Origin of the sequence: Acidovorax sp., assembly GCF_027492855.1 — a bacterium.
Taxonomy (GTDB): domain Bacteria; phylum Pseudomonadota; class Gammaproteobacteria; order Burkholderiales; family Burkholderiaceae_C; genus Acidovorax.
This window is the reverse complement of the sequence record NZ_JAPUDY010000108.1, coordinates 55,463-140,319: the sequence shown is the minus strand read 5'-3', so window position 1 is coordinate 140,319 and position 84,857 is coordinate 55,463. Positions and strand designations below refer to the sequence as shown.

Genomic DNA, 84,857 nt, shown 5'->3' with positions numbered 1-84,857 from the left:
TCGCTCGCGCTGCCAGCTCCATTATTTGATGCTTACTTCTGAGACACCACACTAGTGTCTAGTTGCAGAAGTCTTGCTGCATTCGATCCGCCTGGCATCCCCGGGCGCAGCGTTGCAAATCCTCGCGATACCTCGGGTATCCCTGCGGTTTGCGCCTTGCGCCCGGGGCTCCAGGCAGATCTCGGTGCTAACGCAGACTTCTGCAACTAGACACTAGGCATCCCATTGCGCACACAACCCCCTGATGTTCACTAGCAAACCACGCACGGCACTCAGCGCGGCTCTTGCTGGGTAGTGCAGTGAATGCCCCCGCCACCTGCGGCGATGGCGTCGATGTCGAGCTGCACCACCTCGCGCTTGGGGAACAGCTCGCGCAGCAGCGCACGGGCATTGGCGTCGGCACGCGCATCGCCGAATTGCGGCGCGATGACGGCGCCGTTGCACACATAGAAGTTGATGTAGCCCGCAGCGAACTCGTCCGACTCGAAGCGTTTGCGCACCGTCTCGGGCGCCTTGAGCACCTCCACGCGCAGCCGCTGCCCACGCGCGTCGGTGGCTTTGCGCAGGATCTCCAGGTGTTTGCGGGTCACGGCGCTGTCGTACGAATCCGGGTCTTCGTCCAGCCCCGCCACCACCACGCCGGGCGCGGCGAAGCGAGCGTAGAAGTCGGTGTGCCCGTCGGTGATGTCGCGGCCCGCAATGCCTGGCAGCCAGATGATCTTGCGCAGGCCCAGCAAGCGCGACAACTCGGCCTCGCAGGCGGCCTTGCTGACGCCGGGGTTGCGGTTGGCGTTGAGCACGCAGCTCTCGGTGATGATGGCGGTGCCCGCGCCGTCCACCTCGATGCCGCCGCCCTCCAGCACGAGCCGGGTGCGCAGCCGCCGGGCCTCTGCCGCCTCGGTCACATAGGCAGCCACCTCGGCGTCGCGTTGATGGGCTTGCTTGCCGCCCCAGCCGTTGAAGTTGAAGTCGATGCCACCCCACTCGCCCGCAGGGTTGCGCACGAACACCGGGCCGGTGTCGCGCATCCAGAGGTCGTCCACCGGCTGCACCTCCAGTTGCACGCGGTTGCCACACAGGCGGGCGGCCAGGTCGTGCTCTTCCTCGCGCACCAGCATGTGCACGGGCTCGAAGGCGGCGATAGCGCGCGCGATGTCGGCCAGTTGTTCGCGCGCCGGGTTCAGCAGGCGCCGGCCCCACACCCTCTCGCTGGGGCCGAAAGACATCCAGGTGGCGCGGTGCGGATCGCCCTCATCCGGCATGTGCCAGGTATCAGGCGCCCCTGCCGGGGCGGCACCGGTAGCGGCGGCGGCGGGCACGGCCCAACCCAGGGGCGCCAGGCTCAGGCCGCCCAACAGGTGGCGGCGGGTTTTGGAAAAACGCATGGTGGTCGATCTCTGAAAAAAAGGGGCGGTCTCAGGCCGGTTCCTGCTGGGTAGTGCAGTGGATGCCGCCCCCGCCTGCGGCGATGGCGTCGATGTTCAACGGCACGATCTGGTGGTGCGGCAACTCGGCCGCCAAGGCATTGCGGGCCGCCAAGTCGGCCACAGTATCGCCAAATTCCGGCAAAAACAGGGCTTTGTCCGTGAGCAGAAAGTTCACGTACCCCGCCGCGAAATCCTTGCCGGCATAGGCTGGGCGCACCTGGCTGGGCGTCTCCAGCGTGATGATCCGCAAAGGGCGCCCGCGTGCGTCGGTCGCCGTGCGCAGCAGCTCCAGATGGCGGCGGGTCACGGCATGGTCGAAGGATTGGCTGTCGTTTTCCAGCGCGGCCACAACCACGCCCGGCTTGATGAACCGCGCATAGAAATCGGTGTGGCCGTCGGTGATGTCGCGGCCCGCGATGCCCGGCAGCCAAATGATCTTTTGCAGGCCCAGCAGGCGCTTGAGCTCCTCTTCTGCCGCTGCCTTGCTGACGCCGGGGTTGCGGTTTTCGTTGAGCACGCAGCTCTCGGTGATGATGGCAGTGCCCTGCCCGTCCACCTCGATGCCGCCGCCCTCCAGCACCAGGCGGCTGCGCAGCAGGGGCACGCCCGCCAGTTCGGCCATACGGGCGGCCACCGTGGCATCGCGTGCATGTGGCTGCTTGTTGCCCCAGCCGTTGAAGTTAAAGCCCGCGGCAGCCCGCTCGTTGCGCGCATTGCGCACAAAAACGCAGCCGGTATCACGCACCCAGAGGTCATCCACGGCGTGTTCGATCAGTTGCACGTTGGAGCCACACAGCTGACGGGCCGTGGCGAGGTCTTGTGGGTTCACCAACATCTTGACCGGCGTATAGACGCTGATGGCATTGGCAATGCGCGCCAGCGCCTGGTGCACTGGCTGGCGCAGCTCTGCCGCCCAGACGGATTCGCGGGCCACAAAAGCCATCCAGATAGCACGCTGGGCGCCGCCTTCGTCCGGCATCTGCCAGGAACTGTCGGGCGAGGACACCGGAGCCGGTGTGGGCTGGGCGGCCGGAGCGGCCGCAGGATCGCCGTCGCCGCCACCTCCACCACAGGCGCTCACAAGTCCGGAGAAAAGTCCGAGGCCACCCAGGCCCAGGAGAGTACGTCGCGTTGTCATAAAAACAAGGGTTAACACTAGGAAAACCCTGATTCTCCAGAACACCAATCATCTGCACAACTGATGTTTTTATGTGAAATTAATCAATTTAACTCATGTATTTTCAGCCGCCTGGGCCCACTGCAGCAGGCTGTCGAACACCTCGCGCACCAGCGGCATGCGCGGCGCGCCTTCGGTGCACGAGATCCAGACGGTGCCCAGGGGCACGCCCGGACAGGCCGCAAGACGCTGCAGCCGCCCCGTGCACAAGGCCTCATCGGCCAGCAGCCGCGACACCAGCGCCACGCCCCGGCCGCGCAGCGCCGCGTCGAGCAGGAGGCGCGGGTCGTCGTAGATAGCGGTCTTGCGCAGGTGGCCGAAATGCGCGTGGATAAAGGGGCCGATCTGGTCGCTGGTGAGGTCGTCCTCCAGGCACAGCAGGCCGGTGTGGGAACTCTCGGCCAGCTCGGCAGAGACCACGGCGATCAGCTCATCCGTCAGCAGCGGCACGTCCAGCACGCCAGGCTGCCTGAGCGGCTCGCGGGTGATGGCGATGTCCACGTCCAGCTCATCGATGAACCGGGCGCTTTCATCAATGGAGATGATGGGGCACAGCGTGGGGTGTGCGAGCAGCAGGCGGTCCATGCGCGGCTGCAGCCAGCCGCTGGCAATGGGCGCGGGGCAGACCAGCGTGACCAGGCCCTCATCCATGTAGGTGTCGATGCGGCGCAGCCCGTTGCGAATCTGCTCGAGCGACTTGCCCACGCTGTCCTGCAACAGGCTGCCCGCCACGGTCAGCTCCACGCCGCGCCCCTTGCGCCGGAACAAGGGCTGGCCAACCTGCTGCTCCAACTGCGCAATCTGGTGGCTGACGGCGGACTGCGAAACGCACAGCTCCTCTGCCGCACGCGAATAGCTGCCCAGCCGAGCCGCCGCCTCAAAACCAATCAAAAACTTGAAAGAAGGCAGCTTGGTGTTGGGCATGTGCATTGCGTCCACTGGGTAAAACCACGGAAACCCGCATTTTTAACGAACGGCGCATTGGTTCCGGAGTTGATAAAGTTCTTCGCATTCCAACGAATGCCAGGCTATGAATCAGAAAGACAACTGCTACGACCACCCCCGTTATTACGAAATCGCTTTTGCCTTTCGCGATATTCAGAAAGAAGTGGACGTCATCGGGCAAACCGTCCAGCGCTTTGCCCCCGGCCAGGCGTCACCCCGCATCTTGCAACTGGCATGCGGCCCATCCCAGCACATGGTCGAACTGGCACGCCGCGGATGGCAGTTCGAGGGCCTGGACATCAGCCAAGCGATGCTCGACTACTCACAAGCCCGCGCCGTTTCGGCAGGTATCGACGCAAGGTTTCACCGGCAGTCCATGGTCGATTTCCGGCTGCCCCAGCCGGTGGACTATGTGTTCATTGCATTGGGCGACCTGTATGTGCAGTCCACCGACGAGCTGAAGTCGCACCTGGCCTCTGTCGCCTCCGCCCTCCGTTCGGGCGGCTTGTTCCTGCTTGATTGGTGCATTCAGTTTGAACCGGCCAAGATGTTCAAACCTGAAGGGGATACGTGGACGATGGAAAAGGACGGGGTTTCCGTGGCCGCCCATGTGCGCATGAAGCCGTTCAACCACCCAGAGCAGTTGTTCGAAGAACAATTCGGCATCGACGTGACCGACGGGGACACCCGCCTTTCGCTGTCCAGCCATTCCATCAAACGCGCCGTCTATCCCCAAGAGTTTTTGGAACTGGTCAAAAACATGGGACAGTTGGAGTTCATCGGCTGGTGGAACCACTGGAACCTTGACGATCCGTTGACTCCAGCCAGTGAGAATATCTTTCGGCCGATCACCCTATTGAGAAAGCTGTAGCAGCCATCTGCGGCCTCCAGAGTTCGGTGTTGAACATTGACTTGGCTTCACGAGAACGATGCGTCTTCCCCTCTTGGGCATCCTCCTCCTTACTGCGGCCTTTCTGTTGACGGTCCCAGCAGCGTGGCCCTCTGAAAAGGCACCGCATACTGAAACAGAAGGACTCGACCTGATGCTACCGCACGGTGGTTGCCGTTTGACGATACTCCCCGATGGCTCAGGTTCCATCCACTACGGCGCCGCGCCCTGGCATGTCCGGGTGACCGCTCACACCTTCGACTTCGGGCCCTTGCTCCAGCATTTCCAAGCGAATGTGATGTTCGCAAAGTCGCTACCCGAGCGCCGCGAAGAGGCTGCCAGCGCCGTCTTTCCGGGGAGCAGCGAGGTGAAATTTGTCAGCAATGCCCCTCGCGTGCGCGCCCTGCTGCAACAAGGATGGGCATCGCGGCTCCCACCTTCATCTCCGGCGGCTTTTTTTGAGGACGAATCCGCGCACGAACGGGTCCGGCGGGCCTGCAATCTCGGCTGAAAAACCCGTTTCACCCGCAGGGCGCTGCCCTTGCCTTTCGGGCTATAGCGGCCCCATCCCATCCACCAGGGTGGAGAGCGGCAGCGCATGCAACTCGCGCAGCAATGCCGCCAGTTGCCCCCCCGCTGCATCCACCAGCGCCCGCCCCTTGTCGGCCGTGGCCCCAGCCGCATTGCCCACCGCCCCTGCGGGGTGGTAGTCCTGCATCTGCCAACCCAGCTTGGCGCTCTTGCCGTTGCCCAGAATGGCGTAGTGCTCCGAGCGGTCCTGTGAGGTGGAGCGGAAGTTCTGCGCATGCGCCATGTGCACCGTGGCCGGGGCAAGGTGCAGCATCATGGATGTCTCGATCTCGCCCGCATGGATACCAAAGCGGTGCTCCTCGGCGCTGAACTGGCTGGCCACCGCGTCGGGCAGGGGCAGGCTGAACCAGCTGGCGCTGTACACGATCAGCCCGCAGCGGGTGCGCAGCTCGCGCGCCACGATGTCCATCACGCTCACCTGGCCGCCGTGGCCGTTGAAGATCAGCAGCTTCTTGATGCCCGCGCGGGCCACACATTCGCCGATCTCGGTCCACAGGGTGATCACGGTAGCGGGCGAAAGGGTGAGCGTGCCCGGAAAGCGGATGTGCTCCGGGCTCAGGCCCACGTTCTGCGGTGGCAAAAAAAGCACGGGCAGGTCGGCAGGCAATTGCGGCAGCGCGGCGTCGATCACGCCCTGCAGCAGCGTGGCATCGACCGACAGCGGCAGGTGCGGGCCATGCTGCTCGATGGCGGCCACGGGCAACACGACCACCACCTCCTCGGCCTGGCCGGTGCTTTGTAGCGCCACGAAGTCGCGGGTGGACAAATCGGCCCAAAAACGCGAGGGCAAGGCGGGGCGGGTGGGTTGGGGCGCAGCGGCAGCGGTCATGGCGTGATGGTAGTCGCAGCGGCAGCACCCGCATACACGCCAAGGCGGCTACCGAAGCACCGTGGTGCCCAGCCAATACAGCAGGTGCCCCGCGCCCATCACCCATATCAGTGCGAATGCCAGCCCGCTGGCACGGGTGCCCAGGCCACAGCGACGCTGCCACGCGCGCACCGCCCAGGCCACCACCCAACCCACAGCGGCGCACACGGCCCACAACATCCACAGCAGCCCCACGCCCAGGCAGCCAAAGCTTTCGCAATACAGCGTGAAGCTGTAGTACGACAGCGCCACCAGCAGCGCGCAAAGGCCCAGCAAAAAAACATCCAGCACGCGGGACCACCAGACCAAGGCGCGCGAAGCGGGCGGCATAGAGGAGAAAGGGGGGGCAGGTTCTGAGGGCGCAGGCAGATTCATGATCAACAACACCACGACGGCACGGCAACAGGCCGCGCAGCCCAGCATATCGCCAGCCGTCCAGCCACGCGCCGCCGCCCATCCCGCTAACATCACCGCATGACCCACGACCTCTTCCGCCAAGATGCCTACCTGCGCGAATGCAGCGCCCACATCACAGCCACCACCGACGCTGGCATCGTGCTCGACCGCACCGTGTTCTACCCCCTGGGCGGTGGCCAGGCCGGTGACAGCGGCGTGCTGGTGCTGGCCGATGGCGCCGAGATCGCCATTGCAGATACCCGCAAAGGCAAAGACGCGGACGGAAACGCCACCAGCGACATCGTCCACATCCCCGCCCCTGGGCAGGAAGACCGCGTGGCGCAGCTCGTTGCCGGTGCGCCGGTTACCGCCCGCATCGACTGGGAGCGCCGCCACCGCATGATGCGCCTACACACCACCTCGCACCTGCTGTGCCACGTGGTGCCGCAGTTGGTCAACGGCTGCTCCATCACGCCCGACTACGCGCGGCTCGACTTTGCGATGACCGACCCGCTCGACAAAGAAGCCATCACCACCGCCATCGCGGCCCTGGTGGCCGCCGCGCACCCACTCACCGTGGCCTCGATCAGCGACGAGGAGCTGGACGCCAACCCCACCCTCGTCAAAAGCATGAGCGTGCAACCCCCACGCGGCACCGGGCGCATCCGCACCATCCGCATTGGCGGCGACGGCGACTCACCGCTGATCGACCTGCAGCCCTGCGGTGGCACACACGTGGCCAATACGTCGGAGATCGGCGCCATCGTGGTGACAAAGATTGAAAAGAAAAGCGCCACTACCCGCAGAGTGGTGCTGGGCTTCGCTTCATAAAAATATTAACAACCGTAAACTCCGCAACACCTCCGTTGCAATGGCTTACGCCGACTGACGCACAGCGGGGACAATAGCGGCTCGCGCGCGTGGTCTTTCTGCTTTTGTTGCACCAGGTCTCCTGGGACTGCGGCGCTCACTTTTTTGCCTGCCGCCATGCCGCCATCCCTGCGCTCCGTGTCTTTTTCCTCCTTGCGACAGCACCGCTGGTTCCGCCGCGCCGCCCTTGCGCTGGCGGCCTTGGTCGGGCTGTGGTTGCTGACCTGGCTGGCCCTGCCTCCACTGGCCAAAGGCCCGCTGGAGCGCATTGCCTCCGAGCAACTGGGGCGCAAAGTGACGGTGGGCGCCATCGACTTCCAGCCCTGGAGCCTGGAATTCGCGCTGCGCGACGTGACCGTGGCGGGTGCCGACGGCGCGCCCCCGCAACTGACCATTGGCCGCGTCTATGCCGATGGCGAGATGCAGTCGCTGCTGCGCCTGGCGCCTGTGGTGGACGCATTCACCATCGAGAACCCCGTGCTGCGCATCACGCACCAGGGGGACGGCCGCTATGACGTGGACGACATCATCGCCAAGGTCACCACGCCCCCCGAAGAACCCAAGCCCGACACCGGCCCCGCGCGCCTGGCGCTCTACAACCTGGCGCTGACGGGCGGCAGCATCGACTTCGTCGACAACGCCGTGAACGCCACCCACGAGGTGCGCGACCTGAACCTCAAGGTGCCTTTCATCAGCACCCTGCCGTCGCAGCGCGAGGTGAAGGTGGAACCCCACCTGGCGTTCGCGCTGGACGGCAGCCGCTTCGACTCGTCCGCTCAAGGCACCCCGTTCGCGCAGACCGGCCAGACCGACGCCCACCTGCGCCTCGATGGCCTGAACCTCGCGCCCTACCTGGCCTATCTGCCCGCCAACCTGCCCTTCAAGGTGCAGGGCGCCACGCTGGATGCGGACGTGAAGGTGGCCTTCGAGCAGCACCCGAAAATCGCCGTGAAGCTGACTGGCACCGTGCAGGCCAGCCAAGTCCGCGTCACAGACCGCCAGGGCGGCGACCTGCTGGCTTACGAGCGCCTGAAAATCGACATGGCCGACGTGCGCCCGCTGGAGCAGGTGGTGCACCTGCAGCATGTGGAGCTGACCAACCCGGTGGTGACCGCCACGCGCGATGCGGCGGGCCAGATCAACCTGGCCCAGTTGGCGGCACAGCCGCCAGCCAAGGACAAGGGCAAGACAACCGAAAAGGAAAAGGAAAAAGCCCAGCCTGCTGCAGACGCCGCTTCGTCACCTCCAGCCAGCGTGGCATCGGCCCCCACAGCGCCTGCATCTGCGGGAAAAAAGGCGCAAGCCAAGCCAGCAGCCAAGCCTTGGGCAGTGGAAGTCGCCACCGCCGCCGTGCGTGGCGGCACCCTGCGCTGGGCCGACCAAACCACACGCCCCGCCGCCGCCCTGCAGGCCACCGACTTCACGTTGGACGCTGCCGATCTGGTCCTGCCCTTTGCCAAGCCCTTTACCTTCAAAGGCGGGCTCAACCTGCAAGGCAGCACGCTCAGCTTCACCGGCGAGGCCACCGACCAGAAGGCCCAGGTCAACGCCACCGTGAAAGCGCTGGCCCTGCAACTGGCCGCGCCCTACCTGGCCCAGACGCTGGAGCCCACCGTGTCCGGCCAGCTCAACGGCGATGTGGGTGTGTTGTGGCAAGCCCCCTCACCCCAAGCCGGCCAGGCCGCACAGGCAGGAGCCACCGGCGTCACGCTCACGGCGGGCCCGCTGTCCCTGGAACAACTGGCCATGAAGCAGGGCAAGAACACGCTGGCCAGCCTGGGCAAGCTCGAAGTGGTGGGCGTGCAAGTGCCGCTGGACACCCGCACCGCCACGCTGGAGCGCCTGGCGCTCAGCCAGCCCCAGGTCGCGGTGGAGCGCAGCGCGGATGGGCGCTGGATGTTCGAGCGCTGGCTCAAGGATGCACCCACCTCCACCCCAACCGATGCGCCCGCTGCCGCCAGCACCCCGCCCTGGAAGCTGCGCATCGCCGATTTCTCGCTGCAGGGCGGCGCCGTCTCTTTGGCCGACAAGGCCCAGCCACGCGCCGTGGCGCTGGATGTGACCGCACTGGGCATCACCGCGCGCAACCTAGCCACCGACGGCAGCAAGCCAGAAGACCTTCAGCTCACGGCCCGCGTGGCAGCGCCAGGCAAGGGCAGCGGCAAAGCCACGCCCGGCAAGCTCGACTACCAAGGCACGCTGGCGCTGCAACCGCTGGCCACCCAGGGCAAGCTGGAGGCCACGCGCCTGCCCGTGCACGCACTGGACGGCTACCTCGCCAGCCAGCTCTCGGTGGAGCTGCTGCGCGCCGACGTGGGCTACCGCGGCCAGGTGGCCGTGGCGCAATCGGACAAAGGCATCAGCCTGCGCCTGACCGGCGATGCAGTGGTGGAAGACCTCCAAGCCAACAGCACGGCCGCCTTCACCCCCAAGACCGAGGCCCAGGTGGGCGAGGAACTGCTGGCCTGGAAGAGCCTGAACCTGCGCGGCCTGGCCGTGGCCACCGCGCCGGGCACCGCGCCGCGCGTGGAGGTCAAGGAAACCAGCCTGGTGGACTTCTTCGCCCGCGTCACGATCAACGAGTCCGGCCGCATCAACCTGGGCGACATCGCCAAGACGCCGGATGAAGTCCGCGCCGCCAATGCGGCCAGCGCCAACGCAGCCAAAGCCCCAGCGTCCGCCAGTGCCACGGGTAATACCCAGGCGGCAGCGGCGCCTGCAGCGCCCGCGTCCGCCGCCGTGGCCCAGGCCAACCCGCTGGCGCCCGTGGTGCAGTTCGGACCGGTGAGCCTGGTCAATGGCCGGGTAGCGTTCTCAGACTTCTTCATCAAGCCCAACTATTCGGCCGACCTGTCCGAGCTGACCGGCAAGCTGAGCGCGTTCTCGTCCGAAGCGCCCGGCGGCGAACCCGTGCTGGCCGACCTGGAACTGCGCGGCCGCGCCGAGGGCACGGCGTCGCTGGAAGTGATGGGCAAGCTCAACCCCCTGGCCCAGCCACTGGCGCTCGACATCACCGGCAAGGTGCGCGACCTGGAGCTGCCCCCGCTCACGCCATATGCCGTGAAATACGCAGGCCACGGCATCGAGCGCGGCAAACTCAGCGTGGACGTGAGCTACAAGGTGCTGCCCAGCGGCCAGCTCACGGCCAGCAACCGGCTGGTGCTCAACCAGTTGACCTTTGGCGAACCCGTGGAAGGCGCGCCCAACAGCCTGCCCGTGAAGCTGGCCGTGGCCCTGCTGGCCGACCGCCAGGGCGTGATCGACCTGGACCTGCCCATCAGCGGCTCGCTCAACGACCCGCAGTTCCGCATCGGCCCGGTGATCTTCAAAATCATCGTCAACCTGATCGGCAAGGCGCTGACCTCGCCCTTCAGCCTGCTGGCCAGCGCCCTGGGCGGCGGCGACGAAATGAGCCAGGTGCCCTTTGCCCCCGGCAGCGCCACGCTCAGCCCCGATGCGCAGAAAAACCTGGGCAAGGTGGTCAAGGCCCTGACGGACCGCCCGGCCCTCAAGCTCACCGTGACCGGCATGGCCAGCCTGCCGGACGAGCGCGAAGGCATGCGGCGCGAGCGCGTGCAGCAACTGGTGCTGGCCGAAAAGCGCCGCACCAACCCCGACGCCACCGCCCTCGTGTCCGCCGCCGAATACCCCACCTTGCTCAAAGAGGTGTACCGCCGCGCCGACATGCCCAAGCCACGCAACCTGGTGGGCTTAACCAAGGACCTCACGGTGCCAGAGATGGAAGCCCTGCTGCTCGCCCACCAGAGCCCCACCGAGGCCACGGCCACCGAACTGGCCACACAGCGCGGCCAGGCCATCCGCGCCTACCTGGTGTCGCAAAAGCTGCCTGTGGAACGGCTCTTCGTGGCCGCGCCCAAGGCAGGCAAGCAGGAAGACAAGTGGACGCCGCGCGCAGAACTGAGCCTGAGCGCGCAGTAGCCGCCATGAGCCCCCGAGTACCCTCTCGCGCTCGATGGATAGACAAAGACCAAGAACCATTCGGGCTGAGCCCGTCGAAGCCCTGCGCGGCGCTTCGACGGGCTCAGCGTGAACGGTTCCAGCGGTTTGCAGGCTGAAAAGGCCTTCACACAAGTCGCCGTCGGTGCCAGCCCCTTAAGGTATGCCACTTGCGCCGCACCGCACAATGATGCATTGACCGAAATGGGCAGCCCGGCACCGGAACCAACCGCGCCGCGCCTGCTCCCACACTGCAACATGCCCCACCGTCTGCTCCACCGCCTCGCGGTTACTCTCTTTTTGATAGCTGCTAGCGCTTTATGGACAAGCGCTAGTGCCCAATTTAGCTCCAAAACCAGCGGACAAGGCAGCAGCGTGGTCACCACGCCCTACGTGCGCGCCGAGCTGCTGGCCCATGCGCCCCAGGGTGTGGCGCCCGGCCAGCCGCTGTGGCTGGGCCTGCAAATCACCCACCAGCCCGAGTGGCACACCTACTGGAAGAACCCCGGCGACTCCGGCCTGCCCACCGACCTGGCCTGGACGCTGCCTGCGGGCCTGGATGCAGGCGAGATCGCCTGGCCCCTGCCCAAAAAGATTCCCATCGGCACGCTGGCCAACTATGGCTACGAAGGCACGGTGCTGCTGCCCGTGCCCGTCACCGTGGCCAGCACCTTTGCGCCCGGCCCGCTGGTCAAGGACGCCACCATCCAGTTGCGCGCCTCGTGGTTGGTGTGCCGCAAGGAGTGCATCCCCGAAGAAGGCGAGTTCACGTTACATCTGCCCATCCGGAGCACCACAGCGCTGAGCGGCGCCGCATTCGAGGCTGCGACCGTGGCACAGCCGAAGCCCGTGTTGGCAGGCACCAGCGGCATCGTGCCCGACAGCCAGGCGCAGATCGCCGACGGCAACACACTGCAGGTCAGCGTCCATGGCCTGCCGGTGGCGTTGCGCGGCAAAACCTTGGACCTGTACCCGGAAACTGCCGAGGTCATCGACAACGCCGCCGCCTGGCCCCAGTCCTGGAACGGCAGCGTCTGGACGGCCAAGATTCCGCTGTCGGCCCAACGCAGCGGCAGCCCCGGCATGATGCCGGTGGTGCTGGCGGAACCCGCCGCCCCAGGCCACGCCACCGGCGCCGACACACGCACCGGCTACCGCACCGAGCTGAAAGTGCTGGGCACCTGGCCGCCCGCGGCGTCGATGGCCACCGTGTCGCCCGCACTGGAAGCCGCGCTCAAGGCCAACGCGGCGCTGGCGGCTGGCGCGGCCGCCACGCCCACGGCTGGCGGCTCTGGCGCTTCAACGCTCACCCTCACGGCCGCGCTGCTGGGCGCCTTGCTCGGCGGGCTCATCCTCAATCTCATGCCCTGCGTGTTCCCGGTGCTGGCGATCAAGGTCGTGGGCTTCACCCAACACGCACACAACCGCCGCGCGCACCGCGTCAGCGGTCTGGCCTACACGGCCGGGGTGGTGCTGTCGTTCATCGCGCTGGGGGCGCTCATGCTGGGCCTGCGCGCTGCGGGCGAGGCCATAGGCTGGGGCTTTCAGTTGCAGTCGCCCGCTGTGGTGGCGGGGCTGGCGGCGTTGTTCACGCTGATCGCGCTCAACCTGGCAGGCCTGTTCGAGTTCGGGCATTTCCTGCCGTCATCGGTGGCCAGCCTGCAGGCGCGCCACCCGGTGGCTGACAGCTTCCTCACCGGCGTGCTGGCCGTGGCCGTGGCCTCGCCCTGCACCGCGCCGTTCATGGGCGCATCGCTGGGCCTCACAGCCACGCTGCCCGCGCCGCAGGCGCTGGCCGTGTTTGCTGCGCTGGGCCTGGGTCTGGCACTGCCCTACCTGGCCGCCAGCTTCATCCCCGCAGTGGCCCGCGCACTGCCCCGCCCCGGCGCGTGGATGGACACCTTCCGCAAGCTCATGGCGTTTCCCATGTTCGCCACCGTGGTATGGCTGGTGTGGGTGCTGGGCCAGCAAAGCGGCATCGACGGAGCGGGCGCGCTGCTGATCCTGCTGGTGGGCCTCTCGCTGGTGGTGTGGGCCCTGTCGCTGGCAGGCCGCGCCCGCCAGTGGATGGCCACCGTGTCCGTGGCCGTGATGGCACTACTGGTCTGGGCCTTTGCACCCCACATCACCCACGTGCCGACGGCACAAGCCGCCACGCAGGCATCCGCCGACGGCTGGCAGCCCTGGACGCCCGGCGCCGCCGAGCAGATCGTGGCCAGCGGCCGCCCCGTGTTCGTGGACTTCACCGCCGCCTGGTGCGTGACCTGCCAGTACAACAAAAAGACCACGCTGGCCCACGCCGACGTGATCGCCGACCTGCGGGCCAAGAACGTGGCCCTGCTGCGCGCCGACTGGACCCGCCGCGACCCCGCCATCACCGCAGCCCTGGCCGCGCTCGGCCGCAGCGGTGTGCCCGTGTATGTGTTCTACCGCCCCGGCAAGCCCCCGGTGATGTTGACCGAGGTGCTGAGCGTGGACGAAGTGCGCGCCACCATCGCCCAGCTATAAATCGGCCGCCACGGGCTTGGGAAATTCGAGCACGCGGCGAACGCGGCGCCAACATTCTTTTAGCGCCCCAAAGAGCTGCGTTGCACCGGTTCCGCCATCGGCCCCGAATGCCGAGCCTTTGGTGGCCTCGATGCCCTAGCGATCCATCACCACACGCCTGTCAGGCCGTGCCTGGACGCCACCCGAAAAGGCTATCCAGGTCACCACCAGTGCCAGCACCGCAAAGACGCTGGCGCTGGCAACCGCCACCGCAAAACCTTGTTGCTCGGCCAGCATGCCCGTCAGCAGCGGCGCCAATGCCAGGCCAAAACCCTGAGCGGCAGGGGTCAGAGCCACTGCACGCCCATGTGGATCCCAGCGGCCCAGAACAGCCATCTGCACCACCATCAAAAGGTTCCACAACAGCACGAACATGGCCAAGTTGAAAAGGTAGCCCACGCGACCGCTGCCGGGAAGCAACAAACCCAGCGGCACCAACACCGTGAGCAGCATGCCCAGCACCAACACCCAGCGGTCACCAAACCGCTTCACCCACCAGGGCGCGCTGGCCGAGCCAGCCAGGGCCACCAAATTTGACAGGGCAAGCCAGCCCCCCAGTTCCTCAGGGCTCAGTCCCACCTGAACGCCAGCGCGCTCGATGAAGACCCAATAGGCCCCGATCGCGCAAAAAAAGAACCACACCGATGCAATGAGTGCCCCGCTCGAAAACGACAGCCTGGCACTGCCTGCTGGCGCATGGCCGACGCCCTGGGGCAGGCGGGCGCCCAGCATCAGCACCATGGTCACGCAGGCCAGCGCCCCCATCGCGCCATACACCCCCCACAAGCCCACGGCCTTGGCCAGGGGGCCAAAGGCCAACAGTTCTGCGCTCGACAAAACCACCTGTGCGCTGACGGCCCATGCAAAAGCACGCTCGGGTTCGGTGGACCGCCCCAGCACAGCCACCGCCGCTGGCATGACCACCCCCGCCGCCACGCTGGCTGCAAGGCGTACGCCAAAAAATGTCGCAAAACCCATGGGCTGCGTACTCAGAAAATGCATGGCCGCCAAAGCAACCAATCCGGCCAGGATCAAAAGGCGTGCATCGCAGCGTCGCAGCAGCCACGGGCTGAACAGAGCCGTGACCGCAAGACCAAAGTTCTCGGCAGAGGCGATCTGCCCCAATTGCTCGGGCGCCAACCCGCGCATGTCGGCCAGCAGGCCGATCACGACGGGCAGACCCAGAAAAGATGCGGCGGCTGCGCAGATCGCCGCCACGGCGGCGATCTGCGCCGTGCGGTCTACGGGCGTGGGTACGGATGCATTCATGGAAGGGTTCCTTAAGCGAGAATTTCGTGGCTCAAACCAATGTCGTCTTTGTGGCGCCCCTTGGCGTACCCCAAACCCAGCAGCAGTGTGGCAAAAGGCAATAGCGCCATGGCCCACCCCAGCGGGTTCATGGCCCATGCAGTGGTGGCCGGGTCAACGCCCTCGGCAACCGCGCCTGTCAACAGGCCAAAGCGCGACATCAGCAGATACAGGCCAGCCGTCAACCCCACCATGGCCAGCAGCGGGGCCACCAGCGACTGGAACCGGTTGGCGTCCCCCGGCTCACGGCGAAACCACGCGATGACCGCAGCGCATACCAGGATCTCGATCAACAGGATGGCCACCACGGCCAAGCCGCTGAACCACAGGAACATGTTGAGCACAGGATCAAGTCCCGCGATGGCAAAACACAGGATGACGGCGGCGGTCACTACCGACGTCAACACGGAGGCCGCGACGGGAGCACCACCGGCGTTCACCCGGCTCAGCACCGGCGCCAAGGTGCCAATGCGGCCCAGGGCAAACAGATAACGGCTGGCCGAATTCTGAAACGCCAGCAAGCCCGCAAACAGACTGGACAGCAGCAGCACCTTCATCACGGTGGCGAGCCAGTCGCCGACATACTGCGCCGCCAACGAGAACAGCACATTGGCGGGATTGACCAGCGGCGCTCCGTCAACAGATGTCAGGGCAATCACCTTCTCCACCGCCACGCTGGCTCCCAGGCCTGTCACGACGGCAAGCGACGTCACGGCGAAGATCAGCGTGATCAACAACACAGCGCAGTAGATCGCCAACGACACGGTGCCCTTGGGATCCACCGATTCTTCTGAATAGATGGCCGTGGCCTCGAAGCCGATGAAGGACGCAAAGGCAAACGCCAGCGCGATCCCGGCGGCCCCCGCCAACCCGCCCGCCAGGATGTTGGATGGAAGAAAAGATGCACCCAGGTGAACACCCTCCGGCCCGCCATGGATGAAGATGGCTGCCGAGGTGAGCATCAGCGACAGCAGCTCCAAGCCCAGCAGCACCCCCAGCAACCTGGCGCCCACGTCCACGCTGCACAGCGACAGCCAGGTCACTGCAGCCCACGCCACAAATGCCCATCCCCACCATGGCAGGGCGCCCACCTGCTCTGCCATCAACCCACCAAAAAAACCAAACAGCGCGAGATGGATCGCCCAATAGGCCAACAGCGAAGTGAACGCCGAGCCCACACCCATGCGCAACCCCAGCCCGCGCCCGATGTAGGCAAAGAACGCGCCCGAGTTGGTGACCTGATGGCTCATCGCGGCATAACCTACGCTGAACAGCAGCAGCGTCAGCCCCGCCAGCAGATACGCCCCCGGCGCGGCCGCGCCATTGCCCAGCACGATGGCTGCGGGCAAAGCCCCGGTCATGCCCGCCAGCGGCGCAGCCGCGGCGATGACGAAGAACACGATGCTGGCCACGCCCAGCCGTCCCGCGTGCAGTGCCTGATCTGCCGCAGGCTTGAAAGAAGAGGAAGAAGGGTTGCCCATGCGAAGCTCCTGGTTCCAAACATTCAGAAGTTCTTGAGCACGCTGAGAACCAGGCGGTCATCGCCGATGCCGCCGAGCATGGCTTTGCGGGTGGTGCCTGAGAAAGCCACGCCTGCCGACAGGCCCTCGCCCAGCTCACGGGTCACGCCCACGCTGTAGTCGGTGAACTTGCCTGCCGTGCGGTTGCGCACACCCACCGTGGTCTGCAGCTTCCACTCCTCGTTGATGGAGTGCACATAGGACACGCTCAGGCGCTGGAACTTCTTCACGAAGCCGCTGAGGCCGTAGTTGTACATGACGGTCAACGGCCCCCTGATCGCACTGAAGTTGGCCTCGCGGCCATTGAGGCCTGCGTCGTTGCCGGGGTACAGGACCGCAATCACACCTACATCGTAGGACCACGCCTCGCTGATTTTTCCGCGATGGCCGCCGTAGAAATCCACCTCCAGATTGGCGCCGTTGAACTTCCCTGTCGAGTTCCAGTTGCCAATGTAAAACCCATTGTCGAAGCTGGTGTCGACCCCGCCCTGCAAGGCGGGATAGGCGGGCCGCCCCTTCGGATTGCCCAGGTCCACCCCTCTGAATTTGTACACCGACACAGCACCGATGTTGTAAGTGGTTTCGGCTTGCGCAAGAATGGGGACGACCAGGCATGCTGTGCATGCCAGTCCGAAAAAGGCGCGTTTCATGGTGGGCTATTCCTCGATGTGATGTTTGGCTGATACACGCCGTCGACCCAGTGGGCCAAGGGTGTTCGGATGCTAGGCAGGCATCTCGAATCGGCTTATCAAACCTGCGCACGATCAGGATCGGGTTTGCCCCAATCAGCACTTGCGCTGCTACGCTGAGCAGACAATGCCGCCTGCATCACGCGCTCTTTGCCCCCGTTGACCATGACCGACTTCGCAGCCACTTCTCTCTCAGTTGGCGACAGCCCTTGTTGGGCAAAGTCGATTCAGACGTTCGACATCGACACGCATGCCGCGGCACAAGGCAACTGGCAACTGCGCTACGAACAGCTCTCCAGCGGCAGCTTTCGCGGCGAGCTCACGCTGGTTCAGCTCGACGGCATGCGCCTTTTTGGCGAAAAGACCAACCTTGCGCTGCGCCAACGCGGGCACCTGGGCGAGCAGGTCTACGGCTTTGCCATGTCGGTCGAGTCGGCTGGCGACGTGTACTTTGATGGCCGCAAGGTGCACGCGGATGCAGTGCTCTGCGGCAGCGGCCAGGAGATCGACTTTGTCATCCCAGCGCAGCATCACCTGATTGCCGTGACAGTCGAACGCAAGCTGCTCCACCTGCTGTGGGAGCGCATGTACCAAAAGCCGCTGGCCGCCTGGCTGGAACGCCAGGTGGAGCTGCAACCCACACCCGAAAGCGCGGCGGCATTGCGGGCCAAGCACCTGCAGGTGCTGAGCCAGGCGCTGGCGCTGGCCCGGCGTTTCCCCAGCGCCCTCGCGCTGGGTCCGTTGCGCGACGACATCCTGATTGAGTGGATCGAGGCACTGCCACCCAGCGTGGACATTTCGGACCTCGACTCGCTGGCCCGGCGCAAGCGCCTGGTGGACAAGGCCTGCGAGTTCATGATGGCCGACCCCAACGAGCCGCCGTCCATTCTGGACATTTGCAGCCGTGTGGGCGCGAGCCGCCGCAAGCTCAACTACTGCTTCCAGGACGTGCTGGGCACCTCGCCCACACAGTACCTGCGCGCGCTGCGCCTGAACGGCGTGCGGCGCGGGCTGCGCCAGGCCGCACCCGGAATCACGGTGCAGGAAGTTGCCGCGCGCTGGGGCTTCTGGCACCTGGGCCAGTTCTCGCTGGACTACAAGAAGCACTTCTCCGAACTGCCCTCCGAAACACTCGCCCAAACTCGCCGCCAACAGCCATAGCGGGTAAACCCTTAAATCAGCTTTGCGCATTTCCGTTCACGCCCCGGCAGGGGTGAGCGGCACAGTGCAGGGCATGACCTTTTTCTACCCTTCCCTGGCTTTGCATGTGGCAGGCCAATGGCTCTCCACCGCATCCGGCGGTGAGCGCACCGTCATCAACCCTGCCGACGAAAGCCCGCTGGGCACACTGCCGCTGGCCGGCAACGCGGAAATCACGGCCGCCGCCGAATCTGCTCAGCGCGGCTTCGAGCAATGGCGCCGCGTGCGCCCGCACGACCGCTACCTGATCCTGCGGCGCGCAGCTGAGCTGCTGCGCAAGCGCGCCAGCGACATCGCCACCGTACTCACGCTGGAGCAAGGCAAGCCCCTGGGCGAATCCAGGCGCGAAGTGCTGCTGTCGGCCGACATCATCGACTTCCAGGCCGAAGAGGCCAAGCGCCTGTATGGCCGCACCGTGGCACCGCGCGTGGAGGGCATCCTCTCGCACACCGTCACGCGCCAGCCGGTGGGGCCCGTGGCCGCCTTCACACCCTGGAACTTCCCGGTCAACCTGCCCAGCCGCAAGCTCGCCAGTGCACTAGCGGCAGGGTGCAGCGTGGTGATCAAGCCCGCCGAAGAAACGCCCGGTAGCTGCATGCTGCTGGTGCGCTGCTTTCTGGACGCGGGCGTTCCCGCCGAAGCCCTCCAGATGGTCTGCGGCGATCCGGCGCAGGTGTCCACCTTGCTCATCGAGCACCCGGCCATCGCCAAGGTCTCGGTCACTGGATCGGTCGCGGTGGGCAAGCTGCTGGGCGAACAGGCCGCGCGCCATGTCAAGCGCTTCACCGGCGAGTTGGGCGGACACGCACCCGTGATCGTGGCCGAGGACATGGCCGATGGCGCGGGGCTTGATTTCGTACTCAAGCAGTCCGTGGCGGCCAAGTACCGCAATGCGGGCCAGGTGTGCGCTTCGCCCATCCGCTTTTACGTGCCGCGCGCGCATTTGGCAGCCTTCAGCGAACGTTTTGCCAGCGCCGCGCAAACCCTGGTGCTGGGCTCAGGCCTGGACGCAACCACACAGATGGGCCCACTGACGCACGCGCGCCGCATCGATGACATGGAGCGCTGCGTGGACGACGCCGTCAGCCAAGGCGCGCGCCTACTCACGGGCGGGCGGCGCGTGGACCGCCCCGGTTTCTTCTTCGAGCCCACCGTGTTCGCCCAGGCACCCGCCAGCACGCTGCTGATGCGGCAAGAACCCTTTGGCCCCATTGCCGTGATTCAACCCTACGACACGCTGGACGAGGCCATCACCCAAGCCAACGCCCTGCCCTACGGTCTGGGGGCATACGCCTTCACACGCGACCTGTACACAGCCCACCGCCTGGGCGAAGGCATTGCGGCCGGGATGGTGGGCATCAACCACTTCGGCGTCTCACAGCCCGAGCTGCCCTTTGGCGGCATCCGCGAAAGCGGCATCGGCCACGAGCAAGGCCCCGAAGGCATCACGCACTACACCGAAATCAAGACCATCACCGTCGGCCAAGCTTTTTGAACAAGAGACCTTGCATGCACACCACCGAGCAACTCAAACAAGACAACGCGGAATACCTCTGGCACCCCATGGCCCATCCAGGTGCCATGAAAAAGGTCAAGCCCGACATCGTCACGCGCGGCGAAGGCTGCTGGATCTGGGACGTGGACGGCCGCAAGCTGCTGGACGGCGTGGGCGGCCTGTGGGCCAGCAACCTGGGCCACAGCGCCAAAGCGGTGCGCGACGCCATCGTGGCGCAGCTTGATGAGCTGCCCTTCTACAACACCTTCCGGGGCACCTCGCACCCGCGAGCCATCGAGCTTTCCGCCAAGCTGGTGAAGATGATGGAGCCCGACGGCGTGGCCAGCGTGATGTTTGGCAGCGGCGGCTCGGACGCGGTGGAGACCGCGCTCAAGCTCGCGCGGCAATACCACAAGCTGCGCGGCGAGAAGGACCGCTTCAAATTCATCAGCCTGCGCCAGGGCTACCACGGCGTGCATTTTGGCGGCATGAGCGTCAACGGCAACACCAACTTCCGCCGTGCCTACGAGCCCTTGTTGCCAGGATGTTTTCACATCGACACGCCCTGGCTGTACCGCAACCCCTACAGCCAGGACCCGCAGGAACTGGGCGTAATGTGTGCTGCACTGCTGGAGCGCGAAATCGTGTTCCAGGGCCCGGACACCGTGGCCGCCTTCATCGCCGAGCCCGTGCAAGGCGCGGGCGGCGTGATCGTGCCGCCCGCCAACTACTGGCCGCTGGTGCGCGAGGTATGCGACAAATACGGCGTGCTGCTCATCGCCGACGAAGTGGTCACGGGCTTCGGCCGCACCGGCCACTTGTTTGGCACCCGCCTGTGGGGCGTGAATGCCGACATGTGGTGCCTGGCCAAGGGCATCAGCTCGGGCTACGTGCCGCTGGGTGCTACCGCCATCTCGGCCAAGGTGGCTCAGGTATTTGACGAGGACACAACCGGCCAGGCCGCCGTGGGCCACGGCTATACCTACAGCGCCCACCCCGTGGCCGCCGCCGCCGCACTGGCCACGCTGGAACAAATTGAAGCGCTGGACGTGCCAGGCCATGCAGGCGAGGTGGGCGCGGTGATGCAAAAGCGGCTGCGCAAGCTTGAGCAGACCTGCAGCTTCGTTGGCGACGTGCGCGGCGTGGGCCTGATGCTGGGTATCGAAATGGTGGCGGACAAGGCGCTGCGCACGCCGATGCCACGCAGCAGCGATATCCCGGCGCGCGTGGCCAGGGAAGCCTACCAACGTGGCCTGATGGTGCGCATCTCCGGCTCCAACCTCATCCTCTCGCCACCGCTGGTGATCTCCGCCAGCGAGGTGAACTACCTGTGCGATGCACTGGAGGCCACGTTCGCTGCCGTGGAGGCAACGCTATGAGCCCGGTGCCATCGGGGCGGGCGCCGGTCATCCTGCTGATCGGCACCGTCGACACCAAGAGCGACGAGATCGCCTACTTGCGCGATGCCATTGAGCTGGCAGGCGGCACGGCACTGCTCATGGACGTGGGCGTGCTCGGCCAAGGCGGCGTCACGCCCGACATCCCCAACACCATGGTGGCGGCCGCTGCGGGCGTGACGCTGCAGCAGGCCATACAAACCGGCGACGAGAACACCGCCATGCAGCTCATGGCCACCGGCGCGGCCTTGACTGCTGCGCAGTGGTATGTGGAGGGTCGGTTCGACGGCCTGCTGGCATTGGGTGGCACCATGGGCACCGACCTGGCACTGCAGGTGGCCAATGCGCTGCCACTGGGTTGCCCCAAGGTAGTGCTCTCCACCATCGCCTACTCGCCGCTGATTCCGCCCGACCGCATTCCGCCCGATCTCATCATGCGGCTGTGGGCAGGGGGCCTGTACGGCCTCAATCGCCTGTGCAAGGCGGCATTGGGCCAGGCTGCAGGCGCCGTGGTGGGGGCATGCCAGGCGCGCGCCATAGACGCCGACCCGCGCCCGGTAGTGGGCATGACATCGCTGGGCAGCAGCGCGCTGTCGTACATGAAAATCCTGAAACCCGCGCTGGAAGCGCGCGGCTACGAGCTTGCGGTGTTCCACACCACCGGCATGGGCGGGCGGGCCTTCGAAGAACTGGCGCGGCGCGGCTACTTTGCCGCCGTCATGGACTTCAGCCTGCAGGAGCTGGTGAACGACCTGGCGGGCAGTTGCGTGAGTGCGGGCAGTCAACGCCTGCTCGGCGCAGGCCAAGCTGGCGTGCCGCAGATCGTGGCGCCTGGTGCGACCGACATGGTGGACTTTGCGGCATGGTCGTCGTGCCCGCCACAGTTCCAGGGCCGGTCGGTGCATGCGCACAACCGGCTCATCGCATCGGTCAGCATTGATGCAGATATGCGCCGCCAGGTGGCGCGCCACATTGCCCAGCGGCTGGAGCAGGCCTCTGGCCCCACCTGCCTGCTGCTACCTACGGGCGGAGTGGAGCAATGGGACCGGCCTGGCGAACCGCTGCACGACCCCGAAGGGCTGCAGACCTTCGTGGAGGAAATGACGCGCGTGGTATCCCCTGCCACCGCACTCCAGGTTGTGCCAGCCCACATCAACGACGAGGCCTTTGCGCGGGCTGCACTGCGCGTGTTCGACAGCTGGGTCAGCGTCGGCCTGGTGCCTTCCGGCATGGCAGAACCCGTTGCCACAAGGAAGGCGGCATGAGCGCGCGGGCTTTGGTTCTGGACTTTGGCGGAGTGATTAGCCGCACGCTGTTTGAAACACACGCACTCTCTGAAGAGGCGCTGGGCTTGCCGCCCGGCACACTGACATGGCGAGGGCCTTTCGACCCGGCCAGCGACCCGCTGTGGCAAACCATGCAGGCCGACCAGATCAGCGAGCGCGACTACTGGATGGCCCGCACCCGCGAAGTAGGCCGCCTGGTGGGCGAAGACTGGGAGCACATGGAGACCTTTGTGCAGCGCGCGCGCGGCGCCGACGTGGCAGAGGTGGTGCGGCCCGAGGCCGAGCACACCATCCGCACCGCGCACGCCGCAGGCATCCAACTGGCCATTCTGTCGAACGAGCTCGACCTCTTCTACGGTGCGGGGTTTCGCACCCAGTTACCACTGCTGCAGCTGTTCGACGTCATCATTGATGCCACCCACACCGGTATCCTCAAGCCCGACCCACGGGCCTATGCTGCCGTGGCACAGGCACTTGCACTGCCCCCGGAGGCCTGCGTTTTTGTGGACGACCAAAAGCGCAATGCCGATGGCGGCCTGCGGGCAGGCATGCAGGTCGTGCATTTCGATGTGTTGGCGCCCGCCGCTTCTTTTGCACAAGCCCGCATGTTGCTCGGACTTTGACTTCACTGCCCCCATCCTCTCCATATGGCCATGAACAACGACACCCACCCCAAGCGCCGCGCGCGCCAACTTGGACTTGCCCTGCAAGGCGCCACCGGCCCCCTCAACGCCATCACCGACGTGCCCGGCATCGAGGTCGGCTTCTTCACCCGCAACGACGCCCTGGAGGCCGTGGCCCCAGATGCCAAGCCTGTGCGCAGCGGCGTGACCGTGGTCTTTCCGCGTGGCAAGGCCGGTGCCGACCAGTCGGTCTGGGCAGGCCAGTTCTCGCTCAATGGCAACGGCGAGATGACCGGCTGCCACTGGGTGCGCGACGCGGGCTACTTCAATGGCCCCATCGCCCTGACCAACAGCCATTCGGTGGGCATGGTGCACCACAGCCTGACGCGCTGGATGGTGCGCAACGTGCCTGCCATGCACACACACCATCATTGGTACATGCCCATCGTCGCTGAAACCTACGACGGGCTCGCCAACGACATCAACGGCCTGCACATCACCGAGGCCGACGTGCTGCAGGCCATTGACGGCGCACGCACGGGCCCCGTGGCCGAGGGCAACGTCGGCGGCGGCACAGGCATGCAGTGCTACGAATTCAAGGGCGGCACGGGCACTTCGTCCCGTACCGCCGTGGTGGAGGGCCAGACCTACACCGTGGGCGTGCTCGTGCAGGCCAACTTTGGCACGCGCGAGGATTTCATGGTGCTGGGCGTGCCGGTGGGCACTCTCTGGCCCGAAGATGCGTTGTTCTCCCAAATCGGACTGGCCGAGACGGGTTCGGTCATCGTGGTGATTGCAACGGATGCGCCGCTGCACCCCGTGCAGTTGCAGCGCCTGGCCAAGCGCGGCGCCCTGGGGCTGGCGCGCACGGGCACCACCGGGGGGGTCAACTCTGGCGACCTGGTGTTTGCGTTTTCCACCGCGAATGCAAGGCAATGGAACCCTGCGGACACACAGCATGGCGCAGCCATCAAGTCACTGCACTACCTGGAAGACAACCTCACCGACGCCCTGAGCCGCGCCGCCGTGCTGGCCACCGAGGAGGCCGTGCTCAACGCCATGCTGGCCGCAGAAGACATGCGCTGCATCAAGCCCGCAGGCGTCACGCTCAAGGCCATCGACCCGCAACGGCTGACCCGCATGCTGCAGAGCTACCGCGCCTTGCCCCCCTGACCCTGGCCAACTGCGCCATCAAGCGCTCTCAGGCGCCCCCAAGCGCTGCGACAGCTTCTGTGCCGCATCCTGCAGACAAAGGGCCGCGGGGCTGCGCGGGCCCGTGCGCAGCGTGGCGCTGGGGCCAATGACTGCCAGGCACAGTGCCAATTGGCCAAAGCCGTCGAATACCGGCGCGGCCAGGGCACTGATGCCAGGCAACAACTCGTCGGCAACTTCGCTGATCTGGCGCGTGCGCACGGCGGTCAGTTCCTTCGCAAAACCTGGCTCATCCAACGCACCCGCAAAGCCTTCAGCGGCCAGGGCGGCCGCCACCCGCTCGCGCGGGCCGTAGGCCGCAAACACCTTGCCCGTGGCTGTGTGCCGCACCGAGGCCGTGGTGCCGTGGCGCATGGCCACGTACACGGGCGTGGGACCTTCTTCCACCCGGATGATGGTGGGCCCGTTGTCGCCCCAGACCGAGGCTGACACGGTGTAGCCAATGCGCTGGGCCAACGCGGGCAGCTCGGCAATGGCCAGGCGCACGGGGTCCACCTGCTGCAGGCTGATCAGGCCAAGCTGCATGGCCAGCGGGCCCAGGCCGTAGTGGCCGCTTACGGCGTCCTGCTCGATGAGTTCCAATTTGCCAAAACTCACGAGGTAGGGGTGGGCCTTGGCCGCCGTCATGTCGGCCGCGGCCGCCAGATCCTTGAGCGCCATGCGCCGCCCAGTGCGCGCCAGCACCTTGAGCAGTTGCCCCCCCACCTCCACGCTCTGAATACCGCGTGAGCCGCGCCCGCCCGCTTCGGAACCTGGTGCGTCCTGATCCATTCGTTCTTGCTGTTGTGCCATGGCGCGATTGTCCATGGGCCAGGGATGTTGATCCCTCTCGGGGTTTTCACCTAAACAAATGAATTAGACATTGGCGAATTTATTGCCTAACATCAATGAATTCCGTTTAGACAAATACATTCAACATAAACAAACTCATGACCACCAAAACCTTTGCCTCCGCCGCTGACCTCGACATCAAGAAGGTGAGCTTCGACAAGCTCTCCGACCATGCCTACGCCTACACGGCCGAGGGCGACCCCAACACCGGCATCATCATTGGCGACGATGCCGTGATGGTCATCGACACCCAGGCCACGCCCGTGATGGCGCAGGACGTGATCCGCCGCATCCGCGAGGTGACGGACAAGCCCATCAAGTACGTCCTCCTGTCCCACTATCACGCGGTGCGGGTGCTGGGCGCCAGCGCCTACGGGGCTGAGCACATCATCGCCAGCGAAGACACGCGCGACCTGATCGTGGAGCGCGGGCAGTTCGACAAAGACAGCGAGATCGGCCGCTTTCCGCGCCTGTTCCAGAACGTGGAGAGCGTGCCTGATGGCCTGACCTGGCCCACCATGACCTTCAACAAGAAGATGACGCTGTGGCTGGGCAAGCTAGAGGTGCAGATCCTGCAACTGGGCCGGGGCCACACCAAGGGCGACACAGTGGCCTGGCTGCCGCAGGAAAAGATTCTGTTCAGTGGCGACCTGGTGGAGTTCGACGCCACGCCGTATGCGGGTGATGCCTACTTCAAGGACTGGCCGCAGACGCTGGACAACATCGCCGCACTCAAGCCCGAGAAACTGGTGCCCGGCCGAGGCGCCGCACTGCAGACGCCCGAGCAGGTGCAGGCGGGCCTTGCTGGCACCCGCGCCTTCATCAGCGACCTGTACGAAAGCGTGAAAGCCAGTGCTGCAAAGGGCGAGGACCTGCGCAAGGTGTACGAGGCCACGTTCGCCAAGCTCCAGCCGAAATACGGCCATTGGGTCATCTTCAACCACTGCATGCCGTTTGACGTGACCCGCGCGTATGACGAGGCCACGCAGTACCCCGACCCACGCATCTGGACCGCCGAGCGCGACGTGCAGATGTGGAAATCGCTGGAGGGTTGAGCCCCCTGAGTCGCCTTCGGCGCCTTCCCCCTCAGGGGGACGACGCCCTCGCTGCGGGGCGGCCCTTGCTTGGCGTCCCTCGTTTGGGTCGCGCCAGTTGCAAAGGTTAGCTCTCTACATCAGGCAATCGATCAAAACACGAAGGTCGTAGAACATGAACCCCAGAGACATCCCCGCCGAAGCCTTCCACGCCAGCGGCGCCGAGGTGCAGGCCATCGACTTCGGCTATGTGCGCTCGCCCGACCAGGACCGCGCCACGCCCGCGCAGCACCCCATCGTGGTCGTCGGCGCGGGCCCCGTGGGCCTGTCGCTCGCCATCGACCTGGCCCAGCGCGGCCAGCGCGTGGTGGTGCTGGACAATGACCACAAGCTCTCCATCGGCTCGCGCGCCATCTGCTTTGCCAAACGCACGCTCGAAATCTGGGACCGTCTGGGTGTGGGCCAGCCCATGGTGGACAAGGGCATTTCGTGGAACCTGGGCAAGGTGTTCCTCAAAGACGAACAGCTCTACGAGTTCAACCTGCTGCCCGAGGCGGGCCACGAGCGCCCGGCCTTCATCAACCTGCAGCAGTACTACGCCGAGGCCTATCTGGTGGAGCGTGCGCTGCAACTGCCGGGCATCGACATCCGCTGGCACAACAAGGTGACCGATGTGGCGGCACGGGACGACGGTGCTCTGCTGAGCATCGAGACGCCCGAAGGCAGCTACCAGATCGACGCCCAGTGGCTGGTGGCCTGCGACGGATCGCGCTCGCCCACGCGGCAAATGCTGGGGCTGGAGAGCAAGGGCCGCATCTTTCAAGACCGGTTCCTGATCGCCGACGTGAAGCTGGCGGGCAATGCGGACTTCCCGACCGAGCGCTGGTTCTGGTTCGACCCGCCCTTCCACCCAGGCCAAAGCGTGCTGCTGCACCGCCAGCCCGACAACGTGTGGCGCATCGACTTCCAGCTCGGCTGGGGCGCCGACCCTGAGGAAGAGAAAAAACCCGAGAACATCCTTCCGCGCGTGAAGGCGCTACTAGGCGCGGATGCGCAGTTCGAGCTGGACTGGGCCAGCGTCTACACCTTTGCCTGCCTGCGCATGGACCGCTTCGTGCACGGCCGCGTGGTGTTTGCGGGCGACAGCGCGCATGGGGTGTCGCCCTTTGGCGCACGCGGCGCCAACAGCGGTGTGCAGGATGCCGAAAACCTGGCCTGGAAGCTCGACTGGGTGCTCAAAGGCCGTGCCAGCCCCGCCCTGCTGGCCACCTACGGCCCCGAGCGCGAATACGCAGCCGACGAGAACCTGTGCAACTCCACGCGCGCCACCGACTTCATCACGCCCAAGAGCGAGGTGAGCCGCCTGTTCCGCGACGCCGCGCTACACCTGGCGCGCGACCATGCGTTCGCGCGCCGCATCGTCAACAGCGGGCGCCTGTCTGTGCCCGCCACGCTGCACGAGTCGCCACTGAACACGCCCGACGCCGACCACTTCGCAGGCACCCAGGTGCCCGGCGCAGTGCTGCTCGATGCGCCTTTGACCGAGCAGGGCCAACCCACCTGGCTGCTGCGCGCGCTGGGACCAGACTTCACCCTGCTGGTCTTCGGCCCCGCGCCCGCCTGGGCTAGCGGCCTTTCACCCCAGGTGCAGGTGCTGCAGATCGGCGTTCAAGTCCAGGACGCCCAAGACTTGGCCACGCAGCGGCTCGATGCCAAGCCGGGCACCGCCTACCTGGTGCGGCCCGACCAGCATGTGTGCGCGCGCTGGCGCAACCCCACCGAAGCGGCAGTGCGCAACGCCCTGGCCCGCGCCATCGCCATCGCCGCATGACAAGGAAAAGACCACCATGCTGAACACCCAACCGAACCTGCAGGCCTGCGACAACTTCTATGAAGCGCTGATCGCTGCGCACCAGGGCTTTTCTACCCCCGAAAGCCATGCCATGAACGCGCGCCTGGTGTTGCTGCTGGCCAACCACATTGGCGACCAGACCACGCTGCTGCACGCCTTGCAACTGGCGCGCGGCCAAACGCCTAACAGCCCCTCAGGCGATGCGGCAGAGCGCGGGGCCATCACGCCCGTGGCCCCCACCCACGCCACGGCCTGACGCCGAAAAGGGCTGTTGGATCGTGGGAGCGCCTCAGCGGCTGCGCGCCAGCCGCCGCTTGCGCTGCCATGCGGGCGCCAGCCACAGCAACTGCACCGTGGCATAGCCCAGCGCCGCCAGCACCAGCCCCAGCGTGGGCAACCCCACGAGCAGCGGTGTGCCCAGGGCCTGCATCCAGGCGCCCAGGGCTTGCACCGAAAAGTCGCCCCCCGGCGCCACGCTGCCCCATGCGGGCAAAACCTGCTCACCAGGCATTACCAGCGCACCCACATAAAAAGCCAGCGCATACAGCGGCACGGTGGTGAGCGGGTTGGTATAGAACGTGGCAGCACCGCCCGCCACGATGTTGCCGCGCAGCCAGGCACAGGCCAGCAAGGTGCCCGGCAACTGCAGCGGGCCGGGGATGAGCCCGCAGAACATGCCTGCGGCCACCCCACGCGCCAGCGGCTGGCGCTGAAAACGGAACAGCGCGCGCTGCTCCAGCCAAGGGTGGTAGGGCGACAGCCAGCCGTGGGACAGATAGGCCCTCGCCCTGGGCTCCAGCCCGCGCAGCCAGCGGCGCAGGGTGCAAAGCATATTGAGCATCCTCAGCCCCAGCCCAGCGCGGTGGCCGTGCCAACGCCCCACAGGGCCGAGAGCGAGAGCAGCAGCCTCACATCGCGGCGCTCATTGCCCGCGCGGTAGGCCACGAAGGTGGCCGACAGCAGGCCGAATAACACACACAGCATGACGGAATCGAGAAGTTCCATAGTGTGTTCGCTCCGCTCAGCCCTTGGGTGGCAAGGCGGCGGCACCTTGGGCACTTTCGCCCGAGCTGCGCAGCGACAGGAAGATCGAGCCGGCAATCAGCGAAGCCGTCACCAGCAGCGCATAGCCGATCGGTATCTTCACCAGGTCGATGAGCAGCATCTTGCCGCCGATGAACACCAGCACCAGGGCCAGGCCATAGGCCAGCAGGTGGAAGCGATTGGCCAGGTCAGCCAGCAGGAAGTACAGCGCGCGCAGGCCCAGGATGGCGAAGATGTTGGCCGTGAGCACGATGAACGGGTCGCTGGTGATCGCGAAGATGGCAGGGATGCTGTCCACCGCGAAGATGATGTCGGTGGTGCCGATGAGCACCAGCACCACGAACAGCGGGGTGTAGTGCTTCACGCCATTGATCAGCGTGCTGAGCTTTTCGCCGTCGAACTGGTCGGTGATGCGGATGCGCTTTTTCAGCAGCGTGAGCACCGGGTTGGTGGCGATGTCGGGCTCCTGCCCGGCGGCAAACCACATCTTCACGCCCGTGATGACCAGGAACGCGCCGAACACATACAGCAGCCAGTGGAAGGTGGCCAGCAGCCAGGCGCCTGCCAGGATCAGCAGCGTGCGCAACACGATGGCACCGATGATGCCGATGATGAGCGCGCGCTTCTGGTACTGGGGCGGCACGGCAAAGTAGCTGAACAGCATCAGAAAGACAAAGATGTTGTCCACCGACAGGCTCTTTTCCACCAGGTAGCCGGTGATGAACTGCATCGACACCGTGTTGGCCACCTCGCGGCCCTGGCTGCCGTCCAGGTACCACCACAGCAAGGCCACAAACACAAAGGCCAGCGAGAACCACAGCAGGCTCCAGCGCACGGCCTCCTTCATCGTGACCTTGTGCGCGCCCTGGCGCTCCATCACCAGCAGGTCGATGGCAATGGCCACCACCACAAAGACGGAAAAGCCCGCCCACATCCACCAGGTTCCTATCGTTTCCATGAATCTTTACTCCGAGGGGGAAATACGTTGCACCGGGGCAGACCCGCCGCCCGATGACTGGACGGACTGTAGGGGCGGCGTAGATTCTTAAAAACCTGTCATATTGATAGTATTGGTTCGGTTTTTACGAACCAAACCGGTTTCCCTCTCGAAAGATGATCATGAGCCAGACCTTCAACTACCGCCATCTTTTTTATTTCTGGGTGGTGGCCAAGGAGGGCGGCATCGCGCGCGCCGCCGAGCGGCTGGACATGGCCGTGCAAACCATCAGCGCCCAGGTGCGCGAGCTGGAAAAGGCCCTGGGCGTCGCCCTGCTGCGCACCGAGGGCCGCAACCTGGTGCTCACCGACGCGGGCGTGGCCGCGTTGCACGAGGCCGACCACATCTTTGCGCTGGGCGAGATGCTGCCCCTGCGCGTGCGCGAGGCGGCCACCGGCCAGACGCTGCGGCTGAACCTGGGCATCTCCGACGGCATCGCCAAGCTGGCCGTGCACCGGCTGCTGACACCCGTGCTGGACGAGCCCCACCTGCGCCTGCTGTGCCATGAAGGCGAGTTCCAGCCCCTTTTGGGCGAGCTGGCCCTGCACAAGCTTGACGCGGTGCTGGCCGACCGCGCCGCACCGCCCAACCCCGCGCTGCGCACCACCAGCCAGTTGCTGGGCACGAGCGCCATCGCCTGGTATGCGCCGCCGCTGTGGGCCGAAGCGGCAGCGCAGGGCTTTCCCCACAGCCTGGCCGTGGTGCCGGTGCTGCTACCCACCGACCACGCCGCCATGCGTTCGCGCATCGACCACTGGCTGGAGCGCGAACGCATCCGCCCACGCATTGCCGGGGAGTTCGAGGACAGCGCCCTGCTCAGCACCTTTGCCGCCACCGGCATGGGCGTGATGCCCGCGCCCGAGTCGCTGGGCGCGCACCTGGCGCAAACACACGGCCTGGTACAGGTGGGCACCACGCCCGACGTGCAGGAGCAGTTCCACCTGATCTACAGCGCCCGCAAGGTGATGCATCCGCTGCTCACCCGCCTGCTGGAGGCGGGGAAAAGCGGAACGCTATTAAATCAATAGCTGCTTGCGCTTATTGAATAAGCGCCAGAGGCCAAAATGACTCAAAATTTCAGAGCAATCAGGCCACTTCTTCCGCAGCATGTGCCGCGCCGCCCATGCCCAGATAGGTGTCGATGATGCGGCGGTCGCTCAGCAAGTCCTGCGCGGGGCCCGTCAGCGCCACGGCGCCCATCTCCAGCACATAGGCCCGGTCGGCTACACGCAGTGCGGCGCGCGCGTTCTGCTCCACCAGCAGCACCGACACGCCGTGTTCGCGCAGCGAGGACACCACCTGCAACACCTCGCGCACAATGAGCGGGGCCAGGCCCAGCGAGGGCTCGTCGAGCATCAACAGGCGCGGTCGGGCCATCAGCGCACGGCCGATGGCCAACATTTGCCGCTCGCCGCCCGAGAGGGTGGATGCCAGCTGGGCGCGGCGCTCGCGCAGGCGCGGGAAGATGCCGAACACTTCTTCCATACGCTGCGCCTGGTCGCGCTGGCCCTTGCGCCAGCGCGAGAAGCCACCAAGCAACAGGTTGTCCTCCACCGACATCTCGCCAAAAAGCTCGCGCTTTTCGGGGACCAGGGCCACGCCCCGGGCCACCATGGCCTCCACACTCGGGCGGGCAATGCGCTCGCCCGCCAGGGTGATGGAGCCCGTGGCGGGCAAAAGGCCCATGGCCGCGCACAGCAGCGTGGTCTTTCCGGCGCCGTTGGGGCCGATCACGGTGACGATCTCGCCCTCATTCACATCAAGCCGAACCTGGTGGACGGCCTCCACCTGGCCGTACGACACGGAAAGGTCTTGCAGTTGCAGCAAAGCGGTCATGCGGTGGCTCCATTGGCAACAGCGGCAACAACGGGCGGGGCGTCGTCGCCGCCGCCCAGGTAGGCATCGAGCACGCGCTGGTTGTTCTGCACTTGCTGGGGCGTGCCTTCAGCGATCACGGTGCCGAACTCCAGCACCGTGATGCGGTCGGCCAGGTTCATCACAAACTCCATGTCGTGTTCCACCACCAAAATGCCCAGGCCCTCGGCGCGCAACTGGCGCAGCAGGTCGGCCAGCGCACGCTTTTCCAGGTGGCGCAGGCCAGCGGCGGGTTCGTCAAGCAGCAGGATGGCCGGTTGCCCAGCCAGGGCCCGTGCGATCTCCACGATGCGCTGCTGGCCCAGCGCCAGCGACGCGGCGGGCGCATCGGCATGCTCGCTCAGGCCGCAACGCTCGATCTGGCGGCGCGCCTCAGCCAGCAGGGCGGCCTCTTCGGCCCGGTCCATGCGCAGCATCGAGGCCAGCCAGCCACGGTGGGCACGCTGGTGCGCGCCCAGGGCGACGTTCTCGACCACGCTGCGCTGGCCCAGCAGGCGCACATGCTGGAAGGTGCGCGCCATCCCCAGCCGGGCAAAAGCGCGCGAAGGGCGGCGCAGCATGGCCTGGCCCATCAGCCGCACCTCGCCCTCGGTGGCGTCGTCCACGCCCGAGATCATGTTGAAGAAGGTGCTCTTGCCCGCGCCGTTGGGGCCGATCAGCGCATGCACCTCGCCCGCCTTCACATCCATGGAGACGGCATTGTTGGCCAACAACCCGCCAAAGCGCTTGGTGACCTTGTGCGCCTGCAGCAGCACGGTGCCGGGCGCTGGCAGCGTGCGCTGCACAAGCGCCGTGGCCTGCCGCACGGCGCGCGGTGCATCACGGCGCAGCCAGCGCTCACCCAAGCGGTTGAGCGTGGGCCACAGGCCATCGGCAAAACGCTGCAGCACAAAAACCATGAGCAGGCCGAAGACGATCACCTCGAAATTGCCGCTGGTGCCCAGCAGCGAAGGCAGCACATCCTGCAGCTTCTCCTTGAGCAAGGTGATCAGCGTGGCCCCCAGCACCGCGCCCCACAGGTGCCCGGCACCGCCGACCACGGCCATGAACAGGTACTCGATGCCGATGTTGAGGTTGAACGGCGTGGGGCTCACAAAACGCTGCAAATGTGCATACAGCCAGCCCGAGATGGCGGCCAGCAACGCTGCCAGTACAAAAAGCTTGATGCGGTAGCGCGCCGTGTCCACGCCCATGGACTCGGCCATCACCCGCCCACCCTTGAGCGCGCGGATCGCACGGCCCTCGCGCGAGTCGAGCAGGTTGTGCAGCAGCCACAGCGACACCAGCAGCACCGCCCAGATCAGCACGCCAATGGCGCGTGGCGACGCCAGCGACAAGCCCCCCACCACCAGCGGCGGGATGCCGGTGATGCCGGTCTGCCCACCAAGGAACGCCATGTTGCCAAACAGGTAATACAGCGACAGGCCCCAGGCAATGGTGCACAGCGGCAGATAGTGGCCCGACAACTTGAGCGTGACCGAGCCCAGGCCCCAGGCCACCGCAAAGGTGATCACCAGGCCCAGCGCAAGCCCCACCCACGGCAGGCCCGCCATGCCGACAAAGCCCGAGAGCGCCTGCACCGACGCGGGTGCCGTGCAGATCCAGGCCGTGGCATAGGCCCCGATGCCCACAAAGGCCGCTTGGCCGAATGAGGTCATCCCCCCCACGCCGGTGAGCATGACCAGCCCCGCCGCAACGATGGCGTACAGACCGATGTAGCTGAGCATGACCACCGTGAAGTCGGGCAAAAAGCCCCAGCACAAAGCCAGCAGCGCGATGGCGGCCAGGGTGAGCTGGGTGCGCGTGACAACGCCGCGCGGTGCATCGGCCGCAGCCTGCATGCCCGCGGCGATCTCTGTCTTGACGGGGGCGCTCATTCCTCATCCTCCACGTGGCGGCTGTTGAGCGATCGCCACCACAACACGGGTACGATCAGGGTGAACACGAGAACCTCCTTGTAGGCGCTGGCCCAGAACGAAGCAAAAGCCTCCAGTTGCCCCACCAGCAGTGCCCCGGCCAGCGCCATGGGGTAGCTGGCCAGCCCGCCCACGATGGCCGCGACGAAGCCCTTGAGGCCGATCAGAAAACCCGTGTCGTAGTACACAGTGGTGAGCGGCGCGATCAAGAGGCCCGAGATGGCGCCGATCAGCGCAGCCAGCGCAAAGCTCACGTCGCCCGAGAGTTCGGTGGGGATACCCATGAGGCGTGCCCCCACGCGGTTGATGGCCGTGGCACGCAGTGCCTTGCCCACCATGGAGCGGCCGAAGAACAGGAACAGCAGCATCACCAGCGCCAGCGTGACGCCCAGCACCACCAGCGACTGGCCCGACACCGGGATGCCCCCGAGGTCGAACCGCGCCTCCGAGAACGGTGGCGTGCGCGAACCCTCGGCACCGAAGAACAACAGGCCCAGCCCCACGAGCACGCCATGCAGCGCCACCGAAACGATGAGCAGCATCAACACAGTGGCATCGGCCAGCGGCCTGAAGGCCAGGCGGTACAGCAGCGGCCCCATGGGCGTGATGAGCACCAGCGTGGTCAGCGCCTGCATGCCCAGCGAGGTCGGGCGCAGCCCGAGGATCAGCGCCACGGCCACCAAAGGCAGCACCAGGCACCACACGATGGTGGCAGGCCAGTTCACGGGGCTGCCGCGCTGAAAGCGCACGGCCTCGATCACCAGCACCGCAGCGGCCATCCCCACCAGCAGCCACAGCGTGGCGGGAATGCGCCCGCCCTGCATCATGGCCATGGTCAGCGCTCCGAACGCCACAAACTCGCCCTGGGGGATGAAGATCACCCGGGTCACGGAAAACACCAGCACCAGCGCCAGCGCCATCAGTCCGTAGATGGCGCCGTTGACTATGCCGTCCTGCCCCAGCAGCAGGGCGATCTGCAAATCCATATTCGGCTTTCTGTCTATTGAAGGCAGGACTGCCGCAGGGCTGCGCAGGCAGCGGGCGCTTCGTCAGCCCGCTGCCTGCGCATCTGCGCCATCAGACCTCGCTCTGCTCGGTCAGGGCTGGTATTTCCAGGTGCCGTTCTCGATCTTGACCATCACGCGGGCGCGCTGGTCCAGGCCCAGGTGATCGTTCGGCGACATGTTGAAGATGCCGTGCGCACCGGGCACTTCCTTGATCTGCTCCAGCGCATCGCGCAGCGCGGCGCGGAACTCCGCGGTGCCGGGCTGGGCCTTCTTGAGCGCCACGGGCACGGCAGCGGTCATCAGAACGCCCGCATCCCAGCCATGGGCGCCAAAGGTGGAGACGCTGTCCTTGCCATGGGCCGCTTCATAGGCAGCCACGTAGGCGGCGGCAGACTTCTTCACGGGGTGCGAGGCAGGCAGTTGCGAGGCTACGAGCACCGGGCCGGACGGCAGAAAGGTGCCTTCCACATCCTTGCCACCCACGCGCAGGAAGTCGGCATTGGCCACGCCGTGCGTCTGGTACACCTTGCCAGCGAAACCGCGCTCCTTGAGCGCCTTCTGCGGCAGGGCGGCAGGTGTGCCGGAGCCTGCGATCAGCACCGCGTCGGGCTTGGCCGAGATCATCTTCAGGGTCTGGCCCGTGACCGAGGTGTCGGTGCGCGCATAACGCTCGTTGGCCACGATCTGGATCTTCTTGATGGCGGCGGCCTTGCCGAATTCCTGATACCAGCCTTCGCCATAGGCGTCGGCAAAACCGATGAAGGCCACGGTCTTCACGCCAGCATTGGCCATGTGATCCACGATGGCGAGCGACATCATGATGTCGTTCTGCGGCGTCTTGAAGACCCACTTCTTCTTGGCGTCCATGGGCTCGACGATGCGCGCCGAGGCTGCCATGGAAATCATGGGCGTCTGCGCCTCGGACACCACGTCGATCATGGCCAGCGAGTTGGGCGTGGTGCTGGAGCCCAGGATGATGTCCACCTTGCTCTCGCTGATCAGCTTGCGGGTGTTGCCCACGGCGGTGGTCGTGTCCGACGCATCGTCGAGCACGATGTAGTTGACCTTCTGGCCCGCAATGGTGCGCGGCATCAGGGCAATGGTGTTCTTTTCTGGAATGCCCAGGGATGCGGCGGGCCCGGTGGCCGACACCGTGACGCCGACGGTGATGTCGGCCAGAGCTGCGGAGCAGGCCACGGCGGCGGTGGCAGCCACCAGCGCGAGTTGTGCGAAACGGAATTTTTTCATGCTTTGTCTCCTGTGGATCGTTGTGGAAAAAAGGTCAGCGCAGAGGGGTGCTCTGGCCAGAATCCGGCTCTTCGCGGCCGGTGAAGGGTGCACGGTGCAGCGAGTTCATCATGGCGGCGAAGGCCGAGGCGCCTTTTGAGGCCGGGCAGGAGGCATCCGCACGGCCGGAATTCCGCCAAAGAACAGGTCCGCAACAATGGGGGCCATGGTCTCGTAGTCGAGCTCGCCATCGGGCTTGAGCCAGGTGAACATCCAGTTGATCATGCCGAACAGCAGCATGGTCAGCGCCTTGGTCAGGCCCGCCGCATCGGTGTCGGGCCGCATCTGGGACAGCGCCTTGGCAAAGACGGCCACCACGGCGCGCTCCTTGCCCAAAATGCGTTCGCTGTCCTCGGGCTCCAGAAAACGCACGTCCTCGGTCAGCACGCGGTGGGCATGCTGGGCCTGGGCGTATTCCTTGACGAAACGCTGGATCAGGTCGCGCAGGCGTGCCTCGGGTTCGAGGTGCTGGCCTTCCACCTCTTCCACCAGCGCCTGCAAGCGCGAGACATGGCCGTCGGCAATGTGCACAAGCAGGTTGTATTTGTCGCGAAAGTAGTGATAAAGCGTGGGCTTGGACAGGCCACAGGCTTCGGCCACCTCGTTCATCGACGTGGCCGGGTAGCCGCGGCGCGCAAACAGTTCGGCGGCATGGCGGAGGATCATTTCGCGCTGGTCGTCGTATCCGGGAGATCGTCCTCGGGCCATGGGAAATTGTCCTTTGCATCGGGTGGTGTGGAAGGGCCGCCATCTTGCCGCATGGCGGCGCTGCCCACACAGAACAGCGCATCGCTTTCGCAACGACTGAGCGTTGCGCAACACAACGGCGGGCCTCATCATCACCGCTCGTCGAACGACAGCACCACGCTGTCGGTCAGGGGCCGGCACTGGCAGGTCAGCACAAAACCTGCGGCCACCTCGGCCTTGTCGAGCGCGAAGTTGCGCTCCATGCGCACCTCGCCTTCCATACATTTGGCGCGGCAAGTGCCACACACACCCGAGGTGCACGAGAACGGCACTTCAAGCCCCGCAGCCGAGGCGGCATCCAAAATGCTCGCCTGGTCCTTGCTGAACGAAAACTCGCGCCGCAAGCCGTCGCGCACGATGGCGATGCGCGCTGTCTGCGCGTCGCCCGGTTGGGCCTCGTGCACGATGGCGCCCACCTGCCCTCCGGCAGGCAGGGCCACGCCAAACCGCTCGACGTGAATGCGTTCTTCAGGCACGCCAGCGGCCAGCAAGGCGGCCTCGGCCTCGTCGTTCATCTGGAAGGGGCCGCAGATAAAAGCCTCGTCGATCCGCTGCGCAGGAATCAAGGCCTTGAGGAACTCGGCCAGCTTTTCGCGGTTGACAACACCCATGTTCAGCGCCGCATCGGTCTGCTCGGCCGAGAACACGTGGTGCAGCACCAGGCGGGTAAGGTAGCGGTTCTTGAGGTCTTCGATCTCCTCCTTGAACATGGTGGACTGCAGCGTGCGGTTGCCGTAGATCAGCGTGAAGCGGCTGCCAGGCTCGCGCGCCAGCACCGTTTTCATGATGGACAAGATGGGGGTGATGCCGCTGCCACCCGCGATGCCTAAATAGTGGCGCTGCGCGCTGGGCTGCAGCGGCACGAAGAAGCGGCCTTGCGGCGCCATGACCTGCAGGGTGTCGCCCACCTGCAGTTGTGCATTGATCCAGTTGGAGAACACGCCGCCGTTGACCTTGCGCACCCCAACCCGCAGCTCGGCATCATCGACACCCGCGCAGATGGAATAGGAGCGGCGCAGGTCCTGGCCGCCGATGTCGGTGCGCAGCGTGAGGTACTGGCCCTGGGTGAAGCCGAACACCTCACGCAGATCGGGCGGCACGTCGAAAGAGACGATGACGGCTTCGGACGTGTCGGGCTCGATGGCGCGCACGCGCAGGGGGTGGAAGATGACGCTCATGTCGGTGTCTTGTACGGTGGGGTAAAGAGGTTCTTCACAAGGGCTTGAAGTGCTCAAAGGGTTCGCGGCAGGCGATGCAGCGGTACAGCGCCTTGCAGGCCGTGGAGCCAAAGGCGGACAGGCGCTCTGTCTCGTGGCCGCCGCAGCGCGGGCAAGCCAGGGCCTGCGCCAGCGCCGCGCGGGGCATGAAGCGCAGCGGCACCTCGGCGCCCGGAGGCAGCGGGCCGGGTGGCGCGATGCCATAGGCCAGCAGGCGCGCGCGCCCCTGGTCGGTGATCCATTCGGTGGTCCAGGCCGGGGCCCGCTGCAGCGTGACACGGGCAGGCCCGAGGCCTGCCTCCTCGATGGCGGCTAGCACGTCGCTCTCGATGACCTCGGTGGCCGGGCAGCCAGAATAGGTGGGGGTGAGCACCACCTCCAGCGTTTCGCCCGCCAGCTGCACGTCGCGCACGATGCCGAGGTCGCGCACCGAGACCGCAGGCACCTCGGGGTCGAGCACGCCGTCCAGCACCGCCCACGCACGCGCGATGCGTGCGTCATCCTGCGGCCCGTTCTGCTCGCGCTGCACGAGCAACGTGGCTGATGGGTGAACAGCGGGCTCGGCGATCGCCATGGTCACCACGCGCCTCCGGGGTAGCTGCGCTGCAGGTGCTGCATCTCGGCCAGGATGTATCCCATGTGCTCGCTGTGCACGCCCTGTTTGCCAGTGCTGAGAAAGGCCGAGGCCTTGGGCGTGGCCAGGCTGGCGGCCGCGAGGATTTGCGCCATCTCGCTGGTCCATTCCGCCTGCAGGTCGGTCCAGCGCGGGCCCAGGCCCGTGGCATGCGCGGCGTCTTCCACCGCGTCGGATGCAAACAGCTCGGGCGTGTAGCGCCACAGGGTGGCCAAGGCTGCCTCGGTGCGGCGGCGCGACTCGGCCGTGCCATCACCCAGGCGCACCACCCAGTCGGCGGCGTGTTGCTGGTGGTAGCGCGCTTCCTTGAGGGCCTTGCCTGCAATGGCTGCCAGCTCGGCATCGCTGGAGTCTGCCAACCGCTCCCACAGCAGCTTGAGCAGCGTGGCCACCATGGCGTTGCGCACCATGGTGAATGCGAAGTCGCCGCGCGGCAGCTCCACCAGCGTGGGGTTGAGGTAGTCGCGCTCGTCGCGCAGAAACGCCAGTTGGTCTTCGTCGTACCCGCTGCCGCCGATCTCGCCCGCGCGGGTGAGCAGCGCGCGCGCCTGGCCCACCAGGTCCAGCGCCATGTTGGTCAGCGCGATGTCTTCCTCCAGGATGGGGGCGTGGCCGCACCATTCGGCCAGGCGCTGGCCCAGGATCAGGCAGGTATCGCCCAGGCGCAGCAGGTAGCGCACCGCGGGGTCGGTGCTGATGTGGATGCTTGACGTTTGCATGGCGTTCTCACATGTGGTTCACGGCGTCGGGCAACACGTAGAAAGTGGGGTGGCGATAGACCTTGTCCTGCGCGGGATCGAAATACATGGACTTGTCGGCGGGGTCGCTGGCCACGATCTGCTCGGAGCGCACGACCCAGACGCTGGTGCCCTCCTGGCGGCGGGTGTACACATCGCGCGCAAGCTGGATGGCCATGCGCGCATCGGCGGCGTGCAGGCTGCCGCAGTGCTTGTGGTCAAGGCCCGCCTTGCTGCGCACGAAAACCTCCCACAGCGGCCATTCGGTGGCCGTGGCTGGATCGGTGGCGTGGGTGGATGGGGAGGAAGGATTCGTCATGGGATGGTCCGTTCTGGAAGGCTCAGGCAGCCGCCTGTGCGGGGGTGTGTTTGGCGGCATGGGCCAGGGCGGCTTCGCGCACCCAGGCGCCGTCCTCCCAGGCTTTGACGCGTGCGCCCAGGCGCTCTTCGTTGCAGGGGCCATCGCCGCCGATCACGCGCCAGAACTCGCTCCAGTCGATGGTGCCAAAGTCATACGCTTGGCGCTCTTCGTTCCACTTCAGGTCCGGGTCGGGCAGCGTGACGCCCAGCACCCGCGCCTGCTCGACCGTAGCGTCGATGAACTTCTGGCGCAGCGTGTCGTTGGAGACGCGCTTGATGCCCCAGCGCATGGACTGCGCCGAGTTGGGCGACTGGTCGTCCGGTGGGCCGAACATCATGATGGACGGCCACCACCAGCGGTTGACCGCGTCCTGCACCATGGCGCGCTGGGCGTCGGTGCCCTTTTGCATCATGGTGAGCAGTGCGTCGTAGCCCTGGCGCTGGTGAAAGCTCTCCTCACGGCAGATACGCACCATGGCCCGCGCGTAGGGCGCGTACGAGCAGCGGCAGATCGGCACCTGGTTCATGATGGCCGCGCCATCGACCAACCAGCCGATGGTGCCCATGTCGGCCCAGTTCAGCGTGGGGTAGTTGAAGATGGAGCTGTACTTGGCCTTGCCCGTGTGCAGCGCATCCAGCATCTGGTCGCGCGAGCTGCCCAGGGTCTCGGCCGCTGCGTACAGATACAGGCCGTGGCCGCCTTCGTCCTGCACCTTGGCCAGCAGGATGGCCTTGCGCTTGAGCGTGGGCGCGCGCGTGACCCAGTTGCCCTCGGGCAACATGCCCACGATCTCCGAATGCGCATGCTGGCTGATCTGGCGCAACAGGGTCTTGCGGTAGTGCTCGGGCATCCAGTCCTTGGCCTCGATGAATTCGCCCGCGTCGATGCGCGCGTCGAATTGCTCCTGGCGCTGCATTTCCTCGGCGCTGCGCAGGGGCTTGGCCGCGTCGCCGCTGTCCTTGCCCATGGTGTCCATGGCCTGTGTGTACATGGTGGTGTCCTTTCGTGCGGGAAGGGGGTGAGCGCTCAGCGGGAGCGCTGGTCGATCACGCGGCGGGCCTTGCCCACCAGCGTGCGTTCGATGGAGTCGGGGTTCAGCACCTCGACATCACAGCTGATGCCCACCAAGGTCTTGATGCGGTGCCGCACCCAGCCGGTCAAGTCGGAGCGCTCTGCGGTCGAGACGCCCGGCTGCAGTTCGCAGCGCACGGTCACCTTGTCCAGGTTGCCGTCGCGCGCCACGAGGATCTGGTATTGCCCCGACAGCTTTTCGTGCTGCAGCACGATCTCTTCGATCTGCGTGGGGAACACGTTCACGCCACGGATGATGAGCATGTCGTCCGAGCGACCCACGATCTTGCCCATGCGCCGGAACGAGCGCGAGGTGGGTGGCAAAAGACGCGTGAGGTCGCGCGTGCGGTAGCGGATCATGGGCAGCGCCTCTTTGCTCAGCGATGTGAACACCAGTTCACCCTCCTCGCCGTCGGGCAGCACCTCGCCGGTGTCGGGGTCGATGATCTCGGGATAGAAATGGTCTTCCCAGATCACGGGGCCATCCTTGCTCTCGATGCACTCGCTGGCCACGCCGGGGCCCATCACTTCGGACAAGCCATAAATGTCCACCGCGTCGATGCCCGACTTGGTCTCGATCTCGCGGCGCATGGCCTCTGTCCAGGGCTCGGCGCCGAAGATGCCCACCTTGAGCGAGCTGTCACGCGGGTCCATGCCCTGGCGCACAAACTCCTCGTTGATGACCTGCATGTACGAGGGCGTGACCATGATGATGTTCGGCTGGAAGTCGCGGATCAGCTGGACCTGCTTTTCCGTCTGCCCGCCCGACATGGGGATCACTGTGCAGCCCGCGCGCTCGGCGCCATAGTGCGCGCCCAGCCCGCCCGTGAACAGCCCGTAGCCGTAGGCCACATGGATCAGGTCGCCCGCACGCCCGCCTGCGGCGCGGATGGAGCGCGCCACCAAATCGGCCCAGACGTCGATGTCCTTGCGCGTATATCCCACCACCGTGGGCTTGCCCGTGGTGCCCGAAGAAGCATGAATGCGCAGCACCTGCTCGCGTGGCACGGCGAACATGCCAAACGGGTAGTTGTCGCGCAGGTCTTTCTTGACGGTGAAGGGGAACTTCGAGAGGTCGGAAAGCTGCTTCAAGTCATCGGGATGCACGCCCTTGGCGTCGAACGCGCTCCGGTAGTGCGGCACCTTGTCGTAGGCATGCTGCAGCGTAGAGCGCAGGCGCTGCAGTTGCAGGGCCTGGATTTCGTCGCGGCTGGCGGTTTCGATGGGCTCCAGGTCGCCTGGGGCAGGTTGGCGCACGGCCATGGATGTCTCTCCCGTGGGTGGTGGGTTATGGGGTTGTGGTGGTGTCAGCGGGCATCCAGGGGCACGGTGTGCTTGCCTTTGATGCAGTACGAGCGCCCCCTGAACGCGGCAATCGCCTCGCCCTGCTGGTTGCGCACATTCACGTCGTACACGCCGGTGCGCCCCGCCAGGGAAACCTCATGGGCCTCGGCCGTGAGGAGGTCGCCCTCGCGCGCAGGCGCCAGAAAGTCGATGGACAGGCCCGAGGCCACGGTCATCTCATTGCGCGAGTTGCACGCGAACGCGAAGGCAGAGTCCGCCAGCGCAGTGATGAAGCCGCCGTGGCAGGTCGCAAAACCATTGAGCATGTCGGCGCGCACCACCATCGTGAGCGTGGCCTGGCCCGGCCCCATGGCCGTGATGCGGATGCCCAGGCCCTGGGTCGCGCGGTCGTTGGCCAGCATGCCGCTGCGCACGTGCTCGGCAATCGCCTCGGGGCTTGGTGTGGAAGTGGAGGAATCCATGAATGCGTGTTCCTGCTCAGCGATCGGTGAAGGTGGGGGCACGTTTGCCGATGAATGCCTCGACACCTTCGCGGTAGTCGGCGGCCGCGCCCAGCGTGCGCTGCACGGCCGCCTCCTGGGCCAGGGCCTGGCCATAGTCCATCTGTGCCGCAGCGTCAATGGCATTGCGCGTGGCCACCAGCGCCTTGACGGGCATGGCCGCCAGGCGCTGGGCCAGTGCCTGGGCCTCATCCTGCAGGGCCGCGTCGTCCACGCAGCGCCAGATCAGGCCCAGGCGCTCAGCCTCGGGCGCTGGCAGCTTGTCGCCCAGCAGCGCCAGGCCCAAGGCCTGGGCGCGGCCCACCAGGCGCGGCAGCAGCCAGGTGCCGCCGGTGTCGGGCACCAGGCCGATCTTGGTAAAGGCCTGGATGAAACTGGCCGAGCGCGCCGCCAGCACCAGGTCGCAGCCCAGGGCCAGGTTGGCGCCCGCGCCCGCAGCCACGCCGTTTACCGCTGCGATCACCGGGACGGGCATGCTGCGGATGCGCAGGCACAAGGGACCGTAGAGCTTTTCGATCACGTCACCCAAATCCTTGGGCATGGCACCGGGCGTGAGGTCGGGCGCCACGGCGGGGTCTGCCAGGTCCTGCCCCGCGCAGAAGGCGCGGCCCGAGCCGGTCAGAACCACGCAGCGCACCTCGGCATTTGCGGCCGCTGCCTCCAGCGCCGCCAGCAATTGCGCATGCAATTCGGCGGTGAAGCTGTTGAGCGCGGCAGGCCGGTTCAGGGCCAGCGTTTGAACGGCGCCTGCCTGCGTCACGAGAACAAGGGGTTCGGACATGGGTGTTTTGCCTAGCAAATCGTGGGGGACGTTGTTTTGATCGGCCGCAAACATTATTGACCGACCGTTCGGTAGAGAATAGACTTTCCACAACCCTGATGCAAGTCAAAACCGCCAGGACAAACCCTTAACGGAGACAAATTCATGCCCTTGTTCGATGCCCACCGGACCCTGCTCGATGGCGCCCTCAACGCCCTGGCCACACGCGGCCACTGGACGCCTTTCCCCGAATCGCCCTCGCCCAAGGTCTATGGAGAAACCGGGCAGGCCGATGGCCAGGCCACCGTGGCCGCCCTGCTGGGCAAGGACTACCCGCTGCAGCAGCCCGGCGAGCAGGGGCGGCTGGCCACGGAGCAATCGCCCTACGGCGTGGCGCTGGATGTGCGCTACCCCGATTGCGACGTGCAGGCCCTGGTGGCTGCAGCCCAGGCTGCCGAACCCGCCTGGCAGGCGCTGGGCGCGCAGGGCCGCGTGGGCGTGCTGCTGGAGGCGCTGATGCGCATCCACCGCCGCAGCCATGAGATCGCACATGCCGTGATGCTGACCACCGGCCAGGGTCCGATGATGGCCTTCCAGGCCGGGGGCCCGCATGCGCAGGACCGCGCGCTCGAAGCCATCGCCTACGCCTGGAAAGCCATGGCCGACGTGCCCGGCGAGGCGCTGTGGGACAAGCCCCAGGGAAAAAACCCATCGCTGGTGATGCAAAAGCATTACGAAATCGTGGGCCGGGGCGTGGCCCTGGTGGTGGGCTGCGCCACCTTCCCCACCTGGAACACCTACCCCGGCCTGTTCGCCGCGCTGGCCACGGGCAATCCGGTCATCGTCAAGCCGCACCCCAACGCCGTGTTGCCCGCAGCGATTTCGGTGAGCATCCTGCGCGACGTGCTGGCCGAGCAGGGGCTGGACCCGAACACCGTGACGCTGGCCCTGAGCCCCCGCCCCGACACCACGCAGGCCCTGGCCACACACAGCGCGGTGGCCAGCATCGACTTCACCGGCAGCAACCAGTTCGGCCACTGGCTGATCGACAACGCCCGCCAGGCGCGCGTGTATGCCGAAATGGCAGGCGTGAACACGGTCATCATCGAGTCCACCGACCAGTACGCAGCCCTGCTGCGCAACCTGGCGTTCACGCTGTCGCTGTACAGCGGCCAGATGTGCACAACCACGCAGAACATCCTGGTGCCACGCGGCGGCATCACCACCGACGAAGGCCACAAGAGCTTCGAGCAGGTGGGCGCGGACCTGGCGGCCGCCGTGACCGAACTGGCGTCGAACCCACGCGTGGCCACCTCGGTGCTGGGCGCCGTGGGCTCACCCGACACTGTGGCTCGCATGCAGCGGGCCAGTGGCAAAGGCCGCCTGGTGCTGGCCTCACGCGCCCTGCCCCACCCCGAGTTCGCCAATGCGCAGATCCACACACCAGCGATCGTGGCGCTGGAGCAGGCCGACAGCGCCATCTACGGCGAGGAGTGTTTCGGCCCTGTCTCCTACCTGGTGGCCACGGACTCCGGTGCAGCCAGCCTGCAGGTGGCCGAGGCCACGCTGCGCGCGCACGGTGCGCTGACCCTGGGCGTTTATTCCACCGACCGCGCCTACATCGACGCCGCCATCGCGCTGGGCCGACGCACCCGCGTGGCCCTGTCCATCAACCTCACGCAAGGCGTGTTCGTGAACCAGTCCGCATCCTTTTCGGACTACCACGCCACGGGCGGCAACCCGGCGGCCAACGCCAGCTATACCAACCTGGCGTTTGTGGCGGACCGCTTTGTGGTGGTGCAGCGGCGCGAACATGTGCAGGCCGCGCCAGCGCAATGAGTAGCAAAACGCTACCAAATCAATAGCTGCTAGCGCTTATTTAATAAGCGCTAGCAGCCAAAAACACTCAAAACCTTCAGCGCTGCGGCATGTCCTTGACCGAATAGCCCAGGCTGACCGTTGCGTCGGCAGGGATCTCGGGCATCGTGGCGTTCCAGGCCTCCCACGCCGCGCGCATGGCCTGCAGCCGCTCGGGCTCCACGCTCGCGCGGTTGGCGCGTTCGCGCTCGTCCTGCGCCAGGTTGAACAGGTAGTCGTTGCCATCCACGCGCAGGTATTTCCAGTCGCCCTGGCGCATGGCGCGCTGGCCTCGATGGTTCATGCGCCAGAACAGCGGGGGCGCGTCCAGCGCGGCGGCATCGCGCAGCAGCGGCATCAGGGAGCGGCCGTCAAGCGGGTAACCCGGCGCTGGGGTCACGCCAGCGGCATCGAGCATGGTGGCCGACCAGTCCATGCTCATGCAGGTCTGCGCACTCACGCCGTCCGGCGCGATCACGGCGGGCCAGTGGGCGATCCAGGGCACGCGGATGCCGCCCTCGGTCAGATCCATCTTGCCGCCCACCAGGGGCCAGCTGTCCGAGAAGCGCTCGCCGCCGTTGTCACTGGTAAACACGACCAGCGTGTCGCGCGCGATGCCATGGCGCTGCAGCGCGGCCATGATGCGGCCGATGCCCTCGTCCATGTGGTGGATCATGCGGCGGTAGGTGTCGATGTTGCCGCCGTGCAGGTGAAAAAGGTTCGTTTTCACCTCCTGCGCCAGCGCTTCGTCGTCGCGCGTCTCCCAGGGCCAGTGCGGCGCCGTGTAGTGCAGGCTCAAAAAGAACGGTGTGTCCGCCTGCGCACCCGGCGCCATGCGCTCCACGTAGTCGAGCGCGCGGTCGGTGATGAGGTCGGTGAGGTAGCCGTCCTGCTGCTTTTCTTCTTCGCCCAGGTACAGGTCGTGCTGGCCGCTGGAGCTGCAATGCGTGAAATAGTCCACCCCGCCCGACATGGGGCCAAAGAACTCTTCATAGCCCGAGCGCAGCGGCCCAAATGCCGGGGGGTAGCCCAGGTGCCACTTGCCCATCAGCGCCGTGCGGTAGCCCGCCGCGCGCAACAACGAGGGCAGCGTGGGGTGCTCGGGCGGCAGGCCCAGGGTGGTGCTGCCCCGGCTCTTGCTGTTGATGGGCTCCTCGGCCGCACCGCGCAGGCGGTACTGGTAGCGCGCCGTCATCAGCGCAAAGCGTGTGGGCGAGCACACGGGCGAATTGGAATAGCCCTGCGTGAGTTTGAGGCCGTTGGCGGCCAGGGCGTCGAGCACCGGCGATACCGCGCCAAAGCTCGCTGCGCGCCCGCCATAGCAGCCGAGGTCTGCGTAGCCAAGGTCGTCGGCGACGATGAAGATGATATTGGGGCGTTGGTGCATGGGCTTCGTACCGGGTTCTAGGATCGCACTCAATCCACAACAACCGTTCGGGCTGAGTTCGTCGAAGCCTTGCGCGGCGCTTCGACAGGCTCAGCGTGAACGGTGGGGTGTGGGTTGGAAATGGACAATCAGGGCTTGAAGCCCGAGCGCTGCACCACCGGCGCCCACTGTGCACGGTAGGCCTTCAGCATAGCCTCGGTCTGCGCCATGGTCGCCGCCACGGGCTCCATCTTGGCAGCCTCGAACTTGCGCTGGGTGTCAGGGTCTTTCATCACTTCGTAGATCAGCCCGGCCAGGCGCTCGGCCTGGGCCTTGGGCATGGCCATGGGCGCAAAGAAGGTGTTCCAACCGGTGGCGGCCAGGTCCAAACCGCCTTCCTTGAAGGTAGGGATCTTTGGGTCCAGCGGGTTGCGCTTAGCGCCCGAAACGGCCAGGATGCGGAGCTTGCCAGCCTCGTGCTGGGGCAGCAGGGTGTCGAAGGTGTCGAACGCCACAGGCACCTGGCCGCCCAGCAGGTCATTGAGCAAGGGGGCCGAGCCCCGGTAGCCCACCACCTCGCCGCGCACCTTGGCGGCATCGCTCACCATCAGGCCGAAAAAATGCGGCAGGCTGCCCGTGGCGGGCACGCCGAAGTTGGCCTTGTCGGGGTTGGCACGCAGCCAGGCCATCAGATGCGACAGCTCTTTGACGGGCACGGCGCTGCCCACGGCCACACCAAACTCATAGCTGTTGACGTGGCTCACCGGGCGGAAGTCGCGCTCGGGGTCGTAGCCCGCGTCGGGGAACACCAGGGGCGCCACCAGCATCACGGCGGGGTTGGCCAGCAGCAGGGTGGGCTGGTTGGCGGGCGCGCTTTTCACGGCCTGGGCCGAGAGGCGGCCGCCCGCGCCGGTCTTGTTCTCCACGATCACGGGCGTGCCCAGCTTGGCGCCCAGCTTGTCGGCCACGATGCGGGCCACGCGGTCGCTGGAGCCGCCGGGGGCATAACCCACGACGATGCGCAGGGGCGCCTCTTGCGCCTGGGCCAGGGTGGCACACAGGGCGAGCGTGGCGGTCAGTACAGAGGCAGCAAGGGGTTTCCACATGGTCGAAAAGTCTCCAGGGGCAGGTGCAGGGACCCACGCGGCCGCGCAGGCAGGTTGATGGGCGGACTGTATTGGCCACACAATCAATTGATCTAATCAATTCTTGACCGGAAATACCCTGATGCGCGCGCCCGCCCCGGCACCCCCTGCTCCGGCCCCGCCCGGCCACCGCCTGACCGACCCGCAGGTGGCCAACGACCTGCTGATGTACCGGGTGAACCGCCTGTTGGCCGTGGCGGGCAGCCTGGTGGTGCGCCTGTGCGAAGGCGGCTACGGCATCACCCGGCGCGAGTGGGGCCTGCTGATGGTGCTGGCGCAGCAACCGGGCCTGCCGCCCGCCGAGCTGGCGTTGCGCCTGGGGCTGGACCGTTCCCGCACCTCGCGCGCCATCTCCTCGCTGCTGGCCAAGAAGCTCCTGACCCGCGACGCGATGCCCGGCGACAGGCGCCAGGCCGTGCTGTCGCTCACCCCTGCAGGCCAGGGGGTGCACGATGGCCTGTTCCCGCAAGTCAAGGCGCTCAACCAGGAACTGCTGGCAGGCCTGGACGGCACTACCGTGCAGGCGCTGGACCACGCGCTTGCCGACATGCAGCAGCGCGCCGAAGCGCTGGTCGCCACACGCACCGATGTGCCGCGCACCTACCGCCTGCGCGGTGGGCGGCATGTGGATGGCTGAGGACCACCCGATACACCCGCCCTTGCCACCCACCGCCCATCCTTCTACCCTTTCGCCACATCCCGCCCCTTCATGTCATCGCCATCCAGTTCTTTGTGGAGCCCCTTGCGCCAAACCGCCTTCCGGGGCCTGTGGATTTGCGGCGGGGTCTTTTTTGTGGGCAACGGCATGCAGACCATGGCGGCCGCCTGGCTCATGGTGGAGCTCACAGGCTCCTCGTTCCTGGCCGCGCTGGTGCAGACAGCCGTGTTCATGCCCATGTTTTTGCTGGCGCTGCCCGCAGGGGTGTTGGCCGACACCACCGACCGGCGGCGCCTGATCTCGGGTGCGCTGCTGGCGCAGGTGGCGGCCAGCGTGCTGCTCACGCTGCTGGTGCTGGGCGGCTGGGGCGGGGCTGCGTCGGTGCTGTTTCTGGTGTTCGTGTGCGGCTGCTGCACAGCGGTGCTCACGCCTGCATGGAACTCGTCGGTCATCGACCCCGTGCCGCGCGATGAATGGCCCCAGGCCATCACCGCCGTGAGCATTGCCTACAACGCCGCACGCGCCGTGGGCCCCACGCTGGCCGGGCTGATCTTTGCCCAACTGGGCGCGGGCTGGGTGTTTGCCGTCACGGTGACCACCACGCTGGTGATGTGGGACTCCATCCGCCGCTGGCCGCCCAAGGCGCATCCGCCCTCCAAGCTGCCCGCCGAGCGGCTGTGGGGCGGCACCTTGAGCGGCCTGCGTTTTGCCTGGCACTCACGCATGATCCTGGCGCAGTTGGTCCGGGTGATGGCTTTCAGTGCGGCGGGCTCGGCCCTGTGGGCGCTGCTGCCCGTGATTGCCCAGCGCCTGGGCACGGGTGCGCCGGGCTTTGGGCTGCTGATGGGCTGCCTGGGAACGGGCGCCGTGGGCGTGGGCCTGGTGCTGGGACGGCTGCGCGCGCGTTTTGGCATGGAGATCATCGTGGGCGCGGGCGGCATCGTGTTCGCCGCTGCCATGCTGGTGGCTGCGCTGACCCAGGTGACAGGGGTGGTCTATATCGCCATGCTGTTCGCGGGCGCGGCCTGGATGTCGGCCATGTCCACCTTCAACACCGCCACCCAGGCCAGCGCGCCGCAGTGGGTGCGCTCGCGCGCGGTGGCCATGCACATGGTGGCGGCGCTGGGCGCGTTTGCGATGGGCTCTGCCTTCTGGGGTGCGGCGTCGGACATCGTGGGCCTCACGCCCACGCTGTGCGTGGCCGCCGTGCTGATGGGCGTGGGCCTGCTGCTGGCCAAGCCCATGCCGCTGCGCATGGGTGGGTTGCATGAAGTGACGCAGGCCACGCCCTGGGACGAGCTCTTCATCGAAGCCGAGCCCCTGCCCGAGGCCGGCCCCGTGGCCGTGGAGGTGGGCTACCGCATCGCGCCGGGCACCGATGCGGCCTTCCTCGACACCATCAGCCGCATGAAGGCCCCACGCCGACGCGACGGCGCGACCTTCTGGCGCGTGTACAAAGACCTGGGCGAGCCCTCACGTTATGTGGAGCGCTTCATCGTCGAATCCTGGGCCGACTACCTGCACCAGCGCGCCCGCGCCACCATGGCCGACCAGGCGCTGGAAACCGAGGTGCGCACCTTTTTGGCACCCGGTGAGGTTGTGCGGATGTCGCACTACATCGCCGAGCGCTGAGCCTGCGCAAAAGAACGGCCCAGCGCGCCCTGCGACAATCGGGGCATGAGCTTCGCCCCCCTCTCCAACGACACCTTCCTGCGCGCCTGCCGCCGCCAGGCCACCGACTACACCCCCCTGTGGCTGATGCGCCAGGCGGGCCGCTACCTGCCTGAATACAAGGCCACGCGCGCCCAGGCCGGCAGCTTCATGGGCTTGGCCACCAACGTGGACTACGCCACCGAGGTCACGCTGCAGCCGCTGGAGCGTTTCCCGCTCGATGCGGCCATTCTGTTCAGCGACATCCTCACCGTACCCGACGCGATGGGCCTGGGCCTGTCGTTTGCCGAGGGCGAAGGCCCGCGTTTTGCCAAAGTGGTGCGCGATGAGGCCGCCGTGGCCGAACTGGCCGTGCCCGACATGGACAAGCTGCGCTACGTGTTCGATGCGGTGACCAGCATCCGCAAGGCGCTCAATGGCCGGGTGCCCCTTATCGGCTTCTCGGGCAGCCCCTGGACGCTGGCCTGCTACATGGTCGAAGGCAAGGGCAGCGACGACTACCGCCTGGTCAAGAGCCTGATGTACGCCCGCCCCGACCTGATGCACCGCATCCTGGCCATCAACGCCGACAGCGTGGCGGCTTACCTCAACGCCCAGATCGACGCGGGCGCCCAGGCCGTGATGGTTTTTGACAGCTGGGGCGGCGTGCTGGCCGATGGCGCGTTCCAGGAATTCAGCCTGGCCTACACCAAGCGGGTGCTGGCCCAATTGAAGCGCACCGGCGTGGACGGCACCGACGTGCCGCGCATCGTTTTCACCAAGGGTGGCGGCATCTGGCTGCCGGACATGAAGGACCTGGACTGCGAAGTGCTGGGCCTGGACTGGACGGCCAACCTGGGCCAGGCGCGCGCCATCGTCGGCGGCGCCGTGGGCGGCCCCGGCAAGGCGCTGCAGGGCAACATCGACCCCAACGTGCTGTTTGCGCCCCCCGCGCAGATCGAACAGCAGGTGCGCCACGTGCTCGACAGCTTCGGCACGCCGCACACCAACAAGGCCACGACCGGCCCTACGCACATCTTCAACCTGGGCCACGGCATCAGCCAGTTCACACCGCCCGAACATGTGGCGGCCCTGGTCGAGGCCGTGCACGGCTACTCCCGCGCGCAGCGCCAGGGTTAGAGCCCGCAGCCACCCTCGCCTGCGTGCGACATGGCGAGGGATCTTTGGCAAAACACATTTCTTCTGCAATGGAAGAAAACAGGCGCGGGCAGGCCGGGCGACAATGCTCCAGCGGCTTGAGAACCTGCTCGGCAGGGCTTACTTATGCACACAATTGGCGTAGCACCGAGGCCCCGCCAGCACCAAACCATATCTCGCAGGCGATACGATAAAAATTCTCAATACGCACGTAAGCCGTTGATTTTAAAAGGCCTCATGGCACTGCTTTTTTGGCGGGCATTCCAGCCAAAACACGGCCCGTCAAGGACTTGCGTGGCAAACACAGGGGATATCAACAAAGTTATCCACAGGAATTTTGGATTTCTTACAAATTTTCAATCAAATCAAGCACTTGCAGCCTACATCGCAGAAACACCTGGATATGGAGAACGTTGGCTAGCACAAATTTCATGCCTTCAAGCCCATTGACACCCGTTCGCTGTTTGACTTATGCACAAAAAACGTGATGCGGCGCAACATAAGCCATCCGGTGAGCCTTATCACAGAAATTGCGCCCGAAATTCTTCAGATGGTTGATTTATAAGGATTTTTTGGCGCTGCCAAATTTCTAGGCAATCTGTTCAAGGCCAGCATTCATGCGGGTTCGCAAGGCGTCAACCAGGGATGTCAACAAAGTTATCCACAGAAAAATGAGATTACTCACGCAACCCTTCAAATCAAGCACTTAGCAGCCACATCTCTACAACGCCTGCGCAAGCCTTCGCAACTCGCCATAGCCCGTGCCTATCTCTATCCATCCCGCCATCGTTCACGTTGCACTGCATACCCCCTCGCACAGCGGCGTGGGGGATTTGCTCAGCTACGCCAGCGAGCAGCCCCTGCCCCCCGGCACGCTGGTGCGGGTGCCGCTGGGCAAACGCGAGGTGCTGGGCGTGGTGTGGGATGCCTTTGATGCCACGGGCGAGCTGCCCGAGGGCGCCGCGATGCGGCCGATTGCGGGCGTGCTCGAGGGTGTAGCGCCGCTCGCCCAGCCCTGGCGCCGCCTGGTGGCCTTTGCCGCGCGCTACTACCAGCGCGCCCTGGGTGAGGTGGCGCTGGCCGCCCTGCCGCCGCAACTGCGCGACCTGCAGCCCGAACAACTGGCCCGCCGGTTGAAGCGCCCCGCCAAGGCGCAGGACGCCACCGAAGATGCTATACAAATAATAGCACTTACCGCAGAGCAGGAAAGCGCCAGGGCCAAAATTTCCTCTGAACTCGGCCCCTTCCTGCTGTTTGGCAGCACCGGCAGCGGCAAAACCGAGGTCTACCTGCGCTGCGTGCAAGAGGCGCTGGAGGCCGACCCCACGGCCCAGGCGCTGGTGATGGTGCCCGAAATCAACCTCACCCCCCAGCTCGAAGAACGCTTTTCCACCCGCTTCGCCCCGCGTTTTGGCAGCCAGGCCGTGGTGTCGCTGCACAGCGGCATGACCAACCCGCAGCGCCTGAAAAGCTGGCTGGCCGCACACAGCGGCACGGCGCGCATCGTGCTGGGCACGCGCATGGCGGTGTTTGCCAGCCTGCCGGGCCTGAAGATCATCGTGGTGGATGAGGAGCACGACCCCAGCTACAAACAACAGGAGGGCGCCCGCTACTCGGCGCGCGACCTGGCCATCTGGCGCGGGCGCGAACAGGGCGCCAAGGTGTTGCTGGGCTCGGCCACGCCCTCGCTGGAGAGCTGGCACGCCAGCGACCCGGCCGTGGGGCGCTATGTGCGGCTGGCCATGCCCAGCCGCATCGGCGCGGGCGCGCTGGCGCGCGTGCGCCGGGTGGACATGAACCAACAGCCACGCCGCGCGATCTTCAGCGCGCCGCTGCTGGCCGCCATCACCGAGCGCGTGGCACGCGGCGAGCAGAGCATGGTGCTGCTCAACCGCCGGGGCTATGCCCCCGTGCTGCACTGCGCCGACTGCGGCTGGAAAAGCGACTGCCCGCACTGCAGCGCGCACCAGGTGTTCCACAAGGCCGACCGCACCCTGCGCTGCCACCACTGCGGCTACACGGTGCGTGTGCCCCGCGTATGCCCCACCTGCGGCAGCCCCGACATCCACTCCATGGGCCGGGGCACGGAGCAGCTCGAAGAACAGCTCTCCGCCCTGCTGTCCGAAGTGCTGCGCCCCGACCGCACGCCCGCGCGCATCGCCCGCATCGACGCCGACACCACCAAGGCCAAGGGCGCGCTCGAAGCGCAACTGGCCCAGGTGCATGCGGGCGAGGTGGACGTGCTGGTGGGCACGCAGATGATCGCCAAGGGCCACGACTTTCGGCGGATCACCCTGGTGGCGGCTGTGCAGCCCGACGGGGCGCTGTTTTCCAGCGACTTCCGGGCGCCCGAGCGCCTGTTTGCATTGCTCATGCAGGCGGCGGGGCGGGCGGGCCGCGACGCCGCCTACATGGCCGCCCAGGGCACGGAATGCGAGATGTGGATCCAGAGCTTTCACCCCAAACACCCGGTGTATGAGGCGCTGCGCACCCACGATTACCCGGCCTTTGCCGCCCAGCAGCTACAGGAGCGCGAAGAGGCCGCCATGCCCCCGTTTGCCTACCAGGCCCTGGTGCGCGCCGATGCCCGCACGCAGGAGGTGGCCCAGGGCTTCCTCACGGCGGCCACCGCTGCCGCCCACGCGGCGGGCCTGCCAGGGCTGGAGGCGGTCACGCTGTTCCCACCCGTGCCCTTGACCATCCAGCGCGTGGCCAATGTGGAGCGCGCCCAGATGCTGATGGAAAGCGGGAGCCGCGCCGCCTTGCAGCGTTTTCTGGCCGCCTGGCAGCCCGTGCTGCAAACCACGCGCAGCGCGCCCGAGCACAAGGGATTGGTGCGCTGGCTGGTGGATGTGGACCCGTTGGTGATCTGATACGCGTTTAATCATTGTTTACAATTTGATTCAAGTTATTGACTATGATCAATAACTTTTTCGCGCCCCACCAAGGCAGCGTCGCAGCACGCTTTCCCGGTCGGTTCGCATCCCTTTCCCCATGAATACCTCCCTTTCCGAGAGCCAATGGCTGCTCCCCACCTCCTATAACCTGGGCCTGGTGGCCCTGTCCTACGCCATTGCCGTACTGGGCTCGTTTGTGGCGCTCACCGCCGCGCGGCGCATTCGCAGCAGCCAGGGCCTGCGCTGGAAGAACGTGCTGGCCGCGGGCGCCGCGCTGGGCGGCATCGGGGTGTGGTCCATGCACTTCACCGGCATGCTGGCGCTGCAACTGGGCATGGGTTCGGGCTACGCCATGGTCGAAACCCTGGTGTCCCTGGTCGCAGCCGTTGCCGCCACTTCGGTCGCGCTGGCCTTCGTCGCGCTGCGCCCCGACAGCAACCTGCGCGTGCTGATCGCAGGCGCGCTGCTGGGCCTGGGCGTGGTCTTCATGCACTACCTGGGCATGGCGGGCATGCGTTTTCCGGGGTTCATCGCCTGGTCGTGGGATGTGGTGGGCGTCTCGGTGCTCATCGCCGTCGTGGCGGCCAGCGCAGCTCTGTGGCTGGCTTTTCGCACACAAGGCGTGGCAGTGCGGCTGGCCGCAGCCTTGCTGATGGGCGTGGCCGTCTGTGCCATGCACTACACCGGCATGGCAGCGGCGGACTTCATCTGCACCGCGCCCCCCACCGATCGTTTTGCCACACCCAGCGGTTTTGCTGTGATCAGTTCCATGGAACTGGCCGCCCTCATACCGCTGGTGGCCATTGCCATGGCCGTGCTGATTGCCTATGACCAGATCCTGCAGAAAAATCTGGCGCAACCTCGCGCCAAGATTCAAGCAAAAAAGGCTTCTAGCGCTTGATAATCAAGCGCCAACAGCTATAAATTTTATAGCAACAATCTAGAGCATACGGGGCATCAGGCAGGAACGAATTGCCCATGCAGCCCCAGCGGCAGGCCATAGGGCAGTGTGACGCTGGCCACCGGCCCCGCATTCACCGCCTGCGCATCAAAAACGGACAGCGTCGTGCGCTCGGTGGGCCAGTGGTACGCGGTGCCTAGCACCCAGCCCCGGCCTTCCGCAGCACCTGCGGTGGCGGGCACATAGACATGCTCCTCCGCAATCCAGCCCGCGCCATAGCCATGGCGCTGCGGCTTTTCCTCGTTGCCCTGCAGCGTGAGCACGGTGTCAAAGCCGTGCACTTGCGCATTCATGCCCTGGCTGCGTGCCAACAAGGTGGTAAAACGGGTGGGCAAGCCGTTGCGCGCAGGGTGGATGCGCGGAAACTCCACCCCTGAGAGCCCCGTGTACTGCATACGCCCCTGGCCCGTGGCCGGGTTGAGCGTGATGTGCGCCCACCGGGTTGCGGGCGCCGCAGGGTTGCTGCCCCCACCATCCACATTCAGGCTGCGCAGTGTGTGCAAAAAGTCGGACTGCGCGACAAACCGTACCTGCACCGTACCGCCCTCTTCCCAGGCGTTGGCCAGGTGGAACAGGCCCGTGGCGGGCAGCTCGAAGCGCTGAACCTTGAAATCCGCCTTGTCCACCAGCAAGGCCACCAAAGGCGCCTTGTCGTCCCATTGATAGTGCTGCAGCGGGCTGCCCACGCCGGGCTGCCCATTGAACCGGAGCGGCATGAGCAGAAACACCAGGTGCCGCTCGGTGATGGCGAAGTCATGCACCATGTCGGCCTGCTCGGCGGCCAGCACATGCTGGCGGCGTAGCACCCCGTCCGGCGCGATTTCGTAGACCAGCAGTTTTCCGGAGCCCGGCATGTAGCCGAAATTCCACACCGTGCCATCTGGCGCCACACGGGGGTGGGCCGAGAAAGGTGCACCCTGTGTCTCTGGTGACCAGACCTTGAACCCCCGCGCCTGCAGCGTGGCAGGGTCCACCTCCAGGGCAGAGCCCGCTTCCCACAGCGCAAAAAGCCCGCGCTTCGCGGGCAGGGCCAGCAGGTTGATGTTGGCGGGGTTGACGGCGTCTGGCCCGCTGGGCCGTGGCGCACCGGGCAGCGTGGTGGCAAAACCCGAGTACAGCAGCCGTCCGGCCGCCTCTTCCTCCGTGAGCTTGGGTGTGGCCAGCAGAGCCCCCCGGTGCGAGATCCGGGGCGCAGTGGCAGGCGACGATGACCCCCCCTCAAAACGAAACGCCTGCAGCATGCCGTCGCCGTCGAACCAATGGTTCATGGCCACACCGCCCAACGCGCGCCGCGCGGGGCCGATGCGGTACAGCGTGCCCAGCAGCGCTGCGGGCCAGCGCCCCTGCACCGGCAGCGGGCCGCTGGCCAGCGGCGCTTTCAAAGGGCCGTCGTAGGGCGCAAAACTGCTGCGCCAAGCGTGGGGAGCATCAGCACTGTGGCCCAGTGCAGGCACCAGGCTGGCGCCCAGCGCTGCCAGAACGGCACGGCGTGGTGGATGGTGATGGGTCATCTTGGGCTCCTCAACCTACTTGAGCTCGATGGCCTGCTTTTCCGTACCCGCCCCCACACGGAAGGCCGCATCACCAAACAGCGGCGGGCCGACCGGGCTGCGCGCATTGCGGCTGAAGCCGTACAGCTCGGTGGGCAGGCCAAACAGATTGGTGTCCAGCTTCATGTTGCCGTTTTCGTCCAGAAACACCGAGACGGCGTATTCACCCTCCGGCAGCCCTGCAAACTGCACCACGGCCTTGCCATCACTGGACTGGGCGATGGCCGTCTGCAGCGGTTTGCCGCGTGGAAAACCTTCGCTCCGGTCGAAGAGCGCTGCCAGCACGGCGCCCTGCTTGTGCGCCGGAACGGCCACGTCGATGTGGAGATCGGCCGCGTGCGCGGCCAGGGAAGCCAGGGCGGCCAGGGAGACGATCTGTCTTTTCATGGAGGGCTTTCTGTGGAGTGACAAGCGCCCACTGTGCCCAGCCCGCCTCCGACCGGCGAGGCGTTTGCGACGAAATGCAGAAAGTGCGGCGCGAGATGCGCCTGCCCGGCAAAAAAGAAGCCCCCGGCAACCCGCCCAGCGCGGTTCAGGTGGGGCTGGCGCTCACACCAAAAGCGCCACCGCCGCCGAAAAGCTCAGAAAAGCCAGTGCCGTGGACACCAGGATGATGCGCGCCACACGCCCGTTGTTGGCGCCAAACTTCTCAGCCAGCAGCGAGACGTTGCTGGCGCTGGGCAGCGCGGCCAGCAGCACCAGCACCGTAAGCGCAAACGGCGTGAGCGGCACGCCGAGCGCCATCGCAGCCGAGCCCACGGCCCACACCAACAGCGGGTGCACCAGGAGCTTGGCCAGGGCCACAGGCACGTAGTCAGCGGCAGGCACCTGCTCGTGCTGGTTCATCTGCGAGCGCGCCAGCACAGCACCGATGGTGAACAACGCCACGGGCGAGGCCGCGTCGGCCAGCATGGCGATGGTTTTATCCACCGGGCCGGGCAGTTGGAACTGCAGGGCCGACGCCAGCGCCCCCAGGGCAATGGACCAAGGCATGGGGTTGGTGGCCATGCCCTTGAACGCGCTCTTGAGCGCCACGCCCACGCCATGGGTGCCTGCGCCGTCCAGTCGCGACAGGGCAATACACAGCGAACTGGTGACGACCATGTCCACCACGATGGTCAGGATGGCCGGGCCCGCGCTTTGTGCGCCCAGCAGCGCCACCAAAAGTGGCACCCCCATAAAGCCGGTGTTGGGAAAGGCGGCGACGAGTGCACCGAAGGCCGCGTCGTTCCAGCCGATGCGCGCATTGCGCGTGAGCGCCACGGTGGCGCCCACCATCACCAGCGCGCACAGCAGGTACACGCCCGCCACGGCCGGATCGAGCAGTTGGTGGATGGGCGTGCTGGCGCCAAAGCGGTACAGCATGCACGGCAGCGCAAAGTACAGCACGAAGGCGTTGAGCCCCGGAATGGCCGGCTGGGGCAGCACGCCGCGCCGCGCGGCCAGGTAGCCGCAGAGCACCAGCGCGAAGAAGGGGAAGGTGATGAGAAGGACGGAGAGCACGCGGCTATTGTCCGTGCTGCACGCCAAAGCTGCTGGCGGTGCGCCGCGCGGCGGTCAGCGCAAAGTCAGGCGGGCGCCTTCGCCAATGGCGAGCACGGGCATTCCGGCATGCGACTCACTCTTGCTGCTTGCGCTGCACAAACAGGTTGCGCTTGGCGTCCTCGGGGTAGGCAAAAGTCACGGCGCCGTTCTTGACCACGCCAATGACCAGCATGTTGGGCGTGACCGCATCCTTGTCCTCTTTGCTGAAAGGCTTGTCGTATGTGGCGACCACGCCGTAGTAGGTCTTCATCTTGCCTTCCAGCGACTCCTTGATGGCCTTGCCGGAGAGGTTGCCGTCACGGACACCAAAGAAAGAGTACATCAGCAGGTAGGTGGCGTCATAGGCGTTGGCCGCAGCCATCGGCACGGCCACCTTGCCGTGGTATTCGCGGGTGTAGCTCGACAGGAACGATGCCCTGCGCTCATTGCTCGGCTCGGCGATAAAGGTCTGCACCGTGAGCGCACCTTCGGCAGCTTCCTTGGCGCCTTCCAGGAAGTGGGGAAAAGACAGCGTCCAGGGCCCCACTTGAGGCACTTTCCAGCCCAGGGCCTTCTTGCTATTGGCGATGACGGCGTTCTCAGGCCCCACCGCGTAGCTGAAGACGACGTTGGCGCCTGCATGGCGCGCAGCCGCGAGTTCGGTCGTGAGGTCTTTCACACCCAGCTCAAAGCGCGCCACATACACGGGCTTGAGGTTCTTGGCGGCCAGCGCGGCCACCACATCCGCCTGGCCGCCCTCGCCATAGCTGGTCTTGTCGGCAAAGATGGCCACCCTGTTCCAGCCGCGCTTGACGATGTCGTCCACCAGAAACGGCGCCTGGATCGCGTCCCGCCCCTGCACCCGGAAGATGTAGCTGTCTGCCGCTGGATACTTGGCCGTCACCGCCGTGCCCGTGGTGCAAGGCACGACAAGCGGGCTCTTCGCGTTCTGAAACAGATCGATGGATTTGAGCGCCACGCCGGTGTTGCAAAAGCCGATGGTGGCGACCACCTTTTCGTTCAGCAGCTCCTGCGACACCTTGCGCCCTTGGTCAGGGTTGGCGTGATCGTCCTTGATCACCAGTTCCAGCGGTCGGCCCAGATAGCCGCCCACGGCATTGATCTCGGCCACGGCCAGTTTGATGCCGTTGAGCATGGGCACGCCAAAGTCGGCCGATGGGCCGGTGAACGGCCCCACCACGCCGATGCGCACGGGCGCATTGTCGACGACCTGCGCGTGGGCGGGCATCGCCAGCGCGCACCACGACGCCAACACCATGGCGCCGCGCCCGACAACGGACGAATGAAAGCGCAGGAGAGGAAAAAAACTCATCACGACAAGCCCATGCTCAGAAAGAGACAGTGAAACCTTGCAGTATCCAAACCCTGGCTGTCTGCGCAAGCAAGTTTTCTCCAAAACGCCCCGAACTGAATTCTTTTCAATGTTCTGCAGCGTCACGCACCATTCAGTTGCGATCCTTGAGGGCAGCGATGATGCGCGACAAGGTGCTCGCGTAGCGCAGATGAAAAACCAGTTGGCGCGACAGGCCCATGGCCTCGGTGTACATCCACGCGTTGCGCTGCGGTTTCGCCCGGTAAAAACGCAGCAGCACCGCCAGCTTGCGGCTGCACAGCCGTGCCTGCTGACCATGGTGGCGCGCCATGGCCCGGAGTTCTTGCAAGGTTTTTGTGGTGCCCTGCGGCACGCGGGCGCCCGCGAGCAGGTGGCCCATCACCCCCTGCTCCTGCACTGAAGAGGGGGTTTGCCTACGCTGCCGATGCGGCATCCCTGAATTCCCCGAAGACCCTGGACCTAGAAGAAAGATGGGCAGGATCCTTTGGATGCAACGGCGTTGTGGAAACAGGCGCCCGCCTGCGGCCTCCCGATGAGATACCCCTTCAAGCGCTTCTTCTTCATGTCATATCCCTTGGAGCCCGTTCAAAGTGTTTTTATCGTGCCCGCAAAAACTGCGTCTGCAGGGCATGGACGCGATGAAAAAACTTTGAACAGACCGTCCACATACGCAAACAGTTTCCGCATGAGGATAGGTCCGGGGCTCGCCCACGCCTTGATCCAGCTTCAATGGCTGGTGCAAGGTCACCCTTGTTAACAATCCTGACACGAGATCGCCACACAGGCGTGCCCAGCAGTGCGCAAGGTATGATGCGTGCCCTCTGGAACGTGTTCACGTTCTTGCCCCCCACTGGGCCGGGCCACTACCCTCAGCATTTCCCCATGTCCGCCGGTCTTAATCTCGCCCAGCTCCAGGCTGTCCACTACACCGATGGCGCGTGCCTGGTGCTGGCCGGTGCGGGTTCTGGCAAGACGCGGGTGATCACGCAGAAGATCGCCCACATGATCGAAAAGGGCATGGAGCCCAAGCGTATTGCGGCCATCACCTTCACGAACAAGGCGGCGTCCGAAATGCGCGAGCGCGCGCAGCACCTCATCGGCCGCCGCGCCAAGGAGGTGCTGGTGTGCACCTTCCACGCCCTGGGCGTGCGCATGGTGCGTGAGGACGGCCATGTGCTGGGCCTCAAGCCCCAGTTCAGCATTCTCGATGCCGACGACGTGACGGGCATCCTGAAGGAGGCCTCGGGCGGCACCACCGACATGGCCACGGCGCGGCAGTGGCAGTGGGTGATCAGCAAGTGGAAAAACATGGGCCTGACCTCCGAGCAGGCGCTGGCCCAGGCGGCCGATGACAACGAGCGCATCATCGCCACGCTGATGGCGCGCTATGAGGAGCGCCTGGCGGCCTACCAGAGCGTGGACTTCGACGACCTCATCGGCATGCCGCTGCGCCTGCTGCGCGACTTCCCGGAAGTACGCGCCAAGTGGCAGGCCGCGCTCAGCCATGTGCTGGTCGATGAATACCAGGACACCAACGCCACGCAATACGAGCTGCTCAAGTTGCTGGTGGGCGAGAAGGGCCATTTCACGGCCGTGGGCGACGACGACCAGTCCATCTACGGCTGGCGCGGCGCCACGCTGGACAACCTGAAAAAGCTGCCCATCGACTTCCCGCACCTCAAGGTCATCAAGCTGGAGCAGAACTACCGCTCCACCAGTGCCATCCTGCGCGCGGCCAACAACGTGATCGGGCCCAACCCCAAGCTGTTTCCCAAGACGCTGTTCAGCGAGCTGGGCGAGGGCGAGCCCGTGCGTGTGGTGGACGCCGACAGCGAGGAGCACGAGGCCGAGCGCGCCGTCGCCCGCATCCAGAGCCTGCGCGCGGCCAGCAACCCGCCGCCGGACTGGAAAAGCTTTGCCATCCTGTACCGCGCCAACCACCAGGCCAAGCCGTTCGAGAAGGCGCTGCGCAAGGTCAACATTCCCTACAAGGTGTCGGGCGGCACCAGCTTTTTCGACCGCGCGGAAATCAAGGACCTGTGCGCCTGGTTCCGGCTGTGGATCAACAACGACGACGACCCGGCGTTTTTGCGCGCCATCACCACGCCCAAACGCGGCATCGGCCACACCACGCTGGCCGCCCTGGGCGCGTTTGCCACGCAGCACAAACAAAGCATGTTCGGCGCGCTGTTCAACGGCATGCTGCCCGCCGCCGTGCCCAAACGCGCCATGGACGGACTGCACGAGTTCGGCCGCTACATCAACTACCTGGAGTACAGCGCACGCCGCGTGCACGGCGCCGAAGAGTCGCGCACCTTTCTGAACGACTGGCTCAAAGAGATCGGCTACGAGCAGCACCTGTACGACAACGAAGACAGCGAAAAGGTAGCGGCCGCGCGCTGGAGCAACGTGATGGAGTTTTGCGACTGGATGGCCCAGCGCGCGGGCGGCCAGATCGACGACACAGCAGGTGCGGTGGTGGCCAGGGAAACCAAGAGCTTGCTGGAGGTGTCGCAAACCATTGCGCTGCTGTCCACCATCTCCGAGCGCGAGAAGGACCAGGACATGGTCACGCTGTCCACCCTGCACGCCAGCAAGGGGCTGGAGTGGCCGCACGTGGTGCTGGTGGGCGTAACCGAAGGCATGTTGCCCTTCAAGCTCGACGACGACGAAGGCCGCCAGCACAAGGTGAGCGACGACACGCTGCAGCGCCTGCAAGAGGAACGCCGCCTGATGTACGTGGGCATCACCCGCGCCCAGCGCACCCTGGCCGTGAGCTGGACCAAGCGGCGCAAGAAGGGCCGCGAGATGGTGGCCGCACAACCCAGCCGCTTCATCGCCGAGATGGGCCTGGACAAAACCACGGCCCGCGAAGACCCGCGCGAAAAGCTCAAGGCCCTGCGCGCCGAGTTCGCCGCCAAGAAGGCGCTGGCGGCCAGCGCCCCGCCCGTGGCCTGAGCCGCCCACCCAAAACAAGCCCCACCCATGGCACCATCCCCTACCCACAAACACAGGCAGGCATTGCCACTGGCGCAGACTGCTTTGTTTTTGATAGCTATCAGCGCTTATCCTACAAGCGATAGCAGCCAAAATATTCCACAATCCACCGCAGCCTGCCCCACGGCTGCGGACACAAGCCACCAGCATCTGCAAGGCCGCTGGAACGCAGAGTTAGGCTTGCAGCCCGCTGCGGCGAATGCGCCCACCCCACAGGCGCGCGCAACCGCCACGCTGCAACTGGGCCCACACCCCGAGCTGGCGCAGAGCGTGCGCGGTACAGTGCAACGCGCGGGCACCACGGCCCAGGTCAGCGGCGACGTCGATGACGGCGACCTGACGCTGGAAGAATCGATCAACGGCACCAACATCAGCGCCACCTGGACGGGCCGGGTCGTGGATGGAAGTTGCGGCAAGGAAATACGCGGAACATGGAACAACGCCAACCCCACCCCTTCGGCTCCATCGGCCATTCCGTTCGTGATGCGCAGGCAGGCGGGGTGGCAGTGATGCGCCCTACCGCCCCGACCACCTTGCGGCCCCTGCACCGTGCAGCAGCGCTGGTGCTGGCCACCCTGGCGCCTGCGGGCGCCGCGCTCGCGCAGTCGGCGCCTTCGACAGCCATCACACCTACGGCCGGTGCCGACAGCGCCTGGCGCCGCTGTGCCGCGCTCTCTGGCGACAACCAGGCGCGCCTGGCCTGCTTCGATCAGTGGGCCGCAGGGCAAAGCTGGCAGGCGCCCGGCGCATCGTCCACCGAAACAGCCGCAGCAGCCCCTCCACCCCCCGTGGACACCACCCTGCCCGCCACCCGCGTCATCGACGTGGCACACACCGAAGGCTGCCGCGACCCGCAGTACAGTGATCTCTCGCGCTTCTGGGAGCTGGAGTCGGGCACCGATTGCGGCACCTTCAGCTTCCGGGGCTATCGGCCCCTCACGGTCTCGGTGGTCGCATCGAACTATGTCAACCGCCAACCCACCTCGGACGCGGCCGACCATTCCGCCACCGAATCCACGCCCTACCGCCGCACCGAAAACCGTATCCAGCTGTCCGTGCGCACCAAGCTGGCCCAGGGCCTGCTCACGCAGGGCCACCCCACGCTCAAGGATTCGCTGTGGTTCGGCTACACCCAGCAGTCGTACTGGCAGCTGTTCACCCCCGAAATCTCGCGCCCCTTCCGCACCACCGACCACGAGCCCGAGCTGATTTACGTCTACCCCACCACGGCCCAGTTGCCGCTGGGCTGGAAGTGGCGCTACAGCGGTATCGGGCTGGTGCACCAGTCCAACGGCCAAAGCAAGCCCCTGTCGCGCAGCTGGAACCGCGCCTACCTGATGACCGGCATGGAGCTGGACAACCGCTTCAGCCTGCGGGCGCGCCTGTGGAAGCGTATTCCCGAAAGCGCTAACAGCGACGACAACCCCGGCATCAGCGACTACATCGGCCGTGGCGAGTTGGCGCTGTTCTGGAACATCAACCAGGACAACACCGTGGGCGCCACCGTGCGCCACTCGCTGGCCAGCAGCGACCGGGGATCGGTGCGCCTGGAATGGCTGCAAACACTGGGCACCGGCCTTTTTGGCGGCAAGAGCAACCTGCGCCTGCACACCTCCCTGTTCAGCGGCTATGGCGACAGCATGATCGACTACAACCGCAAACGCACCGTGTTCAGCGTGGGGCTGAGCCTGGTGGACTTCTAGAGCACATCCTCCTGAGGCGCTTGCTTGGAGCCCCGCGCTGGGGCAGCGCCAGTTTTGTGCGCTGCGCCCCTCGGCCGGGCCGCGGAGAGCCCGGACGCACAAGGCCCTGGGATTGATTGCTCACAACTTGTTACAGCATCGCCCTCAAGTTTTGCGCGATGGCGCCGATGCGCCGCCACAATGGCACCCGCACCGACACCGGCATGGCGCCCGCGCTGCACCCCTGAAAAGCGTGGCTTTTTGGCCGTAATACCAGCCATTGCCCACACCGTGCGCCCTCGACAATGCCGACAGAGAGGAACACCCCCATGGACATGCAATACCAGCTCAAGGCAGGCAGCTACTACCTGTATGACATGCGCGACACGCCCAGCGCCGTGACGGGTGAACGCCGCTTCAAGCTCAAAACCGACACGGTGGCCATTGCGTTCGACAAGCACACGGGCGAGGTGCACCAGCACGGCAGCCCCACGCGCATCCAATCGTGGGCCAACAACACCCGTCGCCGCCTGCGGGCCGCAGGCGCACAAGACGTGGCCAACGACATCGTGGTGGTGTCGGGCCCACTGCCCGTGGACGAACTCAACAAGTGCCTGTGGGTGCGCGGCTATGTGCGCCGCATGTTCTCGCGCCTGGCCACCCTGCCCCACGGCAAGCTGCAACGGCCCGCTGCCGAGCCATTTCGCAAGGCGGCCTGACCGCCAGGCCATCTTCTCAGCCTCTCAAAACTCCCGCCAGGGCCGCAGATTGCGGCCCTTGTTTTTTTGGGCTCAGGCCTCGGCGTCTCCCGCATCGGCATGCTTGACGATGGTCACCGGCACCGGGCTGACACGCGCCACCTCCTGCGACACCGAGCCCAGCAGCGCACTGCTGATGGCCCCTTGCCCCTTGGCACCAATGACGATCATGTCCGAACCCGAGTTCTCGATCATGTCCACCAGCGTGTGCGCCACATCGCCCATGCCCACATCGGTTTCGTAGGCGACGCCAGCGGCGTCCAGCAGCGCACGCGCCGAGGCCATCAGATGCTCGCCCGCCTCCAGGCTGGCAGCGGCGATCAGGTCCGGGTCGCGGGTGGTCACCAGCTCGTACAGCGTGGCGGGCTCTTGCACATTGGCCAGCACCATGCTCGCCTTCAGCCCCTGGCGCACCAGGGCCAGCGCGTGGTGCACAGCGTCCAGCGAGAGTTCGGAGCCATCCACGGCAATCAGGATCTTGAGCATATTGTTCTCCTTGCGATACGGTAAGGTCAGTGTAGCGATAGCACGGGTGGGACCCGCCCCATACCCTTGAGCCAAATCAGGGTAGGCGGTCTGGGACAATGCACCCCATCATGCTGCAGTTCGACCTTCTCAAAACCGACCCCACCAGCCACGCACGCCGTGGCACGCTCACGCTCAACCATGGCGTGGTGCAAACCCCCATCTTCATGCCCGTGGGCACCTATGGCACCGTCAAGGGCGTGATGCCGAAGAGCCTGCACGACATGGGCGCACAGATCATCCTGGGCAACACCTTTCACCTGTGGATGCGGCCGGGCCTCGATGTGATGCAGAGCTTTGGCGGCCTGCACGGCTTTGAAAAATGGGACAAGCCCATCCTCACCGATTCAGGCGGTTTCCAAGTGTGGAGCCTGGGCGCCATGCGCAAAATCACCGAAGAGGGCGTGACCTTTGCCAGCCCCGTCAACGGCGACAAGCTCTTCATGTCGCCCGAGGTGAGCATGCAGATTCAGACCACGCTCAACTCCGACATCGTGATGCAGCTCGACGAGTGCACGCCCTACGAAACCAAGGGCCACCTCACCACCGAGGCCGAGGCACGCAAGAGCATGGAGATGAGCCTGCGCTGGGCTCAACGTAGCAAAGACGAGTTCCACCGCCTGAACAACCCCAACGCACTTTTTGGCATCGTGCAGGGCGGCATGTTCAAGAACCTGCGCCAGGAGTCGCTCGAACGCCTGGTCGAGATGGATTTCCCAGGCTACGCCGTCGGCGGCGTGAGCGTGGGCGAGCCCAAGGACGAGATGCTGGACATCATGGCGCACACGCCGCACCGCCTGCCCGCGCACAAGCCCCGCTACCTGATGGGCGTGGGCACGCCCGAAGACCTGGTGCAGGGCGTGGCCGAAGGCGTGGACATGTTCGACTGCGTGATGCCCACACGCAATGCGCGCAACGGCACGCTGTTCACCCGCTTTGGCGACCTGAAAATCCGCAACGCGCGCCACAAGGCCGACCACCAGCCCCTGGACACCAGTTGCACCTGCTACGCCTGCGCGGGCAGCTCGGGCGTGGCGTGGGACGACGGCGGACGGGGCGGTTTCAGCCGCGCCTACCTGCACCACCTGGACCGCTGCGGCGAAATGCTGGGCCCCATGCTCACCACCGTGCACAACCTGCACTACTACCTGAACCTGATGCGCGAGGTGCGCGAGTCGCTGGACGCTGGGGCCTTTGCGCAGTTCCGCGCACGCTTCAAGGCCGAGCGGGCGCGGGGCGTTTGAGCGCAAGCGTGCCGCAATTTGCTATATATTTGATAGCATTTTGCGCTTGATACCAAAGCGCTAGAGGCCAAAACGACAAAGCCCCCTGCCATCGATGATGGCAGGGGGCTTTTTGGGGTGCGAATCAGTCGCGCAGTTCAGGCGGCAGCGAGCCGCCATTGGCCGCGATGCTGCGCATCACCTGCTTGTGCAGCCAGATGTTCCAGGCCGCCGAGCCGGGCTCATCGCTGCCGTTGTAAAGCAGTTCGGCAGCCAGTTCCTTGCGTGCGGACATGCTGCTGTCCAGGCCCAGCAGCTTGAGCAGATCAACGATGGAGGTGCGCCAGTTCAGCGCACTGGCGCCAGGCATGGCGTCCAGGATGGGTGCCACATCCCCCAGCGGGATGGATGCAGGCGCCGCAGGGGCTGCAGGCGCTGCTGCGGCGGCCGATGCCGGTGGCGCGGCCACGACGACTTCAGCAGCGTTGGCCGACGGAAAAATCTTGGAAAAGATATTGGAGAAAAAACCCATATGGACTCCCACAAAGACGTTGAGGTTGGTCTGACACACGGCACCGGGGGTTAAAAAAGTATTGACAATTTCAACCCGCCGCCGTCTCCCTTTGTATCACGCAGAGGTTGCAGGAGTCTGCACAGGCGCTGCAGGCTGGTTGCGCTGGCCGACCTGCGCGCCCGTGCCGCAGGCATGGCAGAACAGCGCAAACGCACTCTTGCGGGTGCTGCAGTGGCCACAGTGGTCAAACAAGCCAATGCCGCAGTGTGGGCAGAAGTCCACTTTCTCGTTCTTCAGATCCACCGGGCGCTCGCAACCGGGGCACACACTTTTGGCCAGGCGCGCCAGGGCCACGTCGTAGCTCAGCTCCTTGCGGCGCTCCTGGTCGGGCAGCGACTCGGCCAGTTTCTGGCGCTCCAGATAACGATTGAGCGCCAGGATGGCATAGCGCCCCACCACGGCGGTGACGACAAGACCCACCACAAAGCGCACATAGCCGCCGTAGCTGGGCAGGTAGGGCACCAGCTCCACAAAAAACGCAAACAGCGCAAAGAAGATGAAGCCCCACACAAACGGCCAGTAGGTGCCCTTGCGCTTTTTGACGAACAACCAGCCCGCAATGGCCAGCAGCGGCAGCGTGAGGGCCAGGCGGTACAGGAACACGCGCAGCTCGACCTTGCGGCGCTCCACCTCCAGCTTGACGTAGCCGTCAGCCTCCATTTGGTTCAACTCTTCCTGCCTGGCCGCTACCGCCTGCCGGGCGTCCAGCGCGGCCTGCTGCTGCACCTCGACAGCCTGCTGGGTCTTGCGCTCGGCGAGCTTGAGCACATCCAGCGCCTGGGTGCGCGCCAGCACTTCGGGGTCCTGGTCGGCGCGTTGCGTGGCGCTGCGCGTAGCGAGCCAGTTGCTGAAGGTTTCGCGCGCAGCCAGGGTTTCGCTGCGGGCCTTGCTGCGCTGCAGTTGCGCCTGCTCCAGCGCCGTCTGCGCATCCTGCTCGGCTTGGCGAGATTCCTTGATCTGCGCGCGCAGTGTGTCGGCTGCGCCGCGGTCCATGAAGTCATCCACCTGCAGCGGCGTTTCGACCTTGGGCAGGTCGCCCACGATGGTGCCGCCCAGGCCAATGAGGAAACCGGCAAACACCAGCGCCACCAGCCATAGGCCGCGGCGGAACCACTTTTCGGACAGTCGCAAGGATTTGCTCATGATCAACCCCTCTTCAAATACTATCAATTCAATAGCTATTAGCGCTTATCAATAAAGCGCCAGCAGCCATTTTGAATCAGTTTTTCAGAACCACCGTCACCGGCGCTGCTGCCAACTGCGCCCGTGGCATCCAGGCCAGCACCGAATCCACCGTCACGGTTTCGATGCGGTCCGAAAACCGCTTCTCGTTGGGGTGGTCGTCAAACGCAATGTTGGCCGAGCCCACGCGCCCGCCCATGCGGGTGAGCGGGCCGATCTTGAGCGCGGTGGGCTCGTAGCCCTTGAACCGCAGCCAAGACTGCGCCTGCTCGCGCGAGCGCACGGTGGTGGGCTCCATGGCCAGGGCCAGCGTCTCCAGCGCCCACTGGTTGGACTGCTGGTATTTGCGCCCCCAGGCATAGCTGACCATGCTGTAGGGCGAATGCTGCAGCACCTTGGTGCGGTCCTTGTCCTGCAGCACGGCCAGCAGGCGCTGCTGCACCTCGGGCGTGGGCACGGCATACACGGCCTCATAGCGCCACAGGTCGTCGAGGAAGAACTCGCCCAGCCCTTGGCGGTAGAGATGCCCCACCGCCGTGCCGCACTCATTGAGCTTGTGCGCCACGCGCCACGGCCCCTCGGCCGTTTTGTAGGCCCAGCCGAAGTGCGAGTAGCGCAGGTTGTATTTGCTCAGATCCTGCCCTGCACGGGCCAGCACCACCACCTGCGTGCCCGCGCGTGCATGCTCGGCATCCAGCGCCACCGAGGTCTGCTCGGCCAGCTTCATGCCGCGCTCGATCACCTGCGGGGGCACGGGTTTTTGCGACTCGCACGAGCGCCCTGCGTGGGCCGGGTTGGCGGCCAGCAGCGCGGTGCCCGCAAGGAACACCAGGCCCACCACGGCAGGGATGCGCTGCGGATGGAAAACACCAAAGTTCAGAGCTTTCTTCATGTCGCGGCCCCTCACAGGCGCTCGTTGTGCAGCAACGCACGGCCGATGGCGTTGGGCACAAAGGCAATGGCTTCGCCTGCGGCAGACAGCACCACGCCCGTGCTGATCACGGTGCAGGTCACCACCGTGCCCACGGCATAGGCCGAGCCCGCCACGCCGCGCCCCACCACCTCCACGCTGACCTGCGCGCCGTCGGAGGCGCGCTCCAGCAAATACACCGTGCCCACAGCCGAGGCCTCAACGGCCTTCACGCTCAACACCGCGCCGCCCACCGACAGCGCGGCAGGCACCGCCACCACCGCGCCAGCAGCCGCGGATGCCACCGAGGCCGTGCCCACCACCGAGGCCACGGGCAGCAGCGACAGCGCGGCCGAGGCCTCGCTCTGGGCATAGGCCGGAGCGGCCACCATGACGGTGCACAACGCCCCTGCCGCGAGCAGGGCGCGCGACAGGCGGGCGATACCAGACTTGGTCGTTGAAGTAGCCGAAAACACTGCGTTCATCATCATTCACTCCTCAAAATGCGGCCCTCCCGCGCCCCAAGGGCGCCAGGCAGATCAGGCCGCAAAAACAGAAAAAAAGAGAGACAGAAAAACCCGGCGCACGGGCGGCGGATACCGCCTGTGCAGCCCCTTCAGCAATATCAGTGCTGTGCGTTGCTGGCAGCCGACTGGGCGGCTTCGCGGCGGCCTTGCAGGCGGGCCTCCATCAGGTCGGCCTCATGGCGGTCACGCAGCATCTTGGCCAGCGTGAAGGCGGTGGTGATCAGGTACAGCCAGCTCACCCCCAAAAACGCCTTGTAGGTGATGTTGATGTCCATGCCCATCAGGCCCCAGCCCGTGAGGCCCATGGCCACCACAAAACCGCCCCACACCACCAGCTTCCACATCGGCGTGTCGCCTGCGCCACGGCGCGATGCGCTCTCGTTGTCCCGCACGAACTTGGCCAGCACAAACGCGGCCGAGAGGCAGAACACATAGCCCATCACCATAAAAGCCTGCTCCAACTGCGCACCGGGCAGCCATGCCAGGCCCACAGCGCACAGAAAAACCGCAATGCCGAACGAGACCCACACCTGCAACTGCCAGGCCTTGGTATCACGCTGAACAACGATGGGAGAAGAGGACATTGCCTTGGTGCCCCTGAGGGCGTTGGTTGAACACGGAACGAATAGTGCCCAGACGTAACTTGCGTGTCTGCGTTGAACCGTAACAGTGGCTACCCGCAAGCTCATCGGTATCGTTTTTCGATACTTTTTCCTGAAAATTCTGTTGTTTGCACCCGACTATCGCCACCGAGGCAAAATTTAGAACACCAGCAACCGCTCGGCACCTGCGCGACAGAGCCCGCCCGGCGCGCCACAGACAATGGCGCCCACCCCGGCTGCGGCACCTCCCGCGAGCCCCCCTCCCGAAACATGTTTGACCGATGGAGAGAGACAGACACCATGACCCAGCCCTTTGACCTCGTCGTCCACGGCGCCACCGGCTTCACGGGCCGGCTGGTTGTGGAATACCTGCTGCAACGCTACCCCGCAGGCAGCGGCCTGCGCTGGGCCATGGGCGGGCGCAATGCCGAAAAGCTCGCCGCCGTGCGCGACGAAGTCGGCGCCCCCGCCGACACCCCGCTGATCGTGACCGACACCGGCAACCCCGCCAGCCTGCAGGCGCTGATGGCACAAACCCGCCTGGTGCTGACCACCGTGGGGCCCTACCAGCTTTATGGCAACGAACTGGTGGCCGCCTGCGCGGCAGCAGGCGTTGACTACGTGGACCTGTGCGGCGAGCCCGCCTGGATGCGCCAGATGATCGACGCGCACGAAGCCACCGCCAAGGCCAGCGGTGCACGCATCGTGTTCTCGTGTGGGTTCGACTCCATCCCGTTCGACCTCGGCGTGTACCTGCTGCAAACCGAAATGAAGGCCCGCTTCGGCCACCCCGCCAACCGCGTGCGCGGCCGGGTGCGCAAGATGAAAGGCACCTTCTCGGGCGGCACTGCCGCCAGCCTGAAGGCCACCATGGCCGCATCCGCCGCCAACCCCGCCGTGCTCGAGCTGCTAAAGAACCCGTTCTCGCTCACCCCCGGCTTTGAAGGCCCACGCCAACCCTCGGGCAACAAGCCCATGGTCGATGAGGCCCTGGGCGAGGGAGTCTGGGTGGCCCCATTCGTCATGGCCGCCATCAACACCCGCAACGTGCACCGCTCCAATTTGCTGCTGCAGCACGCCTACGGCACCGACTTCGTGTACGACGAAATGCTCGTCACCGGCCCCGGCGCCAAGGGCGAGGCCATGGCCAATGCCGTGGCGGGCGACAAATCACTGGGTTCGGACCAAGGCCCCAAACCCGGCGAAGGCCCCTCGCGCGAAGAGCGCGAGAACGGTTTCTACGACGTGCTCTTCCTGGGCACCGACATCGCAGGCAACACCCTGCGCGTGGGCGTGAAGGGCGACCGCGATCCCGGCTACGGCTCCACCTCCAAAATGATCACCGAGGCCGCCGTGTGCCTGCTGCAAGACGCCACGAACACCCCCGGCGGCATCTGGACCCCAGCGCCCGCAATGGGCAGCAAGTTGATTGCGCGGCTGCAGGCGAATGCGGGGTTGGGTTTTGCGATCGAGCTCCCTCCGAAAGAGACCAAAGATTGAGCAACGTCAGTTGCCCAGCGCCTCAACCGGCCACGCACTGACGTCACGACACAATTTCCCCCGCACGCCCTGCGCTCCTCTCGGTACACTGAAACGATATGAAGCGCATGGGGGACAGCACGACATGAAGGCACGCAGGCTGGAGAAATTGGGGGGAGCGGTACTTTGCGCCGCGCTTTGCATGGGGCCCGTTGCCGTAATGGCGGGGGTCATTGTCGGCACGGGCGCGGCACCTTCGCGCACATCGCTGGGCGCAACGGACGCGGTGGGTTATTCCGTCTCGGAAAGCAACCCAGGCCACAGCCTGATGTTTCCCTATTTCACGGTGCAGGGCGGCCAGATGTCTGTGCTGCATCTGGTGAATACCGACTCTCAAAACGGCAAGCTCGTGAAGCTGCGCTTTCGCGGCGCGGGGAATGGGGACAGCTTGCTGAGCTTTCTGGTTTTATTGTCTCCGGCAGATGTGTGGACCGGCGCCATCACTGCGGGTGCAGATGGCTTGGCCCAGCTAACAACTTCAGATAACACCTGCACGTTTCCCACCCTCACCAGGGGCATCGCCCAACCCTTCAAGGTGGATAGGCTCAACCCTGCATGGTCGCAAAGCGTGCTGAACAACAACACACGCGAGGGTGCCGTCGAAGCTGTATTGGCAGCCGATATTCCCTCGGCACGTGTTTACGGTGCGCAAGGGAACGAGCGATCAAAGCTGTACGAAGCCATCCGCCTCCTCAGCGGGGCGGCTCCCTGCACGGCAACCGAACCCAGCGCGGCGTTTCTTGGAGACCTGCTCACGAGAGACATCGCCCATGAGAGTGACGCTGCAAGCAACGGCTTGGCGACGCCCTCCGGAGGGCTTGCGGGTACGTGGTACATCATTGACGTTCCCGGCTCCACCACCTTCTCTGGTGCCGCCAAGGCCGTGCGCGCAGTCAATGGAGCAGGAAAGACTGCGCGGGGCAATTTCGTCTTGTTCCCGCAAACCGATGCTGTCGTGGGACAGCCTGAGCTCTATACATCAGACCCACTGCTGGTCTCCGCAGGTTTCTCGGCCCGCAGCAAGGATGCGGCAGGAAGCACGTCCGCCCCCACGACGGCGCAAGTGATCGAAGCAAAATTTCACGATTTACCGGATCTGTCCACACCCTACTACCTGCCTCCGTCTAACCCCAATGCCCGTAAAACGGCGGGCGACCTGAGCAAACTGCTGGAAACGACCACGATATTCAACCAATACGCCGTGGATGCCAGCATTTCTGCCAAGACAGACTGGATCCTTTCCATGCCCACCAAGCGCTACAGCGTCGGCTACGACTACAGCCAACCGGCTGAATCTGCCTCTGTTTTTTCCGTGGTTGGCGCAGACCGGCAGTATTTTTTCTCATCCGGAGCGGGTCGGACCATCGCGAACAACGCCACCCAGGTATGCAGCCAACATGATGGGTACCGCGACATGGACCGTGAAGGCACAATCAGTTGGCAAGTCCCGGTTGCAACGGCCCCGTCCACGGCTATCCTCAATTGCGGAGTTGTCAGCCTGCTGGCTTTCGGAACAGGCCCTTCGACTTTTTCCAGCTCCGTGTCACGGCACAACCTCACAAGTGTCTTTGCGAATGGGTGGATGTCCATCCCAACTGTCAACGGCGCACCGGACTCCGGGCTCCCGATCATCGGCGGAGCGTTCATCAAGCTGACCAATCCCGGTGCAAGGCCGGGCATCGCCGGGAACTACGGCATCAGCTATCCACATTTGACAAGTCAATAGCCCGAAAACGCGGGCTGCCATGGCCTCACAAGCTGCAGACTCGGCCTGAGCAGTCCCGTGATCGAAAGGTGTGCGGGTCCGAACAGTGAATCGCTCGCGCGCTACAGCGCCAGCGGTAGCTCGGTGCTCGACAACACATTGCGCAGCACCATGAACGAACGCACCTGCCGCACGCCGGGCAGGTAGATCAACTGCTCCGCGTGCAGGCGGTTGAAACTCTCGCTGTCGCGCGTGCGCACCAGCATGAAGTAGTCGAACTCGCCGGTGACCACATGGCATTCCATGCAGCCGGAGATCTTGACGGCCGCCTTTTCAAACTCGGCGAATGACTCGGGCGTGGAGCGGTCCAGCACCACGCCAATCATCACCAGCATGCCCGCGCCCGCGGCCTTGGGGTTGAGCAGTGCCACCACCTTGTCGATGAGCCCCAGGCGCCGCAGGCGCTCCACACGGCGCAGGCAGGCGGGCGCGCTCAGGTGCACTTTGTCGGCCAGGGCCACGTTGGACAACGAGGCGTCGCGCTGCAGCTGACGCAGGATGGCTTTGTCGGTGCGGTCGAGTTCGGGGGAAACATCGGCCTGCGGCACATTCTTGTAACGAACTTTTGTTGCGCACATGGTTGATTTGAAGAAATTTTTATCTTCTTTATTCTGATACCAAAACCCATAACTCCGAAATCAAGGCCAAATTCGCAACCACTTGATGCGCATGTTTTCCTACGATGAAGGCACTGCAAGCCCTGTCTTGCACCCACCTTTGATCGACCGGAGAACCACCGCCATGAACCTGCAGAAATTCGCACGCCACCCGCTCACCTTCGGCCCCTCGCCCATCACGCCGCTGCCGCGCCTGTCGGCCCACCTGGGCGGCAAGGTGCACCTGTATGCCAAGCGTGAGGACTGCAACTCGGGCCTGGCGTTCGGCGGCAACAAAACGCGCAAGCTCGAATACCTGATCCCCGAGGCGATTGCGGGTGGCTACGACACGCTGGTGTCGATTGGCGGCATCCAATCGAACCAGACGCGCCAGGTGGCCGCCGTGGCCGCGCATCTGGGCATGAAGTGCGTACTGGTGCAAGAGAACTGGGTCAACTACTCCGACGCGGTGTACGACCGCGTGGGCAACATCGAGATGAGCCGCATCATGGGCGCCGACGTGCGGCTGGATGCGGCGGGCTTTGACATCGGCATCCGCCCCAGTTGGGAGCAGGCCATGGACGATGTGAAAAAGGCGGGCGGCAAGCCCTTCCCCATCCCGGCGGGCTGCTCTGAGCACCCGTACGGCGGCCTGGGCTTCGTGGGCTTTGCCGAGGAGGTGCGCCAGCAGGAAAAAGAGCTGGGCTTTCAGTTCGACTACATCGTCGTCTGCTCGGTCACGGGCAGCACGCAAGCGGGCATGGTGGTGGGTTTTGCAGCCGATGGCCGCGCACGCAAGGTGATCGGCATCGACGCCTCGGCCAAGCCCGCGCAAACACATGCCCAAATCCTGCGCATTGCGCAAAACACCGCAGAGCTCGTGGAACTGGGCCAGGACATCACCGTAGAAGACGTGGTGCTGGACACGCGCTACGGCGGCCCCGAGTACGGCCTGCCCAACGATGGCACGCTCGAAGCCATCCGCCTGTGCGCACGCCAGGAAGGCATGCTGACCGACCCGGTGTACGAAGGCAAATCCATGCACGGCATGATCGACATGGTGCGCAAGGGCGAGTTCCCCGAAGGCTCCCGCGTGTTGTATGCGCACCTGGGAGGGGTGCCGGCGCTCAACGCCTACAGCTTTCTTTTTCGCAACGGCTGATCATTCATCCACAGCCCACGAAGAGCAGGAGTACCTGGCCCGGCTGGCCGGGCTCTCGCTGATCTGATGGCGATTCAGCCCGCTGCGGGCGGGTGCCTCCGATCTACACAAAAAAACAAACCGTTCACGCTGAGCCCGTCGAAGCGCCGCGCGAGGCTTCGACAAGCCTGTCCTGAGCCTGTCGAAGGGCTCAGCCCGAACGGTTTGATGTGATCGAACGCGAATCCGTATGTATCAAGCCACCAGCAGCTTTTGCACCCGCTCGCGCAGCAGCGTGGGCTGCACCTCGGCCGAGGCCACCGCAGGGCCCACGTTGAGGCCCACGCGGCTGTAGAAACCCCGGCGGAACGGCCGCACCATGGCGCCGCCCTGCTCGATGCGGCTGAAGTACGAGCCCCACAGGTTGGTCAGCGCCATAGGGATCACCGGGGCCTCGATGCCCTCGGCGCGCGCACGCTCGATGATCTTCATGATCCCGCCCTTGAACTCCTGCAACTGCCCATCGCGGGTGATGCCACCTTCAGGGAAGATCGCCAGCAGGTCGCCGTCTCGCAGCACCTGGGTCGCGCGCTCGAAGGCGGCTTCATAGGTGGCGGGGTCTTCCTTGTAGGGCGCGATAGGGATGGCCTTGGCCAGGCGGAACAACCAGCCCAGCACCGGCACGCGGAAGATACGGTGGTCCATCACAAAGTAGATGGGGCGCGGGCTGGCGGCCATCAGCAACACGGCATCGACAAAACTCACGTGGTTGCAGGCCAGGATGGCCGCACCGGCCGAGGGCAAGTTCTCGTCGCCTTGCACCTTGAAGCGGTACACAAAACGCGACGACATCCAGGCCACGAAGCGCAGCAGGTACTCGGGCACCAGCATGAAGATGTAAAACGCCACCACCGCATTGGCCAGCCCGGTGAACAAAAAGATCTGCGGCACCGTGAAGCCCGCGCCGAGCAGCGCGCCCGCGATCAGCGAGCTGGCGATCATGAACAACGCGTTCAGAATGTTGTTGGCCGCGATGATGCGCGCGCGGTGCGTGGGCTGGCTGCGCATCTGGATCAGCGCATACATGGGCACGCTGTACAGGCCGGCGAACAGGCTGAGCAGCAACAGGTCCAGCATCACACGCCAGTGTGCGCCCTGGGCCATGAACGCCGCCAAGCCCATGATGTCGGACGCTGGCAGGCTGCGCGAGGCGAAGTACAGATCGATAGAAAAAACGCTCATGCCGATGGCGCCGAGCGGCACCAAGCCGATCTCGACATGGCGGCGCGAGAGCACCTCGCACAGCAGCGAGCCGATGCCGATGCCGATGGAAAACACCACCAGCAGCAGCGACGCCACCTGCTCGTTGCCATGCAGCACGTTTTTGGCCAAGCTAGGAAACTGCGACAAAAACACCGCGCCGAAAAACCACATCCAGCTGATGCCCAAGAGCGAGCGGAACACCACGATGTTGCCGTGCGCGAGCTTGAGGTTGCGCCAGGTTTCGGTGAAGGGATTCCAGTTGATGGTAAGGCCCGGATCGGTGGCAGGCACCGAGGGAATGAACTGCGCCACCGCGCGCCCGATGAGCGCAGCCACCACGCAGGCGATCGCCACCGTGGTGTGACCGATGCCGGGCAACGCCACCAGCAGGCCGCCCGCCACATTGCCCAGCAAAATGGCCACAAAGGTGCCCATCTCGACCATGCCGTTGCCACCCGTGAGCTCACGCTCAGTGAGCACCTGGGGCATGTAGGCAAACTTCACCGGCCCGAACAAGGTGGAGTGCACACCCATCAAAAAAGTGCACAGCAGCAGGATAGGCACGTTGCCCGCAATGAACCCGCCCGCCGCCACCAGCATGATGGCGATCTCCAGGTTCTTCACGAAGCGGATCATCTTCGTCTTGTCGTACTTGTCGGTGAGCTGGCCCGAGGTGGCCGAGAACAGCAAAAACGGCAGGATGAACAGCGCACCGATCACCAGCCCGGCCATGGCGGGTGGCAACCAGTCCACGCTGAGCTGGTAGGTCACCATCACCGTGAAGGCGAACTTGAACAGGTTGTCGTTGGCCGCGCCGGAAAACTGCGTCCAGAAGAACGGCGCAAACCGCCGCTGGCGCAACAGGGCAAACTGGTTCGGGTCCTCATGCGTTGGCGCAACGCTGGCTGAGGGGGTCTCTGGGTGCATGCGTTTCTCCTCGTTCCCGGTGGGTTGGCTTTGGGTTGTGTTGGTCTTTGCGTTGCCCGCCATCAGGCACATGGCCTGCGGGCGACACCCACCGTGTGGGCGCCATTCTGCCCGCATGCCGTGACCTGCGGCGCACCTTTGTGACGCAACGCCGCCAGGGCCGACAGCACCGGCCAGGCTGCGGCGGCCGCCACCACATGCTTGAGGCTGTGGCCCGACGCCCACTGCGCCGTGGCATCGAACACCGCGTGGTCTGCGGCCTCAAAGAGCTTGGCCAGCGCATACAGCGCCATCACCGCACCCAGATGCAATGCCAGCGCGCCCTCACGGCAGGGCAGGCAAGCCAGGGCCACCACCACCAGCATGCCGCCCAGTTGCACCACGGCCCAAGGCAGCAGGTTGCCGCTGTGCGACCACCACACCACGGCCAGCGGCCCCGCCAGCAGCACGGCACTCGCCGTGGCCCACCCGGCCCGTGCGCTCACGCGGCTAGCCGCCGCCAGGCCCAGCAGGCCCGCAAACGGCAGCACCATGCCCAGGCGGTCCCACAGCAGGCCCGCATCCTGCGGCTGCCAGTGGTAGAGCATGGAGCCTGCGGCCGTGCACAACAGCCCCACAAAAAAGAGCGTGGTCAGGGCGCGCGATGCGCCGTCCAGCGTGCCCGGTGCCACGCGGCGCAGCGCCACCAAACCCCACAGGCCCGCGATGGCAAATGGCAGGTTGCTCAGCACGTCCAGTGCGCAAGGGATGCCCCACAGCGCCCGCTGGTCGGCAAACGCATGCTGGTGCTCGCTGGCGGGCAGCACCGGCCCTAACAAGGCCAGCGCCAGCAGCGCGGCCACGGCCAGCAGCAGGCCGGTTTCGGTGCGGCTCAACGCCTGGCGGCGCGGGGGGCAAGGGGATACGGCAAAGGTCATGGTCGTTGCATCCGTAGGTAGTGGTCGATGCCGCGCAGTGTGTGCAGCCGGTGGCCTTCGCGGGTCAAAAAGTCGCTTAAAGGGCTACCCAATCCACCCTGGGTATTGATAATCGATACCCATGAGCACCACCGCCGACCTCGTCACAGCCCTCAAGAAGGAACTCAAAACCGCACAGATGACCTATGCCGACCTGGCGCAGGCCCTGGGCATGGCCGAATCCAGCGTGAAGCGCATGCTGGCCAAGGGCGACATGCCGCTGTCGCGCATCGACGCCATCTGTCGCGCGCTGGCGCTGGACTTTGCCGACCTGGCGCGGCGCGTGGCCGATGAACAGCCCTTGCTCAAAGAGCTGACGCAAGAGCAGGAAAAAGCGGTGGTGGGCGACAAGAAGCTGCTGCTCATGGCCATCTGCGTGCTGAGCCAGTGGACGCTGGAGCAGGTGACGGTCAACTACCGGCTGACCGAGGCCGAGGGCATCAAATACCTGGCACAGCTTGATCGCATCGGCATCATCGAGCTGCGGCCCCTGAACCGCTACCGGCTCAAGCTGGCCAAGACCTTCCGCTGGCGCCCGCACGGCCCGGTGATGAACTATTTTCGCGAGCACGCGCTGCTCGACTACTTCGCAGGTGGCTTTGACGGCCCCGGCGAAGGCGTGCTGCTGGTGCACGGCGCCATCAGCCGCAGCCTGGCACCAGCCTTCATGGAGCGCATGCAGCGCGTAGCCCAGGACTTTGCCCAGCAACACCTGGCCGACCAAAAACTGCCCGACCGCGAGCGCGAGGGCTACACCTTGCTTTTGGCCATGCGCAGCTGGGAGTTCGAGGCGTTCGCGGGAATGAGGCGATGACCTGAAGCTCCCTGAAAAGCCATCGCTACGGTGGGAGTAGGCGTTTTTACTATATTTTTGATAGCTGCTCGCGCTTTATTGATAAGCGCCATCTGCCAAAAACACTTCGAAAACCTGCTGAAATGACCGGCCCACGACCGGTGGTCGAATGGCGCCTGCTTGACGCCATAAACAGAAAACACTATTCTTTAAATAACAAATTTAATTTATTTAAGGATAGTTAAATGAAAACCACCCGCCAACAGCAAGACGCCACCCGCCGCCAGATCGTGGCCAGCGCGGTGGACCTGATGACCCGCCAGGGCTTCGACGGCACGACGATGAAAGACATCGCCCGCGCCGCCGGGATTGGCGACGCCACGATCTACAAATACTTCCCCACCAAGGACCGCATCGTGCTGGGCTACCTGGACGACGTGGCCCACCAGGCACTGGCCGACACGCTGCAGACGCCCGGCTTCACCAGCTACCAGTTGCAGGAGAAGCTGCAGCGCCTGACCGACGCGGTGCTGGAGCGTCTGCTGGCCGACCGCGAATTCGTGGCCCAGGTGCGCATCCTGGCGCGGCGCTCGCCACTGTCGATGCTGGCCGAGCCCCTGGCGACGCGCCAGGGCCTGCGCGAAGCGGTGGTCAGCTTTCTGGAGGCCGCTGAGGCCAGCGGCGAGATCGAGCCCTGCGACTTCAAGGGCCTGGCGGGCGGGCTCTACACCGATTACCTGGCCGGTGTGGTGACCTACTGGCTGGCCGACACCTCCGACGAATTTGCCGACACCACGCAGCTGGTGGACCTGTCGCTCGGCGTGCTGGTGCAGGCGCTGCGCAGCGGGCTCGTCAACCGCGTGCTGCAGTTGGGCGGCTTTGTGCTGCGCAGCCAGATGGCGCGCATGGTGCAGCACGGCAGCGGCCTGATGGGCATGCTGCAACTGGCCAAACAGGCCATGGCCAGCGCACCACCCGGCCACACCCGCACCGCCGCAGCCGCCGGTTCACCGGCTCCGCCAGAGGCCCCAAAACCACCCCGCTCGCCCCGCAAGCCACGCGCCGCCAGCCCCGCAGCCACCGCCAAGCCCGCCGCTGCCCCACGCAAAAGGAAGCCCGCATGAGCCCCGCATCCACCGTGCGCGAAATCCAGGTGCCGACGGGCACGGCCATCCACGCCACCCTGCCCGGCGCGCAGTTCTTCGACGCTTACGAAGTGGCCGACCCCCACCCGGCCCGCAGCGCGCTGCAGACCTGGCTGGACGTGGTGGCCCGCACGCCGCGCTGGGCGCAGCAGCTCATGGCCACGCGCAACAAGCTGGTGCGCCTGGTGGGCCTGAAAGACCTGGGGCAACTGCACGACATGCACCCCAACACCAGCGGCGCCTCCTTGCACGAGGCCAAAAGCTACCGCGTCGGCGACCGCGTGGGCATCTTCCTGATCCGCCACCTGAGCGACACCGAGGTGGTGATGGGGCAGGACGACAAGCACCTTGATGTGCAGGTGTCGCTGACCAAACACGCGCCGCTTGGCGGCCGCCCCGCCACGCTCGCCGTCAGCTCCGTGGTGCACATCCACAACGCGCTGGGCCATGCCTATATGGGTGTGGTCGCGCCGTTTCACCGCCGCATTGTGCGTGCCATGCTGCAGCGCCTGGCAGACCATGGCCAGCGCTGATCCGCCGCGCACCAGCCGCCTCGCACGCGGCACGATCACGGGCCTGGCGGCGGCACGCATCGGCATGGCCCAACTGGGGCACCGCGTGCGCACACCATCGGCCCAGGCAAAGGCGCAGGCCGAGCACGAGGCCGCGCTGGGCCGCATCCTGTTTGGCGCCCTCAGCCAGCTGCGCGGCTCGGCGCTCAAGGTGTCGCAACTGCTCAGCATGCACCCCGGCCTGCTGCCCAACGGCGTGCGACAGGAGCTGGCGCGCGCCCACCACCAGGCGCTGCCGCTCAACCGCGCGCTGGTGGGCCGCGTTTTCCGCCAGGCCTTCGGGCAAGAGCCCGAGGCCCTGTTCGACCACTTCGAGCCCACCGCGTTTGCCGCCGCCAGCCTGGGGCAGGTGCACCGCGCGCACCTCGCAGGCCATGGCACGGTGGCCGTGAAGGTGCAGTACCCCGGCATCGCCGCCACCATCGGCAGCGACATGCAGCTCATGCGCACCGCGTTGCGCGCCCTGGCCCACACCGACCTGCCCCTGCCCACCGACACCGTGGTGGATGGCGTGATGAACGAGATCGAGGCCACGCTGCTGCGCGAGGTGGACTACCTGCAGGAGGCCGAGCAACTGCAGTGGTTCGCCCAGCACGCAGCGCTGCCCGGCGTGGCGATGGCCCAGCCCATCCTGTCGCACACGCGGGCCCAGGTGCTGACGCAACAGTTTCTGCCAGGCCAGCATCTGCAAGCCTGGCTGGCCACGCAGCCCTCGCAGGCCCAACGCGACCAGGCGGGGCAGCACCTGTGGGACTGGTTCATGCATTGCATCTTCGTGCTGGGCCGGGTGCATGCCGACCCACACCCCGGCAACTTCCTTTTTGCAGCAGACAGCACGGTGGGCGTGCTGGACTTCGGCTGCACGCGCAGCCTGTCGCCCGGCTTTCGGGACCAGGTGGCGCAGGCATGGTCTGCCCTGCTACGGCCTGCAGCCGACCCGCAGCGCGACGCGCTCGTGCTGCAGGCCTACCAGGCGCTCGGGATCGTCAAGGCCGACCTCACCCTGCAGGCCTACTCCACCGAACTCGCCCCCGCGCTGGCCGAGATGCAGGCCTGGCAGATGGAGCCCTTCACGCAGCCGGTGTTTGACTTTGGCACCAAGACACCGCCTCCCATCACCGCGCCCGAACACCAGCGCATGTTGGGGCGCCACCTGGCACAGGTGCCCAGCGAAATGCCCGCGTTCGAGCGCATGTGGATGGGCCTCATGCATTTGCTCACGCAGATGGGTGCGCGCGTACGCACCCATGCGCCCGGCGTCCGCGCAACCTCTCCCCATTCCTCTTCTTCATGCCCCATGGGCTGACATTCACATCATGATGACGAACACCGCTTTGGTATTGGCCGCCGCTGGCCTCGCCCTGATTGGACTGGGCCACTCTGTCGTGGGCGAATTTCTGGTTTTTCGCCGACTGCGCACACAGGGCGTGGTGCCCACGGGCGGGCGCCCTGTGCTGCAGGAGCAGCAGGTGCGCATTCTGTGGGCCTCCTGGCACCTGGTCACCGTGATGGGCTGGGCCATGAGCGCGTTGCTGTGGCATCTGGGCACGGCGGCGGGCGAAACGCACCTGGGGGCCTGGGTGGCCGATGTGGTCGGGCTGGCCACCCTGGCCAGCGGGCTGCTGGTGTTCTATGCAACGGGGGGGCGCCACCCTGCGTGGGTGGCCTTGCTGGTGGTGGCCGTCCTGGTGTGGTGGCGCTGACCACGCCGCCGCCCCACCGGAAACACAATTTCACAACACTTCGCAATTCGCCTACACCGGCTTGACGCAGCGCCCGCACGATGAAGTCTCCGGTTCCGCAAGGGACCTATCCGAGTGAGGAGTTCATCATGGCCCGCAATGCAATCGCCGCTGTTTCCATCGCCCTGCTGTCGCTGGGTGCCGCCACGGCGGCACACGCGCAGAACGTCCGCGCCACAGTCGTCATCGGGGCGGGCGCGCCCCACTACTACCAAGGCCCGGCGCCGGTGGGGGTGCAGTACCAGGCGCCACCACCGCCCCGCTACGAGGCCATGCCCCGCCCGCGCCGTGGCATGGCCTGGGTGCCGGGCCACTGGGAGTGGCGCGGCCATCGCCATGTCTGGCAGCAAGGCCACTGGATCAAGGCCCGCGCGGGCTACCACTACCGCGAGCCGCGCTGGGTAGAGCGCGGGGGCCGCTGGAACATGCAGCCCGGCGGCTGGGACCGTGACCGGGACGGCGTGCCCAACCGCTACGACCGCCGCCCGGACAACCCGTACCGCCGCTGATACCGCCAGCGCGCCGGTTCACTCAGACCCACTGCAACTCGGCGCGGCCCAGGCCAGGGAAATCGGCCACCACCCGCGTGCCCGGCGCCACCATCACGGTGCCGGTGCACGAGCCAGTGGTCACCCACTGGCCCGCGCGCAATCCGCCCAGACTGTGCGCGCCTTCGTTGGCCAGCCACGCCAACAGCCGCAACGGATCGCCCGCCGGGTTGCCCCAGGCTGCGTGCTGCACTGCCACCGCGCCGTTCACCGACAAGGTCACCGCCTGGGCCAGGGGCCGCAGCGCGGCAATGCCCGCCCCATCCACCACGCCCGTGCCCACGATCAATGCGCCGTGGCAGGCCTGGTCGGCCAGGCGGCTCCACTCGCCCTGTTGGGCCCAGGCGGCAAACCGCGTGTCGCACACCTCGATGGCGGCACGCACCGACACCACGGCGGCCAGCACCTCGGCCGGGGTGTAGGGCGTGGCGCGGGCGGGCAGGTCGGCACCCAGCTCGTACACCAGTTCTGCCTCCACGCCCAGCACGGCAAAGTCTGTGGCGGGCAGATGCACAGCGGCCTGCCCGGCCGGCGCCACCCACACCGAATCGCGGGTAAGCGCCGCACGCGCAGGCAGCGCCAGGGGCGACGATGCGCCCACCTTCCAGCCCGCGACCTCGCCGCGCTCGTGCACCACGGCATCCTGCACGGCATAGGCCTGTGCCGCGTTCTGCGGGCGCAGCGCAGCGGGCAGGTCCAGCGGCCGAGGGGTGCGCCCTTGGCGGGCCATGGTGAGAACGGCCGCACTGGTCTGCGGGTCGAAGGCGGTATCGGGCATCAGGGCGTCCTGTGAGAGCGTGTTTCGGCGGATTATGGCCACCTGCCACCGTGGCCAGCGGCAGCCTTGCATCAGCAACGATTGCGGTCCATTAGCGCCAAAGAGCCGGTTTCTGTGCCGTGGAGGCTCCTAGAATGGCCGCTGCAGGAGAGCAAAGCGGCACCGCCCGCCTTGCACCGAAGGCGCAAACTCCCATACACGCTCAGGTTCCGTACTGCACCATTCAACACAGCCGTCTGGAGAGCCGCCACGAGCACACCGTGGCGCACCGAAGGAGCAAGCCGCGCGCCATGTGGGTGCACGGTGAATCTCTCAGGTACCAAGGACAGGGGGAGCGGCAGCTTGGCGGACGTGCGCCAGCTGTTTGCTATCTATTCGATAGCTTTTACCGCACATCCATCAAGCGCTAGAACCCTAAAA

The 84,857-nt window shown here is 65.8% G+C and carries 77 protein-coding genes and 1 riboswitch; of the genes, 35 read left to right on the top strand and 42 right to left on the bottom strand.

What is annotated here, in order from left to right; genetic code table 11:
* Positions 1-272: 272 nt before the first annotated feature.
* The 3 genes from Q0105_RS21505 to Q0105_RS21495 all read right to left on the bottom strand — a co-directional run bounded on the left by Q0105_RS21505 (position 273) and on the right by Q0105_RS21495 (position 3,528).
* A complete protein-coding gene (locus Q0105_RS21505; RefSeq protein ID WP_298214956.1) occupies positions 273-1,385 on the bottom strand; it encodes an agmatine/peptidylarginine deiminase in 1,113 nt (370 codons plus the stop codon).
* A 31-nt stretch (positions 1,386-1,416) separates the two neighbouring features.
* Positions 1,417-2,565 carry an agmatine/peptidylarginine deiminase gene (locus tag Q0105_RS21500; protein WP_298214954.1) on the bottom strand — a complete coding sequence of 383 codons (1,149 nt, stop codon included), beginning with the start codon at positions 2,563-2,565 and terminating at the stop codon, positions 1,417-1,419.
* Between the two features lie 93 nt (positions 2,566-2,658).
* On the bottom strand, positions 2,659-3,528 hold the full coding sequence (locus Q0105_RS21495; RefSeq protein ID WP_298214952.1) for a LysR family transcriptional regulator: 870 nt from the start codon (positions 3,526-3,528) through the stop codon (positions 2,659-2,661).
* 106 nt (positions 3,529-3,634) lie between these two features.
* On the opposite strand from Q0105_RS21495, the gene Q0105_RS21490 reads away from it, so the two are divergent.
* Complete coding sequence (locus tag Q0105_RS21490) at positions 3,635-4,420, top strand: class I SAM-dependent methyltransferase (RefSeq protein ID WP_298214950.1); 786 nt, start codon at positions 3,635-3,637, stop codon at positions 4,418-4,420.
* A gap of 58 nt (positions 4,421-4,478) precedes the next feature.
* Complete coding sequence (locus tag Q0105_RS21485) at positions 4,479-4,949, top strand: hypothetical protein (protein ID WP_298214948.1); 471 nt, start codon at positions 4,479-4,481, stop codon at positions 4,947-4,949.
* 42 nt (positions 4,950-4,991) lie between these two features.
* Here the strand turns inward: Q0105_RS21485 and Q0105_RS21480 are convergent, their stop codons facing one another.
* Together Q0105_RS21480 and Q0105_RS21475 are read right to left on the bottom strand one after the other, a co-directional pair.
* Complete coding sequence (locus Q0105_RS21480; protein ID WP_298214946.1) at positions 4,992-5,858, bottom strand: creatininase family protein; 867 nt, start codon at positions 5,856-5,858, stop codon at positions 4,992-4,994.
* A gap of 48 nt (positions 5,859-5,906) precedes the next feature.
* Complete coding sequence (locus Q0105_RS21475) at positions 5,907-6,227, bottom strand: hypothetical protein (protein ID WP_298214944.1); 321 nt, start codon at positions 6,225-6,227, stop codon at positions 5,907-5,909.
* Positions 6,228-6,371: 144 nt separating this feature from the next.
* Between Q0105_RS21475 and Q0105_RS21470 the strand changes: the two genes are divergently transcribed.
* The 3 genes from Q0105_RS21470 to Q0105_RS21460 all read left to right on the top strand — a co-directional run bounded on the left by Q0105_RS21470 (position 6,372) and on the right by Q0105_RS21460 (position 13,628).
* Positions 6,372-7,124, top strand: coding sequence for an alanyl-tRNA editing protein (locus tag Q0105_RS21470; protein WP_298214942.1), 753 nt, complete (start codon positions 6,372-6,374; stop codon positions 7,122-7,124).
* A gap of 156 nt (positions 7,125-7,280) precedes the next feature.
* Positions 7,281-11,102 carry a DUF748 domain-containing protein gene (locus Q0105_RS21465; RefSeq protein ID WP_298214940.1) on the top strand — a complete coding sequence of 1,274 codons (3,822 nt, stop codon included), beginning with the start codon at positions 7,281-7,283 and terminating at the stop codon, positions 11,100-11,102.
* A 276-nt stretch (positions 11,103-11,378) separates the two neighbouring features.
* The gene (locus tag Q0105_RS21460; RefSeq protein WP_298214938.1) at positions 11,379-13,628 is read left to right on the top strand and encodes a thioredoxin family protein; all 2,250 of its coding nucleotides are present in this window, start codon (positions 11,379-11,381) and stop codon (positions 13,626-13,628) included.
* Between the two features lie 135 nt (positions 13,629-13,763).
* Here the strand turns inward: Q0105_RS21460 and Q0105_RS21455 are convergent, their stop codons facing one another.
* Genes Q0105_RS21455 through Q0105_RS21445 form a run of 3 tightly spaced genes read right to left on the bottom strand, consistent with a single transcriptional unit; the run spans position 13,764 to position 17,145 of the window.
* A complete protein-coding gene (locus Q0105_RS21455) occupies positions 13,764-14,936 on the bottom strand; it encodes an MFS transporter (protein WP_298214936.1) in 1,173 nt (390 codons plus the stop codon).
* A gap of 11 nt (positions 14,937-14,947) precedes the next feature.
* Entirely contained in the window at positions 14,948-16,456 is a 1,509-nt protein-coding gene (locus Q0105_RS21450; protein ID WP_298214934.1) for an APC family permease, read from the bottom strand.
* Positions 16,457-16,479: 23 nt separating this feature from the next.
* On the bottom strand, positions 16,480-17,145 hold the full coding sequence (locus Q0105_RS21445) for a TorF family putative porin (RefSeq protein ID WP_298214932.1): 666 nt from the start codon (positions 17,143-17,145) through the stop codon (positions 16,480-16,482).
* 204 nt (positions 17,146-17,349) lie between these two features.
* On the opposite strand from Q0105_RS21445, the gene Q0105_RS21440 reads away from it, so the two are divergent.
* From Q0105_RS21440 to Q0105_RS21415, 6 genes are all read left to right on the top strand, one after another.
* Positions 17,350-18,345 carry a helix-turn-helix domain-containing protein gene (locus tag Q0105_RS21440; protein ID WP_298214930.1) on the top strand — a complete coding sequence of 332 codons (996 nt, stop codon included), beginning with the start codon at positions 17,350-17,352 and terminating at the stop codon, positions 18,343-18,345.
* A 73-nt stretch (positions 18,346-18,418) separates the two neighbouring features.
* Complete coding sequence (locus Q0105_RS21435; RefSeq protein ID WP_298214928.1) at positions 18,419-19,879, top strand: NAD-dependent succinate-semialdehyde dehydrogenase; 1,461 nt, start codon at positions 18,419-18,421, stop codon at positions 19,877-19,879.
* A gap of 14 nt (positions 19,880-19,893) precedes the next feature.
* Positions 19,894-21,258 (top strand): aminotransferase class III-fold pyridoxal phosphate-dependent enzyme, encoded by a 1,365-nt coding sequence (locus Q0105_RS21430; protein WP_298214926.1) that lies wholly within the window; start codon positions 19,894-19,896, stop codon positions 21,256-21,258.
* Entirely contained in the window at positions 21,255-22,541 is a 1,287-nt protein-coding gene (locus Q0105_RS21425) for a Tm-1-like ATP-binding domain-containing protein (RefSeq protein WP_298214924.1), read from the top strand. Before Q0105_RS21430 ends, Q0105_RS21425 begins: the two co-directional genes overlap by 4 nt.
* Positions 22,538-23,185 (top strand): HAD-IA family hydrolase, encoded by a 648-nt coding sequence (locus Q0105_RS21420; protein WP_298214922.1) that lies wholly within the window; start codon positions 22,538-22,540, stop codon positions 23,183-23,185. The genes Q0105_RS21425 and Q0105_RS21420 overlap by 4 nt, the downstream gene beginning before the upstream one ends.
* A 30-nt stretch (positions 23,186-23,215) precedes the next feature.
* Positions 23,216-24,358: a P1 family peptidase gene (locus Q0105_RS21415; RefSeq protein WP_298214920.1), complete on the top strand. Its 1,143-nt coding sequence runs from the start codon at positions 23,216-23,218 to the stop codon at positions 24,356-24,358.
* An 18-nt stretch (positions 24,359-24,376) separates the two neighbouring features.
* On the opposite strand, the gene Q0105_RS21410 is transcribed toward Q0105_RS21415, so the two are convergent.
* Positions 24,377-25,168: an IclR family transcriptional regulator C-terminal domain-containing protein gene (locus Q0105_RS21410; protein ID WP_298214965.1), complete on the bottom strand. Its 792-nt coding sequence runs from the start codon at positions 25,166-25,168 to the stop codon at positions 24,377-24,379.
* A gap of 158 nt (positions 25,169-25,326) precedes the next feature.
* Here Q0105_RS21410 and Q0105_RS21405 point away from each other — a divergent pair, with 158 nt between their 5' ends.
* From Q0105_RS21405 to Q0105_RS21395, 3 genes are all read left to right on the top strand, one after another.
* Positions 25,327-26,283 (top strand): MBL fold metallo-hydrolase, encoded by a 957-nt coding sequence (locus Q0105_RS21405; protein ID WP_298214918.1) that lies wholly within the window; start codon positions 25,327-25,329, stop codon positions 26,281-26,283.
* A gap of 154 nt (positions 26,284-26,437) precedes the next feature.
* Positions 26,438-28,093, top strand: a complete 1,656-nt coding sequence (locus Q0105_RS21400; RefSeq protein ID WP_298214916.1) for an FAD-dependent oxidoreductase — start codon at positions 26,438-26,440, stop codon at positions 28,091-28,093.
* Between the two features lie 16 nt (positions 28,094-28,109).
* Complete coding sequence (locus tag Q0105_RS21395) at positions 28,110-28,370, top strand: DUF2783 domain-containing protein (protein WP_298214915.1); 261 nt, start codon at positions 28,110-28,112, stop codon at positions 28,368-28,370.
* Positions 28,371-28,403: 33 nt separating this feature from the next.
* Here Q0105_RS21395 and Q0105_RS21390 read toward each other — a convergent pair whose 3' ends face one another.
* Genes Q0105_RS21390 through Q0105_RS21380 form a run of 3 tightly spaced genes read right to left on the bottom strand, consistent with a single transcriptional unit; the run spans position 28,404 to position 30,116 of the window.
* Complete coding sequence (locus tag Q0105_RS21390) at positions 28,404-28,946, bottom strand: DUF2062 domain-containing protein (protein WP_298214913.1); 543 nt, start codon at positions 28,944-28,946, stop codon at positions 28,404-28,406.
* Between the two features lie 11 nt (positions 28,947-28,957).
* Entirely contained in the window at positions 28,958-29,119 is a 162-nt protein-coding gene (locus Q0105_RS21385) for a hypothetical protein (protein WP_298214911.1), read from the bottom strand.
* Positions 29,120-29,135: 16 nt separating this feature from the next.
* Positions 29,136-30,116 carry a TerC family protein gene (locus Q0105_RS21380; protein WP_298214909.1) on the bottom strand — a complete coding sequence of 327 codons (981 nt, stop codon included), beginning with the start codon at positions 30,114-30,116 and terminating at the stop codon, positions 29,136-29,138.
* 161 nt (positions 30,117-30,277) lie between these two features.
* On the opposite strand from Q0105_RS21380, the gene Q0105_RS21375 reads away from it, so the two are divergent.
* Entirely contained in the window at positions 30,278-31,183 is a 906-nt protein-coding gene (locus tag Q0105_RS21375) for a LysR family transcriptional regulator (protein ID WP_298214907.1), read from the top strand.
* 58 nt (positions 31,184-31,241) lie between these two features.
* Here the strand turns inward: Q0105_RS21375 and Q0105_RS21370 are convergent, their stop codons facing one another.
* From Q0105_RS21370 to Q0105_RS21310, 13 genes are all read right to left on the bottom strand, one after another.
* The gene (locus Q0105_RS21370) at positions 31,242-31,991 is read right to left on the bottom strand and encodes an ABC transporter ATP-binding protein (RefSeq protein WP_298214905.1); all 750 of its coding nucleotides are present in this window, start codon (positions 31,989-31,991) and stop codon (positions 31,242-31,244) included.
* Positions 31,988-33,907, bottom strand: coding sequence for a branched-chain amino acid ABC transporter ATP-binding protein/permease (locus Q0105_RS21365; RefSeq protein WP_298214903.1), 1,920 nt, complete (start codon positions 33,905-33,907; stop codon positions 31,988-31,990). The genes Q0105_RS21370 and Q0105_RS21365 overlap by 4 nt, the downstream gene beginning before the upstream one ends.
* Positions 33,904-34,932: a branched-chain amino acid ABC transporter permease gene (locus Q0105_RS21360; protein WP_298214901.1), complete on the bottom strand. Its 1,029-nt coding sequence runs from the start codon at positions 34,930-34,932 to the stop codon at positions 33,904-33,906. Before Q0105_RS21360 ends, Q0105_RS21365 begins: the two co-directional genes overlap by 4 nt.
* Before the next feature lie 111 nt (positions 34,933-35,043).
* Positions 35,044-36,201, bottom strand: coding sequence for an ABC transporter substrate-binding protein (locus tag Q0105_RS21355; RefSeq protein ID WP_298214899.1), 1,158 nt, complete (start codon positions 36,199-36,201; stop codon positions 35,044-35,046).
* 108 nt (positions 36,202-36,309) lie between these two features.
* Entirely contained in the window at positions 36,310-36,948 is a 639-nt protein-coding gene (locus tag Q0105_RS21350; protein WP_298214897.1) for a TetR/AcrR family transcriptional regulator, read from the bottom strand.
* A gap of 131 nt (positions 36,949-37,079) precedes the next feature.
* Positions 37,080-38,165 (bottom strand): 1,2-phenylacetyl-CoA epoxidase subunit PaaE, encoded by a 1,086-nt coding sequence (gene paaE / locus Q0105_RS21345; protein WP_298214895.1) that lies wholly within the window; start codon positions 38,163-38,165, stop codon positions 37,080-37,082.
* Between the two features lie 34 nt (positions 38,166-38,199).
* Positions 38,200-38,784, bottom strand: coding sequence for a 1,2-phenylacetyl-CoA epoxidase subunit PaaD (gene paaD, locus Q0105_RS21340; protein WP_298214893.1), 585 nt, complete (start codon positions 38,782-38,784; stop codon positions 38,200-38,202).
* Positions 38,781-39,557, bottom strand: coding sequence for a 1,2-phenylacetyl-CoA epoxidase subunit PaaC (gene paaC, locus Q0105_RS21335; protein ID WP_298214892.1), 777 nt, complete (start codon positions 39,555-39,557; stop codon positions 38,781-38,783). The genes paaD and paaC overlap by 4 nt, the downstream gene beginning before the upstream one ends.
* Positions 39,558-39,564: 7 nt before the next feature.
* Positions 39,565-39,894 carry a 1,2-phenylacetyl-CoA epoxidase subunit PaaB gene (gene paaB / locus Q0105_RS21330; protein ID WP_298214889.1) on the bottom strand — a complete coding sequence of 110 codons (330 nt, stop codon included), beginning with the start codon at positions 39,892-39,894 and terminating at the stop codon, positions 39,565-39,567.
* A gap of 22 nt (positions 39,895-39,916) precedes the next feature.
* Positions 39,917-40,927, bottom strand: coding sequence for a 1,2-phenylacetyl-CoA epoxidase subunit PaaA (gene paaA, locus Q0105_RS21325; protein WP_298214887.1), 1,011 nt, complete (start codon positions 40,925-40,927; stop codon positions 39,917-39,919).
* Positions 40,928-40,962: 35 nt separating this feature from the next.
* Complete coding sequence (paaK, locus tag Q0105_RS21320; protein WP_298214885.1) at positions 40,963-42,270, bottom strand: phenylacetate--CoA ligase PaaK; 1,308 nt, start codon at positions 42,268-42,270, stop codon at positions 40,963-40,965.
* A gap of 44 nt (positions 42,271-42,314) precedes the next feature.
* Positions 42,315-42,773 (bottom strand): hydroxyphenylacetyl-CoA thioesterase PaaI, encoded by a 459-nt coding sequence (gene paaI / locus Q0105_RS21315; RefSeq protein WP_298214883.1) that lies wholly within the window; start codon positions 42,771-42,773, stop codon positions 42,315-42,317.
* A gap of 16 nt (positions 42,774-42,789) precedes the next feature.
* Complete coding sequence (locus tag Q0105_RS21310; RefSeq protein WP_298214881.1) at positions 42,790-43,593, bottom strand: enoyl-CoA hydratase-related protein; 804 nt, start codon at positions 43,591-43,593, stop codon at positions 42,790-42,792.
* A gap of 144 nt (positions 43,594-43,737) precedes the next feature.
* On the opposite strand from Q0105_RS21310, the gene paaN reads away from it, so the two are divergent.
* A complete protein-coding gene (gene paaN / locus Q0105_RS21305; protein ID WP_298214879.1) occupies positions 43,738-45,411 on the top strand; it encodes a phenylacetic acid degradation protein PaaN in 1,674 nt (557 codons plus the stop codon).
* 76 nt (positions 45,412-45,487) lie between these two features.
* Here paaN and Q0105_RS21300 read toward each other — a convergent pair whose 3' ends face one another.
* Together Q0105_RS21300 and Q0105_RS21295 are read right to left on the bottom strand one after the other, a co-directional pair.
* A complete protein-coding gene (locus Q0105_RS21300) occupies positions 45,488-46,816 on the bottom strand; it encodes a sulfatase-like hydrolase/transferase (RefSeq protein WP_298214877.1) in 1,329 nt (442 codons plus the stop codon).
* 128 nt (positions 46,817-46,944) lie between these two features.
* Positions 46,945-47,901 carry a tripartite tricarboxylate transporter substrate-binding protein gene (locus Q0105_RS21295; protein ID WP_298214875.1) on the bottom strand — a complete coding sequence of 319 codons (957 nt, stop codon included), beginning with the start codon at positions 47,899-47,901 and terminating at the stop codon, positions 46,945-46,947.
* Between the two features lie 121 nt (positions 47,902-48,022).
* Between Q0105_RS21295 and Q0105_RS21290 the strand changes: the two genes are divergently transcribed.
* From Q0105_RS21290 to Q0105_RS21270, 5 genes are all read left to right on the top strand, one after another.
* Positions 48,023-48,577 (top strand): MarR family transcriptional regulator, encoded by a 555-nt coding sequence (locus tag Q0105_RS21290; protein WP_298214873.1) that lies wholly within the window; start codon positions 48,023-48,025, stop codon positions 48,575-48,577.
* A gap of 72 nt (positions 48,578-48,649) precedes the next feature.
* Positions 48,650-50,230, top strand: coding sequence for an MFS transporter (locus Q0105_RS21285; protein WP_298214871.1), 1,581 nt, complete (start codon positions 48,650-48,652; stop codon positions 50,228-50,230).
* A gap of 45 nt (positions 50,231-50,275) precedes the next feature.
* The gene (hemE, locus tag Q0105_RS21280; RefSeq protein WP_298214869.1) at positions 50,276-51,388 is read left to right on the top strand and encodes a uroporphyrinogen decarboxylase; all 1,113 of its coding nucleotides are present in this window, start codon (positions 50,276-50,278) and stop codon (positions 51,386-51,388) included.
* Between the two features lie 779 nt (positions 51,389-52,167).
* The gene (priA, locus tag Q0105_RS21275; RefSeq protein ID WP_298214867.1) at positions 52,168-54,279 is read left to right on the top strand and encodes a primosomal protein N'; all 2,112 of its coding nucleotides are present in this window, start codon (positions 52,168-52,170) and stop codon (positions 54,277-54,279) included.
* A gap of 121 nt (positions 54,280-54,400) precedes the next feature.
* A complete protein-coding gene (locus tag Q0105_RS21270) occupies positions 54,401-55,204 on the top strand; it encodes an MHYT domain-containing protein (RefSeq protein ID WP_298214864.1) in 804 nt (267 codons plus the stop codon).
* 56 nt (positions 55,205-55,260) lie between these two features.
* On the opposite strand, the gene Q0105_RS21265 is transcribed toward Q0105_RS21270, so the two are convergent.
* The 5 genes from Q0105_RS21265 to Q0105_RS21245 all read right to left on the bottom strand — a co-directional run bounded on the left by Q0105_RS21265 (position 55,261) and on the right by Q0105_RS21245 (position 60,071).
* Positions 55,261-56,775 (bottom strand): carotenoid oxygenase family protein, encoded by a 1,515-nt coding sequence (locus Q0105_RS21265; protein WP_298214862.1) that lies wholly within the window; start codon positions 56,773-56,775, stop codon positions 55,261-55,263.
* A gap of 15 nt (positions 56,776-56,790) precedes the next feature.
* Positions 56,791-57,201 carry a DUF2141 domain-containing protein gene (locus Q0105_RS21260; protein WP_298214860.1) on the bottom strand — a complete coding sequence of 137 codons (411 nt, stop codon included), beginning with the start codon at positions 57,199-57,201 and terminating at the stop codon, positions 56,791-56,793.
* 162 nt (positions 57,202-57,363) lie between these two features.
* Positions 57,364-58,317 carry an AEC family transporter gene (locus Q0105_RS21255; RefSeq protein WP_298214858.1) on the bottom strand — a complete coding sequence of 318 codons (954 nt, stop codon included), beginning with the start codon at positions 58,315-58,317 and terminating at the stop codon, positions 57,364-57,366.
* Positions 58,318-58,432: 115 nt separating this feature from the next.
* Entirely contained in the window at positions 58,433-59,587 is a 1,155-nt protein-coding gene (locus tag Q0105_RS21250) for an ABC transporter substrate-binding protein (RefSeq protein WP_298214963.1), read from the bottom strand.
* Positions 59,588-59,804: 217 nt separating this feature from the next.
* On the bottom strand, positions 59,805-60,071 hold the full coding sequence (locus Q0105_RS21245) for a hypothetical protein (protein ID WP_298214856.1): 267 nt from the start codon (positions 60,069-60,071) through the stop codon (positions 59,805-59,807).
* 503 nt (positions 60,072-60,574) lie between these two features.
* On the opposite strand from Q0105_RS21245, the gene Q0105_RS21240 reads away from it, so the two are divergent.
* The 4 genes from Q0105_RS21240 (at position 60,575) to Q0105_RS21225 (ending at position 65,090) form a co-directional block, all read left to right on the top strand.
* On the top strand, positions 60,575-62,650 hold the full coding sequence (locus Q0105_RS21240) for a UvrD-helicase domain-containing protein (RefSeq protein WP_298214854.1): 2,076 nt from the start codon (positions 60,575-60,577) through the stop codon (positions 62,648-62,650).
* Positions 62,651-62,677: 27 nt separating this feature from the next.
* Positions 62,678-63,199 (top strand): hypothetical protein, encoded by a 522-nt coding sequence (locus Q0105_RS21235; protein WP_298214852.1) that lies wholly within the window; start codon positions 62,678-62,680, stop codon positions 63,197-63,199.
* The gene (locus Q0105_RS21230; protein ID WP_298214961.1) at positions 63,199-64,392 is read left to right on the top strand and encodes a phospholipase A; all 1,194 of its coding nucleotides are present in this window, start codon (positions 63,199-63,201) and stop codon (positions 64,390-64,392) included. Before Q0105_RS21235 ends, Q0105_RS21230 begins: the two co-directional genes overlap by 1 nt.
* Positions 64,393-64,700: 308 nt before the next feature.
* Complete coding sequence (locus tag Q0105_RS21225; RefSeq protein ID WP_298214850.1) at positions 64,701-65,090, top strand: hypothetical protein; 390 nt, start codon at positions 64,701-64,703, stop codon at positions 65,088-65,090.
* 72 nt (positions 65,091-65,162) lie between these two features.
* On the opposite strand, the gene Q0105_RS21220 is transcribed toward Q0105_RS21225, so the two are convergent.
* Positions 65,163-65,615 carry a universal stress protein gene (locus tag Q0105_RS21220; protein WP_298214848.1) on the bottom strand — a complete coding sequence of 151 codons (453 nt, stop codon included), beginning with the start codon at positions 65,613-65,615 and terminating at the stop codon, positions 65,163-65,165.
* A gap of 110 nt (positions 65,616-65,725) precedes the next feature.
* Between Q0105_RS21220 and tgt the strand changes: the two genes are divergently transcribed.
* Positions 65,726-66,898: a tRNA guanosine(34) transglycosylase Tgt gene (tgt, locus tag Q0105_RS21215; protein ID WP_298214959.1), complete on the top strand. Its 1,173-nt coding sequence runs from the start codon at positions 65,726-65,728 to the stop codon at positions 66,896-66,898.
* A 124-nt stretch (positions 66,899-67,022) separates the two neighbouring features.
* Here tgt and Q0105_RS21210 read toward each other — a convergent pair whose 3' ends face one another.
* The 5 genes from Q0105_RS21210 to Q0105_RS21190 all read right to left on the bottom strand — a co-directional run bounded on the left by Q0105_RS21210 (position 67,023) and on the right by Q0105_RS21190 (position 70,654).
* The gene (locus Q0105_RS21210; RefSeq protein WP_298214847.1) at positions 67,023-67,409 is read right to left on the bottom strand and encodes a DUF3597 domain-containing protein; all 387 of its coding nucleotides are present in this window, start codon (positions 67,407-67,409) and stop codon (positions 67,023-67,025) included.
* 96 nt (positions 67,410-67,505) lie between these two features.
* Positions 67,506-68,594: a zinc ribbon domain-containing protein gene (locus tag Q0105_RS21205; RefSeq protein WP_298214845.1), complete on the bottom strand. Its 1,089-nt coding sequence runs from the start codon at positions 68,592-68,594 to the stop codon at positions 67,506-67,508.
* A gap of 76 nt (positions 68,595-68,670) precedes the next feature.
* Positions 68,671-69,525: a DUF2145 domain-containing protein gene (locus Q0105_RS21200; RefSeq protein WP_298214843.1), complete on the bottom strand. Its 855-nt coding sequence runs from the start codon at positions 69,523-69,525 to the stop codon at positions 68,671-68,673.
* Positions 69,526-69,536: 11 nt separating this feature from the next.
* Complete coding sequence (locus Q0105_RS21195) at positions 69,537-70,031, bottom strand: hypothetical protein (protein WP_298214841.1); 495 nt, start codon at positions 70,029-70,031, stop codon at positions 69,537-69,539.
* Between the two features lie 137 nt (positions 70,032-70,168).
* Complete coding sequence (locus Q0105_RS21190; RefSeq protein WP_298214839.1) at positions 70,169-70,654, bottom strand: YiaA/YiaB family inner membrane protein; 486 nt, start codon at positions 70,652-70,654, stop codon at positions 70,169-70,171.
* 318 nt (positions 70,655-70,972) lie between these two features.
* Between Q0105_RS21190 and Q0105_RS21185 the strand changes: the two genes are divergently transcribed.
* Entirely contained in the window at positions 70,973-72,172 is a 1,200-nt protein-coding gene (locus tag Q0105_RS21185; RefSeq protein WP_298214836.1) for a saccharopine dehydrogenase NADP-binding domain-containing protein, read from the top strand.
* Positions 72,173-72,296: 124 nt separating this feature from the next.
* A complete protein-coding gene (locus Q0105_RS21180) occupies positions 72,297-73,937 on the top strand; it encodes a surface layer protein NpdA (protein WP_298214834.1) in 1,641 nt (546 codons plus the stop codon).
* A gap of 101 nt (positions 73,938-74,038) precedes the next feature.
* On the opposite strand, the gene Q0105_RS21175 is transcribed toward Q0105_RS21180, so the two are convergent.
* Entirely contained in the window at positions 74,039-74,554 is a 516-nt protein-coding gene (locus Q0105_RS21175; RefSeq protein WP_298214833.1) for an Lrp/AsnC family transcriptional regulator, read from the bottom strand.
* A gap of 163 nt (positions 74,555-74,717) precedes the next feature.
* Here Q0105_RS21175 and Q0105_RS21170 point away from each other — a divergent pair, with 163 nt between their 5' ends.
* A complete protein-coding gene (locus tag Q0105_RS21170; protein WP_298214831.1) occupies positions 74,718-75,734 on the top strand; it encodes a 1-aminocyclopropane-1-carboxylate deaminase in 1,017 nt (338 codons plus the stop codon).
* A 234-nt stretch (positions 75,735-75,968) separates the two neighbouring features.
* Here Q0105_RS21170 and Q0105_RS21165 read toward each other — a convergent pair whose 3' ends face one another.
* Positions 75,969-77,903 carry an MFS transporter gene (locus tag Q0105_RS21165; RefSeq protein ID WP_298214829.1) on the bottom strand — a complete coding sequence of 645 codons (1,935 nt, stop codon included), beginning with the start codon at positions 77,901-77,903 and terminating at the stop codon, positions 75,969-75,971.
* Positions 77,904-77,965: 62 nt separating this feature from the next.
* Positions 77,966-78,820, bottom strand: coding sequence for a hypothetical protein (locus tag Q0105_RS21160; protein ID WP_298214828.1), 855 nt, complete (start codon positions 78,818-78,820; stop codon positions 77,966-77,968).
* Positions 78,821-78,941: 121 nt separating this feature from the next.
* Here Q0105_RS21160 and Q0105_RS21155 point away from each other — a divergent pair, with 121 nt between their 5' ends.
* The 6 genes from Q0105_RS21155 (at position 78,942) to Q0105_RS21130 (ending at position 83,620) form a co-directional block, all read left to right on the top strand.
* Positions 78,942-79,673, top strand: coding sequence for a helix-turn-helix transcriptional regulator (locus Q0105_RS21155; RefSeq protein WP_298214826.1), 732 nt, complete (start codon positions 78,942-78,944; stop codon positions 79,671-79,673).
* Between the two features lie 224 nt (positions 79,674-79,897).
* Positions 79,898-80,776 carry a TetR family transcriptional regulator gene (locus tag Q0105_RS21150; RefSeq protein ID WP_298214824.1) on the top strand — a complete coding sequence of 293 codons (879 nt, stop codon included), beginning with the start codon at positions 79,898-79,900 and terminating at the stop codon, positions 80,774-80,776.
* Positions 80,773-81,330: a DUF2867 domain-containing protein gene (locus Q0105_RS21145; RefSeq protein WP_298214822.1), complete on the top strand. Its 558-nt coding sequence runs from the start codon at positions 80,773-80,775 to the stop codon at positions 81,328-81,330. The genes Q0105_RS21150 and Q0105_RS21145 overlap by 4 nt, the downstream gene beginning before the upstream one ends.
* Complete coding sequence (locus Q0105_RS21140) at positions 81,317-82,675, top strand: AarF/ABC1/UbiB kinase family protein (protein WP_298214820.1); 1,359 nt, start codon at positions 81,317-81,319, stop codon at positions 82,673-82,675. The genes Q0105_RS21145 and Q0105_RS21140 overlap by 14 nt, the downstream gene beginning before the upstream one ends.
* 10 nt (positions 82,676-82,685) lie before the next feature.
* Entirely contained in the window at positions 82,686-83,072 is a 387-nt protein-coding gene (locus tag Q0105_RS21135) for a hypothetical protein (protein ID WP_298214818.1), read from the top strand.
* Positions 83,073-83,200: 128 nt separating this feature from the next.
* Complete coding sequence (locus Q0105_RS21130; protein ID WP_298214816.1) at positions 83,201-83,620, top strand: YXWGXW repeat-containing protein; 420 nt, start codon at positions 83,201-83,203, stop codon at positions 83,618-83,620.
* A gap of 22 nt (positions 83,621-83,642) precedes the next feature.
* On the opposite strand, the gene Q0105_RS21125 is transcribed toward Q0105_RS21130, so the two are convergent.
* Positions 83,643-84,437 carry a 2-keto-4-pentenoate hydratase gene (locus Q0105_RS21125; RefSeq protein ID WP_298214814.1) on the bottom strand — a complete coding sequence of 265 codons (795 nt, stop codon included), beginning with the start codon at positions 84,435-84,437 and terminating at the stop codon, positions 83,643-83,645.
* Between the two features lie 226 nt (positions 84,438-84,663).
* Positions 84,664-84,776, top strand: a riboswitch (glycine riboswitch).
* Positions 84,777-84,857: the final 81 nt, after the last annotated feature.

Excerpts from the sequence above, each read along its gene's own strand:
- Q0105_RS21505 (WP_298214956.1), bottom strand. The coding sequence starts at position 1,385 with ATGCGTTTTTCCAAAACCCGCCGCCACCTGTTGGGCGGCCTGAGCCTG.
- Q0105_RS21500 (WP_298214954.1), bottom strand. The coding sequence starts at position 2,565 with ATGACAACGCGACGTACTCTCCTGGGCCTGGGTGGCCTCGGACTTTTC.
- Q0105_RS21495 (WP_298214952.1), bottom strand. The coding sequence starts at position 3,528 with ATGCCCAACACCAAGCTGCCTTCTTTCAAGTTTTTGATTGGTTTTGAG.
- Q0105_RS21490 (WP_298214950.1), top strand. The coding sequence starts at position 3,635 with ATGAATCAGAAAGACAACTGCTACGACCACCCCCGTTATTACGAAATC.
- Q0105_RS21485 (WP_298214948.1), top strand. The coding sequence starts at position 4,479 with ATGCGTCTTCCCCTCTTGGGCATCCTCCTCCTTACTGCGGCCTTTCTG.
- Q0105_RS21480 (WP_298214946.1), bottom strand. The coding sequence starts at position 5,858 with ATGACCGCTGCCGCTGCGCCCCAACCCACCCGCCCCGCCTTGCCCTCG.
- Q0105_RS21475 (WP_298214944.1), bottom strand. The coding sequence starts at position 6,227 with ATGCCGCCCGCTTCGCGCGCCTTGGTCTGGTGGTCCCGCGTGCTGGAT.
- Q0105_RS21470 (WP_298214942.1), top strand. The coding sequence starts at position 6,372 with ATGACCCACGACCTCTTCCGCCAAGATGCCTACCTGCGCGAATGCAGC.
- Q0105_RS21465 (WP_298214940.1), top strand. The coding sequence starts at position 7,281 with ATGCCGCCATCCCTGCGCTCCGTGTCTTTTTCCTCCTTGCGACAGCAC.
- Q0105_RS21460 (WP_298214938.1), top strand. The coding sequence starts at position 11,379 with ATGCCCCACCGTCTGCTCCACCGCCTCGCGGTTACTCTCTTTTTGATA.
- Q0105_RS21455 (WP_298214936.1), bottom strand. The coding sequence starts at position 14,936 with ATGAATGCATCCGTACCCACGCCCGTAGACCGCACGGCGCAGATCGCC.
- Q0105_RS21450 (WP_298214934.1), bottom strand. The coding sequence starts at position 16,456 with ATGGGCAACCCTTCTTCCTCTTCTTTCAAGCCTGCGGCAGATCAGGCA.
- Q0105_RS21445 (WP_298214932.1), bottom strand. The coding sequence starts at position 17,145 with ATGAAACGCGCCTTTTTCGGACTGGCATGCACAGCATGCCTGGTCGTC.
- Q0105_RS21440 (WP_298214930.1), top strand. The coding sequence starts at position 17,350 with ATGACCGACTTCGCAGCCACTTCTCTCTCAGTTGGCGACAGCCCTTGT.
- Q0105_RS21435 (WP_298214928.1), top strand. The coding sequence starts at position 18,419 with ATGACCTTTTTCTACCCTTCCCTGGCTTTGCATGTGGCAGGCCAATGG.
- Q0105_RS21430 (WP_298214926.1), top strand. The coding sequence starts at position 19,894 with ATGCACACCACCGAGCAACTCAAACAAGACAACGCGGAATACCTCTGG.
- Q0105_RS21425 (WP_298214924.1), top strand. The coding sequence starts at position 21,255 with ATGAGCCCGGTGCCATCGGGGCGGGCGCCGGTCATCCTGCTGATCGGC.
- Q0105_RS21420 (WP_298214922.1), top strand. The coding sequence starts at position 22,538 with ATGAGCGCGCGGGCTTTGGTTCTGGACTTTGGCGGAGTGATTAGCCGC.
- Q0105_RS21415 (WP_298214920.1), top strand. The coding sequence starts at position 23,216 with ATGAACAACGACACCCACCCCAAGCGCCGCGCGCGCCAACTTGGACTT.
- Q0105_RS21410 (WP_298214965.1), bottom strand. The coding sequence starts at position 25,168 with ATGGATCAGGACGCACCAGGTTCCGAAGCGGGCGGGCGCGGCTCACGC.
- Q0105_RS21405 (WP_298214918.1), top strand. The coding sequence starts at position 25,327 with ATGACCACCAAAACCTTTGCCTCCGCCGCTGACCTCGACATCAAGAAG.
- Q0105_RS21400 (WP_298214916.1), top strand. The coding sequence starts at position 26,438 with ATGAACCCCAGAGACATCCCCGCCGAAGCCTTCCACGCCAGCGGCGCC.
- Q0105_RS21395 (WP_298214915.1), top strand. The coding sequence starts at position 28,110 with ATGCTGAACACCCAACCGAACCTGCAGGCCTGCGACAACTTCTATGAA.
- Q0105_RS21390 (WP_298214913.1), bottom strand. The coding sequence starts at position 28,946 with ATGCTTTGCACCCTGCGCCGCTGGCTGCGCGGGCTGGAGCCCAGGGCG.
- Q0105_RS21385 (WP_298214911.1), bottom strand. The coding sequence starts at position 29,119 with ATGGAACTTCTCGATTCCGTCATGCTGTGTGTGTTATTCGGCCTGCTG.
- Q0105_RS21380 (WP_298214909.1), bottom strand. The coding sequence starts at position 30,116 with ATGGAAACGATAGGAACCTGGTGGATGTGGGCGGGCTTTTCCGTCTTT.
- Q0105_RS21375 (WP_298214907.1), top strand. The coding sequence starts at position 30,278 with ATGAGCCAGACCTTCAACTACCGCCATCTTTTTTATTTCTGGGTGGTG.
- Q0105_RS21370 (WP_298214905.1), bottom strand. The coding sequence starts at position 31,991 with ATGACCGCTTTGCTGCAACTGCAAGACCTTTCCGTGTCGTACGGCCAG.
- Q0105_RS21365 (WP_298214903.1), bottom strand. The coding sequence starts at position 33,907 with ATGAGCGCCCCCGTCAAGACAGAGATCGCCGCGGGCATGCAGGCTGCG.
- Q0105_RS21360 (WP_298214901.1), bottom strand. The coding sequence starts at position 34,932 with ATGGATTTGCAGATCGCCCTGCTGCTGGGGCAGGACGGCATAGTCAAC.
- Q0105_RS21355 (WP_298214899.1), bottom strand. The coding sequence starts at position 36,201 with ATGAAAAAATTCCGTTTCGCACAACTCGCGCTGGTGGCTGCCACCGCC.
- Q0105_RS21350 (WP_298214897.1), bottom strand. The coding sequence starts at position 36,948 with ATGGCCCGAGGACGATCTCCCGGATACGACGACCAGCGCGAAATGATC.
- paaE (WP_298214895.1), bottom strand. The coding sequence starts at position 38,165 with ATGAGCGTCATCTTCCACCCCCTGCGCGTGCGCGCCATCGAGCCCGAC.
- paaC (WP_298214892.1), bottom strand. The coding sequence starts at position 39,557 with ATGCAAACGTCAAGCATCCACATCAGCACCGACCCCGCGGTGCGCTAC.
- paaB (WP_298214889.1), bottom strand. The coding sequence starts at position 39,894 with ATGACGAATCCTTCCTCCCCATCCACCCACGCCACCGATCCAGCCACG.
- paaA (WP_298214887.1), bottom strand. The coding sequence starts at position 40,927 with ATGTACACACAGGCCATGGACACCATGGGCAAGGACAGCGGCGACGCG.
- paaK (WP_298214885.1), bottom strand. The coding sequence starts at position 42,270 with ATGGCCGTGCGCCAACCTGCCCCAGGCGACCTGGAGCCCATCGAAACC.
- paaI (WP_298214883.1), bottom strand. The coding sequence starts at position 42,773 with ATGGATTCCTCCACTTCCACACCAAGCCCCGAGGCGATTGCCGAGCAC.
- Q0105_RS21310 (WP_298214881.1), bottom strand. The coding sequence starts at position 43,593 with ATGTCCGAACCCCTTGTTCTCGTGACGCAGGCAGGCGCCGTTCAAACG.
- paaN (WP_298214879.1), top strand. The coding sequence starts at position 43,738 with ATGCCCTTGTTCGATGCCCACCGGACCCTGCTCGATGGCGCCCTCAAC.
- Q0105_RS21300 (WP_298214877.1), bottom strand. The coding sequence starts at position 46,816 with ATGCACCAACGCCCCAATATCATCTTCATCGTCGCCGACGACCTTGGC.
- Q0105_RS21295 (WP_298214875.1), bottom strand. The coding sequence starts at position 47,901 with ATGTGGAAACCCCTTGCTGCCTCTGTACTGACCGCCACGCTCGCCCTG.
- Q0105_RS21290 (WP_298214873.1), top strand. The coding sequence starts at position 48,023 with ATGCGCGCGCCCGCCCCGGCACCCCCTGCTCCGGCCCCGCCCGGCCAC.
- Q0105_RS21285 (WP_298214871.1), top strand. The coding sequence starts at position 48,650 with ATGTCATCGCCATCCAGTTCTTTGTGGAGCCCCTTGCGCCAAACCGCC.
- hemE (WP_298214869.1), top strand. The coding sequence starts at position 50,276 with ATGAGCTTCGCCCCCCTCTCCAACGACACCTTCCTGCGCGCCTGCCGC.
- Q0105_RS21270 (WP_298214864.1), top strand. The coding sequence starts at position 54,401 with ATGAATACCTCCCTTTCCGAGAGCCAATGGCTGCTCCCCACCTCCTAT.
- Q0105_RS21265 (WP_298214862.1), bottom strand. The coding sequence starts at position 56,775 with ATGACCCATCACCATCCACCACGCCGTGCCGTTCTGGCAGCGCTGGGC.
- Q0105_RS21260 (WP_298214860.1), bottom strand. The coding sequence starts at position 57,201 with ATGAAAAGACAGATCGTCTCCCTGGCCGCCCTGGCTTCCCTGGCCGCG.
- Q0105_RS21250 (WP_298214963.1), bottom strand. The coding sequence starts at position 59,587 with ATGCCCGCCCACGCGCAGGTCGTCGACAATGCGCCCGTGCGCATCGGC.
- Q0105_RS21245 (WP_298214856.1), bottom strand. The coding sequence starts at position 60,071 with ATGGGCCACCTGCTCGCGGGCGCCCGCGTGCCGCAGGGCACCACAAAA.
- Q0105_RS21240 (WP_298214854.1), top strand. The coding sequence starts at position 60,575 with ATGTCCGCCGGTCTTAATCTCGCCCAGCTCCAGGCTGTCCACTACACC.
- Q0105_RS21235 (WP_298214852.1), top strand. The coding sequence starts at position 62,678 with ATGGCACCATCCCCTACCCACAAACACAGGCAGGCATTGCCACTGGCG.
- Q0105_RS21230 (WP_298214961.1), top strand. The coding sequence starts at position 63,199 with ATGCGCCCTACCGCCCCGACCACCTTGCGGCCCCTGCACCGTGCAGCA.
- Q0105_RS21225 (WP_298214850.1), top strand. The coding sequence starts at position 64,701 with ATGGACATGCAATACCAGCTCAAGGCAGGCAGCTACTACCTGTATGAC.
- Q0105_RS21220 (WP_298214848.1), bottom strand. The coding sequence starts at position 65,615 with ATGCTCAAGATCCTGATTGCCGTGGATGGCTCCGAACTCTCGCTGGAC.
- tgt (WP_298214959.1), top strand. The coding sequence starts at position 65,726 with ATGCTGCAGTTCGACCTTCTCAAAACCGACCCCACCAGCCACGCACGC.
- Q0105_RS21210 (WP_298214847.1), bottom strand. The coding sequence starts at position 67,409 with ATGGGTTTTTTCTCCAATATCTTTTCCAAGATTTTTCCGTCGGCCAAC.
- Q0105_RS21205 (WP_298214845.1), bottom strand. The coding sequence starts at position 68,594 with ATGAGCAAATCCTTGCGACTGTCCGAAAAGTGGTTCCGCCGCGGCCTA.
- Q0105_RS21200 (WP_298214843.1), bottom strand. The coding sequence starts at position 69,525 with ATGAAGAAAGCTCTGAACTTTGGTGTTTTCCATCCGCAGCGCATCCCT.
- Q0105_RS21195 (WP_298214841.1), bottom strand. The coding sequence starts at position 70,031 with ATGATGAACGCAGTGTTTTCGGCTACTTCAACGACCAAGTCTGGTATC.
- Q0105_RS21190 (WP_298214839.1), bottom strand. The coding sequence starts at position 70,654 with ATGTCCTCTTCTCCCATCGTTGTTCAGCGTGATACCAAGGCCTGGCAG.
- Q0105_RS21185 (WP_298214836.1), top strand. The coding sequence starts at position 70,973 with ATGACCCAGCCCTTTGACCTCGTCGTCCACGGCGCCACCGGCTTCACG.
- Q0105_RS21180 (WP_298214834.1), top strand. The coding sequence starts at position 72,297 with ATGAAGGCACGCAGGCTGGAGAAATTGGGGGGAGCGGTACTTTGCGCC.
- Q0105_RS21175 (WP_298214833.1), bottom strand. The coding sequence starts at position 74,554 with ATGTGCGCAACAAAAGTTCGTTACAAGAATGTGCCGCAGGCCGATGTT.
- Q0105_RS21170 (WP_298214831.1), top strand. The coding sequence starts at position 74,718 with ATGAACCTGCAGAAATTCGCACGCCACCCGCTCACCTTCGGCCCCTCG.
- Q0105_RS21165 (WP_298214829.1), bottom strand. The coding sequence starts at position 77,903 with ATGCACCCAGAGACCCCCTCAGCCAGCGTTGCGCCAACGCATGAGGAC.
- Q0105_RS21160 (WP_298214828.1), bottom strand. The coding sequence starts at position 78,820 with ATGACCTTTGCCGTATCCCCTTGCCCCCCGCGCCGCCAGGCGTTGAGC.
- Q0105_RS21155 (WP_298214826.1), top strand. The coding sequence starts at position 78,942 with ATGAGCACCACCGCCGACCTCGTCACAGCCCTCAAGAAGGAACTCAAA.
- Q0105_RS21150 (WP_298214824.1), top strand. The coding sequence starts at position 79,898 with ATGAAAACCACCCGCCAACAGCAAGACGCCACCCGCCGCCAGATCGTG.
- Q0105_RS21145 (WP_298214822.1), top strand. The coding sequence starts at position 80,773 with ATGAGCCCCGCATCCACCGTGCGCGAAATCCAGGTGCCGACGGGCACG.
- Q0105_RS21140 (WP_298214820.1), top strand. The coding sequence starts at position 81,317 with ATGGCCAGCGCTGATCCGCCGCGCACCAGCCGCCTCGCACGCGGCACG.
- Q0105_RS21135 (WP_298214818.1), top strand. The coding sequence starts at position 82,686 with ATGATGACGAACACCGCTTTGGTATTGGCCGCCGCTGGCCTCGCCCTG.
- Q0105_RS21130 (WP_298214816.1), top strand. The coding sequence starts at position 83,201 with ATGGCCCGCAATGCAATCGCCGCTGTTTCCATCGCCCTGCTGTCGCTG.
- Q0105_RS21125 (WP_298214814.1), bottom strand. The coding sequence starts at position 84,437 with ATGCCCGATACCGCCTTCGACCCGCAGACCAGTGCGGCCGTTCTCACC.